This window comes from Acinetobacter sp. 10FS3-1 (assembly GCF_013343215.1).
In the GTDB taxonomy this organism is placed as follows: Bacteria; Pseudomonadota; Gammaproteobacteria; order Pseudomonadales; family Moraxellaceae; genus Acinetobacter; species Acinetobacter lwoffii_C.
Map to the genome: position 1 here is coordinate 2,535,639 of NZ_CP039143.1, position 115,343 is coordinate 2,650,981.

The following is a 115,343-nucleotide window of genomic DNA, read 5'->3' on the forward strand; positions in this document are numbered from 1 at the left end:
TCAATCAAGCCATCTGCCACTTTTTTGATAAATGCAGGCGGCGTTTCAGACGGTGCAGCAAACACAGTACCGGTCATCATGGTGGAAAGAATGCTCACGGCAAGCGTTTGTTTTACTAGAGTCTTCACTCGAATCTCCTCAATTTACTATTCAACAAATGCAGGTTCTGCATCGGTTGTTCCTGAAAATGCAGCGTCTTCCGAGGCATCTTCCGGGTTATCTGACGATTTGTCGGTACCACCGGTAATAAATTTCGTCACTAGGTCTTCAATTTCCATGGTGCCTTGGGTATTGGCAATCTGATCACCACGTTTAAGATAATTCAGACCGCCACCTGGGATGATTTTCAAATATTTTTCACCCAATAAACCATTGGTTGCTACCATAATATAAGCATCTTCATCAATATTAGTGATGGATTTCATGTTATCTAACAGTTGCTTTTCCATTGCTTTTTGTTGAGCAGGATCTGCCGCTGTATAATCGGAACTATAACGTAACTCTTCTAATGCTTCTTGCTGGACCTGTTTCAGCTGTTCGGCATTAAAGGTTGTCAGGGAGCCATCCAGTGTCATATGTACAGTGGCTAAACGGGTTACCGGATCAAGCGTAATCTCATCGACCTGGCCGACTTTGACGCCACTTAACGCCACTTTGGCACGCGGCTTAATTCCATTGACATTTTCAAAGGTCGCCGTCATTTTATAGCTGTCCGCGATATTGGTTCCTACCAGGCCACTGACACGCATGGCCAGGAAAAACAGTGCAATACCAAACAGAATGACAAAAACACCAACGGCCAGCTCACTTATACGTGATTTCATTAAATACCTCCGAACATGACCGCAGTCAACACGAAATCAAAGCCTAAAACGCACAATGAAGAATACACCACTGTACGCGTTGTAGAAGTTGCAATACCTTCCGAAGTTGGCTCACAGGCATAGCCCTGATATACCGCAATCCAGGTACAGATTAATGCGAATACAAAACTTTTAATAATAGTGCCATTCAAAATATCTTTATAGAATTGCACCGTATTTTCCATCCCACTCCAGTAGGCGCCTTCATCTGCCCCCAGAAAGTCCACTCCGACCATTTTGCCACCCATAATTCCGACAGCAGCAAAAATCACGGCCAGCATTGGCAGGCTAAAAATCCCCGCCCATAAACGCGGTGAAATCACTCTTTTGAGTGGATCAACACCAATCATTTCCATACTGGATAACTGTTCAGTGGCTTTCATCAGGCCAATTTCTGCAGTCAGGGCAGAACCCGCTCGTCCGGCAAACAGCAAGGCTGCAACCACAGGTGCCAATTCACGCAACAAAGTCAAAGCAACTGCGGTACCCAGCATGGCCTCACTGCCAAAAGTCGCCAGAATGGTATACATCTGCAAGCCCAGTACCGCCCCAATAAACAGACCGGACACCACAATAATCAGCAGCGATAGTACGCCTACCCGATACATCTGGTATATAAACAGTTTGACACCGATCCAGGTGGGCATGGAAAACAGAATCTGCAACAGCATCAGGGCCGCAACCCCTATACCGCGGACACGCTCAATCACACGTCTCCCCAGCTGGGCGATAGCATTCATGAACGCACCTCATCATTTAAATAGGGTTTATGGCTGAACTGATAATCCACAGGCCCTGCGACGGCTCCGGTCAGGAACTGCTGAACAAAAGCAGAAGAATGGGCTTTCAGCTCTGCCGGTGTGCCCTCCCCCTGGATTTTTCCTTCTGCCACTACATAGATATAATCGGCAATCGATAAGGTTTCTGCCACATCATGCGAAACAATAATGGTCGTTAAATCCAGTGCTTCACGTAATGAGCGGATCAAACGGGTCAGAACCCCCATCACAATCGGATCTTGGCCAGCAAATGGCTCGTCATACATGATCAGCTCCGGATCCAGCGCAATGGCTCTTGCCAGTGCCACCCGACGATTCATCCCACCCGACAGCTCTGAAGGCATCATCTGCTCAGCGCCACGTAAACCCACAGACTCCAGTTTCAGCGCTACAATTTCAGCAATCAGATGTTCAGGTAATTTAGTATGAGCACGGATTGGAAAGGCTACGTTTTCATAGACACTCATGTCGGTAAACAAGGCTCCACTCTGGAAGAGCATCCCCATACGCGCACGCGCCGAAAAAAGCTCGGATCGCGACATCTGAGCAATATCCCGCCCATCGAGCAGGACTTGCCCCTGATCTGGCGTCAACTGGCCACCAATCAAGCGCAATAATGTTGTTTTACCGGTCCCGGATGGACCCATAATAGCGGTAATCTGTCCGCGACGAATGCTGAGGCTCACATCTTCATAAATCACACGTTCCCCGCGCTTGAAGCTTAAATTCTTTACTTCAATCAGAGAAGGCATAGTTTGCGCTGTTTGATTTCCCATAGTTGAGTGGATTCCTGCATTTTTTCATCATGCGTACGATAAAGAAACAAAGTTCAAAATATTAGCATTTGCAAAAGAAGGGTCAAGGTTATGAAAAGCAATACGGTCTACTGTCGGGTCTATTTCTTAGAATGAAAAATTTTATCAGGCTGGATTCTAACAGAGTCTCGTCAATTAAAAAAATAATAGAGATAAAAAATAATATTACACAAACCCAAAGCCAATGCGAGATAAGGCATTAGTAGCTCAAGCACAGTAAAACGTAACATCCGAATCTTCCTATTCTTCAATTATCACAAGTTATAATAAATTTGACTCAGTATACATTTTAATTGAAATAAGTAAAAAGATAGGCATAAAAAAACCAGCGTAAACGCTGGTTTTTTTAGGTCAGATTCAATTAGTCATTGAATTTACGACGTGGTTGGCTCTCGCCACCAAATGAACGTTCACCACGTGGCTTGTCATCAAAGTTGCGACGTACTGGACGATCACCTGCATCACGCTTTGGACGATCATCAGCGAATGAACGCGCTGGACGGTCACCAAAATTACGCTTTGGACGATCATCGCCAAATGAACGTGCTGGACGGTCACCAAATTCACGTTTTGGACGGTCATTGAAAGCACCTTCACGACGTGGCTTGTAATCTACACGGTTACCGCGGTTATCATCGTTATTATCAGTACGAGGACGGTCACCAAATTCACGACGTGGACGGTCATTGTTGAACTCGCGGCGTGGACGGTCTTCGCCATTGAATTCACGACGTGGACGGTCATTATTAAATTCGCGGCGTGGACGATCTTCATTGAAGTCACGACGTGGACGGTCAGCAAAGCCACCTTCACGACGCGGACGATCACTGTTGAAGTCACGACGTGGACGATCTTCGCCAAATGCTGGACGTTCGCCACGAGGTTTATCATCAAAGCTGCGACGTGGACGGTCATCACCACCTTCACGACGCTTGAAATTGCTTTCGCCTTCAAAACGACGACCGCCACCGAAACCACCGCGACCACGACCGCCGCCATCACGACGACCACGACCACCGTCACGGCTACCGCGTGCAGGAGGTGGAGATGGCTCCAGACCTTCAATTTCAGATACATTTAAACGTGCATCAAGGAAGTCTTCTAGAGCACGGATCTTGCCACGCTCACGGTAAGTTGCCAAAGTAATGGCCTTACCGGTACGGCCCGCACGGCCTGTACGACCAATACGGTGTACATAATCTTCGTTCTTCATTGGAAGACCAAAGTTGATCACGTGAGAAATTGTTGGTACGTCTAGACCACGAGCAGCAACATCAGTCGCTACTAAAATCTTGGCACGACCTTCACGGATGCTGCGTAAACGACGGTTACGAACGGTTTGCGGCATGGCACCGTGTAGTGCAACAACTGACAGACCTGCTTCAGAAAGCTCTTCAGCCAGCATGTCGGTGTCTTCTTGAGTTGATGCAAATACCACAGCCTGGTCTACATCTTCTTCGCTTAACCAATGCGTTAACAGTTTTTTCTTATGCTCGAAACCATCAGTCCAGTGTAAAGTCTGGGTGATATCTGTATTTGTTGAGTGACCAGTTTCAATCGCAATACGCTCTGGATCATTCATCATACGTTCAGCAAGCGTGATAATACGTGGAGCAAATGTTGCAGAGAACATTAAGGTCTGCTCACGATTTCCAGCCAAATCACCAATTGCTTCCAGATCTTCAGAGAAGCCTAGATCCAGCATACGGTCTGCTTCGTCTACAATCAAAGCATTTACTTTATCGAGTTTGAGCTGACGACGGTTAACAAGATCCAGTAAACGACCTGGGGTTGCAACAACCACTTGTGCGCCTTTTAACTGCTGGATTTGTTTACCAAATGGCATGCCACCCATGATTGCAGCAATACGCACACCTTTCATGTGACGTACAAGTGCAATGGCATCCTGACTCACCTGTTGAGCCAATTCACGTGTAGGACAAAGAACCAGAATTGAAGGCTGAGTGATCGCTTTCATACGTTCTTTGAATGGTACAAAGGTATCTTCGTTTGCAAGTGCGTTCAACGTTGGAAGAAGGAACGCTGCTGTCTTACCCGAACCTGTCTGGCTAGATACCAAAAGATCTTTGCCTTCAAGTGCAGCGGGAATAGATTGTTCTTGTACAGAAGTCGGAGCAGTAAAGCCTAAACCTTGTAGAGCTTGTTGTAACGATTCGTGTAAAGAAAATTCAGCAAAAGTTTTGCTCATAGAGTATTTCACCCGAAAATAGGGTGCTCCATTAAAAATAAAGTCAAATGGACATCGACAAAAAGCGGCACAGCAATAAACACTGAAAAAGAGATGATTCAGCGGCGATCCGAGTAACGACGATGTGATATAACGCACGCATGATTAAGCATAACCTGAAGGAATCGCTTTAGCGATTGGGGCGCGAGATATCGTCCTCTCTTTGGACCGCACGCGCATACACAATGATAAGAAGAGAAATGTTCAGGTAACGAACAGAAATTAAGTGCGTGCCAAGATTATAGCAGGATAATTTATAAAGTCATCCGCTTTTCGTATTATTTTGTTTAACCGTCAATTTTTTCATCATTTTCCGAAACTTAGCTCAGGTGAAAAAAGCAGCTTATTCTCCATTTGGTCAATTTTCCCTAAACTCTTATGACTAAACAGATGAATCAAAAGTGCTTTAGAAGCAATCTCAAATGAATAATTTGCAAGAAAAAAGGCATCCCGAAAGATACCTTTTTTCATATTCGATTAAAGCCGATTATTTGGCTGCTTCACCCCAAGCAGGAACAACTGCTTGCATTAACGGTTTAAGCATCTTCATTGAGCAAGCCAAAACCTGACCATTTTCCATAGAGTCGCTACCGCCACGTGCATCCACCACAGTACCGCCCGCTTCTTTCACAATCAGCTCACCTGCTGCAATATCCCAAGGTTTCAAGCCAAGCTCGAAATACCCATCAAGACGGCCAGCCGCTACATAAGCCAGATCCAGTGCCGCAGAACCTGCACGGCGGTATTGAGCACCCGCTTCGGTCACATTTAACAATGATTCAAAATGGTTCTTGGCATAAGACACAACTTCACCATTACGTTTGGCACGGTAAGCATGACCTACGGCCAAGAAAGTATTATTCAGACTGTCTTTTATATTGACACGGATACGGCGCTGATTCAGCATTGCACCGCGACCACGGCTTGCAGAGAACAACTCATCTTTTACCGGATCATAAATTACGCCGTGCTGAGTCACGCCTTTGTGCTGAACTGCGATAGAAATACAGAAATGCGGAAAACCGTTGATAAAGTTAAGTGTGCCATCCAGCGGATCAATCACCCAACACCAGTCAGCGTCATGACCTTTACCTTCCTGATAGCCAAATTCTTCACCCAGGAAACTGTGATTTTTATAGCTTTTACGTAGAGTATCGATAGTCAACTGTTCCAGATAACGGTCTACACGCGTTACCGGACCATCAATGCCTTTTTCTTCGACTTGCAGATCGAGTTTATGACGATTCTGATGCGCTTTTAAAAGCTCTTGACCAACTAATTGAGCCGCACGCGCAGCCATCACCACCATAGGTTCCATTGAACACCCACTACAAATTTGAAGATATTGATAAAGAATAATGCATAAAAGCCCGCATATTTTAGCAAATATTCGGGCTTTTTGGGAAAAAATGTGTCTAAAGTTTTTAAATACTTAGGATAGAACGCTTTGTGCCAGTTTAGACCAGGCCTGAGCAATGGATTTTTCAATACTTTGTGCATCAAGTCCAGCTTGTTGCAACATCTGGCTATGTGTTGCCTGTGCCATAAAGGTATCGTCCAGCCCCAGATTTAACATTGGCTTCACGATCTGTGCTTCAGCCAGATATTCATTGACTGCACTACCAGCACCGCCCATGATCGCATGCTCTTCGACAGTAACAAATAAACTGGTGGAGTGTGCAAGCTGATCCAGCATACTGGTATCTAAAGGCTTAATGAAACGCATATTGATGACACGTACGCCAACTTCATAGCGACTGGCAAAAGCCTGAGCTGCTTCTACGGCTGCCTGGACCCGACTACCGAAAGCCAGAATTGAAATATGCTCATCAGATTGCTCGTTCAGGCTGAGCAAAGCCTCTGCCTGACCAATCGGCATCTCGACCATAGTTTGCTGAATTTCAACACCCAGTCCATTACCACGTGGATAACGTACCGCGGCCGGACCATTATAAAGATAAGCCGTATGCAACATCTGACGGCATTCATTTTCATCTTTAGGCGCCATAATCACCAGATTGGGAATTGTGCGCATATATGCATAATCATAGGCACCGGCATGTGTCGGCCCATCTTCACCGACCAGCCCCGCCCGGTCGATGCCAAAGGTCACATCCAGATTCTGTAAGGCCACGTCATGCACCAACTGGTCATAACCGCGCTGCAAGAACGTCGAGTAAATGGCGACGACCGGTTTTAAACCTTCACAGGCCATACCGGCTGCCAGTGTCACCGCATGCTGCTCGGCAATGGCAACGTCAAAGAAACGTTCCGGATAGTCTTTGGCAAACTGGACCATGCCTGAACCTTCGCACATGGCGGGAGTAATAGCCAGTAGGCGTTTATCCTGTGCAGCCTCATCACAGAGCCATTGCCCGAATACGTCTGAATATTTGGGCGCCATCTTGACTGCTGCGACCGCATTCAGTTTGCTAATGGCATGATATTTAATCTGATCCGATTCAGCAGGTGCAAAACCTTTACCTTTTTTGGTGTAGACATGAATCAGACGTGGTCCGGTCCGCTTTTTCAGGGCATTAAATACATGAACCAGTTGCTGGACATCATGACCATCATAAGGACCGAAGTAATCAAAACCAATGGCTTTAAACAGGTTATCAGCGGCATCAGTTGCCGCGCTGTGCAAGCGTGAGTTATACAACCATTCTGGATGTGGCTGTACATAGGCCTCACCCTCTTCGGTTACATTGACAAATTCACCACGCTCCCAGATTGCTGCAAGATGCTTGGCAAAACCGCCCGTACTGCATGAAATTGACATATCATTGTCATTTAATACAACCATCAGGTTGGCATGATGTGCCACCGCATCATTCATGGCTTCAAAGGCCATACCTGCGGTCATGGCACCATCGCCAATAATTGAAACCACTTCACAGGGGTCATTCTGATAACGACGTGCCAATGCCATGCCCAAGCCAGCAGAAATTGCGGTGGAAGAGTGGCCTACCCCGAAGGTATCAAACTCGGATTCGTCACGGGCTGGAAACGCAGCCAGACCGTCCTTGGCACGAATCGTGGTCAACTGTTCCCGGCGTCCGGTCAAAGCTTTATGCGGATAGGCCTGATGACCCACATCCCAGATCAGGCGATCATGCGGCGTCTGAAAGCAATAGTGCAAAGCCACAGTCAGCTCAATTACACCGAGGTTGGCACCAAAATGCCCTCCACTTTGCCCAGCAGCATACAAAATGAATTGACGTAACTCATCCGCCACTTGCTCTAGCTGGCTTTGCTCAAGTGCACGCAGTTGCTGAGGATGATCAATTCCATCTAGCAATGGTGTTACAGGACGTTGAGTTGGAATTTCTGTATACAACATATATGGCAAAGCCTTCTAAAGCCTGGCAAATGCTAAGCGAGGTCAATGGGGAGTACCCGATCATATAGTTGAATTGTAGCAGCTTCAATTCAGCTACGCTTCTAGCGACGCATTATTACACAATGATTTCATCGGGGTAAAAAATTTGCAGGCTACGATTATCCTGAATAACCTCACTATTTATCAACTATTATCGTTCGCTTTCTTAAAAAAAGAAAATGTTCTCCACAAAATCCCCTGTGCAATTCTACTAATGTTTAATCATTAGGCTATACTTTAGTTACTTTTTAGGATTTTACGGGTTCAGCTGTGCCAATCGAATTTGTCGCAACGTCAAGATTACCGACCGCTCATGGTGAATTTAAAATTACTGTTTTTCAAGACCCTAAGACAGGAGAGGAACATATCGCGCTCTCTAAGGGTTTAGAGGAACCCACTGATGAGCCAGTCCTGGTTCGTATACATTCAGAATGTCTGACCGGTGATGCCTTTGCTTCCCTGAAATGTGACTGTGGCCCGCAACTGCAAGCCACCCTCAAGCTGATTAATGAAGTTGGCTGCGGCGTGATTTTATATCTGCGCCAGGAAGGACGTGGAATAGGCCTGACCAACAAGATTCGCGCCTATGCCTTGCAGGATCAGGGACATGATACGGTCGATGCCAACCTGATGCTCAATCTGCCAGCAGATGCACGTCAATATGATATGTGCAGCATTATGCTGGATCATTTGAGAGTGAAAGCGGTACGCCTGATCACCAACAATCCGCTTAAAATTGATGCGCTGACAGCACAAGGAATTCAAGTGACTGACCGTGTTCCCTTGACAGTAGGCTTAAATCCATTCAATGAGCAGTATCTCAAAACCAAGCATGAACGTATGGCACATATGTATCAGAAGGATGATTTTTAACGTCTGTTAAGAATTCTCCCCTCTTCCTCCCTTTTCCCAAGGGAGGAAGTTTATTTCATTGAAGAAAGTTTTCCTCATCTCTCCTCCCGCGAAATCAGGATGCGATTAAATCGTCATCGAGAAAATCCGGTTTTCCGGCATGCGGCGCTTTAAATGCAAATCAAAGGCCATACAAATATTGCGGACAAAAGGTTTGCCTTTTTCCAAAATCGTGACTGATGCGTCTGCTATTTTAATCAATTCATCCTGCTGCATTTCTTCAAGCTGCTCCAGCACTTCCTCAATTTCAGCAAATTGCAGTTCAGGATTTTCCCATGAAGTGTTAAAGCTGCACATCAGGTTGAGAATATGCTGGCGAATGATCAGATCTTCCCGAGACAGAATATGTCCTTTAAAGACCGGAATCTTATGCTGTTCTAGACATTCATAATATTCTTCAATCGTTTTCACGTTTTGCGCAAAGCTATACCAGCTGTCACTGATTGAAGAAACCCCCAGTCCAATCATGAGCTGGGTTTTGGAAGCGGTATAGCCCATAAAGTTGCGGTGTAAAGTCCCTGTTTGAAAAGACCGGTACATGCTGTCACTGCTTAGGGCAAAGTGATCCATGCCAATTTCATGATAGCCCTGTGCCAGAAGCTTGTTTTTGCCTTCTTCATAGCATTGGCGTTTGAGTTCATCTTTGGGCACATCAGTATCTTTAAAGCCGCGCTGGCCATTGCCTTTAATCCATGGCACATGGGCATAGCTATACAAGGCCAGACGATCCGGTAGCAGTGAGTTGGTCTGGTCGATGGTATTTAGAACATCGTCCAGACTCTGAAAAGGCAAGCCAAAGACCAGATCATGCGAGATGGAGCTATAGCCAATCTCACGTGCCCATTCAGTGACCTGCTTGACATTCTCATAGGGCTGAATCCGATGGATGGCTTTTTGTACGGTTGCATTATAGTCCTGCACACCATAGCTGACCCGGCGAAAACCCAGATCATACAACCCTTGCAAATGCTCACGCGTGGTATTGTTTGGATGGCCTTCAAAACTGAACTCATGTTCTGCGGCAATGTTCGCCTTGAGTAAAATTCCCTGAATCAGCTGGGTTAAATGCTCAACTGAGAAGAAAGTCGGCGTACCGCCCCCCAGATGAATTTCTTTAATAAGGGGCTTGTCTTGCAGCAATTCACAATACAGTGCCCACTCTTTCAATACGGCTTGAATATAAGGCTGCTCTACTTCGTGGCGTTTGGTGACACGCTTATGGCAGCCACAGAAGGTACACAGGCTTTCACAAAAGGGGAGATGAATATACAGGCTAATGCCCTCTGACTGATTCGACTCGTCAAAAGACCGCTTTAAGCTCTGCTTCCAGCGGGCCAGGGAAAAATCCTGTTCCTGCCAATAGGGGACGGTTGGATAGCTGGTGTAACGTGGACCAGGAACATTATATTTCTGAATAAGAGATTTCATCTGAACCGACATGCTGTCCACCTGTGAGCAGATAAAGCCCGAAAAAATGAGTGTGCTCAGCTATTGTGAGATGCATCAAAAAAGAATTCAACCAAGCTCTCCGGTCGGATTTGAGCCTGGCCCCGCCTGACCTCTTGCTGAGGTTGAGTCGGCCGGCACAGAAGGAGTATTGAGAAAAACACCTTAATTTTTAGGCCATTTTATGGTTTGATGTAAACAGCTTTTTAATCTCCTCATGAGGGTTCTGATGCAGCATCCAACATCTATGGATATTCAACGCGTTCGCGAATTTCTCCTCGACCTGCAAGCTCGGATCTGTGCAGCACTTGAACAGCAAGAACGGGCGGGCGGCGGTAGCGCCGAATTTGTGATTGATGACTGGGAACGTCCTGAAGGTGGCGGTGGCCGTTCCCGGGTTTTACAAAATGGCACGGTGATTGAAAAAGGTGGAGTAATGTTTTCCCACATCAATATATCCAACCTGCCGGCTTCGGCGACTGAACGCCATCCGAATATTGCCGGCGCCAAGGCTCAGGCCATGGGGGTATCGCTGGTCATCCATCCTAAAAACCCGAATGTACCAACCTCACATGCCAATGTACGCTTATTTGTGGCAGAAAAAGAAGGCCAGGATCCCATCTGGTGGTTTGGAGGCGGTTTTGATTTAACCCCCTTTTATCCCAATGATGACGATATTTTATCTTGGCATCAGACGGCACATGACCTGTGTGCACCCTTTGGGGCCAACGTGTATGCCGAACACAAAAAATGGTGTGATGATTATTTTTATCTGAAGCATCGTGACGAGCAGCGCGGGGTGGGCGGCCTATTCTTTGATGACCTTAATCAGTGGGATTTTGAGACCTGTTTCCAGTATATACAAGCTGTAGGCAATGGCTATTTAGAGGCTATTCTGCCTATTTTCAAGCGTAATCAGAACAAGGCATACACGCAGGCACAGCGCGATTTTCAGCTGTATCGTCGTGGCCGCTATGTAGAATACAATCTGGTCTATGACCGCGGTACGCTGTTTGGCCTGCAAACCGGCGGGCGGATCGAATCGATTCTGGTCAGCCTGCCACCTCTTACTGGCTGGTCATATCGTCCTGAATGGGCTGAAGGTTCAGCTGAGAAGCGCCTCACCGATTACTATCTTAAAGCGCATGACTGGTTAACACAACTGAAAACCAAATAAGAATCCCCTACATAATTACATACAAAGTGTCCTCAAATAGAGGACATTTTCAATAGATAAATCATCTATACTCAAAAGCAATCCCTGAACCCGGGAATACCCTGCATATTGTCTGGTTCAATAATTTAATGACTGAGTAAAATAAAAATGTATGATGCTGATTTAAACCCTGCCCTTCTGGCCTTTTGGCTGTTTCTAATTACCTGTATTGCTGCGATTAGCACCGCTATAATTAGCCATAATTTTGTTCTGGACAGTGTAGCCATCAGTGTCAGTGTCCTGACCGTTGCTGGCGTGGTGATCAGCATGGCGCTATTTCTGGCAGAACAGATTATTGAAACTTGTAGTTCTTGAAATTCGAACAGCTTAAATAAGCAGGCGCTTTAGTCCTCGGTCATTTTCACGTATATTGATGCGCATTTCAGCACATGGACACTGTGAAATGAGCAAGCAATTTGCTGTGGTCGGTAATCCCATTGAACAATCACGCTCTCCGGAACTTCATCAGGCTTTTGCAGCCAAAACCGGTATAGCATTAAACTATAAGAAACGTCTGGCACCACTCGATGGTTTTAGCGCCAATATTCAGGAATTTTTCGCTCAGGGGGGCAGCGGCATGAATGTCACAGTGCCCTTTAAAGAGCAGGCTTTTGCTCAATGTCAGGTCCTGACCGAGCGCGCCAAAATTGCTAAAGCCGTCAATACACTCTGGATGCAAGAAGGTGTATTGCATGGAGATAATACCGATGGTCAGGGACTGGTCGAAGCCATTCGTGCCTTGGACTGGAATCTGGAAAATACCGATATCCTGATGATTGGCGCAGGCGGTGCTACACGTGGAGTGATTTATCCGCTGGTACAAGCAGGCGCCAAAAAAATCGTGATTGCCAACCGTACTCTGGCGCGTGCCGAACAGCTGGTGACAGACCTGCGCGATGCCGTGCCGCAGGCGGAATTACATGCCATCGCCCTAGATGCTCTAACGGGTGATTTTGATCTGGTCATCAATGCCACTTCTGTGAGCTTAACGGGTGATGCACTGATACTGCCAGACAGTTTGCGCTTTAAACAGGCCTATGAAATGGCCTATGGCAAGCCTTCTTCTTTCCTCGATCAGGCCAAAGCCCGCGGTGTACCGACTTCTGAAGGTTTTGGTATGCTGGTCGGTCAGGCCATTGAATCCTTTTATATCTGGAATGGGGTAAAACCGGAGCTGAAGGATTTTCTTTAATTTTTTCACTCCTCCGCTAAAGGACTGTCGAATCAGTCCTTTTTCAACTTTTTATGCTTATCTGATTGGATTTAGTGACATCTTTTCACTAGAAAAACCCGATAACATTTGGGTACAACTTATACAAAACTAGTACTGGACACAGCCGCTTTTTATTCATTAAAGTCTAATCAGATAAGCAGTTTTTATCTAACCCTGCTCCAGACCCAAGCCAGGCGAGCAAAAGAATAGCCAGCAACAGCTTGAATATGTAATTCGCTTTTCTGACAATTTTATTTGCGTGCCTTATCAATGTTTTTTTATTCCAAGTATGAATAATCATAGAATCGATACAGATAATCCAAAACTATTTTAATCAGGATTAAACGCATGCCAGCTTATAAAGCCCCTTTACACGACATTCGCTTTTTAATGAATGAAGTGCTTGACTACCCTGCGCACTACCAGAACCTGTCGAATGGTGAATATGCCGATGCTGACACGGTAGACATGATTTTGGAAGGTGCGGCAGATTTTTGTGAAAATGTCCTTTCTCCTTTAAACCAGAGCGGTGATCTGGAAGGCTGTCATTTTGAAAATGGCGAAGTCAAAACACCAAAAGGCTTCAAAGAAGCCTATGACCAGTTTGTACAAGGCGGCTGGCAAGGTTTGTCCTATCCTGAAGAATTTGGTGGCCAAAACCTGCCAATGTCTCTTAACCTGATCAAATCAGAAATGATGGGAACAGCTAACTGGTCTTTCCAGATGTATCCGGGCCTGAGCATAGGCTGTATCAACACCATCATGCAATATGGCACCGAGGCGCAAAAGAATACTTATCTGCCTCATCTGGTTGCAGGCACCTGGGCAGGCACCATGTGTCTGACTGAACCACAATGTGGTACGGATCTCGGTCAGGTGAAAACCAAGGCTGAGCCGAAAGAAGACGGCAGCTATGCCATTTCAGGAACCAAGATTTTCATCTCTGCCGGTGAACATGATCTGACTGAAAACATCGTGCATATTGTCTTGGCCCGTCTTCCGGATGCGCCGCAAGGCACCAAAGGGATTTCCCTGTTTATCGTGCCGAAATTTGTTCCAGCAGCAGATGGTGGGATCGGTGAACGTAACCCGGTGACCTGTGGTTCGATTGAACACAAAATGGGAATCCGTGCGTCTGCGACGGCCGTTCTGAACTTTGACAATGCAGTGGGCTATCTGATTGGTGAGCCAAATAAAGGCTTACATGCCATGTTCACATTTATGAACACCGCGCGTATCGGTACGGCCATTCAAGGCATCTGTCATGCAGAACTGTCCTTCCAGGGTGCTTTACCGTATGCAAAAGAACGTCTGTCTATGCGCGCCCTGTCGGGTAAAAAAGATCCGGAAAAAGTAGCTGATGCAATCATTCACCATGCGGATGTGCGCCGTATGCTGCTAACCCAAAAAGCGATTGCTGAAGGTGGCCGTGCCATGATTTATCATGCTGCCCAAATTGCAGACAATATGAATGATGCGCTGGTACGAGGTGACCAGGCTGCTTTTGAAGAACAGGATGATCATTTAGGTTTCTATACCCCGATTCTGAAAGGCTTCCTGACCGAAATGGGCTTTGAAGCAGCCAACCACGGTGTACAGGTCTTTGGTGGACACGGTTATATCCAAGAATGGGGCATGGAGCAGATCGTACGTGATGCCCGTATCTCTACATTGTATGAAGGTACCACTGGCGTACAGGCACTTGACCTGATTGGCCGTAAAGTCCTGTTGACCTCTAAGGGTAAAGTCATCCGCGATTATACGGCTGAAATCCTGAAATTCTGTGGTCAGCATGCACGTAATAAATATATGCGCCGCTTTGCCTGGGATCTGACCAAGCTGTGCGCGCAGTGGAATGCCCTGACCGTACGTATTATGCTGGCAGCACGTAAAGACCGTGACATCGTCTCAAGCGCTTCGGTGGACTTCCTGATGTTCTCTGGTTATGTGATGATGGCTTATTTCTGGGCACAACAAGCGGCAGTCGCTTCTGCGAAACTGACCTCTGGTGATGGTGCAGAAACACCAGAATTCTATAAAGCCAAAATCAAAACAGCAGATTTCTATTTTGAGCGCCTGTTACCACGTGCCCAAGGACATGCTGAAGCCATGGTTAACCCATCAAAAACGTTAACGACTCTGGCAGCAGAACATTTTAGCTTCGATTACTAATAAGCAAAGTAATTAAAAAAGAGCGCAATAGCGCTCTTTTTTTATATATACAAGCGTATTTAAAACTGTTTATATGAAAGACGTACACAAAACACACAAATTTATTTGTATATTTTTCAAAACCCTAAACGATATTCAGTATAATTTTCTTGAAAATCTATAAATAAAAGGTATCATGACGATAACTAGAAAAATTCTTGTTTTGGTTAGTCTTCTTTCAAGTATCGCAGTTTTAGTCATAAACCTTCGTTTTACAGATCAAAAAGCTCCATCCTTTTCATTTTTCAAAGTTACGGTTAGTCATCTGAAATTTTGACTAAAAACACACAAGATTCAATAGGTTATATTATGTCTAATACAGTTAATGGTACAGTAAAGTGGTTTAACGAAACTAAAGGTTTCGGTTTCATTCAACAAGAATCTGGTCCAGACGTTTTCGCTCATTTCAGCGAAATCCAGGGTTCTGGCTTCAAAACTCTAATTGAAGGCCAAAAAGTTTCTTTCATCGTTGCTCAAGGTCAAAAAGGCCCTACAGCGACTCAAATCACTGCTCTATAAGTAGAGACTGATTTGAAAAAGCACCCGGAAGGGTGCTTTTTTTATGGGCTTAAAGAAATTCTTCCAGCACTGAATTTAAAAATATATGTCCCTGTTCCGTACAGGCAATGCGACTTATATCCTCTACCATCAAGTGTCGCTGACGTAGTGAATCCAAGAGTCCATTTAAATGCTCAACTGAAAGGCCGGTCCGCTCACTATAAAGTTTGGTATCTACGCCGTTGTTCAAGCGCAGGGCATTCATCATAAATTCAAATGGCAGCTCGCTCTCTTCAATCCGTTTAAGCTGTAAATGCTCAGCAGGCACTTTAGCCAGATAATCTTTGGGTAAACGGGTTTTCTGGAAACGGTACACGCCATCCGGTCGAGTTACTTTCCCATGCGCCCCTGCTCCAATGGCCAGATAATCGCCAAATTGCCAATAATTCAGATTGTGTGCCGAAGGCAATTCTTTACGCCAGGCAGAGACTTCGTAATTAACAAAGCCTTGGGCCTTGAGGTAGCGCTCGCCCTGCTCCTGAATATCTTCCAGAACCTCATCTAGCGGTAAAACTGGCTGAGTGCGGAAAAAGACCGTATTCGGTTCTATAGTGAGCTGATACCAGGAAATATGTGTTGCTCCATGTTCAACGGCGAGCTTCAGATCATTCAGCGCCTGTTCTAGAGTCTGTTCCGGTAGTCCATGCATCAGGTCTACATTAATGCGCTGAAAGCCAGCTTCATGTACCAGCCCAATGGCAAAAAGAGCATCTTCATTGCTATGAATCCGCCCTAAGCGTTTCAGATGTTCAGTATTAAAGCTTTGCACGCCAAGCGAGAGACGGTTAATACCTGCTGCGAGATAGCCCGCAAAAGGATCATGCTCGACGGTGCCTGGATTGGCTTCCAGGGTAATTTCACAATCCGCTTCAAAAGGAATAATCGCCTGCAATTGTGTAAATAACCATTGATAGCCTGGTGCAGAAATGAGCGAAGGGGTTCCACCACCGATAAAAACACTGTGAATGGCGCGTCCCTGGGCAAAATCTACCTGAGTTTTAAAGTCCTCGACCAAGGCGTGTAAATATTCCTGTTCCAGCTCCAGAGACAATTTCCCCTCAGGAACCGCATGTGAGTTAAAGTCACAATAAGGACATTTGCGCACACACCACGGCATATGGATATAAAGCGATACAGGAATCAGGGCGGGATTTAGTTCAGCCAAAGAAGTACTCAAAATTATGACAAGATCTATCCAAATTTTAACATGATTGTTCCAGCACACTGTTAAAATTAAAATCACTGCAAGATCAACCTAAAAATTTAAATAAAATTAGCTCATTAAATTATGAAAATATCTTCCCAACTGATCATATTATTGCCTCTGGTGTTTACTATTGGAGTCTTGCTGACCTTGCAGACCGCCATTAACACCCAGTTAAAAGAATATTTATATTCTCCGATTCAAGCTGCATTTTTTTCCTTTTTGATTGGTACAATAGTGCTTGCCCTGCTGGTGCTGTTGCAGCCGCAATCCAAGCCGACTCTACAGGAGCTGATGAATGTGCCCCTGTACTTATGGATCGGAGGCGTACTGGGGGTATATGCCATTAGTATGAGCATCTATGCAGCGCCCAAGCTTGGTTTTTTGACTTTGACGGGTGCCATTATTTTTGGTCAGCTGGTCATGTCGATGGTGGTAGACCAATTTGGTCTGCTGGGCAATGCAAAACTGCCGCTAAACTGGCAACGTCTATTGGGTGGCGTAGTGATTTTTATTGGTGTGCTTCTCACTTTACAACGCTAAACCTTTTCTCTAAGCACATAATTACCTATGAGTCATTTTTGTGTCTAATGTTTCGTCCGCCACAACCTTTTCCTTTGAGTTAAAGCGCCTGTTTCAGCTCATGCTGCCCATTCTGGTCACCCAATTTTCCCAGGCAGGGTTGGGGCTCATTGATACGATTATGGCCGGACACCTTTCCCCTACTGATCTTGCCGCAATTGCGGTAGGGGTCGGTTTATGGATTCCGGTCATGCTGCTGTTTAGTGGGATCATGATTGCCACCACGCCTTTAGTGGCTGAAGCCAATGGTGCACGTACGCCGGAAAAAATTGCCACCATTGCCCGGCAGTCTCTGTGGGTGGCATTGGTCCTCGGGATCATTGCAGGCCTGATTTTACAGATTTTGCCTTGGGTCCTGCCCCTGCTAGGTGTGCCGGAAAGTCTACAGCCTAAGGCCAGCCTGTTCTTGCATGCCATTGGTTTCGGGATGCCCGCGGTCACCATGTATGCAGCTCTTCGCGGCTATTCTGAAGCCATAGGTTATCCGCGTCCGGTGACTGCCATCAGCCTGCTGGCCCTGATCCTGCTGGTTCCACTGAACTATCTCTTTATGTATGGACTGGGTCCTCTTCCGGCTCTGGGAAGTGCAGGCTGTGGATTTGCTACCGCCATTCTGCAATGGCTGATGTTTATCACACTGGCTCTGTATATTTTTAAGAATAAGGCCTATCACAAGACCCAGCCTTTTAGCCATTGGGAAACAGCTGATCCTTATTGGCTGAAACGTATTTTAAAACTCGGCTTTCCGATTGGCCTGGCGATTTTCTTTGAAGTCAGCATTTTTAGTACTGCAGCCATTGTCTTGAGTCCTTTGGGTGAAACCATTGTGGCAGCGCACCAGATTGCCATTTCTATCACGTCCCAGCTCTTTATGATTCCAATGTCTCTCGCCATTGCTTTGACCATCCGAGTCGGGACCTATTATGGAGAACAGAACTGGCAGGCGATGCGTAAAGTACAAAGTCTGGGGCTGATTAGTGCCACCGTTCTGGCCCTGCTGTCCATGCTGCTGCTCTGGCTGTTCCGTCAGGAAATTGTGGCTCTCTATACTTCAGATACGCTGGTCACTCAAATTGCCATGTATCTAATACTCTTTGCTATTGCCTATCAGTTGATGGATGGCTGGCAGATCAGTGCTGCCGGCTGCTTGCGCGGCATGCAGGATACCAAAGGCCCCATGTGGATCACCATGATTTCCTATTGGATTATTGCTTTCCCGGTCGGTGTCTATCTGTCACGTTTTAGTGATATGGGTGCCGCCGGGGTCTGGGTTGGCCTGATTGTGGGGCTGACTGTGGCCTGTGTGTTATTGTTGGCACGGCTTTATAGTAATAATAAACGTCTTGGTCTGAATTCCTAAACGTTGTTCAGTAAGGATGTACTAGCAGTCCTGCAGTGCATCCTTTAAGCCCTGCGGAATCTCGGAGTCGTCCTTGACCTCTTTGATCACGACCTGCCCGACAATTACTTCCCTACCATTAAAAGTCATGGTCGGCGCACCATACAGCTCATAGCCTTCATTTAAAGCGCGGGTCACTCGCGCACAGAAATGCACATCATCTGTACCGGTAAAATAGCGATAAACTTTCATGGAGTCTTCTTGGCTGTGATAAAGGCTATATTTTAATTTTTTTGCTTTAAAATAATATTCAGAAATAACACCAAGGCTTATTTAAAATATAGTGATACCGGACAATTTTGTAAAAACAGGCTAATCACCGAAGATTTTTCAAGCAAATCAATACTGCCAAAGCCGACAAAAAAAATGGAGAATTTGAGAAGCTTTGCAACATATCATCTACAATTAAATGTAGGCAATTGCCCGGTTGTCACCTATGATCAAATACATCCGTTCAATGATGGGCTCGAGGAATCTCACATGGCAAAAACGGCGCGTACCCCTGGTCGACGTTTTATGAAACTTGCCGGAATGACCGCAAGTATTGCAACTAAAACCCTATCCAATTCCATTAAAAATATCACTGCAGATGAAGAGCAGAAAAATGCTGCACGCAGTCAACTGTTTCAGGATATTGGGGTTCAGATTGCCGATACTTTGGGTGAGATGAAAGGCGCTGTCATGAAAGTGGGGCAAATTGCCTCACAATACAAAGATATTTTTCCACCAGAAGTCGCCAAGGCGATTGCCAAATTACAGCGTCAGGCACCACCAATGCCCTTCCGGGAAATTCAATTCCAGGTCGAAAAAGAACTTAAAAAACCACTGTCTCAGCTTTTTAAAAGCTTTGATGAACAGCCTTTTGCCGCCGCCTCTATTGGCCAGGTTCATAAAGCAGTTTTAACTGACGGACAGCAGGTGGTGGTCAAAGTTCAATATCCAGGTGTCGATGAAGCCTGTGAAAGTGACCTGAAACAGGTTCGTCTGGCCTTGCGTCTAATGGGTGTACTGAAAATTGACCGCAAACTGCAGGATCAGCTGTTTAAGGAAATCCAGCACAGCTTGGACAACGAACTCAATTATGAAATTGAGGCTCAAAATCTGGAAGTTGCCCGGGTGTTCCATGAATCACTGGACACTAAAGTGATTATTCCACATGTTTTCCAGGATTATTCTTCCCGGCATATCTTAACCCTGAGTCTGGAACAGGGCGAGAGCATGGAAACCGCCAGCACCTGGCCACTGGAAACCCGTAATGCACTGGGGCGACGTCTGCTTCGAGCTATTGGACAGGAAATTTTCTATCTAAAACGTTTTCACTGTGACCCGCATCCAGGAAACTTTGCCTTCCGTGAAGATGGCTCCGTCATTATCTATGACTACGGTGCGGTAAAAACCTTGTCTGCCGAAATCGTAGGTCATTTCAGAACCTTGATTCATGCAGCACGTGAAAAAGATATTGGCGTGATTGAGCAGCAACTGGATGCGCTGCATAGCCTGACGGAAACCGGAAAATTCCCACCTGAACTGTACGAACAATGGCTAGAGGTTTTGTTACGTCCCTTGACCACTCATTACGATTTTGCAGAGAATTCGGCCCATCATGATGGTATGGAGCTGCTGAAACCTTCCCTAAAATACTGGGATGTATTTAAGCCTTCACCGGATACCCTGATGGTTAACCGAACCATTTCGGGACAGTACTGGAACCTGATTCACTTAAAAGTCGATGATGACTTAAGTGATGTGTTTGAAGAACTGGTGCCAAGCCGTACTTGAAGGGCTTAAAGCGCTATAACGCCGCTAGACTCTAGCTTACACGCTGTAACTCTACTTCACTTGAAACATCAAATGTTACTTTATAACATTTTAGGTGATCAAGAAAAAGTTTAGCTTATGCTGTCAGATCTTCCTCCGAGTATCGAGAAGTTCTCTTGCATAATCCCTATGCAGATGGGCATTTTTTGATCGGCCGCACCATGAATTCACACCCGCCCCGTAAAGAGGAAAGTCGTGTGGCCAGCATTAATAAATGTTTTGTCCGTTTTAAACGCAGTTAAAACCAGTTGATCAATAACGTTTTTCTCGCGTTTTCAGATTGTAGTTTTGTCAGGAAATGACCTCCAATTTCCTGACTTTTTTATGTCTGGTTCAACATCAAGTCACTCAGATAGAAACCTACAGTCAAAGCGGTTAGGCCCAGCAACAGGCTCGAAAACATATACAGGAGCGCCATTGAGATGGCTCCCTGCTTCAAGAGCTGAAAACTTTCCAGGCCGAAACTGGAAAAGGTAGTAAAGCCGCCCAATAGGCCAACCATTAAAAATAAACGGGCTTCCTGCTGCAAAGCCGGATATTTTTGACTGTATGCCAAAAAAATACCGGTACAAAGACAGCCAAGGATATTCACCCACCAGGTAGGCCAAGGAAACTGCATCTGCGGTTTAAAGAGCCAGAGTCCTATGCCATAGCGCAGACTCGCCCCGATTGCACCACCCATGGCGACCCAAAGCCAGTTCATAGCTGCTCCATCCCTTGCATTTTCATCTTTATTTTCCTCTGCTCTTATACCCGCTGCGGACAGACCAACTGCTTTATCTTGCACCGAACGTATTATAAACACCATCGAGATTCAGGAAAAATGCTATATTGACACCGTTGGATTAGGCTTAAAAATCAGGTGGGGCAGATGGCGCAAAATTTACTGGCATTATTGACTGCGGGTGAAGCACAATTCTCGGATGTGATTGCATATATTGATGCACGTTATACCTACACCCCGACCGCATTTAAAAATGGTCAACAGCAGAATGCGGCCAATGAAAACCAAGGCAGTGCCAAAGTGCTTTCCTTTGCCCAGCTTCATGGTCTAAATCAAGCTCAGACTCTCAGCCTGTTCGCTGAACATTATACGTCTGTACTGCTTAGTCCTGAAGCAACTGAGCACCAGAATATACGCCAGTTTATGCAACACGGCTGGGATGGGGTTCAGTTTGAAGCGGAAGCCCTGGCTAAAAAATAAATCATATTTTATTAAAAAAACCCCTCATGAAGAGTGGTTTTCAGATAATTTAAAGTGAAATAATGCTGCGCTTAGCTTCGATTCACTTTTTCAATCCACTGGATCGAACTTACGCGAAAAACCTCACAGGCGCCATCGCCAGTATCGGTCGGGGTTAAAGAGGAGGTCCAGACCAGCTCTTTATCACGCACTTCAACCAGTTCTCCTTGCAAGCGCACCAGATCACCGCGTTTCACCTGTTTAATGGCTTTGGCAATCGTTGGATTGGCTGGAATAATATGCATATTGGAAACCATTTGCATGGCTTTTTCCGTAGGCACAGGCACACGGTCCATTTTCCAGTTTAAATAACGGTCATATTGATTCACGCTAATATGCCGGGCAATTTCGGGTTCGGCAAATAATCCCCAGCTCACTGCATAATCAATGGGAGAGAATTTGGATTGTGGATCATCATTATATATTTTGGAACCCAAAATCCGGAAATCCCCTTGAAATGGCTGTAAAGCAGAAATGGACTGCCCTTGTACCATCGGCGGCAAGCCTTTGGCAATATTATGATCGATCGAACTATAGGCTGACATCGGCAAAATAAGACTGGCCAATAACAAACCGGGTTTCAAGTACTTGAGCATAATTCTACATCAATCCCATTCAGTATTTTTTAAAGCAACTACTTTCGATATTACGGATTTTTTACTGGAAAAATAGTTGCACTTGGTAACAGGCTGATGCAATTTGGTCAACTCACAACCATGTTGAGAATCGATTATTTCAGTTAATCTACTGGTATTTTTAAAGCTTATTTAAATATCGATGTTCTATAAATTTTATCAACAACATGTTTTTCCACACCTGCTCAATCAGGTCATGCAAACGCCTTCACTGATGGATCTGCGCCGCGAGTTATTGCTTGGTGTCAGCGGTGATGTGCTAGAAATCGGCTTTGGTAGTGGCCTGAATCTGGCTTTTTATCAGCAAGTGGAACAGCTCTATGCACTGGAGCCAAATCCGGCGATTTTTCAGCTGGCGCAAGACCGGATTCAGCATGTGCCTTTTCCGGTAGAGCATATACAGGCCAGCGCCGAAGCGCTGCCTTTTGCCACACATGGTTTAAATAATATTGTATCAACCTGGACCTTATGCAGTGTTCCAGATTTAGCGCAAAGTTTGCGTGAAATCTATCGGGTTTTAAAACCGGGTGGACGTTTGCATCTGGTCGAGCATGTATTGAACCGGGAGCATCTGAATATTCAGCGTCTACAGCATCTGCTGACCCCATTACAAAAGAAAGTAGCCGATGGCTGTCATCTGAATCGTGATATTGAGCTGGCGCTGTTAGAAACAGGTTTTGAGCTGGATGAGATTCAATATCGGGAGGCCGCAGGAATTCCTAAAATTGGTCAGCGGATGCTACTGGCACGTGTACATAAACCGTTTTAGTCCAAACGCTCAACCGCATTGAGGCGAAATAAACGGCATTGTGACGAATTTTGGCTACCCGGTCCCACATAAAATTCCTGCTGGTTTTTGGCATATTTAAGTGTGATCCAGTCGCCTTGGATCCGGATCCGCTGACCGGCCTTAAGACGGCGGATTTTATTGGCAACAGCTTCACTGGAGGCAACCACGCTCAGACTGCTCAGTAATGGCTGTATGAGTGCAGAATCAGCCTGTACCGCATCCTTGAGATTAACTTCAAAGCAGCGTTTGCTTTGTTTAAGCTGCCAAGACTTTAATGCTGCCATAGACGTTTCAGGCTGCGCCAACAGCAGATCAATATTACTTATATAGGCCAGATCGTTAAAACTGCCCACTACAGGACTAGCAGGATGAATCGTCCGGCGCTCAGGCCCATAATATTTTTTGGAAATAACCCGATATTCAGCTTCATGGGCTTCAACTGGCTCAACCTGAAAGTTCTTGAGTATGCCGGCTTGTTCCAGATGTGGAATCGCGCGGAAATATTCGGACCAGATCCAGAGTCCTAAGGCAAATAGGGCTGCCGCAATAAAAAGTTTATTCATCAGTCACAAGACAGGCTGGCCAAACGGTTAATCCTCAAAATTAATCCGGACAGTTTCGAAACGCACGCGTCCGTCCTGAATCGCCCGGGCGATCGCCTGCTGCCCCTTGGTCAGCCGTGCTCCACCACTTTTAATGTCAATCAGCACCACTTCAATATCCTCAGCCAGTCCATCGCCATCACGAAAATCACTATAGCCATCAAAAACCACATAGTCCACCGGATCGCCCAGAAACTTGGCATCACTCGGCAGATACTGAAATTCTGGCATAATCGGTGCCATCTGCTCGGCCATTTTCCCTTTTAGCACTGCCCGGCTGGTATTGACACTACGTTTTTGTGCTGCAGCCAGCGCCTGTTGATGTTCCAGTTCCAGCTCGGCAATATACTGCTCATATTCGGCTTTAATTCGGCCATTTCGTGTCTGGCCTAAGATTAGGGTGGTCAATACCACTCCAATACAGGCACCAATCAGCATGGCCAGCGTTATGGACATTCCATCTTCCTAATTTACTTAATTTTTCCTATCTGCATTCGACTGAAGTTGAGTTTATCGATCATTTGCAAGCCTGAAAAGAATGATATGCTAGGCGAGAGCAGAATAAAATCATCTTGAGTCATGAAAACAATTTTAGTTGCGAATCAGAAAGGCGGCTGCGGCAAAACCATTACAGCCATAAGTTTGGCATCAGCACTCGCACAAAAAGGTTATAAGGTCGCCCTCGCAGATGCCGATAATCAGAAATCGGCCTTGCAATGGCTCAAGCAACGTCCTGAACATGCAGCTCCGATTCGCTCCCTGGACTGGCGCAATGTCAAGTCGATTGGCGATGTCCCCAAACAGATAGAGTATCTGGTCATTGATGCCCCTGGTGCATTGACTGAAGACCATGCCCAGCAGCTGGTCAGCGAAGCGCATGCCATCATCATACCGTTACAGCCTTCTTTTTTTGATATTGATTCCACCCGCCGTTTTCTAAAACATTTACAGGATATAAAACGGATTCGTAAAGGAAAAGTTGAAATTTTACTGCTGGCGAACCGTGTCAAGGCCCAGAGCGCCCATCAACAGCATATTCAGCAATTTTTTGACAAGATTGACCAACAGCCCGTTGCCTGGATTTCTGAACGTACCGTGTATAGCCGTTTGGAAATGGAGGGCCTGTCTGTATTTGATAAAAACCAGAAAATGTACCGTGAAGTACAAAATCAGTGGCAAAACGTATTAAACATGATTATTGATGATCCGGCACAGTGGTTCTAAGATGCCACACTTTCTAATATGACTTTCATTAAATAATCGCCCTATCTTGAGCGGTGTACATTTGCCTGCGCTTTTTTTTCAGTTAATATGCTGGCTATGGTCTAAAAATGAGTCATAAAATTCAGTGCAACAGTACGCGCCTACACTACAAAAAGTCTTATTATTTGGATTATTTTTTATCCTGATTTTTTTGAGTTTTCATATACTCAAATATTTCATCATCCCTGTAGTTTGGGCAGCAATTATTGCCTATATGACCTGGCCGCTGTACCAGTCCGTATTACGCATGTGTGGCAACCGTCCCACGCTCAGCTCAGCCATCATGATTCTGGCCGTGATTCTGGTGTTTGGCCTGCCGTTTATCTTTGCGATTTTCATGTTACAGCATGAGGGCCGTAACCTGTATTTTGAATTGCAAAAGCAGGTTTTTTCAGGCCGTCTGGATGTGCCTGACTTTATCCGCCAGCTGCCTTTTGTCGGTAAAGAAATCAGCCGTACTTTAAATGAAATCAACACTGATCCCAACAGTATCGCCCTGTCTATTTCTAGCTGGATTCAGGGCCATTTGAATTACGGCAAAGTCGTACTGAATGAAATTAGCAAAAATGTGTTTAAGCTGTGTTTTGCCGTTTTGTCGATGTTCTTTTTTTATCGTGATGGTCACACCATTTTAAATCAGGTACGTAAAGCGTTTGAAATGGTGGTCGGTCCCCGTATTCATCATTATCTGGCAACGATTTCAGCGACTACACGCGCGGTAGTCTACGGCGTCGGCCTGACGGCCATTGCCCAGTCTATGCTGGCGGGGTTAAGCTATTTTGTCGCTGGGGTACCGAATCCGATGGTACTGACCATTGTGACCTTTATCTTCGCTCTGATTCCTTTTGGTCCACCAGTGGCATATACCGCTGTCTCCCTGTGGCTGTTCTCACAAGGTCAGACCATTGAGGCGATTGGAGTCATGGTTTGGGGAGTCTGTATCGTCAGTACCGCAGATAACGTCATCCGTCCTCTGGTCATTTCTGGGGCGACCCAAATCCCCTTCTTATTGATTATGTTTGGCGTATTGGGTGGTATTGCCAGTTTTGGTCTGGTCGGGATATTTATCGGACCGGTTATTCTAGCTGTCCTGCTGGCCATCTGGCGGGAGTGGCTGCATGAAACCAATCATCAGGAAGCCCTGCTGATGCCTAAGGCCACCATGGCACATGATATTGACCCGGACGTGGATGAGACACCTAAAACTTCTTAAACATCAGCTATTAAACAAAATAAAACATTTAAGTACTGATTGTATATAGTCCTCTTGATATTGCTCTGATTCAATAGATGGACAAAAACGGAATAATGATCAGGATGCCAATTTATGTCTTCATTCTTTAAAGTAACAACGCTTTGCGCTCTAGGTGCGGTACTTTTTACAGGCTGTACCTCAAATGATATTTCAACCGAAAATGTCAGAACGGTCAGCATGCATGCAGTTTCTGCCCAAGGAACGGGGGAGTCTGTGGGTACGGTTTTGCTCAGTGACAGCCCGACAGGTCTGGTCATTCGTACTCACCTGAAACAGCTTCCGGCAGGAGAACGGGGCTTCCACGTTCATGAAAACGGTTCATGTGCGCCTGCTATGAAAGATGGCAAGATGGGCGCAGCGCTGGCGGCCGGCAGTCATTACAACCCGAACCAGGCACCCAACCACGGCACACCAAGCACCGGTCATTTAGGTGATTTTCCTGCCTTGAAAGTCAGCACCGATGGTACGGCACGAGTCACACTTCTGGCCCCACGTGTTAAATTAGCCGATATTAAAGGCCGTGCTTTAATGATACATGCAGGCGGCGACAACTATTCAGATCATCCATTGCCATTGGGTGGCGGCGGTGAACGGATCGCTTGTGGGGTGATCTAAGCATTCATTGATATATAAAAAAAACGGGCATCTTGCCCGTTTTTTTATATCAGTCTTGATTTAAAAATGAGTGTTTCAAAACCATTGAGCACTTATAACCCAGTAAATCACTAGGGTATAAGCCTCTAAAATAACTCATTTTATTTATAAAATTTCTTTTGATTCAATCCGCAGTTTGGGTACACTCAAGCTTGATTGAACTCAATGGTGAATGTAGGTGAATATTAAAACTTTACGTCTAGTAGGCTTGGTAGAAGGTATTTCATTTCTGCTGCTATTATTTGTGGCGATGCCGGTCAAGTACATGCTGGGAAACCCGATTCTGGTGAAATATGTCGGTATGGGTCATGGCGTATTATTTGTGCTGTTTCTTGTGGTGTTATTTGCAGTCTGTGAAAAACAGAAATGGTCACTCAGCATGTTTATTATGGGTTTAATTGCATCAATCCTGCCTTTTGGGCCCTTTATTTTTGATATGAAATTAAAAAAACTAGAACAGCCCAGTGCTGAAGAGGCTTGATCACTTCCGGTTCTCGCTGCTCTCAAAATATTTAGAACCGAGGAAGTTAATCATCCTCTCCCCCTTAGGGAGAGAGTTTGCCCAATAATATTACTCATTTCTTCACGAAGGCAGGGACTGTTTAGAGGGGTTCTAAAATATAGAAAACCTCTCAAAAGTTAAAACTCTCCACTCGCCTTTCTTTCCAGCATCAACTGCTTGAGTTGCAGGCGTGGCCAGGTGAACCAAAGGGCGATTAAAATAAATGAAACACCGCAGTAAGCCCAAAGCTCATAGGCTTCATACGCTATGCGGACGGCTTCAATCACAATAAAGAAGCTCAGCATCAACAAGATAGACACTGTTGCTGCAACAGTACCTTTAGATACTTCAGAGGACATCAGGGCAAAGCGGTACAGTACCGAGAAACTAACACCCTCCCCAAGACTGATACAGGTGGTGCCAATAAGCAGACAATGCAGAAAATAATCCGGAATCAGCAAGCCAACTAAAAGTAAAATTGTTCCCAATAACATCAGGGGCACACCAAGCAACACCGTCTGGCCGAGCGGCATTTTATCAATCACTTTCAGCAGAATTATATTTCCTAGAATTAACCCTCCTAAAACCGGGAACTGTGCCAGACCATATTGAAGACTGCTCAAGCCCAATTGCTCGACCAGAATGACGGGAGATAAGGCAATCCATAACATCAGTGGCATGCTAACCAGCGGCAATGCCATGGTCATAATTACAAAGCGCTTATTTTTCAAGACCTGTTTAAAATCGTCCACAATATAGCTGATGGGCTGTTTGGGAATACTGATTTTAGGATTTGGCATTTTGGCCTTGAGTCCAAACCAGCTTAAAAGTGCCACAAAAGCAATCCCAATAAAGCCCCAATGCCATGAGACATGATCAATCATAAAAGCGCCAATCACAGGTCCCAGAAGCGGGGCCAGCAAGGAAACATTGGCCATGAGTGCCATGACTTTAATTGCATCGCGTTCTTCAAAGTTTTCCTGAATGGCGGCATAACCAACGGCAGAAATAAAGGACAGGCCAAAACCCTGTAAAAAACGCAGAAAAAGGAAACTCTGAATATTGGGTGCCAGTAAAATCGCCAAACAGCAGATGACAAAAAAGACCACTCCACCCAGCAGCACTTTTTTACGTCCCCATCGGTCTGATAATGGCCCTAAAATGGCTGCGACACATGCGCCGCCCAATAAAAAAAAGGACATCGACGATGGTGCCCATGAACTGCTGACACCAAAGTCACGGGTGATGGCCAGCATAGCCGGCTGGATCAGGTCATTACAGATATAGACCGAGAATTCAAACAGGACCAGTGCCAATGGAAACATGAGTGTGGCGCGAGTCAGTTTTTGAGTGGGCGTGTTTTGCATAGGAGAGTTAATGCTCATCATCCTGAATCCACCCTTTTGAATTGAATTTAATCGGGCAAAATACAGATTGAATGTAATTAGATTATGCGCATTTTAGCAGAGTTCATGTGCAAATCCGTGCTGATCATGTTGGGGTTTTCAGGATTTTTTCATCTTCTGAAATAGCAAGATAACGAATAAAATTTCTTGTCTTTATCTCATTATAAGACTCTAATATTTCATCATAAGGATGAAAGCCGCCCCGACCAGTACGCATATACAGCAGCGTGGTCTCACCTGATTGTGCCGAGAGCTATATGGTTTCACCTTGTTTTAAAAAGACTTTATAAACTGGTATGGGCGTATGTGTCTGAGCCGAGCCTTGGGCTTATTGATACTGCCCTGCAATCACTCGGACAAAGTCTGCATCAATTGGCAGTCATACTTTGGAAATCGGTGCGTCGCATAGATTTTAATAATGTGGTGGATTCATTTTGTCCTTGGCAGGCAAATTGATCCAGAGTGGTAGCATGTCAAAACGTCCGCCGCAGTCTGAACGGTCTTTGCTAAATACTGCTTTATGTCTAATGCCTGATGCTGCCGTCATCCACTGCACATCGCCTGCGGAAATGATGCCACCACCGCCACTTAAGTCGCGGTGTTCAACTTCATCTGCAAACATCAGGGTGACAGTTTCAAAACCACGAGGTGGATGAGCGTTGACACCGTTCTGCAAATGACTGGCTTTAAGGTTAGCCGACCCTACGTGGTCGAGCAGTAAAAATAGCGATACGGTATTGCCCAGTTCGTAGAGGGAAAACACAGAAAGGACGGGCGAGAAACTGCCGACTGAAAGGCGAGTATCATCACGATGGATGAATGCGAGGATTTTCAGTTTGTTTTGCGTAATTTTTTTAGATAGTGAGAGTAGCCTCATGACTGAAGTGCTTGGAAAGGCACAATGAGTTTGTGAGTTACAGATATCACCCAAAAGCAAAAAGCAAAAAGCAAAAAGCAAAAAGCAAAAAGCAAAAAGCAAAAAGCAAAAAGCGCATCATCCAGATACGCTTTTCAGCACAAACTGCTTAAAGAGCAAATAAAATTATGGACAAACTGCCTTCTGGAAAGTCTTGGTATTGGCTCCCCGCATACAGCGATATAACTTTTCAGCCTTGTGCATTTTCCAGTTTTTCTCTTCTTTTTTGAAATGGTAAATCGTTTGAATGGATTTGACCGAATCATCCATTAATCCGGTTTCTGTTACCTTCACCTGTCCCACAGTCGGTGCTTCGCTTTTATTAAAAAACTGCCGGATTTCTACGGTTGCCAGTTCATCGCGTAAATCAGGCCGCATCTTCAGTACCTGATCCAGAGGAGTATCTGAAGAGGACTGCACTTTTGCAATCACTTGCTGTGTGGTGGCGCACCCTGACATTATCATTGTCAGGCCTAAAACTGTAAGTGTTAATAACTGTAACATACTGTTTAACCCCATGTTTATCTTTATTATTCACGAATCATCATGCAGCGCTTTTTAGCTTAAAACTATTTAAACTATGTAACTGCTCTGGTACGGGCATAAAAAAACGCACCTTTCGATGCGCTTTTTTCATTTCGAACCGCTTTAAAGGTCGAAAAGCTTGCCCGGGTTCATAATGCCTTTCGGATCAAATACTTTTTTCAGGGCTTTCATATATTCAATTTCTTCGGCTGAACGTGAGTACTCAAGATAAGGTTTCTTGGTCATACCCACACCGTGTTCTGCAGAAATTGAGCCGTCATATTTTTTCACGGTATCAAAGACATACTTGTTCACCACCTGACATTTGGTAAAGAATTCATCTTTGCTTAAGTGTTCAGGTTTCAGGATGTTCAAGTGCAGGTTACCATCACCGATATGACCAAACCAGCAGACTTCGAAGTCAGGATAATTTTCTGCCACAATCGCATCAATTTCTTTAATAAATGCTGGAACATGCGTAATGAGAACAGAAATATCATTTTTGTAGGGTGTAAATGGGGCAATGGATTCAGAAATATCTTCACGCAGACGCCATAAGCTTTCTACCTGTTCCAGACTTTGGCTCAGCACACCGTCAAGTACCCAGCCCTGTTCCATGCAATGCTCAAAAATTTCCATCGCCTTGTCCATGATCGGTTCAAACGGCGCTTCAAACTCCAGCAGAACATAAAATGGACATTCGGTTTCAAAAGGACGCTGCACATGACCATTGGCCAAGACTTTCTGCATGGCCAGCTCACCAAAGAACTCAAATGCTGTTAAATCAATTTTCGCCTGGAAGGCATGCAATAACGGCATGATTGCATCAAAATCAGGCACACCCAGTACCATCACTTGCAGGTCTTGCGGTTGACGTTCGAGCTTGATTTCCGCTTCAGTCACCAGACCCAGCGTACCCTCACCACCGATGAATAAGTGTTGTAGTGCATAGCCTGTTGCGTTTTTGATCATGCCTTTGTTCAGACGCAGTATATCCCCTTTACCGGTCACCACTGTCAGGCCAAGTATCCAGTTACGGGTCATGCCATATTTAATGACTTTAATCCCGCCAGCATTGGTGCCGATGTTGCCGCCAATTTGGCTTGAACCCGCAGATGCAAAATCTACCGGGTAATACATCCCCTGCTCTTCCGCATAATTTTGTAACTGCTCAGTCACGACACCAGACTGTACACGAACCATACGGTCTGCCGGGAAAAACTCCAGAATCTGGTTCATCTTGTCCATGCTCACCACGATTTCACCGTTAGCAGCGACTGCACCTGCGGACAGACCAGTACGGCCTCCTGATGGAGTGACAGCCACATTAAACTGATTGGCCAGCTTAACAATTGCCTGAACCTGTTCGGTGCTCGATGGGAACACGATGACCGACGGGTTTGGATCAAAGTGCTTGGTATGATCGCGACCCCAATTCTGGAGGCTATCCGTATCGGTTTTAATACGGTTTTCACCCACAATTGCAGTCAATTGGGTCAATAACTCAGGGGTTAAAGCGACTGGAGCATTCATCGTTTGCAGACCTAGCATGAATTAAACAAAAGAGACTTCGCCGGTTTATTTGCACATTTTTCAGACATAAAGACCTGTATGCAAATCAGGCAGAATATGCCGATTAAAGCATCAAAGAGAGGCGCGTTAACAGCACGGGGCAATATTATAAGCTATTTTTAGGGCTTTCCCTTAAAAAATGCTAATTTTGATAATATAGCTTTGAAAACGCTGGTTTAATTCAACCATTTTTATTATTTGTGCATCATCACTTGCGAAAATAGCTGCGATTGCCGTCATCAAGGAAATGTATAACCACCCCATTCCTGTGCTATTATACCGCGACTAAATTTGGCCTTTGTAGCGGAGCCGTAATGAGCCAACATCTATCTCTACCTAAAGATAAAATCCGTTTCTTGTTGTTAGAAGGCGTTCACCAAAACGCGATCGACACTTTAAATGCTGCTGGATATACCAACATTGACTATCGTAAAACTGCGCTTGAGGGTGAAGCGCTGAAAGAAGCGATTAAAGATGCACACTTTATTGGTATCCGTTCCCGTACTCAGCTGACTGAAGAAGTTTTTGAAGCTGCGAACAAGTTAATCGCAGTGGGCTGTTTCTGTATCGGTACCAACCAGGTGAATCTGGACGCAGCAATGCGTCGCGGTATTCCAGTGTTTAACGCACCATATTCAAATACTCGTTCAGTAGCTGAACTTGTACTTGCTGAAGCCATTCTCCTGCTTCGCCGTGTACCTGAAAAATCAACAGATACACATGCAGGCGGCTGGAACAAATCTGCTGTAGGTTCGTTCGAAACGCGTGGTAAGACTTTAGGTATCGTAGGTTACGGTTCAATCGGTTCACAACTTTCTGTCCTGGCTGAAAGCCTGGGTATGAAAGTGATCTACTTCGATACAGTGACAAAATTACCATTGGGTAATGCACGTCAGGTCGGCTCATTGAATGAATTGCTTGCCAATGCTGATGTCGTCTCTCTGCACGTGCCAGATGTTCCGTCTACACGTAACTTCATGACCAAAGAACAGTTCGCGCAAATGAAAGAAGGTTCAATCTTCATCAACGCGGCACGTGGTACCTGTGTCGTGATTGAAGACCTGGCCGATGCACTGAAATCAGGCCATCTTGCTGGTGCTGCGGTTGACGTATTCCCGAAAGAGCCTAAAGCCAACGGTGAAGAATTTGTTTCTCCGCTACGTAACATTCCAAACGTCATCCTGACCCCTCACGTGGGTGGTTCGACCATGGAAGCACAAGCAAACATCGGTCTGGAAGTGGCTGAGAAATTTGTCGCTTATTCAGATAAGGGTATGACACTTTCTGCGGTGAACTTCCCTGAAATTGCATTGCCACTGACTGAAGGTAAGCACCGTCTGCTGCATATCCACAAAAACATTCCGGGCGTTCTGTCTAAGATTAACAACCTGTTTGCTGAACATGGCATCAACATCTCTGGTCAGTCTTTAATGACCAAAGGTGATGTCGGTTATCTGGTCATGGACGTAGATGCAACTGCTTCTAAAGAAGCGCTGGATACATTGAATGAAGTTGAAGGTACAATCCGCGTGCGTGTATTGTTCTAATTCAACTTGCCAGAAAACCACAGTCTTTAGGCTGTGGTTTTTTATTTTTGAAGGTTTTAAATTTCAAATCTGATCCGGCTAATGCTGCTCCTGCCCTCTTTCCAGCCTCGAAACCACTTGAGGCATGCCCAGTTTTAAAATTGCACCCTTCGTACAAGCACCGCTGATTTTACTGATCGCGATGATCAGCATGCAAAGCAGTGGCTCCTTTGCCAAATATCTGTTCGGTCAATTTCCAATCCTGACCGTTTCAGCCATGCGCCTGCTATTAGGTGCCTTGATTCTGGCACTGATTTTTAAAATCTGGCAGATCAGTTTCAAACAGGTAAAATGGGCGGCTATTCTCAGCTATGGCTTAGCCCTGGCGGGAATGAACATGCTGTTCTATCTGGCCATTGACCGCCTGCCACTCGGTATTGCGGTGTCTTTTGAATTTATTGGCCCTCTAAGTGTGGCGCTGTTTTATGCCCGGCAGAAAGCCGACTTTATCTGGGTCGGTCTGGCAGTGGTAGGGCTGATCTTACTCTTTCCTTTTCATCAAGCCGCCGAGCCACTCGATCCACTGGGAATTATTTTGGCTCTGGGCGCAGGTGCCTGCTGGGCTGTCTATATTGTTGCCGGACAAAAACCGTCGGGGGTGTCGGGTAATCATACCGTCTGCTTGGGCATGTTCGTCGCAATGCTGCTGGTGATGCCGATTGCCCTGTTTGCAGGCATGCCCACACAAGCATTTGAACCTGGAAATTTGATATATTTCATTATATTGGCTGTACTGGCCAGTGTCTTGCCTTTTAGCCTAGAAATGATTGCCCTGCGTAATATAACTGCCCTCAGCTTTGGGACTTTAATGAGTCTGGAACCTGCCATTGCTGCCCTGTCCGGTTTTGTATTTCTAGGTGAAAGCTTATTGTGGAACCAGTGGCTGGCCCTTGCCACCATTATCACGGCCTCAATTGGCTGCACCATTACCACACAAAGACGCAAACAGCGTGCTACTTAATTTAGACTTATTTTTTGAAATTATTTATCAGTTATTTTTTAAACTTTTAAAAGTATTGTGCATACTTAAATCAAACTAACAATCACTTAAGTATAAAAATATAGTTTTATCAAAGATTGATTATAAATACCTTAGACTAAAACCAGCGATTTATTTTTAAATTCAAAACTTAGAACCTGCTATTTGACACTTTGAATTTAAAAATTTTTGACAATGATCTTTTTTGGAAAATTTGAATTCATGTGCTCTCTATCTACAGTATCTGCACATAAAATATTCTTCTGCTCTACGCATTACAAACAGCCCGCTTTGCTATAATTTCATTTTCCCCTATTGATTATGCCTTTTTGGCATAAGTAGCACCTGCATGCCAAACACTCAACTCCTTGCGGTGGTGTACATGGTTTTATCCATGACTTCCTACCAGATCAGTGCATCCTTCGCCAAGCAGCTATTTATGGTGCTTGATCCCATCACTGTGACCCTTTTAAGGTTGTGTTTCGCGGCAGTTATTGTCTGTGTCATGTTCCGCTCCTGGAACATTATTCGACGCTTACGCTTCTTGAAATGGCGGGATCTGCTCTACTATAGCGCAGCTTTGGGCGTGATGAATATTCTGTTTTATTTATCGCTAGGCCGTCTGCCACAAGGTATCGCGGTAGGGCTGGAATTTATCGGTCCGCTGGGCCTGGCACTGATTTCAATTCAGAATCGCAAAGATTATGCCTGGGTCTTGCTGGCAATTTTAGGGATCATCCTGATGGTGCCTTGGGGTCAGGCCCATAGCAGTAATTTCGACCTGATTGGCGCGGCCTGTGCGCTGGGTGCAGGTCTGTGCTGGGCCTTGTATATCTATTTTGGACAACGTGTCGTACAGCAGAATATCGGCATGCATGCGCTGACGATTGCTATTACACTTTCCGCGTTCTGTTTATTACCCATTGGTTTATATAACAATGCTCCAGCCCTGATAGAGACCCAGTACTGGGGAAAAGCCTTGGCGATTGCCCTACTGGCCACTGCTATTCCTTATGCCCTGGATTTAAAAGCCCTGCAATACCTGAACAAAACCACCTATGGTACGCTCTCCAGTCTGTCTCCGGCCTTGGCAGCACTGGCCGGGTTTCTACTGCTGGGTGAAAAAATCACCCTACTTCAAACCGTGGCACTGTTCTGTATTATGCTGGCTTCAGTCGGGGTAACCTTAAGTGAAACGCATAAAAAATATAAAACCCCAAAAATTGACAAGCTGAATTAACTGATTAAAAAGATGGTCATCCAGCCATGTTGTGGTGTGATGTAATTTTAAATGCAAAGATTAGCTTTGGACCAGCGTATCTTTGTTCATGTCTTTATAATGCTGGTATTCCCGCTGATATTGTTCAGCCAAAGCCGTCTTTTGTTGCTCATCCAAAATTTTACCAGCCTGCTGAAAGAAACCGTGTTCTTCCTCTTTTAAATGGTGATGCACCTTCTCAGACAGTTTTTTTGCCAGCGCAATCCACCTAGGATTACTGAGTTCCATCGCCGTCAGTTCTTCGACCATTTCATCCATTTCATGGTGTTCTGCCAGAGCATGACGGGTGATACTCAGGCCGGAATCCGTCATCATCAATGGAATATAGAAATAGCGGTCTTCCGCCGTCTCATGGGCAAACAGTTCATTTTTGAGTTGCTTGAACAATTCACGGCGTTCAAGTGAATCTCCGGAAGTCTGTAATAATTTTTCTGCCAGCTCGCGCTGAATCTGGTGGCTTTCTCTTAAAGCTTCAAAAATCGTCTGCATCATGACTCCTGTTTCATTTTTTGTTCTTCATGCTGCTGATTCTAGAGAATTTTTAAGAGTTAATCTGGCATAGTTTGTACAGCTGTTGCTATAAAAAGGTTAATATCGAGAATGGTTTACATCTAGTTTCAAACCCAGAACAGCTGATAGCTCAAACGGCAAATCAGCAAACTAACCAGTATCAGAAACAAAATCCGGATAAAGCCACTGCCATATTTAAAAGCCAGTCTGACCCCCAGCAGCGAGCCGGCAATATTCGCCACCGCCATCATCGCACCGAGCAGAAATAGCACATGGCCACTGGGAATAAAGAAACTTAAAGCCGCCAGGTTGGTGGTGAAGTTGGCGATTTTTGAAAGTGCCGATGCATGCAGAAAATCTACGCTCAGGTAACGGATAAAAAAGAAGATAAAGAAACTGCCCGTGCCGGGTCCAAAAATTCCGTCATAAAATCCGATCAGCAAGCTGCCCAGTGCTGCCAGAATCAGCATCTTTTTATTCGGCTTTTGCTCGACATGTAACTGGCCGAACTGTTTTTTCATGAAGGTATACAGTGCAATCACGATCAGCATGAACAAAACAAAAGGCTTGAGAATATCGACTGGAATCAAGGTAACACTGGCTGCGCCCATAAAAGCACTGACCAAGCTGCACAGCGCAATCACGCCCAGCAAGTTCCAAGGCAGTTTGACCTGCCTGAGGTAAGACCAGGCCGCAGAACCGGTTCCAAAAATCGAAGCCAGCTTGTTGGTACCAAATACTGTGGCAGGTTGCAAGTGCGGCAGGCTGCTCATGAGGGCTGGAATCTGGATCAGCCCACCGCCTCCCACCGCTGCATCAATCGCCCCTGCCATAAAGGCAAAGACGACCAGACTGATGACAATCTCAAGCTCCATGTGAATAAAACCGAATTAGAGATTAAGTACGCGTTTTGGCACCAGACGTTTACGCTCGGTAATTTCTGCCAGCCCCAGACACTGATCGCCATGAAAGACCAATACCTGCGGTTCAGCAGGATGATCAATATTACTTTCCATCCCCCGGCTAAAATACTCCGCGCGGCCTTCCGGCACCTGAATGTGCGTAAAATGCTGGACCGGAGCATAGGCAGCTAAAAGCAGGGCTTCGCGCTCTGCTTCAGTCAGACTTTCCAGATATTCGAGGGTATAGCTAGGGATAAGATCAAAATGTCCAGTTCGAGTACGGTGCAGATAAGTCAGATGACCATACGTTCCCAGCGCTTTGGCAATATCTTCACCGAGTACACGAATATAAGTGCCTTTGGAGCAGGTCACATCCAGCGTGATACTGTTTTCAGTAAAGGACAATAAGGTAATTGCATAAATAGTGATTGGGCGAGCTTCGCGTTCAATCTCAATGCCTTGGCGAGCCAGTTCATATAACGGTCGGCCTTCTTTTTTGAGAGCCGAATACATCGGTGGCACTTGCTGGATATCCCCAGTGAACTGAGCCAAGACCTCTTCAATACGTGCTTCAGTCAGCTCGGGCACCGCCTGCTCCAGTAGCACTTCACCTTCGACATCCCCCGTGGTGGTGCTATGACCTAAAAAGATGGTGGTCTGATAGCGCTTGGTCGAATCCAGCAGATAATGCGAAAACTTGGTCGCCTCTCCCAAACAGATCGGCAATAAACCGGAGGCCAGTGGATCCAGTGCCCCGGTATGGCCTGCCTTTTGCGCACGGTACAGCCAGCGGACTTTTTGCAGTGCCGCATTAGAGCTGATGCCCAAAGGTTTATTTAACAGAAATACACCGCTGATATGACGACGCTGAATTTTAGGAGAAGCTACTTTCATGGCACAACATCAGACATTTTTTAAATTGGTGCAATGGTAAAACCCTGCTCGATGATTTACAACTTGTCTATGCCGTTGAAATACATTTATGGCATATTGGGTCTATTCAGACTGGGTTCCTCAGGAAAGAAAAACAAAAAAGGTGCATAGGATATGCAGAAATACAAAATCTGGATTATTTTGGCGCTGGTGCTCCTCTGTATGATCACCCTGATTCTGTGGCTAGCTCCCAAAGATAAGGCTGAAGCACATATAGCTATGCCGTCATCTTCCGCCACTGCCCCCCAGCAACAGACAGTATTGCTAAATCAGAACCTGGCCAATGCCATGTTTGCCAGTTCCAGTCAGCAGGATACGGAAATCAACTGTCAAATGCGTCTTGATGCCAGTCAGCGCTTAATAGTGAATGAACAGACCCGTAACTGTTTTGAATATTTTATTACCCAGTATGGCGAAAAAACACTGGAACAGATCGATACCGATTTTCAGGGCTACATTTCTCAGAATTATCAACAACCTGCGCTCTCACAAATTCTGGACTTGTGGAAGCGTTATCTGCAATACCGTCAGGCCCTAGGTTCATTAAACCCGCCCTCTGGCCTCAATCAGGAAGACCCGGCTTATTACCGCAGTATCTATACTGCTACCCAGAATTTACGTCAACAGTTTTTCTCGCAGGGTGAAATTGAAGGCCTGTTTGGTACAGAAGATAGCTACCATGAATATACCTTGGAACGGATGGCAGTTCTGGCAGATCAACAGCTGAGTGAAGCAGAAAAAGCCCAGCAACTGAAAAACTTATTCGAGCAACTACCTCAGGACTGGCAGGAAAATCTGGAACAACTGAACAAGCTAGAAGATTTACGTCAATTAACGGCTGATATTAAAGCTCGCGGCGGCTCTGCTGAAGAAATCCAGCAGATGCGTCTAAATCTGGTGGGTCCGGCCGCTACCCAGCGTTTGGAAAAACTGGATATAGAACGGGCCAACTGGAAAAATGATGTCAACCACTACCTTTATGCACGGGACAACATCTTAAAAAGTGGCATAAGTGATAATGCCAAACAGCAAGCTATTCAGGAGCTGCGGGTACAGTCCTTTAAAAAGCCCGAAGACCGTTTGCGACTGGCCACCTTTGAACAACTGCATGATCAGGGGGGTAAATTACCTTATCCAGATTGATATGCTCTCCTGATCAAATCAGGTCAGAGAAGCTGGCTCCTTGCTGGATCTATTCATCGGATTGACAAAGATCCTACCTCAATAGAGGTAAACAAGTATTTCAGCCACTGTTCATATGGTGTCGCGTTTTCAAGAGTTTATAAAAGCTATCTCGAATAGTTGGTGCGCCACTATTTTTTCAGCTTGCTCTTGTCCTGAAATGATATGGTCTTTAGCCGACAGTCTGAGAAGAATAAGCAAAAGAAAAACAATATTCCCTCATGAACAGCGCAGCATGGACTGCAAAATTTTAGCGCTGGAACTGACAACCTATTTAATAAAACTTATAAAAAGGGAGTTTATGAAAATGTTGAGGCAGTTTCAGCCCGCATTGGCTGTCACGCTCACCAGTAGCATAGTGCTTGGCTTATCTCTACACACCCAAGCAGTGTGCCAGGGCCACGCGGGTCATTGCAAAAGAAAAATATGGCGCGGATTGCCATAACAACAACAAGCAGGAGTGATTTATGAAATATGGACTATTTATAGCAGGCTTGCTCTTCGGCTCAAGCTCTGTCATGGCACAAACTCCCACGCTGGCCAGTCAAGCCACTGCAAAAGTCAGCTCGAACTATGCCAAAACCCAATATCCGATAGTTTTTGCGCATGGTATGGCAGGATTTATTCGTATAGGCACGGATCAGTTTGAACTGGATTACTGGTATCAGATTCTGCCAGATTTGGCCCGTAATGGCGCCAATGTCTGGGCCACGCGTGTATCACCCTTTAACTCATCTGAGGTACGGGGTGAACAGCTTAAACAGCAGGTTGAAGAAATTTTAGCCATTACAGGCGCTGAAAAGGTCAATCTGATTGGTCACTCGCATGGCGGCCCGACGATTCGCTATGTGGCAGGTGTAGCCCCTAACTCCGTTGCCTCCTTAACTACAGTGGGCGCACCCCATAAAGGTTCTACAGTGGCGGATTTAATTCTAAAAGCGCAAGGCACGGTTATTGAAGAAGCTTTGGTCGGTAGCATTAATCTGATGTCTAAAGCAATCACTTGGGCACAGGGCCTAAACCCGAACAGTTTCCCGCATGATTCCATGGCGGCAGGTAACAGTCTTACACTGGCCGGCGCAGCTGAATTTAACCAGAAATATCCCCTCGGGATGCCTACAACAAGCTGTGGAGAAGGCAGCTATAAACAGGGAAGCATTTACCACTATTCTTTTACTGGTGTTGGAACGGTCACCAATATTCTTGATCCGGACTCCGCTTTACAGCTCACCAGCTTATTAATAGATGGAGGACGGGATAATGATGGCCTGGTGGCACGTTGTAGCGCAAAATTCGGTAAAACCATTCGCGATAATTACCACTGGAATCATCTGGACGAGGTTAATATGGTATTGGGTCTTAAAAGTCTTTTTGCCCCTGATCCGGTCAATGTCTATCGCCAACATGCCAACCGTTTAAAGTTACAGGGACTTTAAGGTCAAAGAGGATCCTGGAGCGACTGTAGAGAATACTTCAGTTGTTTTAAAAAAACATGATGAGGGGACAACTTTGGTAATATTCAGGATGAGCAAGTGGTGGTTTTCCATTCACCGGCCAACAGATTAAAAGTACAGGCATATAAAATACTAAACTACAGATATAAAAAATGCGCCGATAGGCGCATTTTTTAACTCGTGATAAAACTTAAAATTAAGCTTTAACTTTACGAGCTGGTAATTTTTCACGGATACGCGCAGCTTTACCAGACAATTCACGCAGGTAGTAAAGTTTAGCACGACGAACGGCACCACGACGTTTCACTTCAACTTTAGCTACGATTGGAGAATGTGTTTGGAAAACACGTTCAACACCAACACCGCTAGAGATTTTACGAACTGTAAACGCAGAGTTTAAACCACGGTTTTTGATCGCAATTACCACACCTTCAAAAGCCTGAAGACGTTCACGATCGCCCTCTTTTACTTTTACAGAAACAATAACTGTATCACCTGGTGCAAATTCAGGTAGATCTGTTCTTAATTGTGCATTTTCAACTGCTTGAACTAAAGGATGCTTACCGCTCATGGGGTATCTCCGATTAGCGCGGGTCAGAAGGGGTCTGATATCCGCAGGGTATAGAGGCTAAAGCGCATGTTACCCATTAAACTTTTTCTTTATGCTTGACCACTTCAATACATAAAGAGCCGAATAAAATACTTAATTAAATTTAAGTATTTTGCTCAGGTAAAGCCTTAAAGCAGTGCTTTAAGTTTACTTACCTTTGCTCATCTTTGAGCCATTTTTTTTGCTGCTTGCTTAGCTCAACTTGCTCCACCAACTCTGGGCGGCGTTCAAGTGTACGCTGGTAACGCTGCAAAAACCGCCATTTTTCAATATTTGCATGATGCCCGGACTTTAATACCTCAGGCACATCCAAACCTTCAAAATGATCTGGCTTGGTATATTGCGGGCAGTCTAACAGACCGTCCACAAAGGAGTCTTGCACATGAGATTGCTCATCAGACATGGCATTCGGAAGTCTCCGAATAATGCTGTCTAATAAAACCATCGCAGGCAGCTCACCGCCCGACAAGACGTAATCCCCGATTGACCATTCCTGATCAACATATTTCTGGATCAAACGCTCATCGACCCCCTCATAACGTCCACAGAGTACAATCAGACCGTCATACTGAACGAAATCCTGTACTGCTGCTTCGTTTAAGGTTTTACCTTGTGGTGACATATACACCACCGGTACATGAACCGCACCGGCATCACTTGCAAGCTCTTTGGCACGATGAATTGCTTTTGCCAGCGGCTCAGCCATCATCACCATACCCGGACCACCCCCAAATGGACGTTCATCCACCCGTTTGTAGTTGCCCGTCGCAAAATCACGTGGATTAATACAGTGAATCTGCATCAATTCCCGTTTTGCTGCGCGCCCGCTAATCCCGTAGGCTGTAATCGCTTCAAACATTTCAGGAAAAAGCGTAATGACTGCAAAAAACATCGCAGGCTCCTCTATTTCCGAAATATTAGTAATCTACGCCCCAATTTACGTAGATACGACCAGCTTCGAGATCAACATGCTGGACCACATCTTTGTGCCATGGAATCATTCGCTCTTCACCATCAACGCTCTCGGCAGTCGCACGAACCACCATAACGTCATTGGCACCTGTCTCAAACAGCTCATGGATTTGACCGAGGTTGACTTCCTGCTCATCGTCGTCCAGACCTAACACCGTTAGGCCTTTCAGATCAGACCAGTAATACTCGTCCACGCCTGCTTGTGGCAGTTGCGATTTTGCAATCCAGATATTTGCACCCACCAGGTTATCTGCTGCGGTGCGATCGCTCACACCTTTCAAGCTGACCACCAGGCCTTTACCATGGGGTTTCCAACGTTTTACATCGACAATTTGCCAACCTGCTTTGGTCTCAATATACCAAGGCAGGTAGTCAAATATGTTGCTCATGGGTTCTGTATTGGAATAGACCCAGAGCCACCCATTTAATCCATATGCTGAACGTAACTGTCCAATCTGAATACGATCTTCGGGAACATTCTGTGTTGGTGTCATGGGCTACCTACTACTTAATTCGTTAAAATTATGCAGCAGCTGCAGCTTTCTTAGCTTGAGCAGCTAAAGAAGCAACACGCTCTGAAGGTTGAGCACCTTGAGCCACCCAGTGAGCGAAACGATCAGCATCTAAACGAAGTTTTTCTGCTTTACCTTGAGCTGTTGGGTTGAAGAAACCGATACGTTCGATGAAACGACCGTCACGCGCATTGCGGCTGTCAGTTACAACGATTTGATAGAATGGACGCTTTTTAGCACCACCACGAGTAAGACGAATAACAACCATGATAGAACCTTATAGTTTTTACGGATTATCCCTGTATCGACCATCGACACAATTCAAACCCCTTTCATAGAGGGCCGTATTTTACGCGAAGTTCGCCCTGAATGAAAGATTAAAAAGTGGGTTGGCTACAATTTTAGGTTTAGCGCCCGTCCCAAGTCGAAGTGTTCATCAATGAAGCTGCACAATTTGTTAGCGTTGTTGTCTTTGACCAATGTCGGAATCCTTGATAATCAATACACATTGCACCATTCCCCCGCTGCGATTCTGACGTAATCGGATCAGCAATTAATACCCAACGTGTATAATTAGCTATTGTAGAACCATCCGATTTTATCTCAGCTGGAAAAACCAGACTCAAATTATAAAGACCATTTTCAGATATGCCTGAGATACCCAAGTCGCTTAAACTAATCGTTGTGGTAGCTGACTTTTTATAATGAAAATTTGCAATCTTATAACGATTAATCTTACTCACAGCCTCCATGAGTTCTGCTTGAGTATCTACTCGATTTACCCTGATCTTATAACCCTGATAGGATGGCAAAGCTATAGCAGCTAATATACCGATGATTGCCACTATGATCATTAATTCAATAAGTGTAAAACCGTTTCTTAATCTGTCCATGAAGTTTCCCCATTACAGTCAAGATCAATCCTACTACCTTGTACCTTTTTACATTTCAACCCTGTACTCGTCATGACAAATTGCTGCAATTTTGGATAACTCGCACTGGGGGTAGCAAGAATCACCCAACTTCTACCTGTTGCATCTGTATCTGTCAGTGCATTATCTGTGTCATCCCCATCTTTAACACTAAATGTATATTTAGCATTGGTAGAAGTCGGATAATAATTCATTCCATCTTCAATAGCATAATTCAGATAATTGAATTGGCGAGCCTTGTATTTTTCCAATTCGTTCGCAATATGCTGTATTCGCTGCTTTGCTGCAGACTCAACAGAACGCTGTATATAACTCTGATAACTTGGAAAAGCGATTGCAGCGATGATAGCTATCACCATCACCACAATCATTAGTTCAATTAGTGTAAACCCCTTTTTATATTCGTTCACCATATCCTCCTTAATTTCGCTCGTACCAGCTATAAGGAGTCAACTTTATTTTATTACGATATAATGTATTTAAAATTTTGTTGCTGCTAGGATTACGATTTTCTACAGGACCAACAATACTACGATAAGGCAATCCCTGGGCATCTTCACTTTGACCTAAAGTAATACCCAATAACCCTTTACCTAAAGTCATCGTATTACTATCTACTGTATCATCCACACCACATTGTCCATATGGCATACAGAAACGATGTGCTCGACTTGACCCATAAATCCCCGCACCACATGATTCTGTACTGCCTACACCTTCAGCATCAAATGTACTTACATATAAGTCAGAATCTAATAAGACCAAATCACTTTGAACTTTTTCTACAGCCTTACGGTTGTTAACTGAGGCAGAAGACGTAAATTCATAGTACCAACCCTTATAGGTAGAGTTTTCATTATAACCCTCGCCAGCAATATCATCCTCAGAAGCTAGCTCACGATCGTTATCCGTTATTTTTTTTAAGTTAGTTCGAGTTATGCTTGATGGACCTTTCGTTGAAGCCGCAGGATTTGTATCCATGACCGCTAAATCATAAATATTATAGATCGCATCGTTTAATAATTTTAGATTCTCTATACCACTTTCGCCATTAACCACATATTTTGAATCAATTACCTTACCTAATAACGGCGTACTACGGTTACCACTACCAATACTCACCACCGCAAACATACCTGTCGCATTACGGTATACACTGAACGTTGGCATTTCATAGAAACGCGGTGCATATTTCCCTGTTTCTTTGAAATCCGCTAAACGAGTAATTTTAGCAAAGTCTGCTTTTGCGTCAGAAGAGCTATGATTAGATTTCAAATCAATACGGAATACCTGTCCACCCAAATCACCAAAATATAAATGATCTACATCACCATCACCTTCACGGTCAACTGCTTTGATTTGGCTAACAACACTATATTCTAAACGAGATTTATCTCCAACAGATGCATCATAGGTCGACCATAACAAATTACCTGTGTCAGCATCAAACATGTAAACACCAGCACCTTTAGTCGTCTTTCCTGCTGTAAAATTCTCATATTGTGGGTCATAACCCCCACCGACCAACATGACTAGTTTGCGTTGCCCTTTCCACTGCACATATGCAATGGTTGGCTTTGACCAACTTTGCCCCATTTTGCTTAAATCACCATAAATAGTACCAAATACATCATTTGTTTTATAAACTTTGCTAGATTCAGGATCTATGCGGAATTTAATTTTCGGTTGATCAATATCTGTTAAGTCCAATGCATAATAGCTTGAACCGCCCATTCGCATGCCACCATAAACCCATTGTTTACCTTTTTTACCTGATGAAGGATTGACCTCAAATTTATCGGAAGTAGTGTTATAGACATATTCTGTATGTGCTGTCCATGCACCATCAATACCATAATAGAGTTGATCCATACCATTACCTACAGTATTTGGCTCACTTAATAAGGCTTTCGGCTGAGCCGATAACATCTCTTCCGGTAAAAAAGTAAATACCTCCTTACCACCATCATAACTCGCAGGTGTTACACCAGTAGCATATGTATCTGCTTCTCGTCCTGTCTTTACAACATGTAATGCACCTTGTGTCGTTCCAAATAAGATATAGTCATTGCGATCAACAGTTTCATTCGATTTTTTAGTATCGCTATAAGTGATTTTTCCTGATTGGGTTAATAACACTGGTGTAGAGTGCATGATTGCACCTATCGAGCGGTTTTGCTCCTTGTTCGCTAAATTTGTGAGTTCTAGAGAATCTAAAGCAGCCAACTCATCCAATTCAGTTTCTGTTAAATCATAACCAAGCGCTCCCAACAGGTATTTATTATTACCTGTAGCGATTTTTTCTTGCATGTATTTCAGGTTAACTTTCTGAATTGAACCACCAGCATTGGTATAAACAGCTCGCGCAAAATCAGTACCATCAGTAAATGTTTGCAAATTCAGTTTACTCAGTAAACCACCATAAACCTGCAAATCAGCAGAGGCACCATTTACCCATAAATCTTTAGTTGAAGTATTTAGCTCACCATCTGCACCAAATACTTTTGTATTGGACTGGCCAACAAGCACACCATCTTTAACCTTAAATTTTTTTAAATTGCCAAACCAAGCTTCAAAGTCTTCAGAAGGTTTCGGTTGAAATTGAGGGAAATAGGCATAAGACTGAATCGCGATTGGATTAAGATGGTCTTGAGGAATTGCAGCAGTACCTGTCGTGATTGCTGGAATAGGCACTTTAATTGATTCAACAAAATTCTGTACACTATTTACAATATCAGATGTATTAGAGGCACTATACCACCCTCCCTTTCCTTTCACTGCGGCTTTCGCTGCGGCAAGTGTATTATCTTTAAAGTAATCACTGAGCATCTTATCCGTATATGTAGTTTCAGGATTATAAACAACATTATTTCCTGTTGTTTTATGTGCAAAATTAAATGCTGTGCCAAAACCCACAACGGCTGTTTTAACTTCAGCACCTTCAGTATTTTTTCTCTCTTGTAGCTTTTGAGCTATAGCTTCTACACAAGGCCAAGATTGACTATCACTAGTACCATAACATTGTGAAGTTGTCACCTTTTCTGTTAATTTAGGGTTTACTGTTGTTCTTGCTGTTCCTGAGTTATCAACTGATGGATCACCATCAGTTAAATAATACATCCCATAACCGGCACAAGCTGTTTCCACTCTAGACATATGATCTACTAGATCTACAGCAGCTCTTGAATAAGCACGTGCAATTGGAGTCCCTCCTCGTGCTTGCCAATTTTTTGCATAATTCAGTAAAGTTTCTCTGTTTTCAGTCTTAAGTGTCAAAGGTGATGTTTCTGTAGAGGGTGTTGCATTATAAAACTTAGTGAAACCAATGGATGCAGTATCTGGCAAAGGCGTGTTAGTCGTAGCAATTTTACCTCCATCCACTGAAGAGTTACCGCTAATTAGATCAAACATGCTGCGAACGAGCATTGTTACTCGGTCAGGGCAACTATAAGCCATTTCATCATAATTCACCCACTTACCGGATTGCCACCTCCTAAAAACCCTTACCTCTTTCATACATGTTTTAGCTTCAACTTCTCGATCAAGCTTAGTTTTTAGAGTGGAGCTTAAACCATTGTAAGTTGTTTGAGAGATATAACAAAATGTGCCGTTATAATCAAAATTCTTATTATTAAATCTAGTCCGTACAACTTTCGACTCACTAGTACATGAAGTACTTGTACCTCCAAAAAAATCTTTTTGTACTGATTGGTCCACAGATTGAGACATTGAGCCAGACAGATCCAGCACAAACATGAGCGTTGCACCACCAGTTGTAGGAGCTTTATAAATTTCAATATCACTGGCATAGGTCATACTAGTTTGGCAAATAATTGCTGTACTTAAAGCTGTTAACCCTGTGACTAAGCCATGTTTTGTCTTATTTTTCATTGCTATGTCCCCAATTATTTAACAATATTTTGCATGAGTGAATAACGTGCTACCTGCGTGTGAGTAGGCACCCCTAAATCAATTAAACACTGTGAAACTGTTAATTTTGCCAAACGAATTGCTTCTTTTTCATCTTCAGTTGAATCTTCCGTAATTTCACCTTGGAGTGACTCTGCTCTGGTTTCAGGAATTGCATTAAAATGATTACTAAAACAGTTTTTTATAGCTGACGATAACTGATTGCTAGTTAAATTAGTATTTTCAGAAAGATTGGGGAAAATTGTAGTCGCCACAACCGTATATAACTGTGCTGGATCAGCTTTTGCTGTTTCAACATCTGTTCCAGTTTGTATATGTTGGAAAGCAGCCGCTTCTGACATATCCGCTGCTTTAATTGCAACTTGCGTCATCACAGTTTTTCGATGAGTACTGAAGTATCCCGAATCAATCTTACAAAAACCGAGTTGACTCAAACCGGTATTGGTTACTGTATTACCATCCCAGTTAATTAAACTCGCTTTAGTAAAATCAAAAAAATTAGTGTCACCGGCCTTATAACAAAAAACCAATTCTTTACCAGAGTCGTCTTCCGCCTTAATGAAGCCAAACATGCCATTCAATGCCATTTGCCTACTTAATTCACTTGGATTTTCTAATTGAAATAAAGCTGCGTCTGAGTTTTGCAACATGAGCTGCTGCGCCTGACTTGCTGTAGCTACTCTAAGCTGTGTAGTACTAGAACGAATTGCTAAAGCACCTATTACTGTAATAGCCACCAACAGCAGGAGAACGACAATGAGAGTAGCACCATGTTGTGTTTTATACATTATCGATCCCCCAAAGCATTGCGTAATGCCACGGTCTGCACTATCGGAGTCCTTAAATAACGTCTAGGCTGACCTGAATTTAACGTTACTTCAAAATCACTCCATAATTTAAATGTTGGCGCAACAGGCACTGTGCTCTCTGTAGTAGCATCAGAAGCTCTGGAAATCACAGCCAATTGTACCGATAAAATACGAGGTTGATCTGAAGTAAGATCTGCATAATCCTCCAAAGTCATATATTTTTTTGCACTTCCATCCTGTACTAAAAATCTCACCTTAAATAACTCAACTCTTTTTAAAATAATTTCACCATTGTTATAAAGTGTTGAATCTAAAGTTTCTGTAGCACCCTCTTCAGGGATGCTATATCTTCCTGCAGCACAAGCTAAAACTTTTTTTTCCTGGGCTGTAGTTTCATGATTAGCAGGGCTATTGTCTGCTCTTACAAAATATCGTTCCACAATAAACTCATCTCGTGAATCAATTTTCCCACCAGCACAATCAAATCCACCAACTTCAGCAGGACGATATTGAATGACCAACTGGTCATTTTTCACTGCACCAGTACTTACAAAGTTACTTTCATCTTGCGTAGTTAAGGAGCTGTACTTATCATTAAAGTCTGCATGACCAGTGACCCCACTTGGTAGGTTATTTTTATTAAAAATAATGCCTGACTTAGCAACATTAGGCTTTACTGTTGCCAAATTATTATTCAAATTAGCCATGCGAATATGAGATGTCAGATAGGACAGACCAAAACTTTGGTCATCCTGCAACCTGTTCGCACTATTCTGCAAAACGAGATTTTTCTGCCCAGATAAAAACAATAAAGTTGCGCTAGCAGCAATAATTAAACCTAATGCCATCGCAATCATGAGTTCAATGAGCGTAAAACCAGTTTGTTTCATTGGTAAAGCTCCATAATCACACAGGTCGATTTAATATTGTATGAAGCTCCATTTGTACAATCTGTTGTTCCTGCATCATTTGTTGCAGATGTATTTCCCCAAGCAACATATACACAATAACGCCCATTAGTTGTACTTGAAGTGGATTGTTTTGGACATTGCATCAAATTCATACTCATACCTAAATTTTGAGCAAAAGTAACAATTTCATCTACGTCATAGTCTGCTAGCTCAGCACCACTACAAAATTCAATACTACAATCCTTGGAATCTTCATTATTTATTTGTTTAGAAGCATTTGACATTTCTGTAAGATAGGATGTAGGGGTTGTGCCAAATGTCCATCCATCCCTATTAACACGGATACGTTCAGCCAGATCACGGGCAATATTCATTGCCTGTACACGCTGAGCACTTTCTGCTGTCGCCTCTAATGCCCTCATTTGTAGCATTACATATCCAAGTACACCTATTGCCAGCACAACTAAGGCAACCAATACCTCAATCAGACCAACACCTTTTTGATGATCTTTTGAAATCATGTACAAGCTCCCTTTTCAACCTTATGTATTTGTCCCAATGCTGTTAACGTAATTTTTATTGATTCACTGCTACCCGTATTCTTACAAACTTCAATTACATCAAAGGTAGAACGCAAAAAACCTTGTTTATCAAATTCGACTTCCGTGTCAGACGCATTTTTTAGCCGCGCTGAGCCTTCACTAATCCAGTTAAAAATAGGTGGATTATCTGTCCCAGCAACGTTTAGCTTTAAAGTAACCCCTTGATGATTCAATACTGCATAAGTACGTGCTTGCTTGATCTTATCGATCAAGGCATTTGCATTTGACTTAAATTTTTGGTTTTTTATCATATTGCCAAATGATGGCGCCGCCATCATCGTCACAATTACTAAGATCGCAATCGTCACCATCAACTCAATCAGCGTAAATCCCTTATTTTTCTGCATGCGCCCCCCAGCAACAAAACTTTACCCTATTAAAAATCTTATTCTAATTGTTTACAGAAACCACACATTACAAGATAAAAGGCATAAAAAAACGGATAACTGTCATTTGGCAATCATCCGTTAATTTTTGAGTAAAATTAAACTGTTAACTACAACACCTTTTAAGCCTGAGTTACAGGAATGCGCAACTCTTTGGGCAAACTAAAAGTGATATTTTCTTCACGTCCATCCAGCTCTTGAGGTGCCAGTGCCCCCCAGTCCTGTAAACGCTGAATGACTTGTTTAATTAGAATTTCTGGCGCAGACGCTCCAGCGGTAACTCCAATTTTAGTATTCTCAGTAAACCAGCCTTGTTGCAGCTCATCCGCATTATCCACCAAATAAGCTGCTTTCCCCATACGTTCAGCCAGTTCACGTAAGCGGTTTGAGTTAGACGAGTTTGGCGAACCGACCACCAGAACCACATCACAAGCAGATGCCAGATCGCGCACCGCATCCTGACGGTTTTGCGTGGCATAACAGATATCATCCTTACGCGGTCCCTGAATATTCGGAAATTTCTGGCGAAGCGCATCAATGACTTTAGCAGTATCATCAATGGACAAAGTGGTTTGTGTGACAAAAGCGACTTTATCAGGATTACGTACAGTTAAAGCGGCGACATCCTCTTCATCTTCAACCAGATAAATTTCACCACCCTTTTTCTTGTCGTATTGACCCATGGTGCCTTCGACTTCCGGGTGGCCTTCATGACCAATTAAAATGGCTTCAATCCCTTCACGGGCATATTTGGTCACTTCAATATGTACTTTGGTCACTAGCGGACACGTCGCATCAAAAACTTTCAGGCCACGACGCTCCGCTTCTTGCTGTACCGCCTTAGATACTCCATGTGCACTAAAAATCACAATATTGTCATCTGGTACTTCATCGAGTTCATCGACAAAAATCGCGCCACGCTGACGCAGGTCATCCACCACAAATTTATTATGGACCACTTCATGACGCACATAAATGGGTGGATTAAAGCATTCTAGGGCCCGGTTCACAATCGCAATTGCACGATCAACACCAGCACAGAAACCACGCGGGTTGGCTAAGACAATTTCCATAGAATCCTCAATACTCACACCATTTTTAGCGGTTCAATTGAAATAAATGTAAACATTCGACTCACAACTATTTAGTTTAAAGCCGGTCTACTCTAAAATAGAGAAGATATTTTATCATATCAGGAAAAATATCATGTCGGGTCTCTTGTTTGTCGTTTCCGCAGCGTCTGGAACGGGCAAAACATCCCTTGTTAAAGCCTTACTTGAGCGTGTCAACAATCTTCATGTTTCTGTCTCTCATACGACACGCGGTCAACGACCTGGCGAACTAGATGGCGTACATTATCATTTCTCGACCAAAGAAGATTTTTTAAATCTGGTCAATCAAGGCGGTTTTATTGAATACGCAGAAGTATTCGGTAATTACTATGGTACGGCTCAGGCCACAGTCCAGGAACAGCTGGCCAAGGGCCATGATGTTTTACTGGAAATTGACTGGCAAGGCGCACAGCAGGTACGTCGCTTATTTCCTGAATCCAAACAGATTTTCATCCTGCCGCCAAGCCAGTTTGACTTGCGTCAACGCCTCTCCAACCGCGGCACCGACTCTGTCGAAGTAATTGAACACCGTCTCAGCTGTGCAGTTGAAGACATGCAGCAATATGCCAATTTTGACTATGTGATTATCAATGACGACTTTAACAAGGCGCTGCACGACCTTGAATCCGTGATTATTGCCAATCGTCTGGTGGTATCTCAGCAGGCGCACCGTCATGAAAAACTGATCCAGGCTTTAATTACACCGAGCGCCGAGTGATTAAAACTTGAGTCTCTAGGCAAAGCCTTTTATACTGTGCAGTCTGTTAAAATTTACTATTCAAACGAGAATTCTTATGGCACGCGTAACCGTTGAAGATTGTTTAGACCATGTAGACAACCGCTTTGAGCTTGTACTAGTGGCAAGCAAACGCGCGCGTCAATTGGCACGTCAAGGCATTGAACCGACTGTGGAATGGGACAACGACAAACCGACTGTAGTGGCTTTGCGTGAAATTGCTGCAGGGCATGTGTCCAAAGATATTTTAAAACAGCGTGATCAGGATTATCAAACTTCGAGCCTGGATCTGGCACTTTCTGCAAACAACCTTAATCTGGATGGCTTTTCTTTCCAATAAGCCCTCCTCCTGAAAAAAGCCTAGTTTAAAACTAGGCTTTTTTTGTTTTCTGGCTTTTATATTTATGCTAGAACGGTTATAACTTAACAGTTAGCTCCCGAGTTTGTCCCGGTTTTCTGCTTTTAAGCATGAAAAAAATTGACAAGCTTTATGATTTCGATTTCATTAGAGCTTTCAGTTTTTTGTTTGTAAGAAAATCCAGTTTAAAAGGTGTTTTATGCCAGGGCCACAGGTCAGTCAAGCCAAGCAACAATTACATATCATTATCGACGCGTATTTAAATGAAAGCGAAGTCGAGCGTGTGCTTGCGGCTTGTGATTATGCAGATCTGGCCCATGAAGGCATTACCCGTAAAAGTGGTGAACCCTATATTCTGCACCCGATTGCGGTAAGCTGTATTTTGGCTCATATGCGGCTGGATACTGAAACCCTGATGGCCGCCCTGCTGCATGATGTGATTGAAGATACTGACTTTAACAAAGATGATATTAGCGAGAAATTTGGCCGTACCGTTGCAGAGTTGGTAGATGGCGTCACCAAACTGAGTCATTCCAGTGATAAAGAATATAATAAAGCTGCTTCTTTTAGAAAAATTCTGCAAGCCACTTTACAAGATCCACGTGTCATTATTATTAAACTCGCTGACCGTTATCACAACATGACCACTTTAGAGTCATTGCGGCCAGATAAACGCATGCGGATTGCACAGGAAACCTTTGATATTTTTGTGCCGATGGCGCGTATTGTCGGCATGAACGAAATGGCCGACAATCTGGAACACCTGTGCTATCAGAATCTTGATTTGGATATGTTTAATAATGTTCAGGATGCATTATTACAGACCAAACCGAAACGCTGTGAATATCAGAGCATCTGGGAGGTCAATCTGGCCGAACTGCTACAACAGCATCACATTCATGGTCGTATTAAAAAGAAAAACAACAATATCGAGCTACTGCGTCACTTCGTCAAAAACGATATTGACTTACAAGAACTGACCCATAGCCATGCCTTTGAAATTATTTTACAAAGCATTGCCGACTGTGACCGCCTTGCAGACATTCTACGAGAAAACTTCCAGGTCCTGCATTATGAAGATCATATCCGCCGTCCACTACCTGGCGGTAACCAGTCACTGCTAATGCGCCTGAAAGGTGAAAAGACCACCTTGTCGCTTACCATTCAAACCGAGTTGATGCGCAAGGCTGCACGCTTTGGCGTAGTTCTGGGTGAAAATGCACCACAAGCCTGTCGCTCTGCCATTCAGGCTTCCATGCAAAACCTGAATGGTCTAATTGATGGGGAATGTGCCAAAACCACCTTTAGTGAATTACTGGATTATCTGCATCAGGAAAAAATCTGGGTCTATACTCCGCATGGGCATCTGCATGAATTACCCCAAGGCGCGACCGCGGTTGATTTTGCCTATGCTGCCAGTCTTTTCTTGGGCAACCATGCCATTGGTGCCAAAATTAATGGAGATACTAAACCGCTTTCCACACCACTCTCTAGCGGTCAGGTGGTCGAAATTATTACCGATGTGCTGGCAACCCCAAACCCCGACTGGCTCAGCTTTATTAACACCCAAAAAGCCCGTCGTGCCATTCAGAATATTCTGCGTGATCAGGATATAGACGAACAGCGTCTGGTCGGTCAGCAGGCTTTAAGTCGTGCATTAAAATTATTCCAGCGCTCTGTCGGTGATTTGACCGAGGCAGACTGGCACAATCTGCTGCAATGGCGCCATGTGGTCAGTAAAGAGCAGTTTTTTGAACAGATTGCGGTCGGGGACTTATTACCGCAACTGGTCGCCAATCACCTGTTCTCTCAAGACCAGCAACAGGAAGCCAACAGCTCGACTCGTCTGATCAAGGGAACTGAAGGTGTGGATGTCAAATATGCCCATTGCTGCAATCCGGTTCTGGGTGATCCGATTCAGGGGCATCTTACCCGTCGTGGCCTGATTGTGCATCGTTTACGCTGCCATAACCTACTGCATGAGCAAAACCAGCATCCTGAAAATATTATGCTCTTGCAATGGACCTCGGATGATCTGGAGGATGTCAACTTTACCGCCTATTTAAAGATTGATCTGGCGATGAATGACGAGCAGATTTCTGACCTGATTTACCAGTGCCGTAAAGCCAAATCTGGGGTCGAAATGGTACGCACTTACGAAGACAAAACCTATGTCAATGTCGTAGTGCATAACCGCAAGCACATTGCCCAGATTATTCGTGAACTGCGCATGCATTTTGGTTTCCCTCGCATCAGCCGTCTGGAACATCCCCTCAAGATTGCCGAAACGTCCAAAGCAAGTTAATCACTTAAAACGATAATGCTTTTGCCAGTTGAATTGATCTACTATGATGTATCTCGATGATAAAAGGAGAAATTGATGTCCCGCCAAGTGATCCATACTGAAAATGCCCCTGCTGCGATTGGCACCTATTCACAAGCCATTCTTGCTGGAGATACGCTTTATCTATCCGGCCAAATCGGTCTGGACCCATACAGTATGGAACTGGTTGAAGGTATTGAAGCACAAATTCGCCGCGTATTTGATAACTTAAAAGCAGTGTGTGAAGCTGCGGGTGGCTCGCTGGCGGATATTGTCAAGCTGAATATTTTCTTAACTGATCTGTCTCATTTCCAGCTGGTTAACCAGATCATGGGCGAATATTTTGCCCAGCCCTACCCTGCACGCGCCGCTTTAGGTGTAGCCAGCTTACCCAAAGATGCTTTGGTTGAGATGGATGGAATAGTGGTTATTAATCAATAATTTATTAAAAAACCCACCTCTTAAGGTCATTATTCTTTATAAGGTCTTAGGCTTGAGCGGAAATCTAATTGCATTCAGATTTCCGCTTAATTATATTATTTTTATTTAAATCACCAATCATAATAAATATTTTTTCAAATGATTTTTATTGACAAACGATAACAATTATCAATAATATTACTTATCTTATTTATTCACTGTGGTTGTATCCTATGTATGTTTGTCTATGCCGTGGCATTACAGATCAAGACATTAAAGATGCTATTGCAAATGGTGCAGAAAGTTATCGTGACGTGCGCGATATGCTGGATTTAGGTACTTGTTGTGGACGCTGTGCTCCAGAAGCACGCATGATCATCAGTGATGAAGTTTCCCAACTTGCAGCTCGTTTGGCGGTGGCTGCCTAAACCCGATAAAGATAAGAATAAAAAGTAAAATAAATGATTTAACATCATTTCCTCCCCCGCCTCTGACTCTGGCGGGTTTTTATTGTGAGTCATTCGCTGCAGCTGTACTTGATTGCGATTTTCATTTGCTGTTCTATAAATTACTCACCATCTTGCTGGAACATGTTTTAATATCCTATAAAACAACTTTTTACTTAGAAAACCAATCAGGTTTTAAATGGAGTTATGCGATGAAAGGCAATCGTGATGTGATTAATCAGCTCAATCAGGTGTTGTATCACCACCTCACTGCCATTAACCAGTATTTTCTGCATTCACGCATGTTTAATGATTGGGGGATTGAGCAACTCGGTTCGGCAGAATATAAAGAATCAATTCGTCAGATGAAACATGCCGACAAGATTATTGAGCGTATTTTATTTTTAGAAGGCTTACCGAATTTACAGCATCTGGGCAAGTTGTATATTGGCCAGCATACTCAAGAAGTCTTGCAGTGTGATGTACGCAAGGTCAAAGAAAATATTGAAACTATTCAGCAGACCGTTGCGCTGGCTGAAACGCACATGGACTATGTAAGCCGTGACTTACTGAAGGATATTCTGGACAAAGAAGAGGAATATCTGGACTGGACCACGACTCAGTTAGACCTGATTGAAAGTATTGGTATTGAAAACTATATTCAGAGCCAGCTCTAAGCTTAAAGTAAGTTAATAAAAAAGCCAGCAGATGCCACTGCTGTCCCACAATTTTAATTAGGCTCTCGTTTGAATGGCATGAAGTATCAAAAACAATTCGAGAGTTTTTTAAATAGATGATCTTTATTCATATATAGTTAAATATTACACAGCCTCATCTTTCCTTTAAAAGTTTAAATGGATTTGTACAGGCAACACCCTACTTTGGAAAGACCCAAAGTAGGCAAAAGTCTTTTATTACCCATACACGACGTCCTGTCGTGATGGGTAATGTGTGGCATCCCTGCCACACCCTCGTCACTTAAAGCCCCATTACTTCAACTATGAAGCAGCATTAAACAACTGCTGGCTTTTTATTGGCTTTATTTCGGCATCTCCTGAATCAGCTCCTCATAACTGACTTCGGTTTTTTGAATGACTTTTAAACGATTCAGCTGCTGCCGTGCCTCTTTTTCTTTCCCATTAAACGCCAGAAGTTTGGTATATTTCAGTAGATTGTATTTAGTCGGATAGCTCAGTACCATCTGCTCGCCTTGCATAATCTGTTCAGCAGACACTTTCGTATAAGGATTGAGTCGAATCCAGGCAATACGGTGATTAAACTCACTCAGCAGATAAACAGGTTGCTGATTGGTGATGTTCTCAGGCTGTTTTTCATAGCGGATACTTTGACCCAATTTTGGAACCACGGTATCGTAATCCCGATAAATTATAATCAGTAAAATTAATCCGAAAACGAAAATGAATTTCAGGCCGATTGATGGCATAACTATTACTTTAATTTTTGGATGTTGGGCCAGAACCGTACCCAGAATAAAACCCACCGGTAACAGGAAATAGGCATAGTGCTGTGGAAACTCAAACATGGCATGGGTGACAAAAGCCCCGATCATCAAGATTCCGATGACAGACTCTGGTGTGCTGACCCAACGTTGTAGCTGATAACCCAAATAACCGAAATAGGCTAAAAATGGCAGGCCAATAACCAGTCCATTCCAGAGCAAAAAGTCCAAAATAAAATTATGTGCACTGCGAATCCAGACTGGACCTTGTACGGTATCACTAATCGAGACAAAAGCCACACTGCTCTGATACCAGCCATAGCCAAACCATGGCTGCGCCTGAATGGCTGCCAGCATTTGCTGCCAGATCGCGAGGCGTGACATATCCCCCGTAGCACGGGAGACAACATCACGGCTTTGCACCACCTGGGCATCCATGACTTGAGTTGCTAACTGACTGAGTAATGGAAAAGCGATAATATAGGCAACAAAGAAGATGAACCAAGCAATACTGTAATACCATTTTAGGCGGATAATATCTTTATACTGGTAGAACGCCAGATACAGTATAATCGCAATCGCAGCCACCCATGCAGTACGTGACTGGCTTAACGCCACACCCATGACAATAATTACCGCACATGCAAATAGCCAATTGGTCTGGATTTTTTTCTTTTCATACAGATAAAGGCAGCTCATTAATGCCATGACTAGAAACGTCGCCATATTGTTTGGCTGGGCAAAATTAGCATAGGGCCGCTGTGTACCACTAATATTGACCATCCCCGGTAAAGTTGCATCCAGATTGGTCCATTGGCAAATGGCAATAATACCTGTGACAGTGCCCGAAGCCAGAAACACATAACTCAGATTGGTGAAGGTGTTTTCTTGGCCATAGTTCCCGGTTGAAAGGTGATAACCCAACACACTTGCCAGCCAAAAGCTAAAGACAAAAATAAAGCCCATCATGGCGATACTAAAGAAAAATACCTGTCCTGTGAGTAGCTGAATAAAAGATACGCCAGCAAGCAGCAGTAAAGGCAGGCTAACGACCGGAATTCTTAATTTTTCTTTTAGACAAACTGCTGCAATAGCGAACAGTGCAAAAAAGGCATACAGCTCACCGGTATAGGTGACCCAAGGACGGTAGTGAATGGGTACGAGCCATGCTAAGGAGATCAGGATTGCTGCGATGAGGGCGAGCGTGAATTTCATGGAAATGTCAGGCGGTAGAAGTTGGGCACATGATAAACAAAAAAGCAGATTTGGGGTAATCTGCTTTGCGGATATAAAAAACTATAAATAATTTTATACTATGATTCACTTGAACACTGGAGATCTCTTATAGTATATTTTTTATTATACATATAATTTATTTTATTTAGATATTGTTTAGATTGTTCTATATAACTATTATACGCCAGAAGCTTAGAAAACTTTAATAAATCATAATGAATCATATAGGTTTTAACCATATAACTCAGCTCATCAATTTCTTGTTCATCAAGCTGGGTACAAGGGTATAGAGCAATCCATTCAGCACGTTTAACAAAAACTATGAATATATTTTTCTTATATGGTAGCTTTACAAAATCTCTTCTTTCATTCATCTCATGTGTTTCAGCGGCAACCATATTGTCTGGAATTCTACTATATTCCCTAATTATATGAAAACTAAGAAATACCCCAAGAACAAAGATGAAAGCAAATAAAAAACTATGTATTTTAATTACATCACTTTTAAAGCTATACAAAATAAAGCCAAATACAAACCCTATAGGTAATAAAAAATATGAGTAAAATAAAGGATATTCAAATAAAGCATGTATCAATATAACTAAAATAAAACTAATAGCACAAATTTGAGCCGAGCTACTAGACTTAATTAAAAAATTTATTAATAAATAAGAAAAAAATACTATTATAAGTATACCTAAAGGTATCCCACACCATACCAAAACATCTAGAACTATATTATGAAAGCTAGTCAATTTATACTTTATAAAACCATCTCGTATAGTATCAAATTGAGCAAATGAGCTTTGATTCCAACCATAACCACCGAAAGGCTTAAGCCTAATTGCTTCTACCGCTTGATACCATATCTGGATTCTCTCATGGCCAGAAGATGCACGATCTAAAATTGAGATTGTTGGATTCTTAACTAGTAAATTTTTTATTAAAGGAAGTGAAATAGAAAAAATTATAAATAAAGTAAAATGAAGAATAACAACTTTATTACTTAATCTCAAAATATCTTTTTTATAAGATAGTAACCAATATAGAGACAAAATTAAGAACACAATCCATGCTGTACGTGATTGAGTTAGAGCAATAGAAAGTAATAAAATTATACTAAAACAAAGTAATATTTTATTATTTATAATTTTATTTTCAAAAAAGTAAACACATGAAATAACCGATAAAATTAGAAATGTTGATAAATGATTAGGTTGTGCCATATTGGCAAATGGACGTCCTTTAGTATTCATTAAAAAATCAGAATCAACTGTTATAGGCAACCATTGTGCTATTGCTAGTAAACTTGAAAGTAAACCACAAAGTAAAATTACACCATAAAAGTAAGTTAAACTGTTTTTATAATTTTTAGTTCCATTAAAACCAACTAGTACTGCCAACCAAAATGCAAAAATATACCCAAAAGATACAAAAGCTGTATCCATATAATAAACTTGACCTAAAAAGTATTGAATAATGGGAATACAACTTATCAACAAAATAAAAATAGAGACTTTAGGTATTATTATATTTTGTTTAAAAAAAATAGGAAGTGAGCATAATAATGCTAAAAATGATAGATATTCTGATATAAAACTTGTCCAAGGAGGATAAAAAGCAGGATTTAAAATTGACAAACAATAAAATAAAATTATAAGAACTAAAAAAATATTTTTCATTTTTATAAAAAGAGAGTATTGAAAAATACTCTCTTTTTCATTAATTAAAGATCTGTTGTACAAGTTTTTGGACGAAAATCTGCTGCTACATCAGTTTTACAAGTCCATGCACCAATTGCTCCAGTAGTAGCATCATCTGCAGCACGTGACCACTGAATTTTTTTACCTTGAATTGATGAAGTTCCAATTAATGTACATGTAAGTGTAGACAAACCTGATTTTGCAACACTTACCTCTATATCACTACAACGACCTGTATTCGCCTGAACACCAAGAGCCGGTGCACTAGTGATTGTATCGGAAATACCTTCTGCTAATTTCGATTCAGCATTGGTCTTAGCAGGTGAAATTTCCGCCAAGCCTGCAGCAACCTGTGATTTGGCAGTGTAGTTTTGATATGCAGGAATCGCAATCGCAGCCAAAATACCGATAATCGCAACCACAATCATTAATTCAATACATTCCATAAGTCACCTGATATGGACATGCATCAAACCATTGAATTATATTGTTTTACTTCATTCTTCATTTTGTCCATATGGACATGCCTTTTAATGGACAAATTTTTGAGTTTTGTCCATATTCGAAAATGGCTTTTACTCAGTGTGGTAGGATAAATTTTGATAAAAGCAGACTGGTCATGATTTATTTTAAAATTTTGACAAGCTAAAAATAGAGTAGAAAATCCAGACTCATTTATAAGCCAACTTCTGTATTTCTTTTTTATGCTGAAGAATCACACGTCTTGCATGATGCAGAACAATACGTCTAGTTGCTTCGTCATAACCAAATTGCATGGAAAAAACTTTTACAGCTGGACGAGGTATTCGTTCGGGTATTTTGAAGTCTTTAAGCCGTTTCATTCTATTACTCCCCCATATATGAAATATTCCGTATACAACAGCACTTTCAATTTCAAATTACTTTCATCCCCACACAAGCAACCACTACCAAACCAATATAGTTTTCTGCTCGCTTAGCTGCTAATAATTTAAGTTTTCCCAGTACAAGCAATTTTTATATTTACATATCTCAAAACCGACAAAACTGACATTTTTTGTCACTTAATTACATAAATTTACTTTTAAGTTTTTAAGATTTTTAATCTATTAAACAATCTATTGATTTCATAAGAAATAATTGAGTAATATGCATTGGCACACTTTGTGCAAACTATAAATTAGCTTACAAAGCTTATAATTAAATTAACAAAACATTTGTGGAGAATGTTATGAACGCTCAAAAAGGCTTTACGCTGATCGAGTTAATGATTGTTGTCGCTATTATCGGTATTCTTGCTGCGATTGCGATTCCTCAGTATCAAAATTATGTCGGCCGCTCAAATATTGCTTCTGCGGTACAATCTGTTGGTTCAAATAAAACTGGGGTCGAATCATTTGTAATGGAATATGGTGCATTTCCAGATGGTACATCAGATGAAGCTGCTGCAACAACTGGTGAAAATCCTACACCTTATGTTCCTGCACAAAAACCTGCTGACTTAGGTATTGTTAACCCAACATACGGAACTATTACTTTAAAACAAGGTACTGGTGCTGGTGCTGGTGCCATCATTCTTAAATTTAACTCTGGCAATCCAGGTATTAAAGACAAGCATGTTGAATGGGTGCGTAGCACAGATGGTACCTGGACTTGTGAATCTGATGCTGATGCAAAGTTTGTTGGTAAGTCATGTACTCATAAAGCAACTTTAACAGTTACACCTTAATTATCTTGAATATCCTTAAAAACGCATCCTCAGTGATGCGTTTTTTGTTTTAACTCAAAATTTTCCAACAATAAAGAATTGCACTTTTCCAGCAGTATTTCATAATCTTCTTTCAGCTGCTCATAATCACTTTTCACCGCTTTGGTCTTAGTTTTCGCTTGCTCAATCCGTTGCGTAGGTGAAAGTACATTTTGCCCTGCTTGCTGTGCAGCTAGCTCAATTGCCTCAATTAATGCAGCATGACGGCCCTTCTTAATTGAACCACGCTTACGCCCTGCTTCCATGGCAACCGTATCGTTATTAATGGCAGACCCTTTAGGCAAGACGGTTGCCTTATTGGCTTTTAATCGCTCTAAAGCAGCATAATAATCATTAAGTGCACTCATATTTTACACCTCAATATTAATCGTTTTAATTTTTTGAATCATTTTGTTTAAAGCCAAAATCTCACTGTCCATTTGCCCGTATAGCAGACTGTTCTGTACTTGCATATCTTGCTGCCGTTGTAGTCGATGAACCGCTTTTTGCATTTTTTCAGCACTTGTTGCATCAAACACAGCATGGGCACAGCTCAAACAACTGGTAATCGCAGTAAATGAAATTTTTTCGCAAGAATCAGGGTTGGTACAGGCACCAAATAGACTTGGCTTATAGGCAATTTCACCCCTCTTCATGCGCTTAATCGTTTCATCCCGATCTGGAAAAACTTTCAATAACTGCTCACGGTCTTTTTGCAACTGTAAGTAGGTTCCTGCACCACCAAGTAAACGGCTAGCACTATTAATTACACCATCTTCAAACTGAGCATAAGAATGCACCAAGCGCTGATATTCTAGTTCTTGAATAAACTCTTTTTGACTGTCACTCACTAAAATATTTGGTGCAAATACCGCATTATTACGGTAATACAACGTCATAGACTCTGTTAGATGCTTAAATTGGACTGACAAAGCGCCAAGTCCGATCATGCCTGAACGAGCGCCATAAACTGCAAGCGAACGTCTAAATTGATGGGTACAAATATTCCAGTACTCACCAACTTGGCAATCTTTTTCTTCTCGCCAATTGCGGAAACCATCAAAAGCTTCAAGCTCGGCGATATCACTTTCTGTGATTTTCAACCCCTCTCCAAGCAATACAGAAATACGGCTTAAATACTGATTAAAATTAGACTGTGTTCGAGTCGGAGCACCCTCAAAATTAGAGATAAAATCCGTTTCATGCTCAATATTGCGGTTATTTTTATTTCGATGCTTTTGCGAGTATAGCGTTGGAAATAATGGGTATTCAGCAGGATTAGACATATCATAGTGAGGATTGAGTAAGGCGTAGACTTCACCAATACTTTGTGCTGCATTTACGCCTACTTGAATATCTTCAAACGTAATCCAATACGTAGACTTGTTGCCACCCCCGTGTAATTTTGATGTATAGCCCATAATGACATGCACAAGATGCTCGTTACTTTGAATAGTTTGATAGCAATCAGAAGACAGCTGATTCACTTCATTATCACGCATCCCTGTAAACAGATGAATCCACAACTTGGCCATACCTTGAATCAGCGTCATATAACGGGTGAGGTTGGCATGTTTTTGAATCTGATTATTTTCAAACAGTGCCGTTAAACCGAGTAAATCTCGAGCATCAGCAAAACTTACCGCATTTTTTTCACGCTTAAATTCTGTCGCCATCAAAGCAAAATTTGCATCCTGCTGCTTGCGCTGAAACCATTTCAGAAGTGCTGATGCATTTTGATTAAATTCATTCAATTTATCTGCTAAAGCATTAATTAAGGCTATATAAAGCCGTGAAGGAACAACTTTGGTTTGTGGGCCTACTTTGCCTGACTGTAACCTGAGTTGAGCAGCCAACTTTGCTAAATGCTCTATTGGCTTATATGTACTAAACGCAGGAATGAGCAATGGGTATTGCTGTTGTAAGGCAAAACAATCAGTTAAAAATGCTTTAATGTGGATAGCTTTTTGATAGCTCACACCAACATAAGCATCATTTACTTTTGACATATAAGCAACATCGCTAAATAATTGTTGTAATGTACAGCCATTTTTATATGCAATTGCTGCAAACTGGCGTAAAACCGTATGCCGCTGTTCGATACTTTTAATAATCGACTTACCAGATTTTATATAAAGCAAAGCAAAACTGATTTTTTTCATTTCTGCCCGAATTTGACAGTAAAGAAAGTCATTTTCTCGGGCATTTTCAAGCCAACTATCAAAATTCAGGCGACAATCACACTTCGGTAAATATGGAGAAAGATCCCAGATATTGTCTGAATAAACTGACAATATCTCCCCACTCTTCATTCGCGATAATACAAAAGTACTTGGAACAGTCAGCTGATTATTTTGTAGATTGTACTCATCAGGTAAGAACTGCTCAGCAATACCCAATGAATATAGATATGAATTAAATGAACTCATGATATCCACCCCAAATCAATTAGCAATTCAAAATGATTGAGCCAATAGGCATCTAAATCCCCACTTTCTACTTCTTCCTGAATCGAAAAAATACGATCACGTAAATTTTCATAAGTGTCTGATAATTCGTTGAGTACTTCGTCAATTCGATGTAGCACAACCCCAAACTGCTGTTCCCAGTTGATTAAGTCCGTGGCTTTTTGCTTAACGTAGCCGAGTAGGCTTTTCAGTGATAAAAGCTTACGCACATCTTCGTCATCAGCGTGGACTGCATAGTATTGACAAAATAAGCAATGCTCAAATTGTTGACAGTTTGGAGTTGGAGCTTGCGCAGTAAAACCTGTTGCTTTTTCAGGTTGTAGACTGGTGGTCGTACAAGCCCCGACAGCTAAGGTTTGAACATCAACAGTCTCATCTAACGTTTGCACAGGAATACGCTCAACGGTTCGAGTTTGTGCTACCGCAACTTCTCTCAACTCATTAAAAAATTGTGAAATTTGCTGAGCTGCATCTTTAAATGAAGTTCGACTGTAATTTTTCTTCGCAGTATCGAGTGAGTGTCCCATTTTTTCGACTTCAAGCAATAAATCACCATCGCTCAATTCAACATATTGACTGCTAACATGCTTGCGCCACTCTCGTGGTGTGATCCAAGCCATTTTCGGGAAAATGCGCTGCAAAAAATTTTTTAGTGATTGTAATTTACTATTTCCAATTGAACTTAATTTTCGAATATTATCGCGCATTGGAAAGACCAAATCACACTGCTCATCTTGAATATACCAAGCCCGAAGTTCTAAAATTTTTCTAAAAATCGGCTCAAAATTAACTCCAAACTCTGGTCGTACTGTCTTGCGTCTAGCGCGGCTTTTTGTTCCCGAGAAACGTCGACCTTGTGTGGATGGAAGGACTTTCATGCTGACGAGTTGTAATTGTTGAGCAGTGTCTAAATTTGCACCAGTTTGTGCAATAAATAACAGCATGCCAATGGCAAGACCGTAGGAGGCAAGTCTTTCACGCTCTAAATGTCGCTTGTCTTTATTACGTTCTTCAAGTTTACGAATCGCTTGATTGCGATTTTCACGTACACGTTTTCGATGCTCACTATCTTCTTCTAACTCAAAATCAGCTAGCATTTTTGACAATGTCGGAATTGAGCTATACTTGGCTAAATAACTCTGTACATCAAACTGAATATGTTGTTTCTCAGTTTGATGATGAAAGTTCGAGTAAAAATAGAAGTTTTCCTCATCCACAGATTGAAAATGCGCAGGAAATTCATTTTCTTGTACAACAATACGATAAATTTCAAGAAAGACATTCAACAAAGTTGCATAAGTTTTCTGATGATCTTCTTTAGCGATTGGAAAAACAGGAACATCATAACGCTGAGACTGTACTTGCATCGCTTGACTAACAATATCAATTTCATGACAGTCAAATACATATGCTATCAACTTCGCCGCATTACGCTGATATTGCTTTGCTGTATGTGCAGCTAGGTTTTCTTCATCAGTATCTGCAAGCAAAGTGCGATCAACTAAATATTTGCTGTAACGACGATACGCATCTATCACACTGTCTTGATTTGATAAATCAAAATTTTTCTTTTGGCTATCCACCCAATCTAAAAAAAGTTTACTAGTGTAATAAAATAGTCCTTTTGACAAATCTGATCCGCTCATTTGCAACAAATAGTCCGTTAAACACTGCAAAAAATAACGTCTTTTTTCATCAAAAGATGCAGATAACTGTTGTTCTGACAAAGCCTCGCCAGATACTCTTTTACGATAAAACAGAGTTCCGATGTCAAATGTTTTAAAAGCAAAAGAAGCTGTCTTATCTTTGCAGACGAGAACAAGTCGCTCATGCTCATTAATTTGTTTGTTGATATCTGAGATATGCACAAAAATCGGAGAGCGTCTAAAATTCATGACAATTCTCCCGCTAAATTGACAGAAGACATCACGTATTTCATTAAGCTTGATTCATACTCATGCTGAATTTTACTGCGCCATTGCAATCGTGATTTATAATTCAAATACTGTAAAGTCGTGCTGATATTACGATGTCCCATACGTGCTTGCACATACTCAACAGCGGTCATAGCAGAATGCCCATCTGGCAAATGCTGTAACTGACTTTCGAGCAAATTCATACCAAAACTGGCACGTAAGTCGTGGAATTTAAAATTTTTAAATTGTGGATCAATCAATCGAATTTCGGGTAATAGCACGACCTTTAAATAGCTGCGTACTGCTTCACCTTCATAAAGTTTAAGTTTTGAGCTAAACGAGTCAGAAGCTTTGATTTCCTCGGTCAGTTCTTGCTGTTCGGCTTTGCTTGTGTAAAAAGGTGTACCAAGCTTTGTGAGAAACACATAGTTTTCATCCGAGTCGCCATAGTTTGACTTTTGTCTACGCAGACGCGCTTGCTCACTATTGATATAAATTTTCAGGTCTTGTACTAACCAATTCGGGATTAGCAGCGTCATTGGTTTTTGAAATTTGGTATCAATGCCTGTACCCGCCCCAACTGGCAGACGAATAAAGCCATGACTATCAAGCTCACAAACAATTAAGTTTTTGATTCGTAAAGTACAAATCGTTTGTAAACGCGCACCTGTGAATAATGCTAGATAGAACATCAACTGATATTCTCGTGATGATTTTTGCAGTGCTTTTAATATAACAGCCTGCGATTCAACAGTAAGTGGGCTTAATTCACCACCGTCAATAATGGCTTCAAAGTTCGGAGCCTTGGCTGGAACATGAATCGCAAGATCATGCGACTTAATTGCCATTTTTCTACGTGCGCCAAACTCATTATCCACGGCAATATATTTGTAGACATCTTTAAACGGTATGCCATAGTGCTGATGATCAACTAAGTCTTCTGTAACGAGAAATCGATAAAAATTCACTACTGCATTAATTCGATTACTTGCAGAGCGAGCTGAAATTAGACCTGCATTCGCATGCTCAATAAGACGAGCACGATATTTAAAAATCGCATTTGACTGTTTTAGTTTGTGAAACTTCAAACAGTCCAGTTGCTCATCTTCTAAAAAACGCTGAAAATCAACCAACTGATTGGCAATATATGCAAATGTTTTAAAATCATACTGTATTGTTTGCTCAAGTTTTTTCAGCAAATACAGATTAAAAACGTCAGAAGGGCTACCATCTCCCTGAACAATTACAGGGAATTCAAGGTAAGCATCACCATGTTTTTCAAACGCTGCATCATTTAAACAACGGGTTGCATTAACCAACGTCAATAACTGAAATTTTTTGATGCTCACAACTTTGGCTTTTGATTGGTAGCGTGAGTGACCATTTTTAAGTTTAGTGCTCATTTTGAGTCTCCTGTTTATTAAAAAACAGGCAAAAAGTGATCTTGAGATAGGATTGACAAAAATGCCCCTATCCATCAAAATCGAATTGTCTGGACGCCAATCAAGACATTCATAAAAGCTCATGTTCTCACATGAGCTTTTATACTTTTTGCCGAATGAAAATAATTACTTTTTTGTCAATTCTCTCTGTTCCTCTTTCCTTAATCGTTCCAATTCCGTAATAAAAAAAGCATTCATTGACTGATGTCTTTGCTTTGCCATTTGTTTGACCCAAGAAACTAAATCTATGGGTAAACGAAGATTCGTCTGTTTCATGTGCATCACACCAATTGTTAGCATATTGCTAACATAGCAATATGCTAACACTTATGTCAACTCTTTTTTTATAGCATAATGCTAGTGCTATTTTTTACCGACTTAAAAATGTATGAGTAAGAAAGATATCCAATTTAATCTTCGTATTCCTGAAGAGCTAAAAGCTAAAATTGATGCTGCAGCGAAAGCGAATCAACGCTCTATCAATGCAGAAGCGACCTCTCGACTTTACGATTCATTCGTCATGAATGATAATATTCAAGTTGAAGCAGCAAAAATCGTTGAAAACTTTCTTCGAGCTCGATCTCCGACAGAGCGAAAAAAAGTGGTAGCAGAACGTTTAAATTTTGTACTAAGTGAGCTGAAAAAACTTCATCATTTCAATGAGTTTACAATTGCTGAATTAGCTTTTGAGATCAATGAAGATACGGCTGATGAGGCTGAAGCATGGTTTAGAGCAGAATTAGAACCCACTTTCGGACAATTGGAAAAAATAGCGCAACATACTTCAGTGAATCCAAACTGGTTACTCTTTGGTAAACAGACTCCCTATGATATTCAGCACATACGTTTAAAAGAGTATTTAGATCAAGATATAAAACTGCTCGTAGGCTCAAATCCAAATAATGAATATTTAAATAATTCAAAAGTGAAAGAAATAAAGTTTATTCGAGAATTGTCAGAAGCGGGGCAATTAATTATTCTTAAAATTTATGAAAATTACGCAGTTGAGACTTTTTATCCTCCATATCATATCAGTGACGTAAACGGAGTAGGTGGATATAACTCATTATTATATTTTTGCTTATTGACCAAAGTGCTGCTGCGATATTACAACTCTAAAGTGACTATATGCAGCCACCTTCTCTCAAAAGAACAGTTTAAACTTATTTTGATTGGAAAAGTTCACCCCTTAACAATTGCAGAAAAACTACCTAATATTCAATGGTTGAGTGATTTAGTAGATAAATTTCCATATGAAAATTTAGATTATTGGGATGGTTTTGATGAACTTAGAGCAAGACTAATACGAGATTTTGATGCAAAAGAATACATTCAGAAGATTTGGAATGATCCTGAATTGTATTTAAAGCATCCTATTCAGCTTTAAAAAAAAGGACGACATTTTACTAAATGTCGTCTTTTTCCTCATACTCATCGATATATTCAAATAAATCTTGCATATTACAATTAAAATATTTACATAAGGTATCAGCGACTGAAAGTTCAATTCGTACTGCACGATCATAATAAAGACTTGTTAGCGTATTACGATTGATACCAGTCGCTTGAGCTACCTCACTTAGCTTTAAAATTTTTCGCTCACCCATCAAATTTGACAACCTACATCTAATCATAACAACCTTTAAATTAAAAAATTAACCTACAGAAGGTTAATTCAACTTGATGAATAACTTTTACTATGCTAATTTAACCTACAGCAGGTTATATTGTCTTATTAAAAACAAATTAGCCGTTCTAAATTTCATTATATAGTTTTTTAAGGAAGTTCAGCTATGAATAACTACTTTTCTGCAAAATTCTCTGTTTCAGAGGAAGTTCGTTCAACTGCTGTTGCTTTAATCAAAGAGTTTAATATTGACCGTACATTTGATTTAGCTTTGTTTCTGAATGTTAACCCCAATTTAAATGACCAAGATGCAACTTTAGCCTGGGTGAATTATTTTGAAAAAAATCAACATGATCTCAGTGACTTCAATCATGTTAGACGCCACTTCATGAAAAATTTTCCAAAAATTATGTTTGCAAATTTCAGTGAATAAAATAATCAAAGGGAGATATCAAATATCTCCCTTAATTTTTATAGCAATGTCTCTTATGGTAATCTCAACAAAAAGTAAAATTCAATTTAATTGGTTGTAAAAATATGGAATCATTTATAAAAGCAGACCATACTGAGCCTTCGGTCATTGTTTTTGACGTGTTTGGTACACTTGTAGAAATAGGAGAAAGACGTTCCCCATATAGAAAATTAATGAAATGGCTAAAAGAAAATGGGCGACAACCAAAACCTGATGATGCCAAATTTATTATGTCCCACAATTTGAATTTGGCAGAGCTTACAAAGCGATTAGCAGTAAATATTCCAGACCAATTTCTGCAAGAACTTGAGCATGATTTAGATAAAGAGTTACGCTCTATTAGACTGCATGAAGATACCTTATCAACTTTGGAAGAATTAAAAAAATTGGGATTCAGATTGGCATTATGCTCAAATTTAGCGATGCCGTATGGAAAAGTTGTTTCTTCATTTTTACCTTCTCTTGATGCTTATGCTTGGAGTTATGAGGTTGGAGCAATTAAACCAGAGTCACAAATTTATCAATATTTAATTGATAAATTACAATGTCACGCCAAAGACATTTTGTTTATTGGAGATACTCCTTTAGCTGATTACAGTGGTCCAACTGAATTTGGTATGTCTGCTAGATTGATCAAGCGTCAAAATGGTCAAACATTAGCAGAAGTTTTAAAAGACATACTTTAACAACTCGTGGAAGTTCCCCCCTAATAGTGAATACTCACAGCTCCTCATCTTTCCATTTTTTAAATTCTGCAATTCGCTCATCAAGCTCCAGAACCCATGCTGGTTTTATATGTGGCACATCTGGGCGCTCAACACCTTGATGGTCAAAAAACTTATGCACCTTTGCCGCCAACTTGATAAACGCCTGTTCAAACGTATCTGCCCAAACATCTAAACGATAGTCATGATAATGCTCTTGGTATAATTTACCACCATCTTCTACTTTATTGAGATGTGAGCCAGTCTCTAAATAAATCACTAATTTCCCATTATCTTCATCATTATATGCACCGTGATAAACATTTTGGCAATGCCCCCATGTATTCCAGTGCCATGATGGTACATCACCAATAACCGTCCAAAAAGCTGGGTGTGTATCAATAAAATGATAGGCTGTTAAAAAGTCTGTTGGATTTGCGAGATATGCTTGCTCATTTTCAAAGGCAGTCTGTAAAGCAGATTGTAAATGCTCAAATTTATTTTTATCGGTGTAGGAAAACAAACTACTAGAAAGATGCTCAGAGGTTTTAAAAAATAAACCACCACTCTCTTTATCCTTACCAAAATATTGATAGACCTCTGGTAGAATCTGTAAATCTGTAGGTTTGACATGATGGATCTGGTGTTGTACGTCTTTTAAGCTTTCGTGAATTGCTTCCATACGATCAGGGTAAGTGACGACAAGTTTCGTATCACGCAGTGATAAAATTGCTGGTTCAGTTATTTGGGGTAACTGTTCTAATAACCAGTCTGGTAATTGTTTTAATTCAGTCGGTTGCATTTTTAGTTATCCTTTTTTAATAATTTCAACTTGTTACATGCGTTACACAACATAATTTGTGAAAGTTGATTGTAAGTTAGTCCATAGGAGTATATTGTCACTCAAGGGCTTCAACAAAATTAAGAACAGAAATCAAGCCACTCATCGTTTCTATTTGATGAATTGGGATACCGCTAGTGGCTCTATTTTCGGACGTTAAAAAAATCTTCATCGCAGCCTGATCACCACCTGTCAAAGCATGTAAAGCCTGGTATAGACGAATCAGCAACAGTGCTAATTTCCCCGGTTTAGAATATGGATCTAATTCAGGTTGGTTTTGCAATTGAGTGATTGCCTCAACATCCATATCTAGCACTATTGCGAGCTGAGACTGACTAAGGGAAAGCAGTTTAGCAGCCCTAAGTACTGACTTTCCCAATACAGCTGCTGGTACTACCTGCTGTTCCAATAACGTCATAGCATCACCTCAAGCTCTAATTTTACTGATCAAGCCTTAAATCTAACAATATCATACAAATTACTAGGGGCTGTCCTCATTTGATAAATAGTTCAAAAAATGACTATTTAGATGCTTAAAATTGAATGTTTAATGAAGGAATTGCTGATTTATTAAACAAGATACAGAGTAATTTGCTTCGTTAAATGAAATGAGGACACGCCCTAGATAAAACGATCACCTATTCCTGTTCGTAGCATACCAGTTATTCTTACTTGTTAGACGACCAGAAATAGTCACATAAGCTAATTTTGCCGACACCTGATGATTCATACTTACACCACGCCCTGCTGCTTCCAAGGCAAGTTTTTGATGAACAATGATGGAACACGAACAATAAATCGACCACTATATTAACCAAGGGGGCAGTTTTTAAATGCCGTTAGGGGGCAGTTTTTAAATGCCGCTAACACAGCTATCTTCCTAATTTTTTAAAATAGGTTTCACATTTTGAAGCGGGGCCAAAATTATATTTTAAAGCGGTATTGGCTCTAGCTGTTGCATATTCAATACCTTGAATTTCACGCTGCTGAGCAAAAACTTGAATCGCAGGATGTAACTGTTCTGAGCAACTGGCATCGTTGCTAAAGTATTTTAAAGTCTTGGTATTGGAAAAATATATTGCAGCAAACAATCGCCCATCTTTAAACACAATCGCGGATGAAGCATCTAAACTGCTTCCAGACCGACCTTCATAATACAGAGCCTCATCTGTTTTTAGTAAATAGGGCGCTGAGTAATTGTCGAAATTAGATTGAAATTTTAGATAATCATGCTTTAACAATGTTTGAAGTTCTGTTTGGATTTTTGGATTCAAAACAATTTGAGGAATTGATGAAATATCTGAATATTGAATGAAGTCTAGTTCTTGAGCATGAGTAAAAACGGAGATTGAAAAAAGTAGAAAAAGATAATAGTGATTCTTCATATCAAATTTATTATTTTTATGTCCATATTGACTTACTTATGGATTGTTCATTTTATATGGACACTTATGGAGTATCAATTAAGGTAAAACCTTTTTGAGCATTCATAACATTCTCCACAAATGTTTTGTTAATTTTTTATGAGCTTTATAAGCTGTTTTGTATATAGCATTAAACGTGCCAACCTCTATTATAAATATATTTAAATAAAAAACAGCCATTTAACAATAAAAAATTTTCAATTGATTTTCTTAATGTATTTTTATGTAAAAAAGTGACACTTATTGTCACATATTTACAACATCAACCCAGAATAATTGGCTTATTCCCCAACTCATTTTCTACATCTGCTATTTTTCGGTCATAGTACTGGTCTAACACCTGTCCAATCTGTTGGATTCCCTCAATTACCCCGTGTTTATATTGCTGCTTGGCCAGATTCTGAATAATCGACTGGCAAATCTCATTCCAAACTTCTTGAGTCGTGGCTTGCCGAATTCCCCGATCAATCACGATTTCTACCTTACGCTCACATAAATTGAGGTACAGCAACACACCACTATTATATTCAGTGTCCCAGACACCCAGCTCGGCAAAGATTTGTCTGGCCCGACATAAGGTATCTTGATAATAAGCAGATCGAGAAGGTAAACAGCCTTCAATCACCACCTGAATCTCTCCGACATGGCCATGTTCGGCTTCTTCAACTGCCAGCGCAATCGCATGCTGATCCTGCTTGCTAAAAAAACGCTTGGTCGCCGGCATATAAAAGAAATGTTTGAGCCAGCGTTTAAAGCTTGGCTGAACAGACTGTTCCAGCTTTGGCTGCGTGACAATCTCTGTTGTATCTGTAGTCGTTACCATGAGCCTGATGCTCCTCCCCCGCCAAAACCACCACCGCCACCGCCGAAGCCGCCGCCACCAAAACCACCACGACCACTGCCGCCGCGGCCACCACCGCCTCCGGCCATAAAGGCATGCAAAATCAGCTGCGCAAGCGAGGTGACTAGTAAAAAGAACACGCCGGCACCAATCATTAAACTGGCAATTAACCCCATGCCATTGACCAGACCGGCAGCTGTGCCTGCAACTGCGGCAGTCGCAGCACTAAGCTTTCTGCCAAAAATCATGGAACCGATAACACCCGCGATCACAATAAATACTACACTGCCCAAGGTCGCCTGACTGGCCTTTTGTGCTTGTAAGGCCTGTTCCTGACGCGCTTTGAGTTCAGCTGCTGCCTGCGCAGCAACTTCAGGATCCAGATTTAAAATACTTTCAATCTCGGCGATGCCGGCATCAATCCCTTGCGCATACTGGCCCTGTTTAAAATATGGGGTGATTGTTTGGTTGATAATCCGGTTGGCGATAATATCCGGTAATACGCCCTCAAGCCCGTAGCCAGTCAAAATCTGAATCCGGCGGTCATTCAGCGCAACTGTCATCAATAAACCATTATCGTGTTCTTTAGAACCCAATTGCCAGCGCTCTGCCACCCGCATGGAATAGCCGAAGATGTTTTCCTGTCCTGTGGTAGGCACAATCACCACACCAATTTGCGCTTTTCCTGCCTGATAAAGACTCAAGATTCGCTGGCTAATACGCTGCTTTTCTGCCGCGGTTAATATATTGGCCTGATCAATGACCGGTTCATTCATACTCGGCAGATCACGCTGAATCTGCCCTTCTGCCATATCATTGGCAATCTGTGGCTGCTGCACAGTGGTCGTGGCTGGATTCTGCGCTGCAGGTTTTTCAGCGGGGCGCTGCAAAATTTCATGTGCCACCATCAGGTCTTCGCTGGCTGTTGCGGTGGCCGTTTCGCTCCGGGCGCTATTCATCAGGCTCAACATCAGACTGAGAAAGAGCACTGTACCCATCTGTGCAGCACGCATATACATCATCGCAGTCACCTTAGATTGCTCAATTACTCAGGACGAGTCTTAGTCAAATGATACGGTTGGCGCTTGCTGTGCACTTTGCTCGGCACTGAAGTTCGGTTTGGTATCCATGCCAATCACTTTGGCGGTCATCACCTGCGGGAACTGGCGTGAATAGGCATTAAAGTCTTGAACCGTGGTGATATAACGGTTACGCGCCACAGCAATGCGGTTTTCTGTGCCTTCCAGTTGCACCTGCAAATCACGGAACTGTTCATTGGCTTTCAGGTCAGGATAGTTTTCAGACACGGCAATTAACCGTGATAATGCGCTGGTCATCTGGGCTTGCGCTTCCTGATATTTCTGGAATAAAGCCGGGTCTTCCAGTACTTCCTTGTCCACCTTCAGCCCTGCGACATTGGCACGCGCCTGAGTGACTTCAGTCAACACCTGTTCTTCATGCTTGGCATAGCCTTTAACCACGTTAACCAGATTCGGTACCAGATCAGCACGGCGCTGGTACTGGTTTTGTACTTCAGACCAGGCAGCAGTGACTGCTTCATCTTTCACTTGTAAAGTATTATAACCACAGCCGCTCAAGGTTAAGGTACCCGCCAGCATCAAGACGATAAATGATTGTTTTATGAGACGCATGATGTTTTATCCTCAATTCTTTATTTATCTTTAGATAATTAATTTGATTTTAAACATCTTTTTCTAAAGTTTTGTTACTTTTTATAATTTTTATAGGAACTGAAGTCTTTTTGCTGAGTGGAAACTGCCATCATCCGCACCACTTGATTTGTAGGAAAATTCTCCTTTTAGGCGGTTTTACTGGAAATTTTCTGCCAGATACTCTTTCCAGTAATCCAGTTGCTGACTGTAATCGATACCAGAAGGATGAAAATCCTTTCGATAATAGGCCAGGTATTCAGGCGCAAGCTGAATCACCATTTTCAGCAGTAAATACAGGCCAAATAGATTCCCGCCCACTTTATACACACTATTTTTCTTGTCCTGTAAAAATAAACGGCTGGCTGAATAAAAAGTCAGACTGGCAAAGCCGGTGGTGACACTGCGCATCATCTGACGGCGTACCCGATCATCTGCATACACATGCTGATAAACATCAAAAGCAACTGCGCGATGTTCAATCTCCTCAATTGCATGCCAGACCCAGAGTTTTAGCGCATCTTCATCCAAGGTACTTAGAACCTCAGGATGGCGTAAAATATAGCCGCCCAACAAGGCAGTAAAATGTTCAAAAGCACAGGTAATCGCCAGCTGATATTTGGGAGGCAGACCTTTTACATAATGGTTCTTGCGGGCCAGCCAGGCCTGAAAGCGATCCAGATTATAGTCATCACGGCGCCAAGCTGCATTAAATTCGCTATGTGCTTTGGAATGCATCGCTTCTTGACCAATAAATGCTGCAATTTGAGCCTGTAGTTTTTCATCCTTCACCTGATCACGCACATTGCGCACGCTATGCACAAAGAATTGCTCGCCTAACGGGAAGGTCGAAGATAAAGCAGTCAACAGGTGTGACATGACCGGAGAATTGGCAAAGTAATATCTGGAGATAGCGCCCGGATTAAATTGCAGTCTGCGTACTGTAATACCAATCGCCTGAGGACGATGCTGATAGGCTTTAGGGGTTGCCACTTGAGTCATGTTATTGTTCCTGTCCTGGTCAAGTATTGAACAGTATGTGAACAGCCGCCCTATTTCCCTATGGCGAAAATGCTAAGTTGACTAGCAAAAAGGCCCAAAAGAGCAGTTTTAAAATATTTTTATTTTGTTTTAAACCGGGTTTACCACTGTACATTTTTTCTAACAAAGAATATTTACAGGTGTAACTGTTTCAATTACCAAGAAAACCTGCCCAAGCAGGTTTTCTTTCATAAGCTTCATCACTTTAAACTGGATTAAACCTCCAGATAATCCAGAATTCCTTCCGCAGCCTGACGCCCCTCCCAAATGGCTGTGACCACCAAGTCGGAACCCCTCACCATATCACCACCAGCAAAGATTTTTGGATTTGAGGTCTGGAATTTGTATGGCTGATGTTCAGCAGCAAGTACACGACCTGAACCATCCAGATTGATTTCAACATCCGTAAACCAGTCTGCCGGGCTGGCTCGGAAACCAAAGGCCAGCAAGACAGCATCAGCAGGTAAAACTTCTTCTGAACCCGGGACCGGTTCAGGGCTACGACGGCCACGGCTGTCTGGCTCGCCCAGCTGCGTGGTGACAAATTTAACGCCAGTCACCCGCCCCTGTTCACCGACAATCTCGATAGGTTGACGGTTAAATATGAATTCCACCCCTTCTTCACGTGCATTTTTCACTTCGCGACGTGAACCCGGCATATTGTCTTCATCACGGCGGTAGGCACAAACCACCGATTTAGCCCCCTGACGCACAGAAGTACGGTTACAGTCCATCGCCGTGTCACCGCCACCCAGCACAATCACCTTTTGACCTTCTACACTGATGTATTCCGCAGCATCTTTTTCCCAGCCCTGGCAACGATTCACGTTGGCAATCAGAAAATCCAGCGCATCGTACACGCCATTCAACTCTTCGCCAGCAAAGCCACCCTTCATGTAGGTATAAGTGCCCATCCCCATAAACACCGCATCATAGTCGGCAAGCAGCTGGTCAATGCTAATATCGTTCCCAATGTCGGTATTCAAACGAAATTCAACGCCCATGCCGGTGAAAATTTCACGGCGACGTTTCATGACATCTTTTTCCATTTTAAATTCTGGGATACCGAAGGTTAACAGACCGCCAATTTCAGGATGTTTGTCGAATACCACCGGTTTTACCCCATTGCGTACCAGAATATCAGCACAACCCAGACCGGCAGGACCCGCGCCGATAATGGCCACTTTTTTATCGGTCCATTTCACCTGTGACATATCGGGACGCCAGCCCAAGGCAAAGGCGGTATCGTTAATGTATTTTTCGGCATTGCCAATCGTCACCGCACCAAAGCCATCATTTAAAGTGCATGCCCCTTCACATAAACGGTCTTGCGGGCAGACACGGCCACACACTTCTGGCAAGGTATTGGTCTGATGGCATAATTCTGCTGCCTGGAAAATACGCCCTTCTGCAATCAGCTTTAACCAGTTGGGAATATAGTTATGTACCGGACATTTCCATTCACAATATGGATTACCACAGCCCAAGCAACGGTGGGTCTGGTTAGCTGCAATTTCCGCAGTAAACGGTTTATAAATTTCCACAAACTCTGCTTTGCGGACAGTGAGATCTTTTTTCTCTGGATCTTGGCGTGCGACATCCAGGAATTGAAAGTCATTATTTAGGCGCTCTGCCATGTCTCTCTCCGTGGCGAGGTGCGGCCGGTTTATGTCTTTCCGTCCTACCTGCCTATCAATCTGTTCGTCGTGGAATTATTGTGGATCAGCTTTGGTGGTTTTCAACAGGGTTTGTAAATTAGCCGCTTTGGGTTTTACCAACCAGAATTTACGGCTGTAATAATCAAACTCATGACGAATCTTGTAGCCCCAGGCACTGCCTGTCTCTTCAATATATTCATCTAAAATACGCAGCAAGAATTCCTGATGTTCTTCCATCGCTTCTGTGGAAATACGGTTTAATTCGATTAACTCGTGGTTGTAATGGTCAACAAAGTCGTTATCCAGATCCAGTACATAAGCAAAACCACCGGTCATGCCCGCCCCAAAGTTATGCCCCACTTTCCCCAGCACCGTCACAATCCCACCCGTCATATATTCACAGCAGTGATCCCCGGCCCCTTCAATGACCGCAAAGGCACCCGAGTTACGCACGGCAAAGCGTTCGCCGGCTGTACCCGCAGCAAAGAGTTTCCCACCTGTTGCGCCATATAAGCAGGTATTGCCAATAATCGCGGTATTTTGCGTTTGAAAGGGTGAACCTTTCGGTGGGAAGATGGCAATACGCCCCCCTGCCATGCCTTTGCCGACATAGTCGTTGGCATCCCCCTCCAGGCGAATATGCAAGCCCCCTGCATTCCACACTCCGAGCGATTGACCGGCGGTACCGGTTAAGTTCACTTTAACCGGATGGGATTCCATATTTAAGTTGCCATAACGACGCGCAATTTCACCGGAGACACGTGCACCAATCGAGCGGTCACAGTTCACCACCCTAAAGTGATATTCACCGCCTGTGGCTGCCTCAATGGCTGGCAACATCTCGGCAATCATTTTCTCGGCCAGAATGCCTTTATCAAACGGCGCATTACCCTGAACCTGACAATACTGTGCCTTACCTTCAGCCGCAGGATGCGACTCCAGTAATGCACTGAGATCAAGGTGCGCATGTTTATCGGTTTCACCCGGCAACACTTCCAGCAGGTCGGTACGGCCAATCAGGTCTTTTAAGCGGGCAACACCCAGTGCTGCCAACCACTCACGGGTTTCTTCTGCAATAAACCTGAAGAAGTTGATCAGCATTTCAGGTTCACCCATATAGTGTTGCTGACGCAAATGATCCTGCTGTGTCGCCACACCGGTTGCGCAGTTATTCAGATGGCAAATACGCAGGTACTTACACCCCAGTGCGATCATCGGGGTAGAACCAAAACCAAAGCTTTCTGCACCCAGAATCGCAGCTTTCACCACATCCAGACCGGTTTTTAAGCCGCCATCGGTTTGTACGCGCACTTTGCCACGCAAATCATTAACACGTAGCGCTTGATGCGCCTCCGCCAGGCCCAATTCCCAGGGTGAACCGGCATGATGAATGGAAGATAATGGCGAGGCTGCTGTACCGCCGTCATAACCGGAAATGGTAATGAAATCGGCATAGGCTTTGGTGACACCGGCTGCAATCGTGCCAACTCCCGGTTCAGAGACCAGTTTCACGGATACCATGGCTTGAGGATTGACCTGTTTCAGGTCAAAGATCAGTTGTGACAAGTCTTCAATAGAATAAATGTCATGATGCGGCGGCGGTGAAATCAGTGTCACCCCCGGTACGGAATAACGTAAACGGGCGATTAAACCGTTTACTTTCCCTCCCGGCAACTGACCGCCTTCACCCGGCTTTGCCCCTTGCGCGACCTTAATCTGCAACACTTCTGCTGAAGTTAAGTAGGCAGGGGTCACCCCAAAACGGCCTGAGGCAATCTGCTTGATTTTAGAGTTACGGAGGGTGCCGTAACGCGCCGGATCTTCACCCCCTTCGCCTGAATTGGAACGCCCGCCAATGGTGTTCATGGCAATTGCAATCGCTTCATGTGCTTCAGGAGACAAGGCTCCCAAAGACATACCGGCAGAGTCAAAACGCGGCAGGATCTCTTCGATGGATTCCACTTCATCCAACGCAATGGAATGCTCGGTTTTGAGTTTAAATAAATCACGAATGGTTGCCACTGGGCGGTTATTCACCAGTTCCGCATAGGCTTTAAAATCCGCATAATTGCCCGAACGCACAGCTTTATGCAGCGAGTTAATCACATCCGGATTAAAGGCATGATATTCCTTGTCAAAAACAAATTTCAGCAAACCACCCTGATCGATAGGCTTACGTGATTTCCAGGCCATGTCCGCCAGTTTTTTCTGATCATTTTCAAGGTCTGTAAATGTGGCACCTTGAATCCGGCTAGGCACACCGGTAAAGCAGGTGTGTACCACTTCATCTGACAGGCCTACTGCTTCAAATAGCTGACCGCCGCGATAAGAGGCAACTGTTGAAATTCCCATTTTAGACAGGACTTTTAACAAGCCTTTTTCAATCCCTTTACGAAAATTGGCCTGTGCATGCAGAGGGTCGCCTAATAGCTCGCCTTTGGCAATCAGGTCATTGATCACATCATAGGCAAGGTAGGGATAAATGGCAGTCGCGCCAAAGCCTAACAGCACGGCAAATTGATGCGGATCACGTGCCAAGCCAGTTTCAACAATAATGTTGGCATCGGTACGTAAACCGGCATTAATTAAATGATGATGGACCGCACCTGTGGCCATCAAAGCATTCGCAGGCAGAAAACCGGGACGGATTTTTTTATCCGAAAGCAGCAACAAGGTTTTGCCATTACGAACTGCTCGCGCAGACTCTTCACAGATACGGGTGATGGCGGCGGCCAGACCCTCACCTTCAGCATAGTTCAGGTCGATATCTGCAATTTCATAACCTGTACGACCCAGCGTACGAATCTGATGCATTTTCGAATTTGAAAGCACCGGACTGGAGATAATCAAGCGATCTGCATGTTCAGGACCCTGCTCAAACACATTTTGCTCACGCCCCAAACAGGTTTCCAAGGACATGACTATAGATTCACGTAATGGGTCGATGGGTGGATTGGTCACCTGCGCAAACTGCTGGCGGAAGTAATCCGATACATGACGCACTTGACGAGACAATACTGCCATTGGCGTATCATCCCCCATTGAACCAACAGCTTCCTGACCGCTTTCTGCAATAGGACGAAGCAGTTGATCGCGCTCTTCAAAAGTCACCATGAACATTTTCTGTGCAGCTTTAAGCTCTTCGCCTTTTAGGCCCTGATCGCATAGATATTCTTCCAGTTCGGGACTACCCTGCACACGCACTGAGTTTTCACGCAGCCACTCACGGTAAGGACGCATTTTTTTCAGGTGATTGCTGACATCTCTGGTATCGAGCATTTTTCCGGTAAAAGTATCAATCACCAGAATTTGCCCCGGACCAACCCGACCTTTAGAAATCACATCTTCAGGTTCATAGCCCCAAACCCCGATTTCAGAGGCTAGGGTAATATAGCCATTTTTGGTGATCACCCAACGTGCAGGGCGCAAACCATTACGATCCAGCATACAGATCGCGTGACGGCCATCCTGAATGACCAGACCAGCCGGACCATCCCAGGCTTCCATGTGTTTTGAGTTGAATTCATAAAATGCACGCAGATCGGCATCTAAAGTTTCCACGTTCTGCCAGGCAGGTGGCACCAGCATGCGCAGGGCGCGGAACAGATCCATGCCACCACCGACCAGAATCTCCAGCATGTTGTCGAGGCTTGAAGAGTCTGAACCAGTGCGGTTTACAATCGGTGTCAGATCAGTTAGACCCGGTAAGAGCGGATTTTCGAATTTCGGGGTCCGCGCCATTGCCCAGTTACGGTTGGCAGTAATGGTATTAATTTCACCATTATGGGCAAGATAACGGAAGGGCTGCGCCAGAGGCCAGCGCGGTAAAGTATTGGTCGAAAAACGCTGGTGGAACACCACAATATGAGAAGCCAAACGCTCATCGGCAAGGTCAAGATAGAACTCTGCAATATAAGCAGGCATCATCAAGCCTTTATAGCTAATGACGCTGGAACACAAGGTGGTCACATAAAATGCGGTATCATGACTCAACTGCTGCTCTGCACGACGACGCGCCAAGAACAGTTTGCGGTTGAACTCAACCTCCGTCACCCCCATCGGGCAATTGACCATAACCTGCTCAAATGCAGGCAAAGACTGCAGGGCAATTTCACCCAGCGCCTGATTATTGGTTGGAACCACACGCCAGGCCAGCACGCGGCAGCCTTCTGCCTCAATTTCTTTGCTAAGAATCTTTTTAGCATGTGCTGCAATTGCAGGATCCAGGCTTAAGAACACCGTACCGACAGCAAATATTTCACTGAGCGTGATATCACTAAGTTTTTTTGCTTCTTCACGAAAGAACTGTTTAGGCATCGCCAACAGCAAACCACAGCCATCTCCAGTCTTGCCATCTGCGGCAATCCCCCCACGGTGGGTCATGCAGCTCAGACTATGCATCGCGGTCTTGACCAGATCATGGCTGGCCTCACCCTGCATATGGGCGATTAAACCGAAACCACAGTTATCTTTAAACTCATCCGGCTGATATAAACCTTGAGCGGGAGCTACAGTATTAGGCGATGGCATGTGCATAGCGTACCCTTCTTTCTCACGAAGCCAATAGGCGATTAAACAATCTAAACTCTTCTATGTGATGGCGTCCGGTCTGATCTGGAAAATAGCCTCTTTACAGCAATATTCAGGCTCTCTTATCTTTCCTCTACTCTCCTTTTTAAACCGAATATAAGAAAAATAAAATTCATTTTGCTGATACATGATATAAAAATGAGCCAGAAATATGACTATAGCACCCAGTTATTCAATGATCGTCATGCCAAAACAGGGAGATTCATTTCACTCACCCAGCAAGAAAGCAAATTGCATGCCAATTTTTAAGATATAAATTAAAAATTCATTAAAAACAAATAATTACTATATTTTTTGCTATCCATAAAACAATAATGAGCCGATTCACATGTTTAAATAGATATTCTCTGTGGGAGGAGGAGCATGCACCGCAAGAGAATGAGGGTGGTATAAGCATCTCTCCCTCAATCTCTCCTGCAAGCAGGAAATGTCCCTGGTCTTGATCAAAAAGTGATTGATAAAAGCGCTCTAGAATGACTTATGAGAAAGAAGACAGAGCTATATATTTTTCGCACCAAAAATGTTCATTTTTGATTCTTGTCATTGCTTGGTGCGCTATTTTAGACCGGATTAGTTAAAGGGATCACGAATCTCGTTTTCCTGCGGTTGAGGACGTGGATTGGTTTCTGGGCGTGGCGCATTCTCGACGGCACTTTCTGATTTTTTCACATCGACCACCTTGCCAGATTCGTCACGGCGAACAACGGTTGTGCTGGTTGTTGCAGTACCAGAGCCAACTGAAGTTTTCGGTGATGCATCATTTTTGGGTCGGATGGATTCCTCTACTCTCGGTAAAGGCACATTTTTCAGGCGAATCTCGTATAGCTTTTGATGGCTGTTCAGCTCTTCCGATCCCAGTCCATCCACCAGGCCGGCATAACGCTGCATCTGTACAACTTCAGGTTGCACCGATTTTGGTAGACTGAGGTTCAGGCTTGATAAGTCCTGGTTCGCTTCATTGGCTGTTTTATATAAACCGTACAGCAATACAAACTGTTCAGGCTGATTCTCACCCGAAACACGCACATAAGTGAAAGGCTTACGGTCGCTCTGTTTTTTAAGAAAGCTTTTGAGAATGGCTTCCTGCCTTACCCGAAACAGTTCAATAGCATACTGTTTTTTGTTTTCACTGATATATTTACTGCCACGAAACTCAGGTTCATGGCTTGCTGTCACCACAATACGTGTATTTAGGTCTAAAGGTTTGACCTCATCTTGCAATGCACCAAGATGAGTCATAGAAGCCACCTTTTCGGGCTGAATCTGAATTTCTTCTTCAGATTTTGGCTGCTTTTGGATCTCTACCAGCTCTTCAGAATCAGTCATAGACCAAAAGATCAGCGCAGCAAGCAGGCAGCATATGCCACAGACCAGCCAGAAATAATGCTGAATCTTTTGCCAAGGGGTACCTAATGCTGCCATATCAATTTAAACCTGTGCCTGATTGGCTAAAATTGCCTGTTTCATTAACTCGACATCGAAGTCGCGGGTAATCACGGCATGTCCGAGCTGTTTCAATAATACCAGACGTAACTGGCCATTTAAGACTTTCTTATCATGGGCCATATAGGCCAGAAACTCATCCAGAGGAATTTTAGGACAAACGATTGGTAGTTTGGCACGAGAAATGATTTTTTTTGTACGTTCCAGATCTGCTGCTGAAATCCATCCCATGCGCTGTGACAGATCAGCCGCCATAACCATACCAGTTGCCACAGCCTCGCCATGCAGCCATTCACCATAGCCCAGATAAGATTCAATGGCATGACCAAAAGTATGACCAAGATTCAGGAGCGCACGCTCACCCTGCTCTTTCTCATCATTGGCCACAATACGTGCTTTATGTGCACATGACCGATAGACGGCTTCGGCCAGCAATACGGCATCACCAGCCACCAAGGCTTCCATATGCTGCTCAAGCCATACTAAAAATGACTCATCACCCAAGAGCGCATATTTAATCACTTCAGCCAGTCCGGCAGACAGTTCACGCGCCGGCAAGGTCTTCAGTTGAGACATATCCGCGAGTACCACCTGAGGCTGCTGGAAAGCACCAATCATATTTTTACCCAGCGGATGATTGATCCCGGTTTTTCCCCCCACACTAGAGTCTACCTGAGACAGCAAGGTGGTTGGTACCTGAACAAAATACACTCCGCGCTGGAAACAGGCCGAAGCAAAACCGGCCATATCACCGATCACCCCTCCTCCCAATGCCAGGACGGTACAATCGCGGTTAAATCCAGCTTCCAGCAAGGCATCAAAAATCAGGTTCAGGTGTTCAATGTTTTTGTATTTTTCACCATCAGGCAAAATGCAGGTGGCCACCGTTTTACCTAACTGTTCGAGGGCTGCCTGATAATGCTGAAGATAAAGTGGTGCAATCGTTGCATTGCTCACAATCATCACCTGTTTGCCATGAAGATAAGGCGCAAGTAATTGCTGAGGATCGAGCTGACTGCCAATATAGATTGGATAACGACGATCACCGAGTTCTACGTATAAGGTTTGCATGATGGAACCACTTTATTCAACTAAACTTATTTTTTGGAAAGAATGAGATGTAAAATCCGCTGCGCCAGGTCGCGTGCAGCGCCTTGATTGGTCTCAATAATATAATCTGCCACTTCACGATATAACGGATCACGGACCGCCAGTAAATCACGTAGCTTCTGTTCCGGATTTTCGACCTGAAGGAGTGGGCGGTTTTTATCGCGATAGGTACGTTGTAGCTGAATTTCAACTGGAGTATAAAGATAAACAACGATTCCGCGCTGTTTCAGATAATTTCGATTTGGGGCTTGGGTAATTGCGCCACCACCGGTTGCAAGTACCAGTTGTGGCCTTGAGGTTAACTCATCAATGACCACAGTTTCACGACTTCGAAACCCCTGTTCACCCTCTTTTTCAAAGATCCAAGGAATCGTAGCACCTGTTTTCCGCTCAATTTCATGATCACTATCCAGAAATTCACGTCCTAACAATTCCGCCAGATGTCGTCCTACTGTTGTTTTACCGGCCCCCATTGGCCCTACCAAATAGATATTTGGCAGGGTTTCAAACTCTTTGCTTGGCAAGGAGTCACCTATTCATTTTGTTAAATTCAAAATATATTAATGATTTCTTGAAACACTGTCATTAACAATTCGAGGTGTAACAAAAATCAGCAGCTCGCGCTTGTTGTCCGATTTCAAATCTTTACGGAATAAACGCCCTAAATACGGAATATCTCCCAGGAATGGAACCTTGGTTTGTGCATTACGGGTTTCCTGCTCAAAAATACCGCCCAGTACTACTGTTTCTCCATCACCGACCAATACATTGGTATTGATCTGATTTTTGTTGATCGTTAACTGGCCTGTTGGCGTCGGGTTTCCTGGAGAGTCACTGGTGATATTCAGTTCCATTTGAACCTTACCATCTGGGGTAATACTTGGGGTTACATCCAGACTTAAGGTTGCATCAATAAACTCGGTAGTTGAAACCGCATTCGCACCGCCCCCTTCTGCAGACTGATAAGGAATCTGCGAACCGGACGTAACTATCGCTTTTTGCTTGTCTGCAGTCATGACTTTAGGCGTCGAGATAACTTCGCCATAACCGTCAGCCTGCAAGGCAGAAAGCTCAAGGTCAAGCATAAAGTCAGATAAACTGATTAGGCCAAAAGCAATCCGGCTGGCACCAGGGCTGGTGACTCCCAGGTCTACATTCAGGTTATCTGGTCGTTGAATATCATAAGTCCAGCGACCAGTTTCACTATCGAGTTCAGGTTCTCTAAGATCCCATATTGTAGTATCGCTCCCGCCCACCAGCAGGTGATTATTATTAGTAATCCCCTGTGACAGAATACCCCACTTCACGCCCATTTCTTTGGTAAAGTCAGTCGTGGCCCTTACGATGCGCGCCTCCACCATCACCTGCTTGACTTGTACATCCAGCAGATCAACCAGGTTACGAATTTTGTCAATAAAAGCCTGAGTATCATTGACAATTAAAGTATTGGTACGGGCATCAATAGAAACAGAACCACGTGAACTTAATAAACTTTCCTTATCATCATTATTGTTGCTCCCAGTTGAGCTGCCTGAATTGGATGACCCTTTATTTTGTGTAATCAGTTTTTCAATTTCTACTGCTTTAGCATAACTGAGCTGCATATATTCCGTTTGAATCGGTGCCAATTTTACGCTTTGCGCTAAGGCTTTGGCCTCTTCTTCCTCAGCTTTGATCAATTCAGTAACCGGTGCAATCCAGATGACATTGTCATTACGGCGCTTGTCCAGATTTTTGGTTTTCAGTACAATGTCCAGCGCCTGATCCCAAGGCACATCTTTCAAGCGCAAGGTAATATTTCCCTGCACACTATCAGCTGCGACCATATTGATATCGGTAAAATCAGCCAGCAGCTGGAGCACACGACGTACCTCAATATCCTGGAAATCAAGCGAGATTTTCTTGCCCGTATAAGTCATTTCTTTGGGACGTAGCGGACTTTTCGCTTCAGGGCGCTTCAGGCTGATCGTCAGCCGGTTATCTGTCTGATAGGCCATATATTCATAACTTTCACCTGACTGGATAGTAATAACACCACTGCCATTCTGGTTAACAGCATCTACTGTCGACACAGGCGTAGCGAAATCATTCACATTCAAGCGACGCGTTAAATGCGCAGGAATCTTGCTTCCAAGAGTGCGCACAATGACTTTAGTGCCCTGCTGCTGTACATCTACCGGGGTATTACTGCCGGCCAGATCAATCACCACCTGGCCTTCACCTTGGGAACCACGCTGGAAACTGATATTGCTAATGCCTTGAGCCACTTTCTGTTGTTCTATAACCGGCTGTACAGTTGCTAGCGAGCTGGCCGAATTAATTTTAAGAATAAAGGTATTACCTTCAGTGCGCGTGGTGAACGCCCCTGCTTTAGCCAGGTTCACTGTCAAGCGCGCACGCTCAGCATCCGAGCTGACATCCACGGAATTAGCTTCAGCTGTAGCGACCGGAATATGGGCCTGTTTAAGATTTTGCTGGGCCTGATCAAAATCCAGAATGAGCCGGGAAGGAGATTCCAACTGATACGCTTGTGGTTGCGGTGGCAAACCATTGAACATGACCCGAATTTCTGTACCTTGTCCAGGAATCTGCATTGCGACCACATTGGTCAAGGCCACCTGTGCGCTTGCTGCCTGCATGACCGCAATCGCTACAGCCCCCATTGAAAACTGACGAAACACATGAGTCATTGTATTAGCATCCCCAAAAATAAATTCTTTCATACTCTTATTCATTTTTATTCCTTAAAACTTATGGCGCTGGTCCGATCAGAACCAGACTTCGTGGTCGTTCCACATACCCCTCACGGCCATCTGGAATAATCTCAATCAAGTCGATCTGAGTGGGTGTAATATTAACCACCCGACCATGATTCAGCCCCATATAACTGCCCCGCTGTATCCGCTCAATTTCGCCATCCGGAGTTTGCATCAGAGCCAGAATCTGTCCTGCCTGATTTCTCATTGTCCCTTTCATGCTCAAGGTTTCCAGCGGATAACTTTCCAATGGCTGTAATTGACGTGATAAATTCGGATAAACCCGCTTACCTGCCATAATTTTTAGTTCAGCTGCCAGTGAGCTTGGTAAAAAAGGGCTTTTTAGTGAATGGGCTGCATAATTAAACGTTTCTACAGGCATAAAGTCTGGCGCAGGCTCAATCGGTAAAGGCGGCTGATTACGAATATTGGCCATTTCCTGATTGACCAGATCAATTCTGGACTCACAGCCTGCCAGTAAAAAACCAAGGGTCAAGGCCGATGTCATTTTAATGATATTCATTATTGAGCCCCCGTGGTACTGGCGTTATTCGTTGGGGATGAGGCATCATCACTATTCCCAACATAACGATAAGTCTTGGCTTTAACGATATAGTCAATCACAGGAATTTCAGATTTCTTTTCCTGGCTTTCAGTACCGCTAATAGTGAAATCATGCAGCGTTACAATCCGGGATAGACCGGCAATGCTGCTGACAAAAGAACCAAATGCGTGATAGTCCCCAGTGGCCTCAATAGCGATGGGCTGTTCAATAAAGAATTCTTGCTTAACTTCAGGCTCCAGACGAATATTTTTGAATTTTAAACCAGAGTTCACTCCACTCAGGTTAATATCTTCGACCAGTCCCGGAATTTCAGTTTCTTTAGGCAACTGTTCTAACTGCTGGTTAAAACGTGCTTCCATTTCCTGTAACTGAATCTGATACTGCTGCAAATTACGCAATTTAGATTCTTTTTCACGGAACTCATTGAGCAGGTTCTGTTCCTGCGCATTGGCCTGCGAAATCGATTCAATGGTGCTGCGAATCACAATAAAATACACCAGCATAAAAATCAGGACGATAATAAAAATCCAGCAGCTAATCTTGACCGATAAAGGCCAGCTACCGTAATTATTCGGGTCCAGGGTATTAAACTGCTGAAAGAACTTTTCAACCGTCATTTTTTTTCTAGGAACAGCCACTGTCTCTTGGCTGAACTCATCAAATTCTTGATTACTCATGATGATGCTCCCGCTGCAGGACTAACTGGCTGTTGTTCTTCGGTCAGGACAGGTTGATTAATCTGATCCAGATCAACCGTTACCGTAAAACTTCCATAGGATTCTTCCACACGTGGAATAACCGAACTAGGCGCTTTTTCTTTTGAGGCTTCTGCCACCAGAAACGCATTCATAAACGCATTCCGGTACCAGAAGGAAGCTTCCAGATTACGTAATAATTCTGCAACCGTATTCGGGCTTTCAGCTTTACCTTCAATGGTAAATTTATCACCACTACGCTGAAATTTGGTAATGTACATATTGCTTGGAGTGACCCGTACAATCTCATCAATCAGATGCACCGCAATTGGGCGCTGGGTCTGTAAGCCCTGAATCAGCTTCATGCGTTCCACAATGGCATTACGCTGTTCTTGCAAGCCCTCCAGAGCCTTCAGCTGCACATCCAGATTTTGGTTCGTACTGACAATTAGCTGATTGGCCTGTTCCTGATCCTGCAGCTTATGGTCATAGTAAAACCAGGTCGATCCTGCTGCTGCTAACCCCAGAAAAAGTGCCCCCACACCAATTGCCACAAATTCATTATTTCTTTTAACTCTTAGCTCATCACGCCAAGGAAGTAAGTTAATTCTTGCCATTAATCAAAACTCCTCAATGCCAAACCGCATGCAATCATGAGTGAGGACGCATCATTCTCAATTTTTTTAATATCGATTTGAGGAGCAAAGCCCATTTGTAAAAATGGATTTGCGATGGTGACCCGGTAGCCTAGTTTCTGCTGTAACAATTTCGCCAGCCCCGGAATATTGGCATTCCCCCCTGCCAATAAAATATGATCAATTTCATTAAATTGTGAAGATGAAAAGAAGAACTGCAAGGAACGCGCAGCCTGTTGCACCACGGCATCCAGAAACGGCTCCAATACTTCGACATCATAATCATCCGGCAAGGCACGGTTTTTTTTGGCACGCCCGGCTTCCTCAAAAGACAGTCCGTAACGATTCTGGATTTCCTGAGTCAGCTGTTTGCCACCGAACACCTGTTCACGGGTATAAATGATTTTATTATTTTGCATAACAGACAGGGTGGTCATGCTATGTCCGATATCCAGAATACCGACCGTATTGACCCCCATCGGCAAGGTGTCTGAAAATACCTTAAAGGCATTCTCCAGCGCAAAGCTTTCGACATCGGCAATCTTGGGAGTTACTCCGGCGATTTGCAGCACTTCAGAACGTGTTTCGACATTCTCGATTCGGGTCGCAACCAAGAGCACATTGACCCGGTTTGGGTTCGCGAGGCGATCCGGCAGGACTTCAAAATCCAGACTGGCCTCATCCAAAGGGAAAGGAATATATTGTTCAGCGTCTTCACGAATCTGAATTTCCCGTTCCTCATCAGACATATCAGCGTCCATTTCAATAGTTTTGGTAATCACCATTGAAGTTGGAATGGCAAAAGCGGCTTGATTAGATTGGAGATTGGCTAGATTAATCGCACGTGCCAGAGCATCTCCCACCGCTTCTGGATTTAAAATATTTTTTTCAACCACACTGCTTTCTGGTAAAGGAACCAGTGCATAGCTTTCTACCCAATAACGGCCACTTTTTACAGATAACTCTAACAACTTTACAGAAGTCGAACTAATATCAACCCCCATTAACCCCTTATTTGGCTTACGATATAATCTGCGCACCATCATTTTCCTATTATTTTTTTATCCCCAATAAAAATACAGCTTACCAACTGAGTACGCCTATAATTTTATATAGATACAATAACTCATCTAACAATATGCATATCTAAAGGATATACTGATCGCTCATTAGTTTGCCATTAGCTCTTATTAAAACTTACTTGTTATGAAAAAGCTATCTTGTTCAGGCCTTGTTCATCCATTTTTTTTGATCATTATTATTATAGCGATCTCAGTTCCGATGGGTTTCTATGGCATGTATCTCTATATTGCCCCATCTTTGCCTGAAATGTCCACACTGCAAAAGGCTCCCCTATTAAAGCCCCTGCAAGTTTTTAGTGCGGATAATGAGCTAATTGCCGAGTATGGCGGCAAACTTTCGGTTCCCGTGAAATATGAACAAATTCCACCTGAGTTTATTCATGCCTTTCTGGCGGCCGAAGATTCCAGCTTTTTTGAGCATAGCGGCATCAGTTTTAAAGGCCTGGGACGGGCACTCAGTGAAAGTGTAACGGGTTCCGATGTACAGACGGGCGGCTCCACTATCACTATGCAGGTTGCAAAGAATTATTATTTAAGCCCCGAACGTACTTTAAAGCGTAAGCTGACTGAAATTTTTCTGGCACGAAAAATTGAACAGAACCTGAAAAAAGAAGAAATTTTGACGTTATATGTCAATAAAATTTTCCTGGGTAAAAATGCTTATGGTATCGCGGCAGCTGCCAAAATTTACTATAACAAAAGTCTGGAAGAGCTTTCGACTGCCCAAATGGCAATGATTGCAGGTTTGCCCAAAGCACCTTCCCGTTATAACCCGGTCGCCAATCCAAAACGTGCTTTAGAGCGCCGCAACTGGATTTTGGGACGTATGCTGCAATTGGGTTATCTCAACCAGACGCAATACCAGGAAGCTATTGCCGAGCCAGTTAACCTGGATATGCCGGATCGCAGTACCCGTAACAAATTTCCCTATGTGGGCGAAATGGTCCGGGCAGAACTGGTCAGAAATCTGGGTGAGCAGGCTGTAGATTCCGGCTATAAAGTCTATACCACCATTCATAGTCAACGGCAGGCCTATGCCGAACAAGCTGTGCAAAATGGTTTGGAGGCGTATGATCGCCGTCATGGCTGGCGTGGGGCAGAAGCCCATGATCAGCCACTGAGCAATTTCCGTGCCTATGCCAATACTTTTCCTGCTCAGGTCACTCAGGTGCATAAGAATAGCTTTGAAGCTCTGATGCAGGATGGTACGACTGTGACTGTTCCTTGGTCAGGCATGTCTTGGGCGCGTCCCTATCGTAACGTCAACAGCGTGGGGGCTGCACCGAACCGAGCATCACAAGTTGTTCAAGTTAAAGATATTGTCCGTTTAAGACCTAATCAGGATAAAAGCTCCTGGTCACTGGTGCAAATTCCGCAAGCACAGGGTCAGCTGATTGCAATCAACCCGAATAATGGTGCGATTGAAGCGGTGGTAGGCGGCTATAATTTTTATCAGTCCAAATTTAACCGGGCCATTCAAGGCTGGCGGCAACCTGGTTCGATCATTAAGCCCTTCGTTTATGCACTGGCTTTAGAACGTGGCATGACCCCACATACCATGGTGAATGATGCGCCAATCACTATTGGTAAATGGAGTCCACGTAACTCGGATGGCCGTTACCTAGGTATGATTCCATTACGCCGTGCACTTTATCTATCCCGTAATACCGTTTCGGTACGCCTGCTCCAGTCAGTCGGTATTGAACGCACCCGGCAGCTGTTTATGGATTTTGGTCTGCAAGATAGCCAGATTCCGCGTAACTATACTATTGCACTCGGTACACCACAGGTTTTACCCATCCAGATGGCCACAGGCTATGCAACTTTTGCCAATGGCGGTTACCGCATTCAGCCGCATTTTATTACCCGTATTGAAGATGCGCATGGCAATACCATTTTTATGGCCAAACCTGAATATGCCTGCATTTCATGTCTTAATACCAAGGCAGACGCTCCTGCTTCGGCTGAAGTGATCACGCCTGATGATGAAGCTATTGAGCTGAATAATGCAGCACTGGAAAAGAAAACTGTGGCACCACAGATTTCAGCTGAAGCCAGCAACTATCGTCAGGCACAGCGTATTTTAAAATCCAGCTCGGCCTATGACATGGCCAATATTCTGCGTGATGTCATTCAGCATGGTACCGGACGCGCTGCCCTAAGAATTGGGCGTGGTGATATTGGCGGGAAAACCGGAACCACCAATGATGCCAAAGATGCCTGGTTCGCAGGTTTCAATGGCAAACTGGTTACAGTAACCTGGGTGGGCTTTGACCAGCCGACCACTTTAGGTCGTCGTGAATATGGAGGAGTCGCTGCCCTGCCAATCTGGACTGACTTCATGGGCAATGCTTTAAAAGGCGAGCCAGAGGCTTGGGTACGCCTGGACCGAAATGCCAAAGCTCCTCTAAACCGCTCCAAGGAAGTGCCAGAGGCCGAACAACGGGATCCTTCATCTCCGCCACTGGCAACTCCACTGTACCGCCCTGCCCCAGTGATGGTACCGAAGCGTGCAGAGAGTGATTTTGACGATCTGCCGGGAGAGAAAATTACTCTTCCAGTTGAAGAGCCGGCGCCAGCACCTGTGACTCCACCGACGTCACAGGAACAGCCCTTACAACCCAAACGTGCTGATGCGCTCGACAACCTGATCCAACAAGTACAGTAAATTTTACAACCCGCATCAAAAAAGCCCTCCAGTGAGGGCTTTTTGTTGCGTGATTTTTTAAAGTGATTTCTTTTGAAACAGATAAATCTGATAGTGAGCTTGTAACTCAAACTGCTCCTGCTGCTCAAGTGCCTGACGGCGTTCCGCTTTGGCCTTATAGGCATAAGGGGTCATGGCTATCAGATGTTTAAGATCAGCCTGTGACAGCGTCATAGGGGCTTCTACTAGCTGTTCACTGAGCAGCTCAAAGCCATCTTTGAGCTGCTCGACAAACTTTTGTGGTTCATGCGGCTTCACCTCTTCAAATAAGGCTTCACGCAGAGCATATAAGTGCTGTGGTGCTGGGGTCACCACCATCAAATAAGACTTCGGTTTCAGAACCCGCAGAATCTCCTGTTGTGGAATCGGGCTGAATAAGCTGGTACACAAATCAATCGACTCATCCAGTACCGGCAAGGTTGCTCCGGTCCCCACCACCCAGGTCACTTCTTTATTTAGTTTGGCGGCCACCTGAATGGCATTCTTGGCAATATCGACACCGACACATTGCATTACTTCAGCCTGCATGGCATCGGTGTAATAGCCTTCACCACAGCCGATATCCAGCAGGTTTTCAATCCGCAGCTCACGGATTTTCCCGACGACCGCCTGCTGTAAGGGGGCATAATGACCTGCACTTAAAAAAGCCCGGCGTGCCTGCACCGATTCCGGTGTATCGCCCGGATTTTTACTGTGTTTATGCTGTACCACATGCAGATTCACATAACCCTGCTTGGCCACATCATAACTATGCTGATTCTCACAGCGCCAGCTACGCGCATTTAAGCTAAGCTGCTCACGACAGACTGGGCACATGAGTAGATTCATCATTTTCTCCAAACAAAAAAGCCGGCATGCACCGACTTTTTCCAATGCATTACTTAACGCAATTTTAAGGTCATTAAGCCCAAAACTACCAGCATAATTGTAATAATCCAGAAACGAATCACCACCTGAGTTTCACGCCAGCCTTTTTTCTCATAATGGTGATGTAGCGGTGCCATCAGGAAGACTCGTTTATTACGCATTCTTAATGAACCGATTTGCAGGAAAACTGAAATGGCTTCGACGACAAATACACCGGCCATAATGGCAAATACAATTTCCTGACGCACCATTACGGCGATCGTACCCAGCATCGCGCCTAAGGATAAAGCGCCGACATCACCCATGAATACTTGCGCCGGGTGGGCGTTATACCACAGGAAAGCCAGACCGGCACCAATCATGGCAGCACAGATGATCACCAGCTCAGACGAATATTTTACGTAAGGAATATGCAAATAGTTGGCAAAACGCACATCTCCCGCCAGATAGGCAAACACCCCCAAACCAGCCGCCACCAGAACCACTGGCATAATCGCCAGACCATCCAGTCCATCGGTGAGGTTAACGGCGTTCGAGGCTCCATTAATTACAAAATAGGTGAAAATAATAAAGCCAATCCCCAGTGGAATCAGCGATAAAGGAATACTCAAGTCTTTAAAGAAGGGGATCAGCAGATCCAGCATATTCGCAGTATGTACCGGATTGGTCTGCTGCTGCGCGATTACATACAGTGCAATCCCGGCCCCAAGTGAACCGACCGACGTCCAGAAAAATTTCTTGCGGGCAGGCAAACCGGCATTATCTTTATAACGGATTTTAATCCAGTCATCGGCCCAGCCAACTGCACCGAAAATCACCATCACAGCCAGGACAATCCACACATACGGGTTGGAAAGGTCCGCCCAGAGCAAGGTGGAAATCCCGATCGATAACAGGATCAATATCCCGCCCATGGTCGGAGTGCCCATTTTTTTGGCATGGTTTTCCGGTGCGAACGAGCTGACCGCCTGACCATATTTCAGGGCTTGCAGCTTGCGGATCATGATAGGACCCAGAACCAGACCAATCATCAATGCCGTCAGGACACTTAACAAGGCACGTAAAGTTAAATAACGTACCACCTGAAACGAGCTATCAATGCCCGCCAATTGTTCAAATAGCCATAACAGCATTTAGAGTTTCTCCATCAATGCAGCCATCAGGGTTTCCATATGGGTATAACGTGACCCCTTAAACAGGAAAGACATCGGCTGAGGTTGATGTGTTTCAATCAAATGAATTAAAAATGGCAATGCCTGCTCCTGATTTAAAAAAGCCTGCATTTTTTTACCATATTGCGTACTACGTGCCCCTTCCTGTGCCGCAGGTGCAAACTCACCCACTGCCACAACAAAGTTCAAGCCTTTCACAGACACCAGATCACGGCCCAGTTTATAATGTTCCATTGCTGCCGCTGAACCCAGCTCACCGATATCCCCCGTCACCATGACCCGGATGCCCGGTTGCTGCGCCAGCACTTCTGCAGCGGCGCGCATAGAGGTCAGATTGGCATTATAGGTATCATCAATAAATAAAAATTCTTTGTGCTGAATAAAATTCAGACGACCTTTAGCTCCCACAGCCTGTTCCAAGCCTGCCACAATATCCTCCAGGCTGATCCCGATTGCTAGCGCAAAGGCAGCGGCAGCTGTAGCATTTTCGATATTATGCTCACCTGCAAATGGCAGATTAACCGCTTTTGCACCTTGTGGCGTATTCAGGACAAAACGGGCCGACTGGGACTGTAACTCGATTTCGCTGGCATAGACCTCGCCACCCGCACCGAAACTCAAGACCTGCCCGGTACTCACGGCCTGACGAATTGTCTCGGCATAATCATCAGCTGCCGGCACAATCGAAGTTTCAGAAATATGCGCATAAATTTCCGACTTGGCCTGGCAAATGCCATCGCGCCCGCCAAATTCACCCAGGTGAGCTGTACCGATATTGATAATTCCGGCCACATGGGGCTGCACCAGATTGGCGGTGTAATCAATTTCTCCGCGATGACTGGCACCCAGCTCCATCACAGCATACTGGTGCTCGGCACGCAGTTCCAGCAGCATCATCGGTACACCCAAATCATTGTTCAGGTTGCCTCGGGTCACCAAGGTAGGTGCCAGACGTGAAAGAATACTGCCCAGCATTTCCTTGGTGGTGGTTTTACCACTACTCCCCGTCAAGGCAATTACTTTAAGCTGTGAATGCTGCTGACGGCGGTACGCACCCAGATGTCCAAGTGCCAGGCGGGTATCTTCTACCACCAGTTGACAAATATCGGCATCTACCGGAGAGCTGACAATCGCCAGCTGACAGCCCTGGTCAGCGACCTGTGCCACAAAATCGTGCGCATCAAAACGCTCACCCTTGAGTGCCAAAAACGCATCGCCAGTTTCCGCATGACGTGAATCGGTTAAAATTCGCTTGATCTGATCGTCAGGCTTTTTATCATTCAGCCAATAGCCTTGGGTGGCCTGCTGTAATTGTTCTATACTCCACGGCTCTAGCGCCGCAGTCGTTGTGGTTGAGGTATGCATGTAAAATCCTAATGCGCGGGAAATGCTGAATCTGTCGTATGATGCCGGGCATCAATTGCTGCCTGAACTTCGACCACATCATCAAACCAGTGAAGAACTCCATCAATTTCCTGATAGTTTTCATGGCCTTTTCCCGCAATCACCACAATGTCACCTGCTTGTGCATGCTTCACGGTGTATTTGATGGCTTCCCGGCGGTCCTGAATTTCATGATAGGTCTTGCCTGAAAAATCAATGCCTTGTTTCATGTCGGCAAAAATCTGTGCCGGATCTTCGCTACGCGGATTATCCGAGGTCAATACGGCGATATCGGCACCCTCCAGCGCAGCCTGAGTCATCAGCGGACGTTTACCACGGTCGCGGTCTCCCCCACAGCCAAAAGCTGCCCATAACCTTTTCGACGCATGGCGCTTCAGTGTAACCAGCACCTGAGTCAGGGCATCTGGAGTATGTGCATAATCCACGACAAACAGGCGTTCACCATCACGAATCACCTGCATACGTCCTGGTGCACCTTGCAGTTCAGGCACTGTCGCGATTAAGTCGGCCAGTGCAAAACCGGCCTGCTCTGCCATAATCAGGCTGGCCATCAGATTTTCAATATTAAAGTGTCCCAGCAACGGGCTACGAATGCTAAAACTGCCTTGTGCAGTCAGCAGTTTGAATGCAGCTCCGGAAATACTGTAGCGGATATCCTGAACCTGATAGTCTGCTGGCTGAGACAATGAATAAGTTAATATTTTAGGCTGGCTTGGATTATTTTTTGCAGCATTCAGCATCACATCGGCAAAGTCATCATCCAGATTGATAATCGCAACTTTCAGACCGGCAAACTTGAAGAGCGCAGACTTGGCTTCGGCATATGCCTGCAAAGTCCCATGATAGTCCAGATGATCCCGGCTCAAATTGCTATATGCCGCGATTTCAATCTCACAACCATTCAAGCGACCTTGTTCCAGACCATGCGAACTGGCTTCAATCGAAGCAAATTCTGCGCCCTGTTTTGCATAGCCATGCAAGGCATGTTGCAACTGTAAGGCATCCAGCGTGGTATGCGAGGAGGCTTCCAGATTTGGCAGAATCCCGTTTCCGGTTGTACCCATCACTGCACAAGGCTTGCTTTGTAGCATCAGCAGCTCTGCCACCAGACGGGAAATCGTCGTCTTGCCATTGGTTCCGGTTACCGCCAGAATCCGTACTGGTTTAACTGGCTGAGCCGCCTGTAAATACTGCTTTTGCCACTGTCCCATCAGATAGCGTACCTCTGGCACGACCAGTGCAGGTGACAATCCCAGATCAGTTTCTGAAATAACGGCCAGTGCTCCCTGTTCCAAGGCTTGGTGAGCAAATTGTGCCGTTTTTTCTGGCTGGGACAAGCTGGTCAGGGCAATAAAAATTTGTCCCCGTTGAACTTTACGGCTATCCAGCTCAAACCCGTTAAAGGACTGTAACATCCAATCGGCGGCTTCAGGCCCGGTGTAGATATCTTGGAATGTAATAGACATTAATCACCTATTTACTGGACTTTGGGAGATTCTAAAGGTTTGTCCAAAGGGACATTGAGTAAGCGCAAGGATTCCTGCATCACACGCGCAAAAACCGGCGCCGATACTGTACCGCCATAGTAGGTGCCTTGCGGGTTTTCCACCACCACCGCCATGGCAATGCGTGGATCACTCACCGGGGCAACACCGGCAAATAAAGCACGGTATTCACTCTGCGAATAGCCTTTACGGTCGGCACGTAGCTTGTGTGCGGTACCCGTTTTACCAGCGACACGATAACCCGGCACCACCGCACGGGTGGCAGTACCGCCTGGTAAAGTGGCTGTTTCCATCATTAATAGAACTTGATCCGCAATCTTTGGATCAAGCAGCTGTTCACCTTGGGGCTGCTCCTCAAGCTTGAACAGGCTCAGTGGCATTTTAACGCCCTTATTGGCCAGCATTGCATAAGCATCGGCTAACTGGAGGACCGTGGCATTCAGGCCATAACCATACGACATGGTGGCCACTTCAGAGACGTTCCATTTGCTTGGCGGCAGAATCAAGCCGGCACTTTCACCCGGGAATTTCACCGCAGAGCGCTGGCCAAAACCCAGACGTTTATAGAAGGTTGGCAGTGTTTCATACGGCAAAGACAAGGCTAGTTTGGCAACCCCAACGTTAGAAGACTTCCGGATAATGCCGCCCAAGGTTAATGGCCCATAGTTATGGGTATCCCGGATAGTATGGTTGCCGACACGCATACTGCCAGGGCTGGTATTGACCACTGAATTGGCGGTGTATTTACCGCTTTCCAAAGCCATCGCCACAGTCAGCGGTTTCATAGTTGAACCAGGCTCAAAAGAGTCAATCGCACCGCGGTTACGCATCGCATCTTTATTCTGCAAACTATTTTTATCATTCGGGTTATACGATGGCCAGGAAGAGAGCGCCAGAATTTCCCCGGTTTTAACATCCACTGCAATCGCAGTCGCCGAACGGGCATTATTGGCCACCCCTGCTGCGGTCAGTTCACGATACATGATGTATTGCAGGCGTGAGTCGATACTCAGGGTAATATTTTCTCCCGGTTCAACTTCCTTGATGACTTCCGGCTCCTTGACACGGTTCCCTTTTTTATCACGAATAATCTGCTGTTCGCCATCCTTACCCGCCAGGCGGGTATTCAGCTGCATTTCCAGACCTTCAATACCCGTACCTTCACTGTTGGTCAAACCAATAATCTGTGAGTTCGGCTGTGGCTGCGGATAATAACGCTTATAGTTTTTCTCAGTATATACACCCTGAAAATTACGCTTCATGATCAGCTCCGCCTGCTGGGGCGGTACTTCTTTTTTCAGCACCAGATAACGCGAACGCTGACGCTCGTCCATTTTCTTGCGCAATTCGGCCCGATCCATCCCGACAGCATCTGCCAGCTCATCCAGATTCAGGTTTTTATCCGGCAGCTGACGTTTCAATTTGCGGCTATTCGGCTCTTTTTCCAAGGCCAGCATGGTCTCTTCATAGAGCTGTTTATTTTCAAAATAATCCCGCGGGTCAATCACGATTTTCATGATGGGTGTACTGATGGCCAGCGGCACGCCATTGCGGTCATAAATCACGCCACGCATGGCTTTGATGGTATTGGTTCTTAAAATGTTGGCATTGGCTTTATTTTGCAGAAAATCTTTATTAATAATTTGCACATAAAAGGCGCGCCCGATCAAAACGATAAAACACAGCAGCACCACTGCCCACATCAGATAGAAACGGTTGATATAAATATTTGAGGTATTTTTATCAGTGATGGACTGCCTTTTACGTACCGGTTGCTTTTTTCTCTTGTCTACCATGTTGAAGCACTAGCCTTATTTTTTCTCATCTGAAGTCTGTGGTAAGGAAATCACAACGCTTTGTGACACCGGTGGCGAGTACATCCTTAACTGGGTAACCGCGCGCGTACCAATCTGCGCAGTCGCTCCAAAAGTCTGCTGTTCAATCAGCAAACGTCCCCATTCTGCATTCAGATCATCACGTTCACGCAGATAGGTACTCAGTTTCCGGTTGTCCTGACGATATTCAAACACTTGAAATACCACAAATACTGCACTGACAAAGATCATCAGTACCAGCACGATATAAGTAACGGCTTTTTTCAGCCACAACTTATCTGTTTTTTTACCAACCACTTCAGTTTTCATGATGTGCCTATTAAGCTAAACGTTCTGCAACCCGCAGCCATGCACTGCGTGACCGAGGATTGGCCTTCACTTCCTCCTCACTTGCCTTTACACGAGCCACTTTTTTTAAACGTCGCGTATCCTTCTGTTGTTGCGGCATGCCCCACCCCGAGTCTTCTGCGAGTGTCGATTCTTTTTGAATAAACTGTTTAATCAACCGGTCTTCGAGTGAATGAAAGCTGATCACCGCCAGACGGCCTTCCGGTTTTAAAATATCGACTGCCTGAGGCAAGAAGATTTCAATATCTTCCAATTCTTTATTAATAGCAATACGAATTGCTTGAAAAGTGCGGGTGGCAGCATGCTTATTTTTTTCCCATTTAGGATGCGCCACCTTAACAATTTCTGCCAGCTCGCCTGTGGTTGCAATATAGCCGGCCTTTTTAATGGCTTTGGCAATACGGCGACTATAACGCTCTTCGCCATACTGGAAAATAATATTAGCCAAAGCCTCTTCTTCAATCTCGATCAGCCATTCTGCCGCAGTAGGTCCCTGTGAATTATCCATTCGCATGTCCAAGGGACCGTCTTTCATAAAACTAAAGCCCCGCTCGGCTTGATCCAGTTGAGGTGAAGACACTCCCAGGTCAGCCATAACCCCATCCACACTGTCTATGCCCTGTTCAGCCAGTGCTTCTTTTAAATCGGCAAAGCTGGCATGAATAATTTTAAAACGCGGATCTTGCTGTTCCAGCTCAGCTGCCACGGCAAGAGCCTGCGGATCTTTATCAAAAGCATAAACACGCGCATGTTCATCTAATTTCGACAATAATAAACGCGTATGTCCACCACGCCCAAAGGTTCCATCCACATAAACTCCTGTATTGCGACCAGCCAGCAAGGCATCAATCGTTTCGTGAAGTAGTACAGAAATATGTGACATAACAACTCAATAATTAAGGCGAAAAATTTAACTGCACATTATCACTCTGTTTGTATAAAGCTCCAAATGACTTTTTGTAGATAAATATTACTTTTCATGCAGAAAACCATTTTTATTTTCTTTCCAGCATATTTAGCCGGCTAAAATAACAAAAAAGCCTCTTCAAAGAGGCTTTTTTGTGGACAACTTAAATAACCAAACGATGATTAACGTTTGCTATTGTAAATCTGGTCAAAGATCGCCCCATTGGCAAAGTGAGTTTTCTGTGCTGTGCTCCAGCCACCAAACACCTCATCAATGGTAAAGGTGTTGATTTTAGGGAATTGTGCAGAATACTTGGCCAGTACTTTTTTATTATGTGGACGGTAGAAATGCTTGGCTGCCATCTCTTGCCCCAGTGGTGAATACAGGTAATTGATATAGCCTGTCGCCAGCCATTTATTACCATTTTTTTCCACTGTACGGTCTACAATCGCGACTGAAGGCTCTGTAAGAATGGTTAAAGATGGATAGATAATGTCAAATTTGTCCTTGCCCAAAGTTTTTTGGGTAACCAAGGCTTCATTTTCCCAGGTCAATAACACATCACCAATGCCACGCTCAGCGAAGGTGGTCATGGATGCACGTGCTGCCGAATCCATCACTTTGACATTTTTATAGAGTTTAGCTACAAAGTCTTGCGCTTTGGCTTTGCTACCGCTTGGCTGTTTTTCAGCATAACCCCAAGCAGACAGATAGACCCAACGTGGCAGACCACCAGTTTTCGGGTTTGGCGTAATGATTTCCACACCCGGTTTAGTCAGGTCGGTCCAGTCCTTAATGCCTTTCGGGTTGCCTTTACGCACCATAAATACAATGGTCGAGGTGTAAGGCGCAGAGTTATGCGGAAATTCTTTTTGCCACCCTGGCTGAATCTGTCCAGAACGCACAATTTCTTCAATATCATTTGCCAGCGCCAGTGTCACAACGTCGCCTTTCAGACCATCGACAACAGAACGTGCCTGCTTGCCAGAACCGCCATGTGACTGTTTAAAGTTGACATCCACACCGGTGCGTTTTTTCCAGTAAGCACCGAAAGACTTATTGAACTCATCATAAAATTCACGTGTCGCATCATAAGACACATTCAGGAACTGACGATCTGCGGCTTGGGTCACAGTTGCAGTCATCGCCAGACCGGTTGCCAGTAATGCTGCACGAAACAACGATTTCAATTCAGTTTTCATAGCCGTATGGAAGTTCATTTATCATGGAGAGAACTATATGGAACAAAGTGATTTATCGCAATTCAGCATCTCCCTGAAAAACTTGATGGAATAAAAACAATATAAGTACAATGTATTGTTTTTATTCAATAAAAAATTGAAGATACCCGACTTCCGCTAATATATAGTATTTTATTCTTTCTATATGAGAAAAATGGATAATCAACCTTCCAATTTGAGCTTCGAGCAGGCTCAGACCGTAGATCAGGGTGGCTTTAAGTACAGCTAGTCAATAAGGCACCATTAAACAGATTAATTTCTGGAGGAGCTTATAAAAAGTATTTAAAAATTCTGGTTGAGATTTTGACCCTTTACAATTATCCATTTTTTACAAAAGTTGAGAGCTAAGAGCTTTACTTTAAATAAAGAAAAGTAGCGGTTACGCTCAAGTATTCTGTAAAAAATAATTTTATTTAAAACCAAACACTTATAATAACATCAATCAAATAAAAAGGGTTTTAAAAGGTTTTTCAGGTCTTAAACACAGATACAAATTCGGTTAAAAGTGAATCTCTTGCTACAATAAAAGACAGTTCTTCACGTTCTCTTCATAGTTATTTGCTAAAAATACGCCCTCAAGAGGGGGAAATGCCGTTTTTGGTAAAGTTTTATACCATTATTTAGACTTTTTTGTAAAAAATGTGATACAGTTTTAATTCTCTATATTAAATTGTAGACTTAGTATTAAAAAAACATTTTAAGCAAAATAAGTCCAATCATAGCCAAGGGGAGGTTTGTAAATGAAAACCAGTCTATTGACAACCAGCATCCTGAGCCTAATCATGCTGTTGACTACACAGTTCGGTCATGCGGTGGTCATAAAAAACACTGCACCTAAAACTTTGATTAACCAACTCGAAGTCAAAAACTCTCCGATTGAAAAAGCGCTACAACAGCACAAGACAGATAAGACCCTGTATACGGAAGATAATCTGAAAGTGCAGACGGCCCTAAAAATCACCCCATCACAAAATTTCTTTGCCGCACAAAACCAGCGTTTTACCCGTTTTGTACAAAGCATTTTTTCCCCCAACCATTCTTAAATGCCTGTAGGCCAGTCTTAATCTGACCATTCCCTGCGATTTTTCAGCCATCTCATGCAATGTTTGAATAAAGCATTCAGTAGATGGCTTTTTCGTTATAATAGAGGCAAATTCATATTCCAGACCTTATTCGACTATGACTGTTCGTACGCGTATTGCCCCTTCTCCTACTGGTTTTCCTCATGTAGGTACTGCTTATATCGCCCTGTTTAACCTGTGCTTTGCCAAGCAACATGGCGGTGAGTTTATTTTACGGATTGAAGATACAGACCAGCTGCGCTCAACCCCTGAATCTGAAAAGATGATTCTGGATTCCTTGCGCTGGTTAGGCCTGAACTGGTCAGAAGGTCCAGATGTAGGTGGTCCGCATGCACCTTATCGTCAGTCTGAACGCATGGACATCTATAAGCAATATGCGCTGGAACTGGTCGAAAAAGGCCGTGCTTTCTATTGTTTCGCCACCAGTGAAGAACTTGACCAGATGCGTGCTGAGCAGCAAGCACGCGGTGAGACCCCACGTTATGATGGCCGCGGCCTGCTGCTTTCGCCAGTAGAAGTGGAGCGCCGTCTGGCGGCGGGTGAGCCGCATGTTATCCGCATGAAAGTACCGACTGAAGGTATCTGCACCTTTAATGACATGCTGCGCGGTGAAGTGGAAATTCCATGGGCGCAAGTCGACATGCAAATCCTGCTAAAAACTGACGGCCTGCCAACTTACCATCTGGCGAACGTAGTCGATGATCATTTGATGCAAATCACCCACGTGATCCGTGGTGAAGAATGGATTCCATCGGCACCCAAACACCAGCTGCTATACCAGTACTTTGGCTGGGAGATGCCTATCCTGTGCCATATGCCGTTGTTACGTAATCCGGACAAGTCCAAACTGTCCAAGCGTAAAAATCCAACCTCAATTAATTATTACAAGGATATTGGGGTCTTGCCGGAAGCCTTGTTGAACTATCTGGGCCGGATGGGTTGGTCGATGCCGGATGAGCGTGAAAAGTTCACTTTGGCTGAAATGATCGAACATTTTGACATTCAACGGGTCTCTCTGGGTGGCCCAATCTTTGATGTTGAGAAACTAAACTGGCTCAATGGTCAGTGGATTAAAGCCCTGTCTCCTGCTGAACTCTTAGATACCTTACTGGCCTGGAAAGCAGACCGTGCCAAACTGGAAGAAATCGCTGCTGCGATTCAGCCACGCATTAATTTAATGTCTGAAGCTGTCAACTGGTCAGCGCATTATTTCAACCATTTCCCGACACTCAGTAAAGCGCAGTTTGAAAGCAAGAAGCTGTCCGAAGAACAGGTTCGCCAAAGCCTGCAATTTGCAATCTGGCGTCTGGAAAGCCTATTTACCTGGAATAATGATACGGTAAGCCAAACCTTGATGGACTTGGCTACTCAAATGGAAATCAAGCTGCGTGATTTCATGCCGGCCTTCTTTATTGCAATTGCCGGTTCTACTGCCTCTACCCCAGTGATGCAAACCATGGTCACCATTGGCCCTGACCTGACCTTCGCCCGCTTACGTCATGCGCTGGAAATTGTCGGTGGCCCAAGCAAAAAAGAGCTAAAAACTTGGGAAAAACTGAATGAAAGCCTAAAGTTGCCGAAAAATGAAGCAGTCAATCAAGCTTAATTCATTTTTTTGTTGACGGCTGAGCGTTATATCCCTAATATAGCGCTCACACAGACTGGGGTCATAGCTCAGTTGGTAGAGCGCTACAATGGCATTGTAGAGGTCAGGAGTTCGATCCTCCTTGACTCCACCAAACCAAGTCTTGCTTTGCCTGTGTATTTGCCTCATTTGTCCCTATCGTCTAGAGGCCTAGGACATCGCCCTTTCACGGCGGCAACCGGGGTTCGAATCCCCGTAGGGACGCCATATTCAAGATGGCAACATCTTTATAAAAAACCCAAGCATTATGACTTGGGTTTTTTATTGTCTGTATGTTTTATTTTGGCCAGTCTTCGGTTTCTGCCTATCTTCCGATAAAATAATCAGTAATTTAGAATTTTGGAGTTGTAATGCAATATCGCTGCCCTAAATGTCAGAGTCCGAAAATCATGCCACTGGCCCAACCTGGCCAAGTGACAGCACGCCCTGTCGTACCCAAAAGCCTGGTTTTCCTGGTACCTGCCCTCTTTGTATTATTACTGCTGGTTATTATCAGTATTGCCATGTGGATTTTTGGTGATGGTGCGGGTTCAACCCTACAGATGGCGACTGTAATCGTGTTTATTGTCTGCCTGATCGCAGGCTTCCTGTTCTATAAAGATCTGCCAGATTTTAAAATTTCCATGCAGGCCTTCATGCAAAACCAGAAAAAATGGAAATGCCGCGAATGTGATCATCAATGGGAAATTTGAATCCTCGATCATTCAACAAGCTGATGGTCATTTGATCCTCAGCTTGTATTCCCATAGAAAATCTTTAAAACCAAGCGCAATTACCAGCTTCACAACGACCAATTTCTCAAGTCAGAAAAACCGCTCTGCTGTTTTTATGGATGATAAAATATAATGCTCGCATTCAGAATGAACGACAGAAAGCTATTTTAAAAATATATGAGCTTCAAAATTAGGTAGCCTATCATCACTGGCCAATCCTGCGCTTTAAACAGCTTACTTGCGAACACACTGTAGCGGGAGTTTCACTGTTCGGCAGCCAATGGCAAGTATTTTCAAAACCATAACACTCAACTGCTCTAGTTTAAAATTTCCAGCTCTGTTTTCAAATCACCCACACACGAAAGAAATACTTTTATAGCAGCGTCATTGACCAAAGGATGCCAATAAACAAGCCTGTAAACAGGAAATCATGAAAGAGCAATCAATAAAAAAACCAGTCCGGAGACTGGTTTCTTTTATGTGCGGGAATTAAGCCCCAATTTTGCGATATTTCTGACGTTTGGCAGTCAGATCATCACCATATTGCTTACGACGGTATTCTTCAAACTCAGCATAGTTACCTGTGAAGAATTCCGGTGTTTCATCTTCAAATGACAGGATATGAGTAGCAATACGGTCCAGGAACCAACGGTCATGCGACACCACCATGACAGTACCCGGGAAGACCAGAATCGCGTCTTCCAGTGCACGTAAAGTTTCGATATCCAGGTCGTTTGACGGTTCATCGAGCAGGATAACGTTTGCCCCCATTTGCAAGATTTTCGCCAGCTGTAAACGGTTACGCTCACCACCTGACAAACCACCTACACGTTTTTGCTGATCTTGGCCCTTGAAGTTAAAACGACCAATATAAGCACGTGAAGCGATTTCATAATCACCGATTTTCAGGATATCCAGACCACCAGACACTTCTTCCCAAACGGTTTTATTGTCATCCAGCGTGTCGCGGATCTGGCCCACATACGCCACTTTAACCGAATCACCCAGCGTTACAGTGCCAGTATCCGGTTGCTGTTCGCCAGTCATCATGCGGAATAGCGTTGTTTTACCTGCACCGTTTGGACCCACGATTCCGACAATTGCCGCTGGTGGTACAGTGAAAGATAAATCCTTGTACAGCAGCTTATCGCCAAAGGATTTGCTGATGTTTTCAACTTCAACCACCTTGTTGCCCAGACGTGGACCAGGTGGAATATAAATTTCAGAAGTTTCGTTACGCTGCTGGAATTCACGCGAGTTCAGCTCTTCAAAACGCTCCATACGCGCCTTGTTTTTCTTCTGCTGACCCTTAGCATTGGTACGAACCCACTCAAGCTCTTTTTTCAACGCCTTGGCAAAAGATTCTTCCTGCTTGTTCTCTTGCTCTAAGCGGGCATTTTTCTGCTCCAGCCATGAAGAGTAGTTACCTTGATAAGGAATACCATGTCCACGGTCAAGCTCCAGAATCCACTCGGCAACGTTATCCAGGAAGTAACGGTCGTGCGTAATCGCCACGATTGTGCCCGGGAAATCTTTCAGGAAACGTTCCAGCCAAGATACAGATTCTGCATCCAGATGGTTCGTCGGTTCATCCAGCAACAGCATATCCGGTTTAGACAGCAGCAAACGGCAGAGGGCCACACGACGGCGTTCACCACCCGACAGCTGGCTGACATCTGCATCCCATGCGGGCAGGTTTAATGCTGCCGCAGCCTGTTCCAGCTGGTTGTTCAGGTTATGTGCATCCCAAGTCTGGATAATCGCTTCCAGCTTTTCCTGCTCTTTGGCCAGCGCATCAAAGTCAGCATCCGGCTCGGCATATTCAGCAAACACCTGATCTAGACGTTCCAGCGCATCTAGCGCTTCACGCACACCATCTTCAACGTTACCGCGAACGTCTTTGCTTGGATCTAGCGGTGGTTCCTGCTCTAGGTAGCCAATTTTGATACCTGGTTGTGCACGTGCTTCACCAGAGAAATCTTTGTCTACGCCCGCCATAATACGGAGCAAAGTGGACTTACCGGCACCGTTTAAACCAAGCACACCAATTTTTGCACCCGGAAAAAATGATAAAGAGATGTCTTTCAGGATTTCGCGTTTCGGCGGTACCATCTTCGACACTCGGTTCATCGTATAAATATATTGGGCCACGTAGGACTCCTCAACTGAAAAACCAAATGGGGGCAAAACTTATCCCCCTGCTCTCAAAAAGAGCGAAAAAATTATCCGCTATTATACGCAGAATGCCTCGAAAACATAAGCCATTCCTCTGGACTTCAATGCATTGTTACAAGTTTTATCTGAGCGGATTTTCAAACCGCGCTTTTTAGTAAAAAACTTGCATTCCTGCAAGGATTCTATATAAATAATTAAGCTATTCAATTGAGTAAATATGCATTTTTGTGTATATCCAGAATGCTAGACTCACCCCATACCCAAAACATCAAGAAGATCGAATCTTATGACTTACAAAGCAGAAACTCTTGCCATTCATGCAGGTTATAGCCCCGAACCCACTACTAAGGCAGTCGCCGTTCCGATTTATCAAACCACTTCCTATGCGTTTGACAACACCCAGCACGGTGCAGATCTGTTTGACTTGAAAGTCCCGGGAAATATCTATACCCGTATCATGAACCCGACTACGGCTGTGCTGGAACAGCGGGTTGCTGCCCTGGAAGGCGGAATTGGCGCACTTGCCCTGGCTTCGGGTATGGCTGCAATTACTTATGCCGTTCAGACCATTGCGGAAGCAGGTGACAATATTGCATCCGTTTCAACTTTATATGGCGGTACTTACAACCTGTTTGCCCACACCTTGCCAAAGCAAGGGATCGAAGTACGTTTCTTTGATTATGCAAATCCGGAAGCACTACGTGAACTGATTGATGACAAGACTAAACTGGTATTTGTTGAATCGATTGGTAATCCGCTGGGGAATATTATTGACTTGGAAGCCATTTCCAAAATTGCCCATGAATATGGGGTTCCCGTAATCGTGGACAATACAGTTGCGACTCCAGTCCTGCAAAAATCTTTTGATTTTGGTGCGGATATTGTGGTGCACTCCCTGACCAAATATATCGGCGGTCACGGCAATTCAATTGGCGGCATCATTGTGGATAGTGGCAAGTTCCCATGGGGTAAATACCCTGAGCGCTTTAAAACACTAAATACCCCAGACCCAAGCTATCATGGCGTGAATTATGTCGAAGTGCTGGGCGAAGCGGCTTATATTGCACGTGCGCGTGTCGTACCGCTACGCAATACAGGCGCCGCAATTAGCCCGCAGAACGTTTTCCTGATTCTGCAAGGTTTAGAAACCTTAAGCCTGCGTATGGAGCGTCATACCGAAAATGCCCAGAAAGTAGCCGAATACCTGCAACAACATGCCAAGGTAAAATGGGTCAATTATGCCGGCTTAAAAGACCATCCACAGCATGCTTTGGCACAAAAATATGTGAAAGGGAAACCATCAGCCATTCTGACTTTCGGAGTTGAAGATGGGCGCGAAGGGGGGGCACGCTTTATTGATGCACTCCAACTGTTTACCCGTCTGGTCAACATCGGTGATGCCAAAAGTCTGGCCTGTCACCCGGCTACCACTACTCACCGCCAGCTCAACCCTGAAGAGCTGAAATCTGCGGGAGTTAGTGAAGATATGGTACGTTTATCCATCGGGATTGAACATATTGATGATCTGATTGCCGATCTTGAGCAGGCGTTGGCCGCTGTCTAAAACATATTACTCCTTCAACAAACTCCATCTTTCGAGATGGAGTTTTTTATTTATTTTTAAAACAGAGACTTGCTCTGCTTTTACTTTTCGTGTTAAAAATCAAATGAAACAATGAGTACAAATAGAGCAATTACTCTAATTTTTATTGTATTTTCAATAGCTTAATGTCTAGATTTTCCTGAAGAATTGATTATCATATTGTGACTCATCTTCGCTCTCATTTCCTGTTAGAGCCTTCACTGATTTTTAATAAAAAACAATTTGAATGCTATTTTCAAATTAGGGATAACAAACGTGAAAACTAAACTACAGAAACAATTGGAAAAACGTGTCGCAGGTAAAACGGTTCTGATTACCGGAGCCTCTAGCGGGATCGGCTTGACCACAGCTCATCAGCTGGCTGAGGCTGGCGCACATGTATTATTGGTGGCACGTACCCAGGAAACCTTGGAGCAGGTTCAACAAGAGATTGAAGCCAAAGGTGGTAAAGCCTCGATTTTTCCATGCGATCTGAATAATATGGAAGCGATTGACGAAGTCTCCAAACAGATCATTGCCTCTGTCGATCATATCGATATTCTGATCAATAATGCTGGCCGCTCGATTCGTCGTGCTGTCCATGAGTCAGTCGACCGCTTTCATGATTTTGAGCGCACCATGCAGCTGAATTATTTTGGTGCAGTACGTCTGATTATGAATATCCTGCCACAAATGATGAGCCGCCGTGCTGGCCATATCATCAATATCAGCTCGATTGGCGTACTGGCCAATGCGACCCGCTTCTCGGCCTATGTGGCATCGAAGGCAGCACTGGATGCGTTTAGCCGTTGTCTGTCAGCTGAGGTCCATTCACATAAGGTGGCAATTACTTCGGTTTATATGCCGCTGGTACGTACCCCAATGATTGCACCCACCAAGATCTATAAATATGTGCCTACCCTGTCGCCAGAGCAGGCAGCTGCACTAGTTGCCTATGCAATTGTCAAACGTCCGAAGAAAGTGGCGACCCATCTGGGACGTCTGGCTTCAATTACTTATGCTGTTGCCCCGGACATCAACAATGTATTGATGTCGATTGGTTATAACCTGTTCCCAAGCTCTTCGGCTTCGGTTGGTCAGCCACAGAAACTGAACTGGGTACAAAAGGCCTATGCACGGATTTTCCCGGGCGAACACTGGTAAGAACCCCAAGACTCAAGCCGCCTGAACAGGCGGTTTTTGTTTTTTTAAACCTGTGTGTTTTTAGCATAGAAAAATATAATCTCAATGTACCACGACACCTGCTGTCTTTTCAGCTACAGATTTTTGCCGCAAATGCGACGAGATCACGTACACTATGGACGGATATTTTTAATCCATATTTTTATATTCAGATTCAAGTAATGGAACCCCTTATGAATAACATGCAATGGCTCGATGAAGTAAAATTTAACGAACAAGGTCTGATCCCTGCCATTGCCCAGCATCACCAGAGCGGGCGTGTCCTGATGGTGGCTTGGATGAACCGTGAAGCGCTGGCTTTGACTGCCGAGAAGAATCAGGCTGTATATTTTTCCCGTTCACGCAACAAGTTATGGCATAAGGGGGAAGAGTCCGGACATTTTCAGACTATCCATGAAATCCGCCTCGACTGCGATGCAGATGTGATCATTCTGCAAATTGAGCAGCATGGCGGCATTGCCTGCCATACTGGCCGTGAGTCTTGTTTTTATCGCAAACTGACTCAAAATGGTTGGGAAACCGTGGACGCCCAGTTAAAAGATCCAAATACAATTTATGGGCAAAAAACCACCAACCCGCATACCCTCGCCATGAGTGCGTCCACCGCTCAGTCTGAACAGGTAGAAGTCCTCTCTTACCTCGGTGCAATGATGGCAGAGCGTAAAAAAGCCGATCCGGATTCCTCCTATGTGGCCAAGCTATACCATAAAGGGCTGAACAAGATTCTGGAAAAAGTGGGTGAAGAAAGCGTTGAAACTGTTCTTGCGGCCAAGGATTTTAAAGCTGAAGCCAATGAAGACCATAAAAATGACCTGATTTATGAAGTGGCTGACCTGTGGTTCCATACGATTGTCATGCTCGGTTATTTCGACCTTGAGCCGCAACTGGTTCTGAATGAACTGGCGCGCCGTCAGGGATTATCTGGTCTGGTTGAAAAAGCCAATCGTCTACATTAAATCGTGAATGAAGAGTACGGTGTCTGATCTGCAAAAACCCAAACCCACCTATGAGCAGGCCACTGCCATTGATAATGCACGTCTGGGTAAATCCTTCAAGGTAATTGCCTATGCCGGCACAGGTAAAACCACCACCCTGCAAATGATCAGTGATGCCATGCTGGGGCGGCGTGGCATGTACCTGGCCTTTAACAAGGCGATTGCCTCTGAAGCGCAAAATAAGTTTCATCGCGGTGTGGACTGCCGTACCTTCCACTCGCTGGCTTTTCGCAGTGTTCCACGTGGAGTCACAGATAAGCTGCGTCTGCCACGTTTAAGCCCGAGCTTTATTGCCAAGGAATATCGTTTAGAACCGATGACCTTGCGTCGCATGATGGGCGGACGTTATGAAAAATATGTGCTGATGCCTTCGCGTCTGGCCAGTCTGGTGGCCAATGCTGTCGGACATTTCTGCTCTACCAGTTCACAATACCCTGCTCCACGACATATTCAGGCACCTAGCTGGCTGCATCCAGATGACATCGAAATGCTACAGCAGAAACTTTATCCGGCAGTCGAACGGCGCTGGCTGGAGTCCATTGATCCGAACCATCAGGCCGGAATCGGGCATGATATTTATCTCAAGCTCTGGGCACTGTCTGAACCGAATATTCCAGCAGACTATGTACTTTTTGATGAAGCACAGGATGCCGACCCCCTGATGCTGGGTATTTTACTAAAACAGCGTAATACCCAGGTGATTTATGTCGGTGATGCGCATCAGCAGATTTATGCCTGGCGCGGTGCGGTCAATGCCATGCAGCAACTGCCGCTGCCGGAGTCGCGCCTGACCACCTCTTTCCGTTTTGGCCCCGAAATTGCGCTGAATGCCAATGCTCTTCTGGGCGCACTGAATGAAACTGTCCCCCTCTTGGGTAATTCCTTATTGAATTCCAAAGTGGTCAATAAACCGCACACCAAAATGCGGGATGCAATTCTCTGCCGTACCAATGCCCGGGCGATGGAGCTGCTATTGGCCGGTCTGGTTCGGGGGGATAAAGTCAGTCTGCAAGCGGATCATGTCAAGCTGAACCGCTTTGTCGATGCTGCCAGCATGCTCAAACAAGGGAAACGCGTCATTGATGTACCGGAACTGGCCTGGTTTAATTCCTGGCATGATGTGCATGAGTATTGCGAAACCAATGAAGGCAGTGACATCAAGCCGCTGGTCAAACTGGTCGATGAACACGGCACAGATTCACTCAAAACAGCGCTGGCCAAAATTACCCCGATTGCCCAGGCTGATTATATTATTTCTACGGCGCACAAGGCCAAAGGCCTAGAATGGGATCGGGTACATATCGAAGATGACTATCAGTTCAAGCTGAATGAAAAAGATCATAAAATTAGCGATGAGGAATTACGTTTACTGTATGTGGCCTGTACACGCGCTAAAGTAAGCTTAAATATTCATCATATTTATGACCTGATTCAACAATTAAAGCTCAGAATGCCACAATCACTGCGCCAAGCCATTGGCTAGTCACCTCCTAAAGGGTCAAGCTTCAGAGACAGGTGATCTATGCATTCTATATATATTGAATCCATTCGACCGAAACATACGCTGTAATTTTCTGATCTTCGCCCGGATTTTAATCCTCAGCGCCCGGTTACGCTGCTTTTAGCTGCTTAGGACACTGGCAAAAGCACTTTTTCTACTGCGTTGCTGTGATCAGGCACTGCCCTGGTTTGCTGCACGTGACCACGATGGCCGGACTGCGGGGGCTAAACCTGTTAGATCAGGACATTTTACAATACCGGCTCCGCTCCCAGATTGATTTTCAGGTCCGTTTTCTGGAAGAGATTGAGTGATTGGCGGAGTCCCGCCAGATAGACCTGATAGCCTCTTCCTTCCTATTTCTGGCAACTTTATAAAGCCCTGAACAATAAAGATCTAGTACTCAGTAAAGCGGGGTAAGCCAACCGCTTGATGCCCTGATGTTCAGCTCTTAAGTGAAAATAATCCGGCGATTTGTTACAGCGCATACTTACGATATTACTGTGATTGCATTGACCTTGTTTACTCGTTTTTGCGAGTATTTTCATGAAATCAGCGATATTGAAAATGCACAACGTGCAAAAAGTATTGATCAGCTGTTAAAACTCAGCCTGCAAGCTTCATAGCTACAATTTGAGCCGCTTTATACTGACTTGGGATTACAGCGCAGTCAGTGTGCGGCTACCTGTGCAAGCTTTCCGCTAAAACATCCATCTAGCCCATTCAGTCATCTGGAAATATTTCAGCTGATGCCGGCGCAGCTTCGCGCTGAACCGCAGCAGTTACTCGTACAAGTTCTCATTCAATAAAAAATCCGCCGCCCCGGCCAGAATTACCTTAATCTGATTTAAACACATTCGCGATAAATTTTAAGTTAAAGCATTATATGGATTGCTCTGCCGATGATTAACGCTCTAGCATTTTCTGGGTTCAAATGGCGACTTTATCCATTTTTATCAATCAAGATGCCTGATCTGATCTTTATTTTCGGTCAATTTAATCCGAGCGATTTCAGCATCCACCCCATTGAAAAATCAGCTCACGTATAATTGAAATGTTCTGAATAAAAACGTTGATGTTGTGGTTATCCTGTAATATGATCGGTTTTATCTGCAAATTTCACTGTGAAATCGGAATTTGCTATCGTTTATAGGTTGTGCAATACAACTGTTTTTATTCTTTTGAATACCATTTTGGCTTTCAAGATCGAGAAGTTTTGGATCATTCTTTGTGCTCCTGTAATCCTTGAAAGATAAAATTTCACCCTAGGTTTATTACAACCTAAACACGACAATGGATACGAGTGTGCTGCCGATTATTATATTGTTACCCTTAGTATTAGGCACAACCCTTGTCTCGTGGCTGAAGCAATTTTCCCGCGGGGTAACGGCTTTAGGCGCAATTGGCGTCAGCCTGAGCAGTTTTCTACTCTTAGTGAGCCAGGCACCTGCAGTATTTAAGGGTGCC

At 43.9% G+C, this 115,343-nt stretch carries 109 protein-coding genes and 2 tRNA genes (2 of these 111 cut by a window edge); 42 read left to right on the forward strand and 69 right to left on the reverse strand.

Going from position 1 to position 115,343, the window contains the following annotated elements; genetic code table 11:
* From E5Y90_RS12005 to dxs, 7 genes are all read right to left on the reverse strand, one after another.
* Positions 1–128, reverse strand: the start of a protein-coding gene (locus E5Y90_RS12005; protein WP_151205493.1) for an MlaC/ttg2D family ABC transporter substrate-binding protein. It extends 505 nt beyond the left edge of the window; the window shows 128 of its 633 coding nt (coding positions 1–128); it begins with the start codon at positions 126–128; the stop codon falls past the left edge of the window.
* An 18-nt stretch (positions 129–146) separates the two neighbouring features.
* Positions 147–824 carry an outer membrane lipid asymmetry maintenance protein MlaD gene (locus tag E5Y90_RS12010; RefSeq protein ID WP_174660290.1) on the reverse strand — a complete coding sequence of 226 codons (678 nt, stop codon included), beginning with the start codon at positions 822–824 and terminating at the stop codon, positions 147–149.
* The gene (gene mlaE / locus E5Y90_RS12015) at positions 824–1,603 is read right to left on the reverse strand and encodes a lipid asymmetry maintenance ABC transporter permease subunit MlaE (protein WP_174660291.1); all 780 of its coding nucleotides are present in this window, start codon (positions 1,601–1,603) and stop codon (positions 824–826) included. Before mlaE ends, E5Y90_RS12010 begins: the two co-directional genes overlap by 1 nt.
* On the reverse strand, positions 1,600–2,418 hold the full coding sequence (locus E5Y90_RS12020; RefSeq protein ID WP_174660292.1) for an ABC transporter ATP-binding protein: 819 nt from the start codon (positions 2,416–2,418) through the stop codon (positions 1,600–1,602). The genes mlaE and E5Y90_RS12020 overlap by 4 nt, the downstream gene beginning before the upstream one ends.
* 400 nt (positions 2,419–2,818) lie before the next feature.
* Positions 2,819–4,666, reverse strand: a complete 1,848-nt coding sequence (locus E5Y90_RS12025; RefSeq protein ID WP_151206719.1) for a DEAD/DEAH box helicase — start codon at positions 4,664–4,666, stop codon at positions 2,819–2,821.
* A 526-nt stretch (positions 4,667–5,192) separates the two neighbouring features.
* Positions 5,193–6,023 carry an inositol monophosphatase family protein gene (locus E5Y90_RS12030; protein ID WP_151205620.1) on the reverse strand — a complete coding sequence of 277 codons (831 nt, stop codon included), beginning with the start codon at positions 6,021–6,023 and terminating at the stop codon, positions 5,193–5,195.
* 114 nt (positions 6,024–6,137) lie between these two features.
* Positions 6,138–8,048: a 1-deoxy-D-xylulose-5-phosphate synthase gene (gene dxs, locus E5Y90_RS12035; protein ID WP_174660293.1), complete on the reverse strand. Its 1,911-nt coding sequence runs from the start codon at positions 8,046–8,048 to the stop codon at positions 6,138–6,140.
* 309 nt (positions 8,049–8,357) lie between these two features.
* On the opposite strand from dxs, the gene ribA reads away from it, so the two are divergent.
* The gene (gene ribA / locus E5Y90_RS12040) at positions 8,358–8,960 is read left to right on the forward strand and encodes a GTP cyclohydrolase II (protein WP_174660294.1); all 603 of its coding nucleotides are present in this window, start codon (positions 8,358–8,360) and stop codon (positions 8,958–8,960) included.
* A 105-nt stretch (positions 8,961–9,065) separates the two neighbouring features.
* On the opposite strand, the gene hemN is transcribed toward ribA, so the two are convergent.
* Complete coding sequence (hemN, locus tag E5Y90_RS12045; protein WP_174660295.1) at positions 9,066–10,439, reverse strand: oxygen-independent coproporphyrinogen III oxidase; 1,374 nt, start codon at positions 10,437–10,439, stop codon at positions 9,066–9,068.
* A 235-nt stretch (positions 10,440–10,674) separates the two neighbouring features.
* Between hemN and hemF the strand changes: the two genes are divergently transcribed.
* The 5 genes from hemF to E5Y90_RS12070 all read left to right on the forward strand — a co-directional run bounded on the left by hemF (position 10,675) and on the right by E5Y90_RS12070 (position 15,604).
* Complete coding sequence (hemF, locus tag E5Y90_RS12050; RefSeq protein ID WP_174660296.1) at positions 10,675–11,622, forward strand: oxygen-dependent coproporphyrinogen oxidase; 948 nt, start codon at positions 10,675–10,677, stop codon at positions 11,620–11,622.
* 147 nt (positions 11,623–11,769) lie between these two features.
* Positions 11,770–11,976 (forward strand): hypothetical protein, encoded by a 207-nt coding sequence (locus E5Y90_RS12055; protein ID WP_151205281.1) that lies wholly within the window; start codon positions 11,770–11,772, stop codon positions 11,974–11,976.
* 88 nt (positions 11,977–12,064) lie between these two features.
* Positions 12,065–12,853 (forward strand): shikimate dehydrogenase, encoded by a 789-nt coding sequence (gene aroE / locus E5Y90_RS12060; protein WP_174660297.1) that lies wholly within the window; start codon positions 12,065–12,067, stop codon positions 12,851–12,853.
* Between the two features lie 369 nt (positions 12,854–13,222).
* Positions 13,223–15,046 (forward strand): acyl-CoA dehydrogenase C-terminal domain-containing protein, encoded by a 1,824-nt coding sequence (locus tag E5Y90_RS12065; RefSeq protein ID WP_151205283.1) that lies wholly within the window; start codon positions 13,223–13,225, stop codon positions 15,044–15,046.
* Between the two features lie 348 nt (positions 15,047–15,394).
* Positions 15,395–15,604: a cold-shock protein gene (locus E5Y90_RS12070; protein ID WP_151205284.1), complete on the forward strand. Its 210-nt coding sequence runs from the start codon at positions 15,395–15,397 to the stop codon at positions 15,602–15,604.
* A 49-nt stretch (positions 15,605–15,653) separates the two neighbouring features.
* Here the strand turns inward: E5Y90_RS12070 and hemW are convergent, their stop codons facing one another.
* Complete coding sequence (gene hemW / locus E5Y90_RS12075) at positions 15,654–16,808, reverse strand: radical SAM family heme chaperone HemW (protein WP_174660298.1); 1,155 nt, start codon at positions 16,806–16,808, stop codon at positions 15,654–15,656.
* A gap of 123 nt (positions 16,809–16,931) precedes the next feature.
* Here hemW and E5Y90_RS12080 point away from each other — a divergent pair, with 123 nt between their 5' ends.
* Together E5Y90_RS12080 and E5Y90_RS12085 are read left to right on the forward strand one after the other, a co-directional pair.
* Positions 16,932–17,390 carry a DMT family transporter gene (locus tag E5Y90_RS12080; RefSeq protein WP_151205286.1) on the forward strand — a complete coding sequence of 153 codons (459 nt, stop codon included), beginning with the start codon at positions 16,932–16,934 and terminating at the stop codon, positions 17,388–17,390.
* A gap of 40 nt (positions 17,391–17,430) precedes the next feature.
* Positions 17,431–18,789 (forward strand): MATE family efflux transporter, encoded by a 1,359-nt coding sequence (locus tag E5Y90_RS12085; protein WP_323848075.1) that lies wholly within the window; start codon positions 17,431–17,433, stop codon positions 18,787–18,789.
* 21 nt (positions 18,790–18,810) lie between these two features.
* On the opposite strand, the gene E5Y90_RS12090 is transcribed toward E5Y90_RS12085, so the two are convergent.
* Positions 18,811–19,020 carry a DUF1737 domain-containing protein gene (locus E5Y90_RS12090; RefSeq protein ID WP_151205340.1) on the reverse strand — a complete coding sequence of 70 codons (210 nt, stop codon included), beginning with the start codon at positions 19,018–19,020 and terminating at the stop codon, positions 18,811–18,813.
* 288 nt (positions 19,021–19,308) lie between these two features.
* Between E5Y90_RS12090 and E5Y90_RS12095 the strand changes: the two genes are divergently transcribed.
* Complete coding sequence (locus tag E5Y90_RS12095) at positions 19,309–20,607, forward strand: ABC1 kinase family protein (protein ID WP_174660299.1); 1,299 nt, start codon at positions 19,309–19,311, stop codon at positions 20,605–20,607.
* 361 nt (positions 20,608–20,968) lie between these two features.
* Here E5Y90_RS12095 and crcB read toward each other — a convergent pair whose 3' ends face one another.
* Positions 20,969–21,349 (reverse strand): fluoride efflux transporter CrcB, encoded by a 381-nt coding sequence (crcB, locus tag E5Y90_RS12100; protein ID WP_174660300.1) that lies wholly within the window; start codon positions 21,347–21,349, stop codon positions 20,969–20,971.
* A 168-nt stretch (positions 21,350–21,517) separates the two neighbouring features.
* Here crcB and E5Y90_RS12105 point away from each other — a divergent pair, with 168 nt between their 5' ends.
* Positions 21,518–21,850, forward strand: coding sequence for a HopJ type III effector protein (locus tag E5Y90_RS12105; protein ID WP_174660301.1), 333 nt, complete (start codon positions 21,518–21,520; stop codon positions 21,848–21,850).
* Between the two features lie 71 nt (positions 21,851–21,921).
* Here E5Y90_RS12105 and E5Y90_RS12110 read toward each other — a convergent pair whose 3' ends face one another.
* Positions 21,922–22,485: a hypothetical protein gene (locus E5Y90_RS12110; RefSeq protein ID WP_151205336.1), complete on the reverse strand. Its 564-nt coding sequence runs from the start codon at positions 22,483–22,485 to the stop codon at positions 21,922–21,924.
* Between the two features lie 181 nt (positions 22,486–22,666).
* Between E5Y90_RS12110 and E5Y90_RS12115 the strand changes: the two genes are divergently transcribed.
* Complete coding sequence (locus E5Y90_RS12115) at positions 22,667–23,293, forward strand: class I SAM-dependent methyltransferase (protein ID WP_174660302.1); 627 nt, start codon at positions 22,667–22,669, stop codon at positions 23,291–23,293.
* Here E5Y90_RS12115 and E5Y90_RS12120 read toward each other — a convergent pair.
* Together E5Y90_RS12120 and E5Y90_RS12125 are read right to left on the reverse strand one after the other, a co-directional pair.
* Positions 23,290–23,877, reverse strand: coding sequence for a hypothetical protein (locus E5Y90_RS12120; protein WP_174660303.1), 588 nt, complete (start codon positions 23,875–23,877; stop codon positions 23,290–23,292). The two genes, E5Y90_RS12115 and E5Y90_RS12120, sit on opposite strands and share 4 nt — an antisense overlap.
* Before the next feature lie 27 nt (positions 23,878–23,904).
* Positions 23,905–24,372, reverse strand: a complete 468-nt coding sequence (locus E5Y90_RS12125; protein WP_174660304.1) for a Holliday junction resolvase-like protein — start codon at positions 24,370–24,372, stop codon at positions 23,905–23,907.
* Between the two features lie 123 nt (positions 24,373–24,495).
* Between E5Y90_RS12125 and E5Y90_RS12130 the strand changes: the two genes are divergently transcribed.
* The 4 genes from E5Y90_RS12130 to E5Y90_RS12145 all read left to right on the forward strand — a co-directional run bounded on the left by E5Y90_RS12130 (position 24,496) and on the right by E5Y90_RS12145 (position 27,569).
* Entirely contained in the window at positions 24,496–25,140 is a 645-nt protein-coding gene (locus E5Y90_RS12130; RefSeq protein ID WP_174660305.1) for a ParA family protein, read from the forward strand.
* A gap of 124 nt (positions 25,141–25,264) precedes the next feature.
* Positions 25,265–26,392 carry an AI-2E family transporter gene (locus E5Y90_RS12135; protein WP_174660306.1) on the forward strand — a complete coding sequence of 376 codons (1,128 nt, stop codon included), beginning with the start codon at positions 25,265–25,267 and terminating at the stop codon, positions 26,390–26,392.
* A gap of 114 nt (positions 26,393–26,506) precedes the next feature.
* Positions 26,507–27,049 carry a superoxide dismutase family protein gene (gene sodC / locus E5Y90_RS12140; protein ID WP_174660307.1) on the forward strand — a complete coding sequence of 181 codons (543 nt, stop codon included), beginning with the start codon at positions 26,507–26,509 and terminating at the stop codon, positions 27,047–27,049.
* 217 nt (positions 27,050–27,266) lie between these two features.
* Positions 27,267–27,569, forward strand: a complete 303-nt coding sequence (locus tag E5Y90_RS12145) for a DUF3817 domain-containing protein (RefSeq protein WP_151205269.1) — start codon at positions 27,267–27,269, stop codon at positions 27,567–27,569.
* Positions 27,570–27,727: 158 nt separating this feature from the next.
* Here E5Y90_RS12145 and E5Y90_RS12150 read toward each other — a convergent pair whose 3' ends face one another.
* From E5Y90_RS12150 to E5Y90_RS12165, 4 genes are all read right to left on the reverse strand, one after another.
* On the reverse strand, positions 27,728–28,957 hold the full coding sequence (locus E5Y90_RS12150; RefSeq protein ID WP_174660602.1) for an MFS transporter: 1,230 nt from the start codon (positions 28,955–28,957) through the stop codon (positions 27,728–27,730).
* 451 nt (positions 28,958–29,408) lie between these two features.
* Complete coding sequence (locus E5Y90_RS17505) at positions 29,409–29,873, reverse strand: pirin family protein (protein WP_228723959.1); 465 nt, start codon at positions 29,871–29,873, stop codon at positions 29,409–29,411.
* Positions 29,874–30,038: 165 nt separating this feature from the next.
* Positions 30,039–30,416 (reverse strand): hypothetical protein, encoded by a 378-nt coding sequence (locus tag E5Y90_RS12160; protein ID WP_151205270.1) that lies wholly within the window; start codon positions 30,414–30,416, stop codon positions 30,039–30,041.
* Positions 30,417–30,560: 144 nt separating this feature from the next.
* Complete coding sequence (locus E5Y90_RS12165) at positions 30,561–31,970, reverse strand: FAD-binding oxidoreductase (protein ID WP_174660308.1); 1,410 nt, start codon at positions 31,968–31,970, stop codon at positions 30,561–30,563.
* A 353-nt stretch (positions 31,971–32,323) separates the two neighbouring features.
* Here E5Y90_RS12165 and serA point away from each other — a divergent pair, with 353 nt between their 5' ends.
* The 3 genes from serA to E5Y90_RS12180 all read left to right on the forward strand — a co-directional run bounded on the left by serA (position 32,324) and on the right by E5Y90_RS12180 (position 35,814).
* The gene (gene serA / locus E5Y90_RS12170) at positions 32,324–33,556 is read left to right on the forward strand and encodes a phosphoglycerate dehydrogenase (protein WP_151205272.1); all 1,233 of its coding nucleotides are present in this window, start codon (positions 32,324–32,326) and stop codon (positions 33,554–33,556) included.
* Between the two features lie 124 nt (positions 33,557–33,680).
* Positions 33,681–34,556, forward strand: a complete 876-nt coding sequence (locus E5Y90_RS12175) for an EamA family transporter (protein ID WP_174660309.1) — start codon at positions 33,681–33,683, stop codon at positions 34,554–34,556.
* Between the two features lie 367 nt (positions 34,557–34,923).
* Positions 34,924–35,814 carry an EamA family transporter gene (locus E5Y90_RS12180; RefSeq protein WP_174660310.1) on the forward strand — a complete coding sequence of 297 codons (891 nt, stop codon included), beginning with the start codon at positions 34,924–34,926 and terminating at the stop codon, positions 35,812–35,814.
* A gap of 60 nt (positions 35,815–35,874) precedes the next feature.
* Here E5Y90_RS12180 and E5Y90_RS12185 read toward each other — a convergent pair whose 3' ends face one another.
* From E5Y90_RS12185 to truB, 3 genes are all read right to left on the reverse strand, one after another.
* A complete protein-coding gene (locus E5Y90_RS12185) occupies positions 35,875–36,342 on the reverse strand; it encodes a hemerythrin domain-containing protein (protein ID WP_174660603.1) in 468 nt (155 codons plus the stop codon).
* 128 nt (positions 36,343–36,470) lie between these two features.
* The gene (locus E5Y90_RS12190; RefSeq protein ID WP_174660311.1) at positions 36,471–37,238 is read right to left on the reverse strand and encodes a sulfite exporter TauE/SafE family protein; all 768 of its coding nucleotides are present in this window, start codon (positions 37,236–37,238) and stop codon (positions 36,471–36,473) included.
* 15 nt (positions 37,239–37,253) lie between these two features.
* Positions 37,254–38,159, reverse strand: coding sequence for a tRNA pseudouridine(55) synthase TruB (gene truB / locus E5Y90_RS12195; RefSeq protein ID WP_151206699.1), 906 nt, complete (start codon positions 38,157–38,159; stop codon positions 37,254–37,256).
* 153 nt (positions 38,160–38,312) lie between these two features.
* Here truB and E5Y90_RS12200 point away from each other — a divergent pair, with 153 nt between their 5' ends.
* Positions 38,313–39,341 carry a lipase secretion chaperone gene (locus tag E5Y90_RS12200; protein ID WP_174660312.1) on the forward strand — a complete coding sequence of 343 codons (1,029 nt, stop codon included), beginning with the start codon at positions 38,313–38,315 and terminating at the stop codon, positions 39,339–39,341.
* Between the two features lie 506 nt (positions 39,342–39,847).
* Positions 39,848–40,816, forward strand: a complete 969-nt coding sequence (locus E5Y90_RS12205; protein ID WP_174660313.1) for a lipase family alpha/beta hydrolase — start codon at positions 39,848–39,850, stop codon at positions 40,814–40,816.
* A gap of 214 nt (positions 40,817–41,030) precedes the next feature.
* On the opposite strand, the gene rplS is transcribed toward E5Y90_RS12205, so the two are convergent.
* The 12 genes from rplS to ispH form a co-directional block, all read right to left on the reverse strand.
* The gene (gene rplS / locus E5Y90_RS12210; protein ID WP_151204600.1) at positions 41,031–41,405 is read right to left on the reverse strand and encodes a 50S ribosomal protein L19; all 375 of its coding nucleotides are present in this window, start codon (positions 41,403–41,405) and stop codon (positions 41,031–41,033) included.
* Positions 41,406–41,595: 190 nt separating this feature from the next.
* The gene (gene trmD / locus E5Y90_RS12215) at positions 41,596–42,336 is read right to left on the reverse strand and encodes a tRNA (guanosine(37)-N1)-methyltransferase TrmD (protein ID WP_174660314.1); all 741 of its coding nucleotides are present in this window, start codon (positions 42,334–42,336) and stop codon (positions 41,596–41,598) included.
* A gap of 25 nt (positions 42,337–42,361) precedes the next feature.
* Complete coding sequence (gene rimM, locus E5Y90_RS12220; RefSeq protein ID WP_174660315.1) at positions 42,362–42,910, reverse strand: ribosome maturation factor RimM; 549 nt, start codon at positions 42,908–42,910, stop codon at positions 42,362–42,364.
* Between the two features lie 28 nt (positions 42,911–42,938).
* Entirely contained in the window at positions 42,939–43,196 is a 258-nt protein-coding gene (gene rpsP / locus E5Y90_RS12225; RefSeq protein ID WP_004974526.1) for a 30S ribosomal protein S16, read from the reverse strand.
* A 139-nt stretch (positions 43,197–43,335) separates the two neighbouring features.
* Positions 43,336–43,821 carry a type IV pilin protein gene (locus E5Y90_RS12230; RefSeq protein ID WP_174660316.1) on the reverse strand — a complete coding sequence of 162 codons (486 nt, stop codon included), beginning with the start codon at positions 43,819–43,821 and terminating at the stop codon, positions 43,336–43,338.
* The gene (locus E5Y90_RS12235; RefSeq protein WP_174660317.1) at positions 43,809–44,273 is read right to left on the reverse strand and encodes a type IV pilin protein; all 465 of its coding nucleotides are present in this window, start codon (positions 44,271–44,273) and stop codon (positions 43,809–43,811) included. The genes E5Y90_RS12230 and E5Y90_RS12235 overlap by 13 nt, the downstream gene beginning before the upstream one ends.
* Positions 44,274–44,280: 7 nt before the next feature.
* A complete protein-coding gene (locus E5Y90_RS12240; RefSeq protein WP_174660318.1) occupies positions 44,281–47,751 on the reverse strand; it encodes a pilus assembly protein in 3,471 nt (1,156 codons plus the stop codon).
* 14 nt (positions 47,752–47,765) lie between these two features.
* Positions 47,766–48,578 carry a PilX N-terminal domain-containing pilus assembly protein gene (locus tag E5Y90_RS12245; RefSeq protein WP_174660319.1) on the reverse strand — a complete coding sequence of 271 codons (813 nt, stop codon included), beginning with the start codon at positions 48,576–48,578 and terminating at the stop codon, positions 47,766–47,768.
* Entirely contained in the window at positions 48,578–49,489 is a 912-nt protein-coding gene (locus E5Y90_RS12250; RefSeq protein WP_174660604.1) for a PilW family protein, read from the reverse strand. Before E5Y90_RS12250 ends, E5Y90_RS12245 begins: the two co-directional genes overlap by 1 nt.
* Positions 49,486–50,031 carry a type IV pilus modification protein PilV gene (gene pilV / locus E5Y90_RS12255; RefSeq protein WP_174660320.1) on the reverse strand — a complete coding sequence of 182 codons (546 nt, stop codon included), beginning with the start codon at positions 50,029–50,031 and terminating at the stop codon, positions 49,486–49,488. Before pilV ends, E5Y90_RS12250 begins: the two co-directional genes overlap by 4 nt.
* Positions 50,028–50,459, reverse strand: coding sequence for a pilus assembly FimT family protein (locus E5Y90_RS12260; RefSeq protein ID WP_174660321.1), 432 nt, complete (start codon positions 50,457–50,459; stop codon positions 50,028–50,030). Before E5Y90_RS12260 ends, pilV begins: the two co-directional genes overlap by 4 nt.
* 161 nt (positions 50,460–50,620) lie before the next feature.
* Positions 50,621–51,571: a 4-hydroxy-3-methylbut-2-enyl diphosphate reductase gene (ispH, locus tag E5Y90_RS12265; protein WP_174660322.1), complete on the reverse strand. Its 951-nt coding sequence runs from the start codon at positions 51,569–51,571 to the stop codon at positions 50,621–50,623.
* 133 nt (positions 51,572–51,704) lie between these two features.
* Here ispH and gmk point away from each other — a divergent pair, with 133 nt between their 5' ends.
* From gmk to bfr, 6 genes are all read left to right on the forward strand, one after another.
* Positions 51,705–52,328 carry a guanylate kinase gene (gmk, locus tag E5Y90_RS12270; RefSeq protein WP_151206688.1) on the forward strand — a complete coding sequence of 208 codons (624 nt, stop codon included), beginning with the start codon at positions 51,705–51,707 and terminating at the stop codon, positions 52,326–52,328.
* A 76-nt stretch (positions 52,329–52,404) separates the two neighbouring features.
* On the forward strand, positions 52,405–52,686 hold the full coding sequence (gene rpoZ / locus E5Y90_RS12275; RefSeq protein ID WP_004650579.1) for a DNA-directed RNA polymerase subunit omega: 282 nt from the start codon (positions 52,405–52,407) through the stop codon (positions 52,684–52,686).
* A gap of 217 nt (positions 52,687–52,903) precedes the next feature.
* The gene (locus E5Y90_RS12280) at positions 52,904–55,009 is read left to right on the forward strand and encodes a RelA/SpoT family protein (protein WP_151204620.1); all 2,106 of its coding nucleotides are present in this window, start codon (positions 52,904–52,906) and stop codon (positions 55,007–55,009) included.
* A gap of 75 nt (positions 55,010–55,084) precedes the next feature.
* Positions 55,085–55,468: a RidA family protein gene (locus E5Y90_RS12285; RefSeq protein ID WP_151204622.1), complete on the forward strand. Its 384-nt coding sequence runs from the start codon at positions 55,085–55,087 to the stop codon at positions 55,466–55,468.
* A 212-nt stretch (positions 55,469–55,680) separates the two neighbouring features.
* Positions 55,681–55,875, forward strand: a complete 195-nt coding sequence (locus E5Y90_RS12290) for a bacterioferritin-associated ferredoxin (protein ID WP_174660323.1) — start codon at positions 55,681–55,683, stop codon at positions 55,873–55,875.
* A 230-nt stretch (positions 55,876–56,105) separates the two neighbouring features.
* Positions 56,106–56,570 carry a heteropolymeric bacterioferritin subunit Bfr gene (bfr, locus tag E5Y90_RS12295; protein WP_174660324.1) on the forward strand — a complete coding sequence of 155 codons (465 nt, stop codon included), beginning with the start codon at positions 56,106–56,108 and terminating at the stop codon, positions 56,568–56,570.
* Positions 56,571–56,932: 362 nt separating this feature from the next.
* On the opposite strand, the gene E5Y90_RS12300 is transcribed toward bfr, so the two are convergent.
* The 4 genes from E5Y90_RS12300 to E5Y90_RS12315 form a co-directional block, all read right to left on the reverse strand.
* A complete protein-coding gene (locus E5Y90_RS12300) occupies positions 56,933–58,567 on the reverse strand; it encodes a PglL family O-oligosaccharyltransferase (RefSeq protein WP_174660325.1) in 1,635 nt (544 codons plus the stop codon).
* Between the two features lie 98 nt (positions 58,568–58,665).
* The gene (locus tag E5Y90_RS12305; RefSeq protein WP_174660326.1) at positions 58,666–60,036 is read right to left on the reverse strand and encodes a PglL family O-oligosaccharyltransferase; all 1,371 of its coding nucleotides are present in this window, start codon (positions 60,034–60,036) and stop codon (positions 58,666–58,668) included.
* Positions 60,037–60,314: 278 nt separating this feature from the next.
* Positions 60,315–60,737 carry a pilin gene (locus tag E5Y90_RS12310; RefSeq protein ID WP_228723960.1) on the reverse strand — a complete coding sequence of 141 codons (423 nt, stop codon included), beginning with the start codon at positions 60,735–60,737 and terminating at the stop codon, positions 60,315–60,317.
* Between the two features lie 225 nt (positions 60,738–60,962).
* The gene (locus E5Y90_RS12315; protein WP_174660327.1) at positions 60,963–61,133 is read right to left on the reverse strand and encodes a hypothetical protein; all 171 of its coding nucleotides are present in this window, start codon (positions 61,131–61,133) and stop codon (positions 60,963–60,965) included.
* Positions 61,134–61,501: 368 nt separating this feature from the next.
* On the opposite strand from E5Y90_RS12315, the gene E5Y90_RS12320 reads away from it, so the two are divergent.
* Positions 61,502–61,999 (forward strand): pilin, encoded by a 498-nt coding sequence (locus tag E5Y90_RS12320; protein WP_174660328.1) that lies wholly within the window; start codon positions 61,502–61,504, stop codon positions 61,997–61,999.
* Positions 62,000–62,028: 29 nt separating this feature from the next.
* Here the strand turns inward: E5Y90_RS12320 and E5Y90_RS12325 are convergent, their stop codons facing one another.
* From E5Y90_RS12325 to E5Y90_RS12345, 5 genes are all read right to left on the reverse strand, one after another.
* The gene (locus E5Y90_RS12325; protein WP_174660329.1) at positions 62,029–62,385 is read right to left on the reverse strand and encodes a hypothetical protein; all 357 of its coding nucleotides are present in this window, start codon (positions 62,383–62,385) and stop codon (positions 62,029–62,031) included.
* 3 nt (positions 62,386–62,388) lie between these two features.
* Positions 62,389–64,446: a hypothetical protein gene (locus tag E5Y90_RS12330; protein ID WP_174660330.1), complete on the reverse strand. Its 2,058-nt coding sequence runs from the start codon at positions 64,444–64,446 to the stop codon at positions 62,389–62,391.
* Positions 64,443–66,380 carry a hypothetical protein gene (locus E5Y90_RS12335; RefSeq protein ID WP_161409150.1) on the reverse strand — a complete coding sequence of 646 codons (1,938 nt, stop codon included), beginning with the start codon at positions 66,378–66,380 and terminating at the stop codon, positions 64,443–64,445. Before E5Y90_RS12335 ends, E5Y90_RS12330 begins: the two co-directional genes overlap by 4 nt.
* A complete protein-coding gene (locus tag E5Y90_RS12340; protein WP_174660331.1) occupies positions 66,377–67,804 on the reverse strand; it encodes a tyrosine-type recombinase/integrase in 1,428 nt (475 codons plus the stop codon). The genes E5Y90_RS12335 and E5Y90_RS12340 overlap by 4 nt, the downstream gene beginning before the upstream one ends.
* A gap of 165 nt (positions 67,805–67,969) precedes the next feature.
* Positions 67,970–68,119, reverse strand: a complete 150-nt coding sequence (locus E5Y90_RS12345) for an Arc family DNA-binding protein (protein WP_228153534.1) — start codon at positions 68,117–68,119, stop codon at positions 67,970–67,972.
* Positions 68,120–68,231: 112 nt separating this feature from the next.
* Here E5Y90_RS12345 and E5Y90_RS12350 point away from each other — a divergent pair, with 112 nt between their 5' ends.
* Positions 68,232–69,230, forward strand: a complete 999-nt coding sequence (locus E5Y90_RS12350; RefSeq protein ID WP_174660332.1) for an Arc family DNA-binding protein — start codon at positions 68,232–68,234, stop codon at positions 69,228–69,230.
* A gap of 19 nt (positions 69,231–69,249) precedes the next feature.
* On the opposite strand, the gene E5Y90_RS12355 is transcribed toward E5Y90_RS12350, so the two are convergent.
* Positions 69,250–69,477, reverse strand: a complete 228-nt coding sequence (locus E5Y90_RS12355) for a helix-turn-helix domain-containing protein (protein ID WP_174660333.1) — start codon at positions 69,475–69,477, stop codon at positions 69,250–69,252.
* A gap of 159 nt (positions 69,478–69,636) precedes the next feature.
* Here E5Y90_RS12355 and E5Y90_RS12360 point away from each other — a divergent pair, with 159 nt between their 5' ends.
* Both E5Y90_RS12360 and E5Y90_RS12365 read left to right on the forward strand, forming a co-directional pair.
* Positions 69,637–69,903: a hypothetical protein gene (locus E5Y90_RS12360; protein WP_046127710.1), complete on the forward strand. Its 267-nt coding sequence runs from the start codon at positions 69,637–69,639 to the stop codon at positions 69,901–69,903.
* Between the two features lie 104 nt (positions 69,904–70,007).
* A complete protein-coding gene (locus tag E5Y90_RS12365) occupies positions 70,008–70,628 on the forward strand; it encodes an HAD family hydrolase (protein ID WP_046127711.1) in 621 nt (206 codons plus the stop codon).
* 34 nt (positions 70,629–70,662) lie between these two features.
* Here the strand turns inward: E5Y90_RS12365 and E5Y90_RS12370 are convergent, their stop codons facing one another.
* The 17 genes from E5Y90_RS12370 to E5Y90_RS12450 form a co-directional block, all read right to left on the reverse strand.
* Positions 70,663–71,448, reverse strand: a complete 786-nt coding sequence (locus E5Y90_RS12370) for a hypothetical protein (RefSeq protein WP_174660334.1) — start codon at positions 71,446–71,448, stop codon at positions 70,663–70,665.
* A 97-nt stretch (positions 71,449–71,545) separates the two neighbouring features.
* The gene (locus E5Y90_RS12375; protein ID WP_174660335.1) at positions 71,546–71,905 is read right to left on the reverse strand and encodes an MbcA/ParS/Xre antitoxin family protein; all 360 of its coding nucleotides are present in this window, start codon (positions 71,903–71,905) and stop codon (positions 71,546–71,548) included.
* Between the two features lie 454 nt (positions 71,906–72,359).
* Positions 72,360–72,872, reverse strand: coding sequence for a hypothetical protein (locus E5Y90_RS12380; RefSeq protein WP_026443901.1), 513 nt, complete (start codon positions 72,870–72,872; stop codon positions 72,360–72,362).
* Positions 72,873–73,173: 301 nt separating this feature from the next.
* Positions 73,174–73,734 (reverse strand): TPM domain-containing protein, encoded by a 561-nt coding sequence (locus tag E5Y90_RS12385; protein WP_174660336.1) that lies wholly within the window; start codon positions 73,732–73,734, stop codon positions 73,174–73,176.
* Positions 73,728–74,750, reverse strand: a complete 1,023-nt coding sequence (locus E5Y90_RS12390) for a TPM domain-containing protein (protein ID WP_228723995.1) — start codon at positions 74,748–74,750, stop codon at positions 73,728–73,730. The genes E5Y90_RS12385 and E5Y90_RS12390 overlap by 7 nt, the downstream gene beginning before the upstream one ends.
* A 63-nt stretch (positions 74,751–74,813) precedes the next feature.
* Positions 74,814–75,404: a LemA family protein gene (locus E5Y90_RS12395; protein WP_174660338.1), complete on the reverse strand. Its 591-nt coding sequence runs from the start codon at positions 75,402–75,404 to the stop codon at positions 74,814–74,816.
* Between the two features lie 177 nt (positions 75,405–75,581).
* Positions 75,582–76,424 carry a metal-dependent hydrolase gene (locus E5Y90_RS12400; protein WP_174660339.1) on the reverse strand — a complete coding sequence of 281 codons (843 nt, stop codon included), beginning with the start codon at positions 76,422–76,424 and terminating at the stop codon, positions 75,582–75,584.
* 254 nt (positions 76,425–76,678) lie between these two features.
* The gene (locus tag E5Y90_RS12405; RefSeq protein WP_174660340.1) at positions 76,679–78,100 is read right to left on the reverse strand and encodes an FAD-dependent oxidoreductase; all 1,422 of its coding nucleotides are present in this window, start codon (positions 78,098–78,100) and stop codon (positions 76,679–76,681) included.
* Positions 78,101–78,175: 75 nt separating this feature from the next.
* Positions 78,176–82,651, reverse strand: coding sequence for a glutamate synthase large subunit (gltB, locus tag E5Y90_RS12410; protein WP_174660341.1), 4,476 nt, complete (start codon positions 82,649–82,651; stop codon positions 78,176–78,178).
* A 630-nt stretch (positions 82,652–83,281) separates the two neighbouring features.
* Positions 83,282–84,133 carry a hypothetical protein gene (locus E5Y90_RS12415; RefSeq protein WP_174660342.1) on the reverse strand — a complete coding sequence of 284 codons (852 nt, stop codon included), beginning with the start codon at positions 84,131–84,133 and terminating at the stop codon, positions 83,282–83,284.
* A 6-nt stretch (positions 84,134–84,139) separates the two neighbouring features.
* Positions 84,140–85,225, reverse strand: a complete 1,086-nt coding sequence (gene aroB, locus E5Y90_RS12420) for a 3-dehydroquinate synthase (RefSeq protein ID WP_174660343.1) — start codon at positions 85,223–85,225, stop codon at positions 84,140–84,142.
* 26 nt (positions 85,226–85,251) lie between these two features.
* Positions 85,252–85,788: a shikimate kinase AroK gene (aroK, locus tag E5Y90_RS12425; protein WP_151205184.1), complete on the reverse strand. Its 537-nt coding sequence runs from the start codon at positions 85,786–85,788 to the stop codon at positions 85,252–85,254.
* A gap of 36 nt (positions 85,789–85,824) precedes the next feature.
* Entirely contained in the window at positions 85,825–87,999 is a 2,175-nt protein-coding gene (gene pilQ / locus E5Y90_RS12430) for a type IV pilus secretin PilQ family protein (RefSeq protein ID WP_174660344.1), read from the reverse strand.
* A gap of 16 nt (positions 88,000–88,015) precedes the next feature.
* On the reverse strand, positions 88,016–88,543 hold the full coding sequence (locus E5Y90_RS12435) for a pilus assembly protein PilP (RefSeq protein WP_151205182.1): 528 nt from the start codon (positions 88,541–88,543) through the stop codon (positions 88,016–88,018).
* Positions 88,543–89,262, reverse strand: coding sequence for a type 4a pilus biogenesis protein PilO (locus E5Y90_RS12440; RefSeq protein ID WP_151205181.1), 720 nt, complete (start codon positions 89,260–89,262; stop codon positions 88,543–88,545). The genes E5Y90_RS12435 and E5Y90_RS12440 overlap by 1 nt, the downstream gene beginning before the upstream one ends.
* Entirely contained in the window at positions 89,259–89,897 is a 639-nt protein-coding gene (locus E5Y90_RS12445) for a PilN domain-containing protein (protein WP_174660345.1), read from the reverse strand. Before E5Y90_RS12445 ends, E5Y90_RS12440 begins: the two co-directional genes overlap by 4 nt.
* Positions 89,897–90,955, reverse strand: a complete 1,059-nt coding sequence (locus E5Y90_RS12450) for a pilus assembly protein PilM (RefSeq protein WP_151205179.1) — start codon at positions 90,953–90,955, stop codon at positions 89,897–89,899. Before E5Y90_RS12450 ends, E5Y90_RS12445 begins: the two co-directional genes overlap by 1 nt.
* Positions 90,956–91,121: 166 nt before the next feature.
* On the opposite strand from E5Y90_RS12450, the gene ponA reads away from it, so the two are divergent.
* Positions 91,122–93,665 carry a penicillin-binding protein PBP1a gene (ponA, locus tag E5Y90_RS12455; protein ID WP_174660346.1) on the forward strand — a complete coding sequence of 848 codons (2,544 nt, stop codon included), beginning with the start codon at positions 91,122–91,124 and terminating at the stop codon, positions 93,663–93,665.
* A 57-nt stretch (positions 93,666–93,722) separates the two neighbouring features.
* Here ponA and E5Y90_RS12460 read toward each other — a convergent pair whose 3' ends face one another.
* The 8 genes from E5Y90_RS12460 to E5Y90_RS12495 form a co-directional block, all read right to left on the reverse strand.
* Positions 93,723–94,532 (reverse strand): putative RNA methyltransferase, encoded by an 810-nt coding sequence (locus tag E5Y90_RS12460; RefSeq protein ID WP_174660606.1) that lies wholly within the window; start codon positions 94,530–94,532, stop codon positions 93,723–93,725.
* 53 nt (positions 94,533–94,585) lie between these two features.
* Positions 94,586–95,704, reverse strand: a complete 1,119-nt coding sequence (gene mraY / locus E5Y90_RS12465) for a phospho-N-acetylmuramoyl-pentapeptide-transferase (RefSeq protein WP_151205534.1) — start codon at positions 95,702–95,704, stop codon at positions 94,586–94,588.
* Positions 95,705–97,108 (reverse strand): UDP-N-acetylmuramoyl-tripeptide--D-alanyl-D-alanine ligase, encoded by a 1,404-nt coding sequence (locus tag E5Y90_RS12470; protein WP_174660347.1) that lies wholly within the window; start codon positions 97,106–97,108, stop codon positions 95,705–95,707.
* A gap of 8 nt (positions 97,109–97,116) precedes the next feature.
* Entirely contained in the window at positions 97,117–98,613 is a 1,497-nt protein-coding gene (locus E5Y90_RS12475; RefSeq protein ID WP_174660348.1) for a UDP-N-acetylmuramoyl-L-alanyl-D-glutamate--2,6-diaminopimelate ligase, read from the reverse strand.
* 11 nt (positions 98,614–98,624) lie between these two features.
* The gene (ftsI, locus tag E5Y90_RS12480) at positions 98,625–100,448 is read right to left on the reverse strand and encodes a penicillin-binding protein PBP3 (RefSeq protein WP_174660349.1); all 1,824 of its coding nucleotides are present in this window, start codon (positions 100,446–100,448) and stop codon (positions 98,625–98,627) included.
* Positions 100,449–100,463: 15 nt separating this feature from the next.
* The gene (gene ftsL, locus E5Y90_RS12485) at positions 100,464–100,796 is read right to left on the reverse strand and encodes a cell division protein FtsL (protein WP_151205328.1); all 333 of its coding nucleotides are present in this window, start codon (positions 100,794–100,796) and stop codon (positions 100,464–100,466) included.
* 10 nt (positions 100,797–100,806) lie between these two features.
* Positions 100,807–101,718 carry a 16S rRNA (cytosine(1402)-N(4))-methyltransferase RsmH gene (rsmH, locus tag E5Y90_RS12490; RefSeq protein ID WP_151206665.1) on the reverse strand — a complete coding sequence of 304 codons (912 nt, stop codon included), beginning with the start codon at positions 101,716–101,718 and terminating at the stop codon, positions 100,807–100,809.
* A gap of 206 nt (positions 101,719–101,924) precedes the next feature.
* The gene (locus tag E5Y90_RS12495; RefSeq protein WP_174660350.1) at positions 101,925–102,944 is read right to left on the reverse strand and encodes a sulfate ABC transporter substrate-binding protein; all 1,020 of its coding nucleotides are present in this window, start codon (positions 102,942–102,944) and stop codon (positions 101,925–101,927) included.
* Positions 102,945–103,723: 779 nt separating this feature from the next.
* On the opposite strand from E5Y90_RS12495, the gene E5Y90_RS12500 reads away from it, so the two are divergent.
* From E5Y90_RS12500 to E5Y90_RS12520, 5 genes are all read left to right on the forward strand, one after another.
* Complete coding sequence (locus E5Y90_RS12500) at positions 103,724–104,026, forward strand: hypothetical protein (protein ID WP_174660351.1); 303 nt, start codon at positions 103,724–103,726, stop codon at positions 104,024–104,026.
* A gap of 136 nt (positions 104,027–104,162) precedes the next feature.
* On the forward strand, positions 104,163–105,671 hold the full coding sequence (gene gltX, locus E5Y90_RS12505) for a glutamate--tRNA ligase (RefSeq protein WP_174660352.1): 1,509 nt from the start codon (positions 104,163–104,165) through the stop codon (positions 105,669–105,671).
* A gap of 57 nt (positions 105,672–105,728) precedes the next feature.
* Positions 105,729–105,804, forward strand: a tRNA-Ala gene (locus E5Y90_RS12510).
* 37 nt (positions 105,805–105,841) lie between these two features.
* Positions 105,842–105,917: transfer RNA gene (locus E5Y90_RS12515), tRNA-Glu, on the forward strand.
* 143 nt (positions 105,918–106,060) lie between these two features.
* A complete protein-coding gene (locus E5Y90_RS12520; RefSeq protein ID WP_151206663.1) occupies positions 106,061–106,402 on the forward strand; it encodes a hypothetical protein in 342 nt (113 codons plus the stop codon).
* Between the two features lie 510 nt (positions 106,403–106,912).
* Here E5Y90_RS12520 and ettA read toward each other — a convergent pair.
* Entirely contained in the window at positions 106,913–108,574 is a 1,662-nt protein-coding gene (gene ettA / locus E5Y90_RS12525; protein ID WP_151206662.1) for an energy-dependent translational throttle protein EttA, read from the reverse strand.
* Positions 108,575–108,884: 310 nt separating this feature from the next.
* On the opposite strand from ettA, the gene E5Y90_RS12530 reads away from it, so the two are divergent.
* The 6 genes from E5Y90_RS12530 to E5Y90_RS12555 all read left to right on the forward strand — a co-directional run.
* Positions 108,885–110,162, forward strand: a complete 1,278-nt coding sequence (locus E5Y90_RS12530) for an O-acetylhomoserine aminocarboxypropyltransferase/cysteine synthase family protein (RefSeq protein ID WP_151206661.1) — start codon at positions 108,885–108,887, stop codon at positions 110,160–110,162.
* A gap of 294 nt (positions 110,163–110,456) precedes the next feature.
* Entirely contained in the window at positions 110,457–111,344 is an 888-nt protein-coding gene (locus tag E5Y90_RS12535; protein ID WP_174660353.1) for an SDR family NAD(P)-dependent oxidoreductase, read from the forward strand.
* A gap of 212 nt (positions 111,345–111,556) precedes the next feature.
* On the forward strand, positions 111,557–112,339 hold the full coding sequence (gene hisIE, locus E5Y90_RS12540) for a bifunctional phosphoribosyl-AMP cyclohydrolase/phosphoribosyl-ATP diphosphatase HisIE (protein ID WP_174660354.1): 783 nt from the start codon (positions 111,557–111,559) through the stop codon (positions 112,337–112,339).
* A gap of 19 nt (positions 112,340–112,358) precedes the next feature.
* Positions 112,359–113,861 (forward strand): 3'-5' exonuclease, encoded by a 1,503-nt coding sequence (locus tag E5Y90_RS12545; RefSeq protein ID WP_151206660.1) that lies wholly within the window; start codon positions 112,359–112,361, stop codon positions 113,859–113,861.
* A gap of 470 nt (positions 113,862–114,331) precedes the next feature.
* Complete coding sequence (locus E5Y90_RS12550) at positions 114,332–114,502, forward strand: hypothetical protein (protein WP_174660355.1); 171 nt, start codon at positions 114,332–114,334, stop codon at positions 114,500–114,502.
* A 667-nt stretch (positions 114,503–115,169) separates the two neighbouring features.
* Positions 115,170–115,343 carry the beginning of a monovalent cation/H+ antiporter subunit A gene (locus E5Y90_RS12555; protein WP_174660356.1) on the forward strand. Its footprint extends 2,664 nt past the window's final position, so 174 of the gene's 2,838 nt are visible here — the first part of the coding sequence; its start codon is at positions 115,170–115,172; its stop codon lies off the right edge, out of view.

Excerpts from the sequence above, each read along its gene's own strand:
- E5Y90_RS12010 (WP_174660290.1), bottom strand. The coding sequence starts at position 824 with ATGAAATCACGTATAAGTGAGCTGGCCGTTGGTGTTTTTGTCATTCTG.
- mlaE (WP_174660291.1), bottom strand. The coding sequence starts at position 1,603 with ATGAATGCTATCGCCCAGCTGGGGAGACGTGTGATTGAGCGTGTCCGC.
- E5Y90_RS12020 (WP_174660292.1), bottom strand. The coding sequence starts at position 2,418 with ATGGGAAATCAAACAGCGCAAACTATGCCTTCTCTGATTGAAGTAAAG.
- E5Y90_RS12025 (WP_151206719.1), bottom strand. The coding sequence starts at position 4,666 with ATGAGCAAAACTTTTGCTGAATTTTCTTTACACGAATCGTTACAACAA.
- E5Y90_RS12030 (WP_151205620.1), bottom strand. The coding sequence starts at position 6,023 with ATGGAACCTATGGTGGTGATGGCTGCGCGTGCGGCTCAATTAGTTGGT.
- dxs (WP_174660293.1), bottom strand. The coding sequence starts at position 8,048 with ATGTTGTATACAGAAATTCCAACTCAACGTCCTGTAACACCATTGCTA.
- hemN (WP_174660295.1), bottom strand. The coding sequence starts at position 10,439 with ATGTCGGTTCAGATGAAATCTCTTATTCAGAAATATAATGTTCCTGGT.
- hemF (WP_174660296.1), top strand. The coding sequence starts at position 10,675 with ATGCAGCATCCAACATCTATGGATATTCAACGCGTTCGCGAATTTCTC.
- E5Y90_RS12055 (WP_151205281.1), top strand. The coding sequence starts at position 11,770 with ATGTATGATGCTGATTTAAACCCTGCCCTTCTGGCCTTTTGGCTGTTT.
- aroE (WP_174660297.1), top strand. The coding sequence starts at position 12,065 with ATGAGCAAGCAATTTGCTGTGGTCGGTAATCCCATTGAACAATCACGC.
- E5Y90_RS12065 (WP_151205283.1), top strand. The coding sequence starts at position 13,223 with ATGCCAGCTTATAAAGCCCCTTTACACGACATTCGCTTTTTAATGAAT.
- E5Y90_RS12070 (WP_151205284.1), top strand. The coding sequence starts at position 15,395 with ATGTCTAATACAGTTAATGGTACAGTAAAGTGGTTTAACGAAACTAAA.
- E5Y90_RS12080 (WP_151205286.1), top strand. The coding sequence starts at position 16,932 with ATGAAAATATCTTCCCAACTGATCATATTATTGCCTCTGGTGTTTACT.
- E5Y90_RS12090 (WP_151205340.1), bottom strand. The coding sequence starts at position 19,020 with ATGAAAGTTTATCGCTATTTTACCGGTACAGATGATGTGCATTTCTGT.
- E5Y90_RS12095 (WP_174660299.1), top strand. The coding sequence starts at position 19,309 with ATGGCAAAAACGGCGCGTACCCCTGGTCGACGTTTTATGAAACTTGCC.
- crcB (WP_174660300.1), bottom strand. The coding sequence starts at position 21,349 with ATGAACTGGCTTTGGGTCGCCATGGGTGGTGCAATCGGGGCGAGTCTG.
- E5Y90_RS12105 (WP_174660301.1), top strand. The coding sequence starts at position 21,518 with ATGGCGCAAAATTTACTGGCATTATTGACTGCGGGTGAAGCACAATTC.
- E5Y90_RS12110 (WP_151205336.1), bottom strand. The coding sequence starts at position 22,485 with ATGCTCAAGTACTTGAAACCCGGTTTGTTATTGGCCAGTCTTATTTTG.
- E5Y90_RS12115 (WP_174660302.1), top strand. The coding sequence starts at position 22,667 with ATGTTCTATAAATTTTATCAACAACATGTTTTTCCACACCTGCTCAAT.
- E5Y90_RS12120 (WP_174660303.1), bottom strand. The coding sequence starts at position 23,877 with ATGAATAAACTTTTTATTGCGGCAGCCCTATTTGCCTTAGGACTCTGG.
- E5Y90_RS12125 (WP_174660304.1), bottom strand. The coding sequence starts at position 24,372 with ATGTCCATAACGCTGGCCATGCTGATTGGTGCCTGTATTGGAGTGGTA.
- E5Y90_RS12130 (WP_174660305.1), top strand. The coding sequence starts at position 24,496 with ATGAAAACAATTTTAGTTGCGAATCAGAAAGGCGGCTGCGGCAAAACC.
- sodC (WP_174660307.1), top strand. The coding sequence starts at position 26,507 with ATGTCTTCATTCTTTAAAGTAACAACGCTTTGCGCTCTAGGTGCGGTA.
- E5Y90_RS12150 (WP_174660602.1), bottom strand. The coding sequence starts at position 28,957 with ATGCAAAACACGCCCACTCAAAAACTGACTCGCGCCACACTCATGTTT.
- E5Y90_RS17505 (WP_228723959.1), bottom strand. The coding sequence starts at position 29,873 with ATGAGGCTACTCTCACTATCTAAAAAAATTACGCAAAACAAACTGAAA.
- E5Y90_RS12160 (WP_151205270.1), bottom strand. The coding sequence starts at position 30,416 with ATGTTACAGTTATTAACACTTACAGTTTTAGGCCTGACAATGATAATG.
- E5Y90_RS12165 (WP_174660308.1), bottom strand. The coding sequence starts at position 31,970 with ATGAATGCTCCAGTCGCTTTAACCCCTGAGTTATTGACCCAATTGACT.
- serA (WP_151205272.1), top strand. The coding sequence starts at position 32,324 with ATGAGCCAACATCTATCTCTACCTAAAGATAAAATCCGTTTCTTGTTG.
- E5Y90_RS12175 (WP_174660309.1), top strand. The coding sequence starts at position 33,681 with ATGCCCAGTTTTAAAATTGCACCCTTCGTACAAGCACCGCTGATTTTA.
- E5Y90_RS12180 (WP_174660310.1), top strand. The coding sequence starts at position 34,924 with ATGCCAAACACTCAACTCCTTGCGGTGGTGTACATGGTTTTATCCATG.
- E5Y90_RS12185 (WP_174660603.1), bottom strand. The coding sequence starts at position 36,342 with ATGCAGACGATTTTTGAAGCTTTAAGAGAAAGCCACCAGATTCAGCGC.
- E5Y90_RS12190 (WP_174660311.1), bottom strand. The coding sequence starts at position 37,238 with ATGGAGCTTGAGATTGTCATCAGTCTGGTCGTCTTTGCCTTTATGGCA.
- truB (WP_151206699.1), bottom strand. The coding sequence starts at position 38,159 with ATGAAAGTAGCTTCTCCTAAAATTCAGCGTCGTCATATCAGCGGTGTA.
- E5Y90_RS12200 (WP_174660312.1), top strand. The coding sequence starts at position 38,313 with ATGCAGAAATACAAAATCTGGATTATTTTGGCGCTGGTGCTCCTCTGT.
- E5Y90_RS12205 (WP_174660313.1), top strand. The coding sequence starts at position 39,848 with ATGAAATATGGACTATTTATAGCAGGCTTGCTCTTCGGCTCAAGCTCT.
- rplS (WP_151204600.1), bottom strand. The coding sequence starts at position 41,405 with ATGAGCGGTAAGCATCCTTTAGTTCAAGCAGTTGAAAATGCACAATTA.
- trmD (WP_174660314.1), bottom strand. The coding sequence starts at position 42,336 with ATGTTTTTTGCAGTCATTACGCTTTTTCCTGAAATGTTTGAAGCGATT.
- rimM (WP_174660315.1), bottom strand. The coding sequence starts at position 42,910 with ATGACACCAACACAGAATGTTCCCGAAGATCGTATTCAGATTGGACAG.
- rpsP (WP_004974526.1), bottom strand. The coding sequence starts at position 43,196 with ATGGTTGTTATTCGTCTTACTCGTGGTGGTGCTAAAAAGCGTCCATTC.
- E5Y90_RS12230 (WP_174660316.1), bottom strand. The coding sequence starts at position 43,821 with ATGGACAGATTAAGAAACGGTTTTACACTTATTGAATTAATGATCATA.
- E5Y90_RS12235 (WP_174660317.1), bottom strand. The coding sequence starts at position 44,273 with ATGGTGAACGAATATAAAAAGGGGTTTACACTAATTGAACTAATGATT.
- E5Y90_RS12240 (WP_174660318.1), bottom strand. The coding sequence starts at position 47,751 with ATGAAAAATAAGACAAAACATGGCTTAGTCACAGGGTTAACAGCTTTA.
- E5Y90_RS12245 (WP_174660319.1), bottom strand. The coding sequence starts at position 48,578 with ATGTATAAAACACAACATGGTGCTACTCTCATTGTCGTTCTCCTGCTG.
- E5Y90_RS12250 (WP_174660604.1), bottom strand. The coding sequence starts at position 49,489 with ATGAAACAAACTGGTTTTACGCTCATTGAACTCATGATTGCGATGGCA.
- pilV (WP_174660320.1), bottom strand. The coding sequence starts at position 50,031 with ATGATTTCAAAAGATCATCAAAAAGGTGTTGGTCTGATTGAGGTATTG.
- E5Y90_RS12260 (WP_174660321.1), bottom strand. The coding sequence starts at position 50,459 with ATGCAGAAAAATAAGGGATTTACGCTGATTGAGTTGATGGTGACGATT.
- ispH (WP_174660322.1), bottom strand. The coding sequence starts at position 51,571 with ATGGAAATTGTCTTAGCCAACCCGCGTGGTTTCTGTGCTGGTGTTGAT.
- gmk (WP_151206688.1), top strand. The coding sequence starts at position 51,705 with ATGTCGGGTCTCTTGTTTGTCGTTTCCGCAGCGTCTGGAACGGGCAAA.
- rpoZ (WP_004650579.1), top strand. The coding sequence starts at position 52,405 with ATGGCACGCGTAACCGTTGAAGATTGTTTAGACCATGTAGACAACCGC.
- E5Y90_RS12280 (WP_151204620.1), top strand. The coding sequence starts at position 52,904 with ATGCCAGGGCCACAGGTCAGTCAAGCCAAGCAACAATTACATATCATT.
- E5Y90_RS12285 (WP_151204622.1), top strand. The coding sequence starts at position 55,085 with ATGTCCCGCCAAGTGATCCATACTGAAAATGCCCCTGCTGCGATTGGC.
- E5Y90_RS12290 (WP_174660323.1), top strand. The coding sequence starts at position 55,681 with ATGTATGTTTGTCTATGCCGTGGCATTACAGATCAAGACATTAAAGAT.
- bfr (WP_174660324.1), top strand. The coding sequence starts at position 56,106 with ATGAAAGGCAATCGTGATGTGATTAATCAGCTCAATCAGGTGTTGTAT.
- E5Y90_RS12300 (WP_174660325.1), bottom strand. The coding sequence starts at position 58,567 with ATGAAATTCACGCTCGCCCTCATCGCAGCAATCCTGATCTCCTTAGCA.
- E5Y90_RS12305 (WP_174660326.1), bottom strand. The coding sequence starts at position 60,036 with ATGGATACAGCTTTTGTATCTTTTGGGTATATTTTTGCATTTTGGTTG.
- E5Y90_RS12310 (WP_228723960.1), bottom strand. The coding sequence starts at position 60,737 with ATGGAATGTATTGAATTAATGATTGTGGTTGCGATTATCGGTATTTTG.
- E5Y90_RS12315 (WP_174660327.1), bottom strand. The coding sequence starts at position 61,133 with ATGAAACGGCTTAAAGACTTCAAAATACCCGAACGAATACCTCGTCCA.
- E5Y90_RS12320 (WP_174660328.1), top strand. The coding sequence starts at position 61,502 with ATGAACGCTCAAAAAGGCTTTACGCTGATCGAGTTAATGATTGTTGTC.
- E5Y90_RS12325 (WP_174660329.1), bottom strand. The coding sequence starts at position 62,385 with ATGAGTGCACTTAATGATTATTATGCTGCTTTAGAGCGATTAAAAGCC.
- E5Y90_RS12330 (WP_174660330.1), bottom strand. The coding sequence starts at position 64,446 with ATGAGTTCATTTAATTCATATCTATATTCATTGGGTATTGCTGAGCAG.
- E5Y90_RS12335 (WP_161409150.1), bottom strand. The coding sequence starts at position 66,380 with ATGAATTTTAGACGCTCTCCGATTTTTGTGCATATCTCAGATATCAAC.
- E5Y90_RS12340 (WP_174660331.1), bottom strand. The coding sequence starts at position 67,804 with ATGAGCACTAAACTTAAAAATGGTCACTCACGCTACCAATCAAAAGCC.
- E5Y90_RS12345 (WP_228153534.1), bottom strand. The coding sequence starts at position 68,119 with ATGAAACAGACGAATCTTCGTTTACCCATAGATTTAGTTTCTTGGGTC.
- E5Y90_RS12350 (WP_174660332.1), top strand. The coding sequence starts at position 68,232 with ATGAGTAAGAAAGATATCCAATTTAATCTTCGTATTCCTGAAGAGCTA.
- E5Y90_RS12355 (WP_174660333.1), bottom strand. The coding sequence starts at position 69,477 with ATGATTAGATGTAGGTTGTCAAATTTGATGGGTGAGCGAAAAATTTTA.
- E5Y90_RS12360 (WP_046127710.1), top strand. The coding sequence starts at position 69,637 with ATGAATAACTACTTTTCTGCAAAATTCTCTGTTTCAGAGGAAGTTCGT.
- E5Y90_RS12365 (WP_046127711.1), top strand. The coding sequence starts at position 70,008 with ATGGAATCATTTATAAAAGCAGACCATACTGAGCCTTCGGTCATTGTT.
- E5Y90_RS12370 (WP_174660334.1), bottom strand. The coding sequence starts at position 71,448 with ATGCAACCGACTGAATTAAAACAATTACCAGACTGGTTATTAGAACAG.
- E5Y90_RS12375 (WP_174660335.1), bottom strand. The coding sequence starts at position 71,905 with ATGACGTTATTGGAACAGCAGGTAGTACCAGCAGCTGTATTGGGAAAG.
- E5Y90_RS12380 (WP_026443901.1), bottom strand. The coding sequence starts at position 72,872 with ATGAAGAATCACTATTATCTTTTTCTACTTTTTTCAATCTCCGTTTTT.
- E5Y90_RS12385 (WP_174660336.1), bottom strand. The coding sequence starts at position 73,734 with ATGGTAACGACTACAGATACAACAGAGATTGTCACGCAGCCAAAGCTG.
- E5Y90_RS12390 (WP_228723995.1), bottom strand. The coding sequence starts at position 74,750 with ATGGGTACAGTGCTCTTTCTCAGTCTGATGTTGAGCCTGATGAATAGC.
- E5Y90_RS12395 (WP_174660338.1), bottom strand. The coding sequence starts at position 75,404 with ATGCGTCTCATAAAACAATCATTTATCGTCTTGATGCTGGCGGGTACC.
- E5Y90_RS12400 (WP_174660339.1), bottom strand. The coding sequence starts at position 76,424 with ATGACTCAAGTGGCAACCCCTAAAGCCTATCAGCATCGTCCTCAGGCG.
- E5Y90_RS12405 (WP_174660340.1), bottom strand. The coding sequence starts at position 78,100 with ATGGCAGAGCGCCTAAATAATGACTTTCAATTCCTGGATGTCGCACGC.
- gltB (WP_174660341.1), bottom strand. The coding sequence starts at position 82,651 with ATGCCATCGCCTAATACTGTAGCTCCCGCTCAAGGTTTATATCAGCCG.
- E5Y90_RS12415 (WP_174660342.1), bottom strand. The coding sequence starts at position 84,133 with ATGGCAGCATTAGGTACCCCTTGGCAAAAGATTCAGCATTATTTCTGG.
- aroB (WP_174660343.1), bottom strand. The coding sequence starts at position 85,225 with ATGCAAACCTTATACGTAGAACTCGGTGATCGTCGTTATCCAATCTAT.
- pilQ (WP_174660344.1), bottom strand. The coding sequence starts at position 87,999 with ATGAATAAGAGTATGAAAGAATTTATTTTTGGGGATGCTAATACAATG.
- E5Y90_RS12435 (WP_151205182.1), bottom strand. The coding sequence starts at position 88,543 with ATGAATATCATTAAAATGACATCGGCCTTGACCCTTGGTTTTTTACTG.
- E5Y90_RS12440 (WP_151205181.1), bottom strand. The coding sequence starts at position 89,262 with ATGAGTAATCAAGAATTTGATGAGTTCAGCCAAGAGACAGTGGCTGTT.
- E5Y90_RS12445 (WP_174660345.1), bottom strand. The coding sequence starts at position 89,897 with ATGGCAAGAATTAACTTACTTCCTTGGCGTGATGAGCTAAGAGTTAAA.
- ponA (WP_174660346.1), top strand. The coding sequence starts at position 91,122 with ATGAAAAAGCTATCTTGTTCAGGCCTTGTTCATCCATTTTTTTTGATC.
- E5Y90_RS12460 (WP_174660606.1), bottom strand. The coding sequence starts at position 94,532 with ATGAATCTACTCATGTGCCCAGTCTGTCGTGAGCAGCTTAGCTTAAAT.
- mraY (WP_151205534.1), bottom strand. The coding sequence starts at position 95,704 with ATGCTGTTATGGCTATTTGAACAATTGGCGGGCATTGATAGCTCGTTT.
- E5Y90_RS12470 (WP_174660347.1), bottom strand. The coding sequence starts at position 97,108 with ATGCATACCTCAACCACAACGACTGCGGCGCTAGAGCCGTGGAGTATA.
- E5Y90_RS12475 (WP_174660348.1), bottom strand. The coding sequence starts at position 98,613 with ATGTCTATTACATTCCAAGATATCTACACCGGGCCTGAAGCCGCCGAT.
- ftsI (WP_174660349.1), bottom strand. The coding sequence starts at position 100,448 with ATGGTAGACAAGAGAAAAAAGCAACCGGTACGTAAAAGGCAGTCCATC.
- ftsL (WP_151205328.1), bottom strand. The coding sequence starts at position 100,796 with ATGAAAACTGAAGTGGTTGGTAAAAAAACAGATAAGTTGTGGCTGAAA.
- rsmH (WP_151206665.1), bottom strand. The coding sequence starts at position 101,718 with ATGTCACATATTTCTGTACTACTTCACGAAACGATTGATGCCTTGCTG.
- E5Y90_RS12495 (WP_174660350.1), bottom strand. The coding sequence starts at position 102,944 with ATGAAAACTGAATTGAAATCGTTGTTTCGTGCAGCATTACTGGCAACC.
- E5Y90_RS12500 (WP_174660351.1), top strand. The coding sequence starts at position 103,724 with ATGAAAACCAGTCTATTGACAACCAGCATCCTGAGCCTAATCATGCTG.
- gltX (WP_174660352.1), top strand. The coding sequence starts at position 104,163 with ATGACTGTTCGTACGCGTATTGCCCCTTCTCCTACTGGTTTTCCTCAT.
- E5Y90_RS12520 (WP_151206663.1), top strand. The coding sequence starts at position 106,061 with ATGCAATATCGCTGCCCTAAATGTCAGAGTCCGAAAATCATGCCACTG.
- E5Y90_RS12530 (WP_151206661.1), top strand. The coding sequence starts at position 108,885 with ATGACTTACAAAGCAGAAACTCTTGCCATTCATGCAGGTTATAGCCCC.
- hisIE (WP_174660354.1), top strand. The coding sequence starts at position 111,557 with ATGAATAACATGCAATGGCTCGATGAAGTAAAATTTAACGAACAAGGT.